The 115,343-nt window shown below is 36.1% G+C and carries 116 protein-coding genes (1 of these 116 running past the window's edge); 47 read left to right on the top strand and 69 right to left on the bottom strand.

From position 1 onward, the window contains the following. Positions 1-425 precede the first annotated feature (425 nt). Positions 426-689 (bottom strand): hypothetical protein, encoded by a 264-nt coding sequence (locus HMJ38_RS01825; RefSeq protein WP_228779827.1) that lies wholly within the window; start codon positions 687-689, stop codon positions 426-428. 687 nt (positions 690-1,376) lie between these two features. On the opposite strand from HMJ38_RS01825, the gene HMJ38_RS01820 reads away from it, so the two are divergent. The 8 genes from HMJ38_RS01820 to HMJ38_RS01785 all read left to right on the top strand — a co-directional run bounded on the left by HMJ38_RS01820 (position 1,377) and on the right by HMJ38_RS01785 (position 15,618). Next, a complete protein-coding gene (locus HMJ38_RS01820) occupies positions 1,377-2,723 on the top strand; it encodes a C1 family peptidase (protein ID WP_194972658.1) in 1,347 nt (448 codons plus the stop codon). A gap of 365 nt (positions 2,724-3,088) precedes the next feature. Beyond that, entirely contained in the window at positions 3,089-3,382 is a 294-nt protein-coding gene (locus HMJ38_RS01815; RefSeq protein ID WP_194972657.1) for a helix-turn-helix domain-containing protein, read from the top strand. Continuing rightward, the gene (locus tag HMJ38_RS01810; RefSeq protein ID WP_194972656.1) at positions 3,383-6,643 is read left to right on the top strand and encodes a helicase-related protein; all 3,261 of its coding nucleotides are present in this window, start codon (positions 3,383-3,385) and stop codon (positions 6,641-6,643) included. It abuts the gene before it with no gap. A 12-nt stretch (positions 6,644-6,655) separates the two neighbouring features. Further along, the gene (locus HMJ38_RS01805; protein WP_194972655.1) at positions 6,656-10,132 is read left to right on the top strand and encodes an Eco57I restriction-modification methylase domain-containing protein; all 3,477 of its coding nucleotides are present in this window, start codon (positions 6,656-6,658) and stop codon (positions 10,130-10,132) included. Further along, the gene (locus HMJ38_RS01800; protein ID WP_194972654.1) at positions 10,129-12,099 is read left to right on the top strand and encodes an AAA family ATPase; all 1,971 of its coding nucleotides are present in this window, start codon (positions 10,129-10,131) and stop codon (positions 12,097-12,099) included. Before HMJ38_RS01805 ends, HMJ38_RS01800 begins: the two co-directional genes overlap by 4 nt. 4 nt (positions 12,100-12,103) lie before the next feature. After that, positions 12,104-13,495, top strand: a complete 1,392-nt coding sequence (locus HMJ38_RS01795; protein ID WP_194972653.1) for a DUF4062 domain-containing protein — start codon at positions 12,104-12,106, stop codon at positions 13,493-13,495. After that, the gene (locus HMJ38_RS01790) at positions 13,492-14,916 is read left to right on the top strand and encodes an argonaute/piwi family protein (protein WP_194972652.1); all 1,425 of its coding nucleotides are present in this window, start codon (positions 13,492-13,494) and stop codon (positions 14,914-14,916) included. Before HMJ38_RS01795 ends, HMJ38_RS01790 begins: the two co-directional genes overlap by 4 nt. Positions 14,917-14,919: 3 nt before the next feature. After that, complete coding sequence (locus HMJ38_RS01785) at positions 14,920-15,618, top strand: hypothetical protein (protein WP_194972651.1); 699 nt, start codon at positions 14,920-14,922, stop codon at positions 15,616-15,618. A 108-nt stretch (positions 15,619-15,726) separates the two neighbouring features. On the opposite strand, the gene HMJ38_RS01780 is transcribed toward HMJ38_RS01785, so the two are convergent. The 3 genes from HMJ38_RS01780 to HMJ38_RS01770 are packed head-to-tail and all read right to left on the bottom strand — an operon-like array spanning position 15,727 to position 17,977. After that, the gene (locus HMJ38_RS01780) at positions 15,727-16,071 is read right to left on the bottom strand and encodes a hypothetical protein (protein WP_194972650.1); all 345 of its coding nucleotides are present in this window, start codon (positions 16,069-16,071) and stop codon (positions 15,727-15,729) included. A 14-nt stretch (positions 16,072-16,085) separates the two neighbouring features. Beyond that, complete coding sequence (locus HMJ38_RS01775) at positions 16,086-16,703, bottom strand: hypothetical protein (protein WP_194972649.1); 618 nt, start codon at positions 16,701-16,703, stop codon at positions 16,086-16,088. Positions 16,704-16,738: 35 nt separating this feature from the next. Then, on the bottom strand, positions 16,739-17,977 hold the full coding sequence (locus tag HMJ38_RS01770; RefSeq protein WP_228779826.1) for a tetratricopeptide repeat protein: 1,239 nt from the start codon (positions 17,975-17,977) through the stop codon (positions 16,739-16,741). A gap of 822 nt (positions 17,978-18,799) precedes the next feature. On the opposite strand from HMJ38_RS01770, the gene HMJ38_RS01765 reads away from it, so the two are divergent. From HMJ38_RS01765 to HMJ38_RS01745, 5 genes are all read left to right on the top strand, one after another. Continuing rightward, entirely contained in the window at positions 18,800-19,261 is a 462-nt protein-coding gene (locus HMJ38_RS01765) for a hypothetical protein (RefSeq protein ID WP_194972647.1), read from the top strand. Positions 19,262-19,317: 56 nt separating this feature from the next. After that, positions 19,318-19,890 carry a hypothetical protein gene (locus tag HMJ38_RS01760; RefSeq protein WP_194972646.1) on the top strand — a complete coding sequence of 191 codons (573 nt, stop codon included), beginning with the start codon at positions 19,318-19,320 and terminating at the stop codon, positions 19,888-19,890. Between the two features lie 160 nt (positions 19,891-20,050). Then, positions 20,051-20,251 carry a hypothetical protein gene (locus HMJ38_RS01755; RefSeq protein ID WP_194972645.1) on the top strand — a complete coding sequence of 67 codons (201 nt, stop codon included), beginning with the start codon at positions 20,051-20,053 and terminating at the stop codon, positions 20,249-20,251. Positions 20,252-20,396: 145 nt separating this feature from the next. Further along, a complete protein-coding gene (locus tag HMJ38_RS01750; protein WP_194972644.1) occupies positions 20,397-22,088 on the top strand; it encodes a hypothetical protein in 1,692 nt (563 codons plus the stop codon). Next, a complete protein-coding gene (locus HMJ38_RS01745) occupies positions 22,085-22,774 on the top strand; it encodes a hypothetical protein (protein WP_194972643.1) in 690 nt (229 codons plus the stop codon). The genes HMJ38_RS01750 and HMJ38_RS01745 overlap by 4 nt, the downstream gene beginning before the upstream one ends. 311 nt (positions 22,775-23,085) lie before the next feature. Here HMJ38_RS01745 and HMJ38_RS01740 read toward each other — a convergent pair whose 3' ends face one another. The 3 genes from HMJ38_RS01740 to HMJ38_RS01730 form a co-directional block, all read right to left on the bottom strand. Beyond that, positions 23,086-23,430 (bottom strand): hypothetical protein, encoded by a 345-nt coding sequence (locus tag HMJ38_RS01740; RefSeq protein WP_194972642.1) that lies wholly within the window; start codon positions 23,428-23,430, stop codon positions 23,086-23,088. Between the two features lie 420 nt (positions 23,431-23,850). Further along, the gene (locus HMJ38_RS01735; protein ID WP_194972641.1) at positions 23,851-24,042 is read right to left on the bottom strand and encodes a hypothetical protein; all 192 of its coding nucleotides are present in this window, start codon (positions 24,040-24,042) and stop codon (positions 23,851-23,853) included. Positions 24,043-24,403: 361 nt separating this feature from the next. Further along, on the bottom strand, positions 24,404-24,682 hold the full coding sequence (locus HMJ38_RS01730) for a hypothetical protein (protein WP_194972640.1): 279 nt from the start codon (positions 24,680-24,682) through the stop codon (positions 24,404-24,406). A 240-nt stretch (positions 24,683-24,922) separates the two neighbouring features. On the opposite strand from HMJ38_RS01730, the gene HMJ38_RS01725 reads away from it, so the two are divergent. The 9 genes from HMJ38_RS01725 (at position 24,923) to HMJ38_RS01685 (ending at position 36,904) form a co-directional block, all read left to right on the top strand. Next, positions 24,923-25,336 carry a plasmid mobilization protein gene (locus HMJ38_RS01725; protein WP_194972639.1) on the top strand — a complete coding sequence of 138 codons (414 nt, stop codon included), beginning with the start codon at positions 24,923-24,925 and terminating at the stop codon, positions 25,334-25,336. Beyond that, on the top strand, positions 25,321-26,610 hold the full coding sequence (locus tag HMJ38_RS01720) for a relaxase/mobilization nuclease domain-containing protein (RefSeq protein WP_194972638.1): 1,290 nt from the start codon (positions 25,321-25,323) through the stop codon (positions 26,608-26,610). The genes HMJ38_RS01725 and HMJ38_RS01720 overlap by 16 nt, the downstream gene beginning before the upstream one ends. Beyond that, positions 26,562-28,613, top strand: a complete 2,052-nt coding sequence (mobC, locus tag HMJ38_RS01715; RefSeq protein ID WP_228779825.1) for a conjugal transfer protein MobC — start codon at positions 26,562-26,564, stop codon at positions 28,611-28,613. The genes HMJ38_RS01720 and mobC overlap by 49 nt, the downstream gene beginning before the upstream one ends. Before the next feature lie 771 nt (positions 28,614-29,384). Beyond that, a complete protein-coding gene (locus HMJ38_RS01710) occupies positions 29,385-29,729 on the top strand; it encodes a PadR family transcriptional regulator (RefSeq protein WP_194972637.1) in 345 nt (114 codons plus the stop codon). Positions 29,730-29,923: 194 nt separating this feature from the next. Next, positions 29,924-32,575: an FtsX-like permease family protein gene (locus HMJ38_RS01705; protein ID WP_194972636.1), complete on the top strand. Its 2,652-nt coding sequence runs from the start codon at positions 29,924-29,926 to the stop codon at positions 32,573-32,575. 29 nt (positions 32,576-32,604) lie between these two features. Next, positions 32,605-35,235 (top strand): ABC transporter permease, encoded by a 2,631-nt coding sequence (locus HMJ38_RS01700; RefSeq protein ID WP_194972635.1) that lies wholly within the window; start codon positions 32,605-32,607, stop codon positions 35,233-35,235. A gap of 5 nt (positions 35,236-35,240) precedes the next feature. Continuing rightward, a complete protein-coding gene (locus tag HMJ38_RS01695; protein ID WP_194972634.1) occupies positions 35,241-35,429 on the top strand; it encodes a hypothetical protein in 189 nt (62 codons plus the stop codon). Between the two features lie 110 nt (positions 35,430-35,539). Beyond that, positions 35,540-35,962, top strand: a complete 423-nt coding sequence (locus tag HMJ38_RS01690) for a 3-hydroxyacyl-ACP dehydratase FabZ family protein (protein WP_194972633.1) — start codon at positions 35,540-35,542, stop codon at positions 35,960-35,962. Between the two features lie 474 nt (positions 35,963-36,436). Beyond that, positions 36,437-36,904, top strand: a complete 468-nt coding sequence (locus tag HMJ38_RS01685) for a JAB domain-containing protein (protein WP_194972632.1) — start codon at positions 36,437-36,439, stop codon at positions 36,902-36,904. Positions 36,905-37,036: 132 nt separating this feature from the next. On the opposite strand, the gene HMJ38_RS01680 is transcribed toward HMJ38_RS01685, so the two are convergent. Then, positions 37,037-37,879: an NAD-dependent epimerase/dehydratase family protein gene (locus HMJ38_RS01680; protein WP_194972631.1), complete on the bottom strand. Its 843-nt coding sequence runs from the start codon at positions 37,877-37,879 to the stop codon at positions 37,037-37,039. Between the two features lie 291 nt (positions 37,880-38,170). On the opposite strand from HMJ38_RS01680, the gene HMJ38_RS01675 reads away from it, so the two are divergent. The 6 genes from HMJ38_RS01675 (at position 38,171) to nudK (ending at position 41,481) form a co-directional block, all read left to right on the top strand. Continuing rightward, a complete protein-coding gene (locus HMJ38_RS01675) occupies positions 38,171-38,512 on the top strand; it encodes a n-acetylglutamate synthase (RefSeq protein WP_194972630.1) in 342 nt (113 codons plus the stop codon). 16 nt (positions 38,513-38,528) lie between these two features. Further along, the gene (locus HMJ38_RS01670; protein ID WP_194972629.1) at positions 38,529-39,290 is read left to right on the top strand and encodes a class I SAM-dependent methyltransferase; all 762 of its coding nucleotides are present in this window, start codon (positions 38,529-38,531) and stop codon (positions 39,288-39,290) included. 76 nt (positions 39,291-39,366) lie between these two features. Beyond that, a complete protein-coding gene (locus tag HMJ38_RS01665; RefSeq protein ID WP_194972628.1) occupies positions 39,367-39,828 on the top strand; it encodes a pyridoxamine 5'-phosphate oxidase family protein in 462 nt (153 codons plus the stop codon). Positions 39,829-39,900: 72 nt separating this feature from the next. Further along, entirely contained in the window at positions 39,901-40,476 is a 576-nt protein-coding gene (locus HMJ38_RS01660) for a Crp/Fnr family transcriptional regulator (RefSeq protein WP_194972627.1), read from the top strand. Positions 40,477-40,550: 74 nt separating this feature from the next. Next, entirely contained in the window at positions 40,551-40,907 is a 357-nt protein-coding gene (locus HMJ38_RS01655) for a DUF4406 domain-containing protein (RefSeq protein WP_194972626.1), read from the top strand. Then, the gene (gene nudK / locus HMJ38_RS01650; protein ID WP_194972625.1) at positions 40,897-41,481 is read left to right on the top strand and encodes a GDP-mannose pyrophosphatase NudK; all 585 of its coding nucleotides are present in this window, start codon (positions 40,897-40,899) and stop codon (positions 41,479-41,481) included. The genes HMJ38_RS01655 and nudK overlap by 11 nt, the downstream gene beginning before the upstream one ends. Before the next feature lie 350 nt (positions 41,482-41,831). Here nudK and HMJ38_RS01645 read toward each other — a convergent pair whose 3' ends face one another. From HMJ38_RS01645 to HMJ38_RS01610, 8 genes are all read right to left on the bottom strand, one after another. Beyond that, complete coding sequence (locus HMJ38_RS01645; RefSeq protein ID WP_194972624.1) at positions 41,832-43,316, bottom strand: NAD(P)-binding domain-containing protein; 1,485 nt, start codon at positions 43,314-43,316, stop codon at positions 41,832-41,834. Positions 43,317-43,373: 57 nt separating this feature from the next. Then, positions 43,374-44,210 (bottom strand): hypothetical protein, encoded by an 837-nt coding sequence (locus tag HMJ38_RS01640; protein ID WP_194972623.1) that lies wholly within the window; start codon positions 44,208-44,210, stop codon positions 43,374-43,376. Then, positions 44,207-44,404 carry a DUF4405 domain-containing protein gene (locus HMJ38_RS25735; RefSeq protein WP_194972622.1) on the bottom strand — a complete coding sequence of 66 codons (198 nt, stop codon included), beginning with the start codon at positions 44,402-44,404 and terminating at the stop codon, positions 44,207-44,209. The genes HMJ38_RS01640 and HMJ38_RS25735 overlap by 4 nt, the downstream gene beginning before the upstream one ends. Positions 44,405-44,418: 14 nt before the next feature. Continuing rightward, positions 44,419-44,874 carry a hypothetical protein gene (locus HMJ38_RS01630; RefSeq protein ID WP_194972621.1) on the bottom strand — a complete coding sequence of 152 codons (456 nt, stop codon included), beginning with the start codon at positions 44,872-44,874 and terminating at the stop codon, positions 44,419-44,421. A 401-nt stretch (positions 44,875-45,275) separates the two neighbouring features. Continuing rightward, complete coding sequence (locus HMJ38_RS01625) at positions 45,276-45,863, bottom strand: sigma-70 family RNA polymerase sigma factor (protein WP_194972620.1); 588 nt, start codon at positions 45,861-45,863, stop codon at positions 45,276-45,278. After that, entirely contained in the window at positions 45,838-47,040 is a 1,203-nt protein-coding gene (locus HMJ38_RS01620) for an MFS transporter (RefSeq protein WP_194972619.1), read from the bottom strand. Before HMJ38_RS01620 ends, HMJ38_RS01625 begins: the two co-directional genes overlap by 26 nt. A gap of 248 nt (positions 47,041-47,288) precedes the next feature. Continuing rightward, entirely contained in the window at positions 47,289-47,915 is a 627-nt protein-coding gene (locus HMJ38_RS01615) for a DUF1572 family protein (protein ID WP_317174480.1), read from the bottom strand. A 271-nt stretch (positions 47,916-48,186) separates the two neighbouring features. Then, positions 48,187-49,041, bottom strand: a complete 855-nt coding sequence (locus HMJ38_RS01610) for a helix-turn-helix domain-containing protein (protein WP_194972618.1) — start codon at positions 49,039-49,041, stop codon at positions 48,187-48,189. 181 nt (positions 49,042-49,222) lie between these two features. On the opposite strand from HMJ38_RS01610, the gene HMJ38_RS01605 reads away from it, so the two are divergent. The 3 genes from HMJ38_RS01605 (at position 49,223) to HMJ38_RS01595 (ending at position 51,247) form a co-directional block, all read left to right on the top strand. Then, positions 49,223-49,621: a VOC family protein gene (locus HMJ38_RS01605; protein WP_228779824.1), complete on the top strand. Its 399-nt coding sequence runs from the start codon at positions 49,223-49,225 to the stop codon at positions 49,619-49,621. A gap of 160 nt (positions 49,622-49,781) precedes the next feature. Next, on the top strand, positions 49,782-50,585 hold the full coding sequence (locus tag HMJ38_RS01600) for a shikimate dehydrogenase family protein (protein ID WP_194972617.1): 804 nt from the start codon (positions 49,782-49,784) through the stop codon (positions 50,583-50,585). Between the two features lie 38 nt (positions 50,586-50,623). Further along, on the top strand, positions 50,624-51,247 hold the full coding sequence (locus HMJ38_RS01595; protein WP_194972616.1) for a putative glycolipid-binding domain-containing protein: 624 nt from the start codon (positions 50,624-50,626) through the stop codon (positions 51,245-51,247). A 66-nt stretch (positions 51,248-51,313) separates the two neighbouring features. Here the strand turns inward: HMJ38_RS01595 and HMJ38_RS01590 are convergent, their stop codons facing one another. The 4 genes from HMJ38_RS01590 to HMJ38_RS01575 all read right to left on the bottom strand — a co-directional run bounded on the left by HMJ38_RS01590 (position 51,314) and on the right by HMJ38_RS01575 (position 54,388). Beyond that, a complete protein-coding gene (locus tag HMJ38_RS01590) occupies positions 51,314-52,123 on the bottom strand; it encodes a helix-turn-helix transcriptional regulator (RefSeq protein WP_194972615.1) in 810 nt (269 codons plus the stop codon). 144 nt (positions 52,124-52,267) lie between these two features. After that, on the bottom strand, positions 52,268-53,275 hold the full coding sequence (locus HMJ38_RS01585; protein WP_194972614.1) for an aldo/keto reductase: 1,008 nt from the start codon (positions 53,273-53,275) through the stop codon (positions 52,268-52,270). Between the two features lie 10 nt (positions 53,276-53,285). Further along, positions 53,286-53,777, bottom strand: coding sequence for a hypothetical protein (locus tag HMJ38_RS01580; RefSeq protein ID WP_194972613.1), 492 nt, complete (start codon positions 53,775-53,777; stop codon positions 53,286-53,288). A 98-nt stretch (positions 53,778-53,875) separates the two neighbouring features. After that, entirely contained in the window at positions 53,876-54,388 is a 513-nt protein-coding gene (locus HMJ38_RS01575) for a hypothetical protein (protein WP_194972612.1), read from the bottom strand. Between the two features lie 589 nt (positions 54,389-54,977). On the opposite strand from HMJ38_RS01575, the gene HMJ38_RS01570 reads away from it, so the two are divergent. The 3 genes from HMJ38_RS01570 to HMJ38_RS01560 all read left to right on the top strand — a co-directional run bounded on the left by HMJ38_RS01570 (position 54,978) and on the right by HMJ38_RS01560 (position 57,677). Beyond that, complete coding sequence (locus HMJ38_RS01570) at positions 54,978-56,624, top strand: carboxylesterase/lipase family protein (RefSeq protein WP_194972611.1); 1,647 nt, start codon at positions 54,978-54,980, stop codon at positions 56,622-56,624. A gap of 64 nt (positions 56,625-56,688) precedes the next feature. Then, the gene (locus HMJ38_RS01565) at positions 56,689-56,808 is read left to right on the top strand and encodes a JAB domain-containing protein (protein WP_228779823.1); all 120 of its coding nucleotides are present in this window, start codon (positions 56,689-56,691) and stop codon (positions 56,806-56,808) included. Positions 56,809-57,059: 251 nt separating this feature from the next. Further along, complete coding sequence (locus HMJ38_RS01560) at positions 57,060-57,677, top strand: TetR/AcrR family transcriptional regulator (RefSeq protein WP_194972609.1); 618 nt, start codon at positions 57,060-57,062, stop codon at positions 57,675-57,677. Between the two features lie 61 nt (positions 57,678-57,738). On the opposite strand, the gene HMJ38_RS01555 is transcribed toward HMJ38_RS01560, so the two are convergent. The 11 genes from HMJ38_RS01555 to HMJ38_RS01505 form a co-directional block, all read right to left on the bottom strand. Continuing rightward, positions 57,739-58,632: a patatin-like phospholipase family protein gene (locus tag HMJ38_RS01555; protein ID WP_194972608.1), complete on the bottom strand. Its 894-nt coding sequence runs from the start codon at positions 58,630-58,632 to the stop codon at positions 57,739-57,741. Continuing rightward, complete coding sequence (locus tag HMJ38_RS01550; RefSeq protein WP_194972607.1) at positions 58,622-59,257, bottom strand: hypothetical protein; 636 nt, start codon at positions 59,255-59,257, stop codon at positions 58,622-58,624. The genes HMJ38_RS01555 and HMJ38_RS01550 overlap by 11 nt, the downstream gene beginning before the upstream one ends. Before the next feature lie 189 nt (positions 59,258-59,446). Continuing rightward, positions 59,447-62,497: an efflux RND transporter permease subunit gene (locus HMJ38_RS01545; RefSeq protein WP_194972606.1), complete on the bottom strand. Its 3,051-nt coding sequence runs from the start codon at positions 62,495-62,497 to the stop codon at positions 59,447-59,449. Positions 62,498-62,504: 7 nt separating this feature from the next. Beyond that, complete coding sequence (locus tag HMJ38_RS01540) at positions 62,505-63,551, bottom strand: efflux RND transporter periplasmic adaptor subunit (protein ID WP_194972605.1); 1,047 nt, start codon at positions 63,549-63,551, stop codon at positions 62,505-62,507. A gap of 5 nt (positions 63,552-63,556) precedes the next feature. Beyond that, the gene (locus tag HMJ38_RS01535) at positions 63,557-64,903 is read right to left on the bottom strand and encodes a TolC family protein (protein WP_194972604.1); all 1,347 of its coding nucleotides are present in this window, start codon (positions 64,901-64,903) and stop codon (positions 63,557-63,559) included. A 35-nt stretch (positions 64,904-64,938) separates the two neighbouring features. Then, complete coding sequence (locus HMJ38_RS01530) at positions 64,939-65,568, bottom strand: TetR/AcrR family transcriptional regulator (protein ID WP_194972603.1); 630 nt, start codon at positions 65,566-65,568, stop codon at positions 64,939-64,941. 203 nt (positions 65,569-65,771) lie between these two features. Continuing rightward, entirely contained in the window at positions 65,772-66,383 is a 612-nt protein-coding gene (locus HMJ38_RS01525) for an alpha/beta hydrolase (RefSeq protein WP_194972602.1), read from the bottom strand. Further along, the gene (locus HMJ38_RS01520) at positions 66,383-67,339 is read right to left on the bottom strand and encodes a ring-cleaving dioxygenase (protein WP_194972601.1); all 957 of its coding nucleotides are present in this window, start codon (positions 67,337-67,339) and stop codon (positions 66,383-66,385) included. The genes HMJ38_RS01525 and HMJ38_RS01520 overlap by 1 nt, the downstream gene beginning before the upstream one ends. Positions 67,340-67,565: 226 nt before the next feature. After that, complete coding sequence (locus HMJ38_RS01515) at positions 67,566-67,967, bottom strand: hypothetical protein (protein ID WP_194972600.1); 402 nt, start codon at positions 67,965-67,967, stop codon at positions 67,566-67,568. Positions 67,968-68,201: 234 nt separating this feature from the next. Beyond that, positions 68,202-68,723, bottom strand: a complete 522-nt coding sequence (locus HMJ38_RS01510) for a Crp/Fnr family transcriptional regulator (protein ID WP_194972599.1) — start codon at positions 68,721-68,723, stop codon at positions 68,202-68,204. Between the two features lie 35 nt (positions 68,724-68,758). Continuing rightward, positions 68,759-69,664, bottom strand: coding sequence for a helix-turn-helix domain-containing protein (locus HMJ38_RS01505; protein ID WP_228779822.1), 906 nt, complete (start codon positions 69,662-69,664; stop codon positions 68,759-68,761). A 466-nt stretch (positions 69,665-70,130) separates the two neighbouring features. On the opposite strand from HMJ38_RS01505, the gene HMJ38_RS01500 reads away from it, so the two are divergent. Together HMJ38_RS01500 and HMJ38_RS01495 are read left to right on the top strand one after the other, a co-directional pair. After that, complete coding sequence (locus HMJ38_RS01500; protein ID WP_194972597.1) at positions 70,131-70,523, top strand: hypothetical protein; 393 nt, start codon at positions 70,131-70,133, stop codon at positions 70,521-70,523. Positions 70,524-71,752: 1,229 nt separating this feature from the next. Then, positions 71,753-72,451 (top strand): hypothetical protein, encoded by a 699-nt coding sequence (locus HMJ38_RS01495; protein WP_194972596.1) that lies wholly within the window; start codon positions 71,753-71,755, stop codon positions 72,449-72,451. Between the two features lie 242 nt (positions 72,452-72,693). Here the strand turns inward: HMJ38_RS01495 and HMJ38_RS01490 are convergent, their stop codons facing one another. From HMJ38_RS01490 to HMJ38_RS01390, 22 genes are all read right to left on the bottom strand, one after another. Next, entirely contained in the window at positions 72,694-73,416 is a 723-nt protein-coding gene (locus tag HMJ38_RS01490; RefSeq protein WP_194972572.1) for a LytR/AlgR family response regulator transcription factor, read from the bottom strand. A gap of 22 nt (positions 73,417-73,438) precedes the next feature. Further along, positions 73,439-74,572, bottom strand: coding sequence for a BamA/TamA family outer membrane protein (locus HMJ38_RS01485; protein ID WP_194972571.1), 1,134 nt, complete (start codon positions 74,570-74,572; stop codon positions 73,439-73,441). 52 nt (positions 74,573-74,624) lie between these two features. Then, positions 74,625-75,407 (bottom strand): lipopolysaccharide kinase InaA family protein, encoded by a 783-nt coding sequence (locus tag HMJ38_RS01480; protein ID WP_194972570.1) that lies wholly within the window; start codon positions 75,405-75,407, stop codon positions 74,625-74,627. Between the two features lie 134 nt (positions 75,408-75,541). Beyond that, complete coding sequence (locus HMJ38_RS01475) at positions 75,542-75,772, bottom strand: acyl carrier protein (protein WP_194972569.1); 231 nt, start codon at positions 75,770-75,772, stop codon at positions 75,542-75,544. Between the two features lie 88 nt (positions 75,773-75,860). Next, a complete protein-coding gene (locus HMJ38_RS01470; RefSeq protein WP_194972595.1) occupies positions 75,861-79,019 on the bottom strand; it encodes an efflux RND transporter permease subunit in 3,159 nt (1,052 codons plus the stop codon). Position 79,020: 1 nt separating this feature from the next. Beyond that, positions 79,021-80,073, bottom strand: a complete 1,053-nt coding sequence (locus HMJ38_RS01465; RefSeq protein WP_194972594.1) for an efflux RND transporter periplasmic adaptor subunit — start codon at positions 80,071-80,073, stop codon at positions 79,021-79,023. An 18-nt stretch (positions 80,074-80,091) separates the two neighbouring features. Beyond that, positions 80,092-81,456 carry a TolC family protein gene (locus HMJ38_RS01460; protein WP_194972593.1) on the bottom strand — a complete coding sequence of 455 codons (1,365 nt, stop codon included), beginning with the start codon at positions 81,454-81,456 and terminating at the stop codon, positions 80,092-80,094. A gap of 70 nt (positions 81,457-81,526) precedes the next feature. Continuing rightward, complete coding sequence (locus tag HMJ38_RS01455; RefSeq protein ID WP_228779821.1) at positions 81,527-81,994, bottom strand: GbsR/MarR family transcriptional regulator; 468 nt, start codon at positions 81,992-81,994, stop codon at positions 81,527-81,529. 185 nt (positions 81,995-82,179) lie between these two features. Beyond that, positions 82,180-83,040 (bottom strand): SDR family NAD(P)-dependent oxidoreductase, encoded by an 861-nt coding sequence (locus HMJ38_RS01450; RefSeq protein WP_194972592.1) that lies wholly within the window; start codon positions 83,038-83,040, stop codon positions 82,180-82,182. A gap of 6 nt (positions 83,041-83,046) precedes the next feature. After that, positions 83,047-83,916: an SDR family NAD(P)-dependent oxidoreductase gene (locus tag HMJ38_RS01445; RefSeq protein WP_194972591.1), complete on the bottom strand. Its 870-nt coding sequence runs from the start codon at positions 83,914-83,916 to the stop codon at positions 83,047-83,049. Beyond that, entirely contained in the window at positions 83,906-84,457 is a 552-nt protein-coding gene (locus tag HMJ38_RS01440; protein WP_228779820.1) for an SRPBCC family protein, read from the bottom strand. Before HMJ38_RS01440 ends, HMJ38_RS01445 begins: the two co-directional genes overlap by 11 nt. Before the next feature lie 17 nt (positions 84,458-84,474). Beyond that, positions 84,475-84,903: a DUF2147 domain-containing protein gene (locus HMJ38_RS01435; protein WP_194972590.1), complete on the bottom strand. Its 429-nt coding sequence runs from the start codon at positions 84,901-84,903 to the stop codon at positions 84,475-84,477. Positions 84,904-84,990: 87 nt separating this feature from the next. Further along, a complete protein-coding gene (locus tag HMJ38_RS01430; RefSeq protein ID WP_194972589.1) occupies positions 84,991-85,560 on the bottom strand; it encodes a Crp/Fnr family transcriptional regulator in 570 nt (189 codons plus the stop codon). Positions 85,561-85,708: 148 nt separating this feature from the next. Beyond that, positions 85,709-85,981: an SRPBCC family protein gene (locus tag HMJ38_RS01425; RefSeq protein ID WP_194972588.1), complete on the bottom strand. Its 273-nt coding sequence runs from the start codon at positions 85,979-85,981 to the stop codon at positions 85,709-85,711. 143 nt (positions 85,982-86,124) lie between these two features. Beyond that, on the bottom strand, positions 86,125-86,520 hold the full coding sequence (locus tag HMJ38_RS01420) for a DUF5367 domain-containing protein (RefSeq protein WP_194972587.1): 396 nt from the start codon (positions 86,518-86,520) through the stop codon (positions 86,125-86,127). Positions 86,521-86,625: 105 nt separating this feature from the next. Next, the gene (locus tag HMJ38_RS01415; RefSeq protein WP_194972586.1) at positions 86,626-87,693 is read right to left on the bottom strand and encodes a saccharopine dehydrogenase NADP-binding domain-containing protein; all 1,068 of its coding nucleotides are present in this window, start codon (positions 87,691-87,693) and stop codon (positions 86,626-86,628) included. Positions 87,694-87,814: 121 nt separating this feature from the next. Continuing rightward, positions 87,815-88,174: a DUF6713 family protein gene (locus HMJ38_RS25730; protein ID WP_394355044.1), complete on the bottom strand. Its 360-nt coding sequence runs from the start codon at positions 88,172-88,174 to the stop codon at positions 87,815-87,817. Positions 88,175-88,255: 81 nt separating this feature from the next. Continuing rightward, positions 88,256-88,792: a TetR/AcrR family transcriptional regulator gene (locus HMJ38_RS01410; RefSeq protein WP_194972585.1), complete on the bottom strand. Its 537-nt coding sequence runs from the start codon at positions 88,790-88,792 to the stop codon at positions 88,256-88,258. Between the two features lie 22 nt (positions 88,793-88,814). Continuing rightward, on the bottom strand, positions 88,815-89,333 hold the full coding sequence (locus HMJ38_RS01405; RefSeq protein WP_194972584.1) for a hypothetical protein: 519 nt from the start codon (positions 89,331-89,333) through the stop codon (positions 88,815-88,817). 2 nt (positions 89,334-89,335) lie between these two features. Then, a complete protein-coding gene (locus tag HMJ38_RS01400) occupies positions 89,336-90,256 on the bottom strand; it encodes an SDR family NAD(P)-dependent oxidoreductase (protein WP_194972583.1) in 921 nt (306 codons plus the stop codon). A gap of 12 nt (positions 90,257-90,268) precedes the next feature. Then, positions 90,269-90,703, bottom strand: coding sequence for a DUF2147 domain-containing protein (locus HMJ38_RS01395; protein WP_194972582.1), 435 nt, complete (start codon positions 90,701-90,703; stop codon positions 90,269-90,271). A 57-nt stretch (positions 90,704-90,760) separates the two neighbouring features. Continuing rightward, on the bottom strand, positions 90,761-91,321 hold the full coding sequence (locus HMJ38_RS01390; protein WP_194972581.1) for a TetR/AcrR family transcriptional regulator: 561 nt from the start codon (positions 91,319-91,321) through the stop codon (positions 90,761-90,763). 365 nt (positions 91,322-91,686) lie between these two features. On the opposite strand from HMJ38_RS01390, the gene HMJ38_RS01385 reads away from it, so the two are divergent. The 3 genes from HMJ38_RS01385 (at position 91,687) to HMJ38_RS01375 (ending at position 94,412) form a co-directional block, all read left to right on the top strand. Then, the gene (locus HMJ38_RS01385) at positions 91,687-92,268 is read left to right on the top strand and encodes a Crp/Fnr family transcriptional regulator (protein ID WP_194972580.1); all 582 of its coding nucleotides are present in this window, start codon (positions 91,687-91,689) and stop codon (positions 92,266-92,268) included. Between the two features lie 92 nt (positions 92,269-92,360). After that, positions 92,361-93,026 (top strand): hypothetical protein, encoded by a 666-nt coding sequence (locus tag HMJ38_RS01380; protein WP_194972579.1) that lies wholly within the window; start codon positions 92,361-92,363, stop codon positions 93,024-93,026. Positions 93,027-93,095: 69 nt separating this feature from the next. Next, a complete protein-coding gene (locus tag HMJ38_RS01375) occupies positions 93,096-94,412 on the top strand; it encodes a flavin monoamine oxidase family protein (RefSeq protein ID WP_194972578.1) in 1,317 nt (438 codons plus the stop codon). A gap of 215 nt (positions 94,413-94,627) precedes the next feature. On the opposite strand, the gene HMJ38_RS01370 is transcribed toward HMJ38_RS01375, so the two are convergent. The 15 genes from HMJ38_RS01370 to HMJ38_RS01305 all read right to left on the bottom strand — a co-directional run bounded on the left by HMJ38_RS01370 (position 94,628) and on the right by HMJ38_RS01305 (position 104,748). Then, the gene (locus HMJ38_RS01370) at positions 94,628-95,032 is read right to left on the bottom strand and encodes a GNAT family N-acetyltransferase (RefSeq protein ID WP_194972577.1); all 405 of its coding nucleotides are present in this window, start codon (positions 95,030-95,032) and stop codon (positions 94,628-94,630) included. 103 nt (positions 95,033-95,135) lie between these two features. Then, positions 95,136-96,347, bottom strand: a complete 1,212-nt coding sequence (locus tag HMJ38_RS01365) for an NADH:ubiquinone reductase (Na(+)-transporting) subunit B (RefSeq protein ID WP_194972576.1) — start codon at positions 96,345-96,347, stop codon at positions 95,136-95,138. Positions 96,348-96,372: 25 nt separating this feature from the next. After that, on the bottom strand, positions 96,373-96,600 hold the full coding sequence (locus HMJ38_RS01360) for a DUF2798 domain-containing protein (protein ID WP_194972575.1): 228 nt from the start codon (positions 96,598-96,600) through the stop codon (positions 96,373-96,375). Position 96,601: 1 nt separating this feature from the next. Beyond that, positions 96,602-97,276 carry a hypothetical protein gene (locus HMJ38_RS01355; protein ID WP_194972574.1) on the bottom strand — a complete coding sequence of 225 codons (675 nt, stop codon included), beginning with the start codon at positions 97,274-97,276 and terminating at the stop codon, positions 96,602-96,604. A 110-nt stretch (positions 97,277-97,386) separates the two neighbouring features. After that, positions 97,387-98,298 (bottom strand): helix-turn-helix domain-containing protein, encoded by a 912-nt coding sequence (locus HMJ38_RS01350; protein ID WP_194972573.1) that lies wholly within the window; start codon positions 98,296-98,298, stop codon positions 97,387-97,389. Between the two features lie 157 nt (positions 98,299-98,455). Then, a complete protein-coding gene (locus HMJ38_RS01345) occupies positions 98,456-99,178 on the bottom strand; it encodes a LytR/AlgR family response regulator transcription factor (RefSeq protein WP_194972572.1) in 723 nt (240 codons plus the stop codon). A gap of 22 nt (positions 99,179-99,200) precedes the next feature. Next, the gene (locus tag HMJ38_RS01340) at positions 99,201-100,334 is read right to left on the bottom strand and encodes a BamA/TamA family outer membrane protein (protein ID WP_194972571.1); all 1,134 of its coding nucleotides are present in this window, start codon (positions 100,332-100,334) and stop codon (positions 99,201-99,203) included. Between the two features lie 52 nt (positions 100,335-100,386). Then, the gene (locus HMJ38_RS01335; protein ID WP_194972570.1) at positions 100,387-101,169 is read right to left on the bottom strand and encodes a lipopolysaccharide kinase InaA family protein; all 783 of its coding nucleotides are present in this window, start codon (positions 101,167-101,169) and stop codon (positions 100,387-100,389) included. A 134-nt stretch (positions 101,170-101,303) separates the two neighbouring features. After that, positions 101,304-101,534 carry an acyl carrier protein gene (locus HMJ38_RS01330; protein ID WP_194972569.1) on the bottom strand — a complete coding sequence of 77 codons (231 nt, stop codon included), beginning with the start codon at positions 101,532-101,534 and terminating at the stop codon, positions 101,304-101,306. 137 nt (positions 101,535-101,671) lie between these two features. Continuing rightward, positions 101,672-101,863, bottom strand: coding sequence for a hypothetical protein (locus HMJ38_RS25240; protein ID WP_228779819.1), 192 nt, complete (start codon positions 101,861-101,863; stop codon positions 101,672-101,674). After that, entirely contained in the window at positions 101,860-102,009 is a 150-nt protein-coding gene (locus HMJ38_RS01325) for a hypothetical protein (protein ID WP_194972568.1), read from the bottom strand. Before HMJ38_RS01325 ends, HMJ38_RS25240 begins: the two co-directional genes overlap by 4 nt. A 10-nt stretch (positions 102,010-102,019) precedes the next feature. Next, positions 102,020-102,820 carry a hypothetical protein gene (locus tag HMJ38_RS01320; protein ID WP_194972567.1) on the bottom strand — a complete coding sequence of 267 codons (801 nt, stop codon included), beginning with the start codon at positions 102,818-102,820 and terminating at the stop codon, positions 102,020-102,022. Positions 102,821-102,824: 4 nt separating this feature from the next. Beyond that, positions 102,825-103,604 (bottom strand): SDR family NAD(P)-dependent oxidoreductase, encoded by a 780-nt coding sequence (locus tag HMJ38_RS01315; RefSeq protein ID WP_194972566.1) that lies wholly within the window; start codon positions 103,602-103,604, stop codon positions 102,825-102,827. 17 nt (positions 103,605-103,621) lie between these two features. Beyond that, positions 103,622-104,059 (bottom strand): DUF2147 domain-containing protein, encoded by a 438-nt coding sequence (locus tag HMJ38_RS01310; protein WP_228779818.1) that lies wholly within the window; start codon positions 104,057-104,059, stop codon positions 103,622-103,624. 71 nt (positions 104,060-104,130) lie between these two features. Beyond that, positions 104,131-104,748, bottom strand: a complete 618-nt coding sequence (locus HMJ38_RS01305; RefSeq protein WP_194972565.1) for a TetR/AcrR family transcriptional regulator — start codon at positions 104,746-104,748, stop codon at positions 104,131-104,133. Between the two features lie 1,008 nt (positions 104,749-105,756). Between HMJ38_RS01305 and HMJ38_RS01300 the strand changes: the two genes are divergently transcribed. From HMJ38_RS01300 to HMJ38_RS01265, 8 genes are all read left to right on the top strand, one after another. Continuing rightward, entirely contained in the window at positions 105,757-108,981 is a 3,225-nt protein-coding gene (locus HMJ38_RS01300; protein WP_194972564.1) for a sigma-54-dependent Fis family transcriptional regulator, read from the top strand. A gap of 182 nt (positions 108,982-109,163) precedes the next feature. Then, positions 109,164-109,868 (top strand): hydrolase, encoded by a 705-nt coding sequence (locus HMJ38_RS01295; protein WP_194972563.1) that lies wholly within the window; start codon positions 109,164-109,166, stop codon positions 109,866-109,868. After that, a complete protein-coding gene (locus HMJ38_RS01290; RefSeq protein ID WP_194972562.1) occupies positions 109,865-111,694 on the top strand; it encodes an amidohydrolase in 1,830 nt (609 codons plus the stop codon). The genes HMJ38_RS01295 and HMJ38_RS01290 overlap by 4 nt, the downstream gene beginning before the upstream one ends. Position 111,695: 1 nt before the next feature. After that, positions 111,696-112,139, top strand: coding sequence for a DMT family transporter (locus HMJ38_RS01285; protein WP_194972561.1), 444 nt, complete (start codon positions 111,696-111,698; stop codon positions 112,137-112,139). 13 nt (positions 112,140-112,152) lie between these two features. Then, positions 112,153-113,532, top strand: a complete 1,380-nt coding sequence (locus HMJ38_RS01280; protein WP_194972560.1) for an alginate export family protein — start codon at positions 112,153-112,155, stop codon at positions 113,530-113,532. Between the two features lie 4 nt (positions 113,533-113,536). Then, entirely contained in the window at positions 113,537-114,019 is a 483-nt protein-coding gene (locus HMJ38_RS01275; RefSeq protein WP_194972559.1) for a Dps family protein, read from the top strand. After that, positions 114,016-114,762, top strand: a complete 747-nt coding sequence (locus HMJ38_RS01270) for a pirin family protein (RefSeq protein WP_194972558.1) — start codon at positions 114,016-114,018, stop codon at positions 114,760-114,762. The genes HMJ38_RS01275 and HMJ38_RS01270 overlap by 4 nt, the downstream gene beginning before the upstream one ends. A 107-nt stretch (positions 114,763-114,869) precedes the next feature. Further along, the gene (locus HMJ38_RS01265; RefSeq protein ID WP_194972557.1) at positions 114,870-115,181 is read left to right on the top strand and encodes a GNAT family N-acetyltransferase; all 312 of its coding nucleotides are present in this window, start codon (positions 114,870-114,872) and stop codon (positions 115,179-115,181) included. A 43-nt stretch (positions 115,182-115,224) separates the two neighbouring features. Here HMJ38_RS01265 and HMJ38_RS01260 read toward each other — a convergent pair whose 3' ends face one another. Beyond that, positions 115,225-115,343: the end of an isochorismatase family protein gene (locus tag HMJ38_RS01260; protein ID WP_194972556.1), read on the bottom strand. The gene runs 472 nt beyond the window's last position; 119 of the gene's 591 nt are visible here — the last part of the coding sequence; its start codon lies off the right edge, out of view; the stop codon is at positions 115,225-115,227.

Here is a 115,343-nt window from a genome sequence, read left to right as displayed (position 1 = left end):
AAAAGGTTGAAATTTAGGAATGGTTATCGCTTTTTTGGTAGTAAACCAATTTTCTATTAAAAACATGTCGGATGTCCGATGTCGGATGTCCGATGTACCGAACATACCAGTTTCCAGACAAGGATTTTATTGAATTACCATTTTATTGGCATCATTGCGTACAATCATGTAATAAGAACTTAATATATAAAATTTAATTTGAAACTACTCAATACGGCAGTTAAATCTGGTCTCAGGCGAGATGCTCTAGCTCCAATACCAAAAAAATTATTGAAGGGAAAATGGTGTTTCAATGGAAATTGATTGGTCAATGATTGGTCAAGCGTCCAAACATCTACCGAAGTGGGTGCTTTGGAGGCAGGAGGTAAGACCCTACTGATGAAAACTGTAGCTAAAATTGTTATAAGTATTTACATTAACTGTTTCTATTTACTCTCAGGCAGGACCCTCAGTCCTTCCATTTCTAAATCCCTCAGCTTCATGCCAGCAAGAATGAATTCATCAGCTTCTACATGCTTTTTGAATTCATAGATCAACTTAAGCAAAAGCTTTCCTTTCTTTATCCTTTCCATTGGAAACGGATTTAAATTGGCAGTAGTGAGCTTGTGAAGCTTCTCCCCTATGCTGGCTTCTTTCTGTTCTAGTTTCGCTAAAATCTCGAAAACATCCATTGTTAATATTTTAAACATTTTTATGTTAATAATATCAGCAAAATAATTTCACAGGCAAAGGATCATTTTGAAAATTTCCGGTCAACATCAATCAATGTCACCAAAAAGAATTAAAGCATTTACTGCACATCCAGCCAAAACAAATTTTTAGTTAGTGAAAACTGGAAGTCCAAGAGATGTGAAAATGATTAATTCAACTTGCAGTCAATGCAGTTAAATTGCAGTCCTTTTCTCTGAAAATCATCAATTCCAAGTAATTAAATGAATCCCTGCAAAAAGTGCAAGGACTGCAAGTGACAAAGGTGAAATCTAGATTTTCTCCCCCCGAAGCTTTGGCTTTTGGGGGGAATAGTCACTTTTTAATACATTTTTGACTATTAAACTTAAAAAATACCCTGTTTAGGGTATTTTTTATGAATGGAGATATAGTTAGGTTTGAATTGTAGGATAAATGATATCACTAGTTAACTGTGATGATAAATATGAGAGTTAGAACAAATTTAAAATAATGACATGAAAAATAAATCGAAGTTAACGGGCGACAAAATTGTAGTTATCCAAAATACAAAAGATTCGAAAATAAAAATCAATGAAGGAAATTCTGAGAAACAAAAAACTAACTATAAATTCATAAGATAAAATCGCTCTTACAGCCGGAATTAATACAACCTATTTGTAAAATTAATATTTGATAAAAACCTTAATATGAGAACCTGCTTTTTTACTATCATACTATTATTTCATTTCTTATACGCTTCTGGACAAGATGTTTTTACCGGATCAATCTTAATTGAGGAATCAGAATATGCAGGAATTGCTGGAAACTTACCTCAAACACCTGTTGCAGATCTACCTTACTCGATTGACTTATCAGAGTATCTGCCACCTGTTGGTGACCAAGGTAATCAGAATTCATGTGTAGCTTTCGCAATCGCATATGGTGCACAAACTTATTATGCAAAAAAAGGCAAAGATATATGGACTTATATAAATAATACTGGACAATTGAATTATGATAATATCTTTTCTCCTAGTTTTGTTTATAATCAAATAAATAGAGGTGTTGATGAGGGTAGTAGTTATATTGAAGCATTAAACTTGCTTAAAGATCAAGGAGTTTGTACCTGGAGTTCGATGCCTTATTTTGATAATGATTTTCGGTCTTCTCCAACTCAAACAGCAAAAGAACAAGCAGGTAATTTTAAAATTGAGCGCTATTTTAGGCTTGGTGAAAGACAAGATTTACTTTCTGATGTAAAAGAACAATTGGCTAATTCACATCCTGTTATTGCTAGCGCTATTTCTGATATAAATTACCTTAGAGGGGGTTATGGGAATAATCCAAACAATCCGTATGTATGGACAACTATAGGAAGTTTTAACCCAAGAATGGGACACGCTATCCTTATTGTCGGATATGACGACAATCGTCAAGCTTTTAAGTTTCTTAACTCTTATGGTAGGAGATGGGGCAATGATGGATTTGGATGGATAAATTATTCTATTTTTAATGGCGTAGTTAAACAAGCTTTTACAATGAAGCCATCCTTCACAAAACCGGAAATGGTAAATACTATTGTAAAAGAAAACAGAAACACTTTAAATAGTAATGATATTAATATAGGACTAAACCTAAGTGTTAATTTTGTCCAACATATGAATAGTTATACTCATCCACAAATTCTACCTCAAAATAGAATTATGACAGTCAGTGGTCTAGTTTCAGTCCCTAATAACATTGGAAGTTCGGCTCAAATTATTATTTATTACTATTTAATTGATCCTAGTGGAAGAAGGACTCCGTTGCCGGGATTTCTTCCAGGATATAGTTTACAATCAGGTCAAGCAATTTCTTCAACACCTACAATTTCAACTACTCAAGAAATTATCAATTTGGGTTGGTACTCAACTATCCCATATTATGCGTTTCCGCGATATGGTTCGTTTTCAACTCCGGCGCGAACATATATTGTTGAGGCTGAACCGGCATTAATTGTTGATAATTATCCAGTCAGACTTGGGACATCCTTTCAATTTACTGTTACACAATGACCTTTCATAATCTAAGAAATATCTATTGCGGCTACATCACCCATCAAAAAGTGGCAATTCAGTGGTAATCACTTTTTGTGCTTGTGTATATTTTCTTGGTTAATATTGGGAGTTCTTTTAAATCACAGAATATACCAATCCAATAATCAAGTTCCTAAAACAAGAAAAGGTAAATCATTTTTCAGATAATCAAAAATATAACAACGAGACAGCAACAAAGTTGCCTTGTTGACAGACCCTATGTTTTTTTATTCTTTCCCTGCCACTCTTTATTAAGTCATCTCGAATTTGGCTTTAATTATTTAAGGAAATCACATTTTAATCTTATTATATTAGCCAATATTTGTCAAGACAAGAATTTTATAATGGCACCACAACTCGGAGACAAAATTAGAGAGCTTAGAACAAAGCAAAACCTTCTTTTAAGACAGGTGGCTTCTAAACTTGACGTTGACACTTCTATCATTAGTAAAATGGAAAGAGGTGAAAGACCAATCAAGAAAGAGCAGGTTGCAACTTTGGCTGAAATATTAAATGCTGACAAACAAGAACTTCTTACACTCTGGTTAGCTGACCAAGTAATGGATGTGATAAAAGACGAACAATTTGCAGATGAGGCATTAAAGTCAGTAACTAAGAAAATTAAAAAGGGAAAATAAATGGCATCAAACTTTTTTACTAATCAAGGCGAGAATACACTCTACAAGAAATTTGTAGGTGTGTTTGAGCATATGAAAAATATAGAATACTTTAAATCGGTTATTGGTTATTTTAGAGCTTCTGGATATTTCGCTATTCGCAAACATTTCCCTGACAACTTAAAAGTAAAAATCATTGCTGGAATCAATGTTGACCCTTTCATTGCTTTAGCTCAAAAACAGGGACTTTTATTCAATCTTAACGCTAAAGACACTAGAGAATCATTCATAGAATCAATTCAGCAAGACATAATCAATGCAAAATATGGAAAGGACATTGAATCAGGAATCATTCAATTGATTGGTGACATTGCCGAAGGACGAATAGAAATAAGAGCACACAATTCAAAAAAACTACATTCTAAATTTTACATTTTTCTTTCACCCAATTTTAACGAACACAATCCAAACGGAATGGTGATAATGGGTTCGTCTAATCTTTCTGCTCAAGGACTTGGACTTGAAGCAGTGGAGTATAATTACGAAATGAATGTTGAGTTGAGAGATTATGAAAATGTAAATTTTGCTGATACTGAATTTGAAAAGCTTTGGGAACAAAGCACACCAATACTTCCAGTTGATGCACCTGCATTGATAAAGAAGACTTATTTAGAATTAAATCCAACTCCGTTTGAATTGTATGTAAAGTTCTTAATCGAATTTTTCGGGAAGAATATTGAATACGACCCTGATAGCATTAGCGATATTCCGCTAAAGAAGTTTAAAAAACTCAGCTATCAGATTGACGCAGTAAATCAAGGCTACGAATTGCTGTTAAAGCATAATGGTTTCTTTTTAGCTGATGTTGTTGGAACAGGAAAAACGGTAATGGCTGCTTTACTCGCAAAGAAGTTCATTATCAATAATGGCCCTAAATCAAAAATTCTTGTTGTTTACCCACCAACGCTTGAAAAAAACTGGAAAAGCACTTTTAAGGAATTCAGAATTGACGAAAAATGCCATTTCATTGCCAATGGAAGTTTGAACAAAATTGTTGAGGGCGACCACAATTATGCTGAAAAAGAACGCTACGATTTAATTCTAGTTGATGAAGCTCACAAGTTTAGAAACCATAAAAGCCAACAGTTTGAAAACTTGCAAGTGATTTGCAAATCGGGGCGTGAAAATATTGGTGGTATTGAAGGATTTGAAAAAAAGGTAGTATTGATTTCTGCAACACCATTAAATAACAAGCCCGAAGATATTTACTATTTGATTTCTTTATTCCAAGACATCAGAAATAGCAATTTGGCTGAAACCAATTTGCAGAAGTATTTTTATCCTCACATTATCCGCTACAAAACTTTAATTCAGCAAACACCGCTTGACCTGCAAGCAATTCAAGACATTTTTACTGACATCAGGGATAAAGTTGTAAAAGACATTACAATTCGCAGAACAAGGACTGACTTAACTAAAAATGAGCGTTACAGAAAAGACTTGCAAGAACAAGGAATTATTTTTCCTCAAGTTGCAGACCCTTTTGCAAATGAATATGAATTGCCCCACGATTTAGCGACTTTATTTCTTGATACTGCAAACAGCATTATTGACAAAAATAAAGTTGACTTTTTCCGCTATCAGGCAATTGCATATTTGACAGACGAAGCAAACAATGGTCTTTATCAGAGTGCACAAACGATTTCTCGTTCATTGGCTTTCATTATGCAAACGCAGCTAATCAAGCGTTTGGAAAGTAGCTTTTATGCTTTCAAAAACTCGTTGAGCAAAATCACTGCTTCCACAAAGCAAATGATTGAAATGTATGAAAGAGATAGTGTTTTCATAGCTCCTGATTTAGACATTTCAGATTTGTTGAACAAGGGCTATACAGATGAAGAAATTGAAATTGAAATTCTGAAAATTGATGATGACAAGCCAAAGAACAAAAAATTCAAACAATCCGATTTCAAAGCGGGCTTTATTGAAGGATTACGCAGAGACTATGAAAACTTACTTTCTTTAAATGAAAGATGGCAAGCCATTGAAGAACACAACGACCCGAAGTGGAATGTGTTTATTGAGTTGCTTGAAAACGAATATTTCAACAAGGACAAAAACGAGTTAGGCAAATTGGTAATCTTCACGGAATCGGCAGACACATTAAAATATCTGACTTCCCGACTGAAAAAGGAAACAACATACAAAGTTTTAAGCATCACTTCTGAAAACAGAAACAAAGAATTTGAAACCATTCGCGAAAACTTTGATGCCAACTATGAAGGCACTTTTAGAAATGATTACGACATCATTCTAACAACAGATGTTTTGGCAGAAGGAATCAACTTGCATAGAGCCAATGTAATTGTAAACTATGACACACCTTGGAATCCGACAAGGTTAATTCAACGCCTTGGACGTATCAATCGAATTGGAACAAAAGCCCAGTTCATTTACAATTACAACTTCTACCCTTCTGAACACGGAGACGATAGAATTAACCTTCGCCAAAAATCATTAGTAAAACTTCAAAGTAGCCACAGCACATTTGGAGAAGATAATAAAATATACACGCTGGACGAGATAATTGACCAGTTCAGAATGTTTGAGGAAAAAGAAGAAGACAAAGACCTGAGAACGGAATATTTGGAGTGGCTACGAAAATACAGGGAGCAAAACGAAGAACATTTCAATGCTATTCGGAAAATGCCTTTAAAAGTCCGTTGCATTCGCAAAGCGTCTGAAATTGAAAGCAGCATTGCCTTTGTAAAAAATGGAGACCATAAGAATATCTATATTCAGTCAGAGGGGAAATCATTTTCTGTTCCATTTGAAAAGGCAGTAAAGATTTTTGAAGCACCAAAATCAGAAGAAGGTATTTTGCCTGTTCCTGATGTGCATTACAAACACATAAATCATATTTTGGAACAGTTTGAGAGAGACATCACAACTCCCGAAATGATTGGAGGGAATGAAGATAAATTGGACGTAAGGTCAAACAAAGCATTGAATGATTTGAATAATTGGTTAGCCAATCAAATTCTTTCATCACCTGAAAGCATTGAAGCAGGGACAAATTTATTGCCTTTGCTAAAAAATGGAACTTACACCAACTTAACCAATGAAGTTTACAAATTAAGAAACGAAACAAATCCAATGAAATTGGAAATGGAATTGATAAAACTATCTAGGAAATATACTTCCAAAATTAAACGTGAAGCAAAAAAGGACTTAGAACCCTTGCAACCAAAAATTATCATATCCGAAACTTTTGTTTCATAAAAGAACTGAACAATGACAGTATCAGAAATAAGACATATTCTCGAAAGTCCATACGATAGAAAAGTGTGGAAAGGCTTTTTGCAAACACAGTTTACCAATAACAAACTGAATGCAGAAGACCGTGTGATTTCATTGTCTGACAAAACATTGAGCAAACAATGTTTGAGTTTGGGTAACTATGAAATAAACGAATACACCAAAATCGGTATTTTTGAAGTAGAACTGAATGAGAAAGTAAACATCACCCGAAATCGTGTTGCACTTAGAAACTTGTTAAAAGACTTGACCAAACAAGTTGCAGGGGCAATGGTGGTATTTGTGCAGGGTGATAAATGGCGTTTTAGCTACATCAGTAAACGAAAAGTAAAAAACACAGCGACCAACGAAATTCAAGATAAGGAAACAGCACCAAAACGCTACACATACCTATTTGGTAAAAATGAAAAAGCATTAACGGCAGCAATTCGCTTTGATAAACTCATTCAAAAGCAGCAAGAAAATATTTTTCAGTTTCTTACATTAGATGATTTTGAAGAGGCTTTCTCTGTTGAGAAACTGAGCAAAGAGTTTTTCAAAAACTATAAAGAAGCCTATGAAGATTTTGTACAATTCCTTACGGGTAAGCGATACGGAAAGAAAGGAAACAAGTATGTGGAACAAGTCATTCACGAACCCGACTGGCAATTAACAGCCCTTTTCAATAAAGACGAAAAACAAGCTCGTGATTTCTGCAAGCGAATGATGGGGCGTATTGTATTTCTCTATTTCATTCAAAAGAAAGGCTGGTTGGCAGTGGCTAAAGGCAAAAAATGGGGCGAAGGCAATCCTGATTATTTATACGACCTTTTTACCAAATCGAAACACAAAGAGGATTTTTATCATCAAGAGTTAGTGTCATTGTTCTTTAGAACCTTGTGCAATCCTGATTATGAAAAAGCAAACAATGATTTTAGGTTTCCATACTTGAATGGTGGTTTGTTTGACGACAGTCAGGACAGAAAATACAACAAACTCTATATGCCAGAGCGTATTTTTCAAAATCTTTTTGAAACTTTCAATAATTACAACTTTACCATTTATGAAGATGCACCTGATGAACATACGGTAGCCGTTGACCCTGAAATGCTCGGACACATCTTTGAAAACTTACTGGAAGACAACAAAGACAAAGGAGCATTTTACACCCCGAAAGAAATCGTGCATTATATGTGCAAAGAGAGTTTGAAGGCTTATCTTTTTGCTCAAGACGAAAATCATTTTGGAAATAACGAATTGGCTAAACAAGCCATTGATAAAATCATTCAGCAACAAGAATTGAATTATGATGAAAAGCAATTCGCTGAAAAGAATGCCTATAAAATTATTGGAGCATTAGAGCAAGTAAAGGTTTGCGACCCGGCTATTGGTTCGGGGGCTTTCCCTATGGGATTATTGCAAGAGATTTTTAATGCCCTGATTTATTTACAAGAACTCAAAGGATTTAAAAAAGGGGTTTCAGATGCTGACATCAAAAAGCACATTATTGAGGAAAGCATTTATGGAGTGGACATTGATAGCGGTGCGGTTGACATTGCCCGTTTGCGCTTCTGGTTGAGTTTGGTGGTAGATGAACCGGAACCACAACCCTTACCAAACCTTGACTTTAAAATTATTTGTGCTAACACACTTATTCCACTTGGTAAGATTAATGAGCTTGATATGGATGCCAAAGCCAGTTTGGCAGTAAAAGAGTTAGAAAAAATACGCCACGACTTTTTTAACGTCAGCAGCGAAGAAAAGCTACAACTGGAAAGACGGTTTAAAAAGGTGCAAACGGATTTATTGAGTTTGCGTGAATTGACAACCAAAGACAACTATGACTTTTACACTAAACTTTACGGATTTAACCCTTTCGATTTTGAATCTGCTCCTTGCTCTTGGTTTGATGCTTGGTGGATGTTTGGTATTAAACAAGGTTTTGATATTGTCATAGGAAATCCACCTTACATCAAAGAGCCAACAAGTAGAAAGGCTTTTGACGGGTTTAGAAAAACCAAATATTACCAAGGTAAAATGGATTTGTGGTATGGATTTGCTTGTGTGATGCTTGACAATTTAAAAAGCCATACAGGTATTCTAACTTTTATTGCTACCAATAACTGGGTAACTAATGCAGGTGCATCAAAATTCAGAAACAAAGTTGTTGAAGATGCTCAAATACTTCAATTGATTGATTTTGGCAACTACAAAATATTTGAAAGTGCTGATATTCAAACAATGATAATGCTGTTTAAAGCAAACAAAAAGCAAGATGAATATGAATTTGACTACAGAAGAATAATTGATACACAGATTGATTTAGATGATGTTGTTTTATTATTTAATGGAGAAAAGAACAGCAAAATACAACTGCTTAACCCAACTTTTAACAGGGAGCTTTTAAAAGACAAATCATTTCTGTTTAGTGAAGGAGGAATTGATAATATTTTGAATGATATTTTGAACGCATCAAACTTTCAACTTGATGCAAGATTAGAAATAGCTCAAGGAATTGTAGCACCTCAAGATTTTGTAAATAAAGCAAGTTTGGAAGAACTTGGCAATAATGTAGAATTAAATGAAGGTATATTCTACCTATCAGATAAAGAGAAAAACAAACTAAACCTAAGTCCTGACGAACAGAAACTTGTGAAGCCATTTTATACAACTACAGAGTTAGAAAGATACTATGGCAATAGTGAAAATAAGTATTGGGTAATTTATACGGATTCATCCTTTAAGAACCCTTATGCAATACAACCTTACCCAAATCTAAAAAACCATTTAGACAGATTTCAAAAAGTTATTACATCTGACAATAAACCCTATGGATTACATAGGGCAAGAAATGAACATTTCTTTATTGAGGAAAAAATCATTTCGCTTCGAAAATGTGCCAAACCTACATTCACCTATACAGACTTTGATTGTTATGTTTCACAAACATACTTTGTAATCAAAACCAAGCGAGTAAATCAGAAATACTTAACGGCTTTACTGAATTCAAAACTCATTGCTTTCTGGCTAAAGTATAAAGGTAAAATGCAAGGCTTCCAATATCAAGTTGACAAAGGTCCTTTGATTGAATTGCCTTTAATTAAGACAAACCATCAAGAGCCATTTGCAATACTTGTGGATTACATCTTGTTTTTGAAAGAAAATAAATCGAAACCACTTTTTAGCCATACTGAAAATGAAAGAATAGTTGGCCACTTAGAAGATGTTATCGATATGATGGTGTATGAATTGTATTTTGAAGAACATATGAAAGAAGCTGGATTAAATGTTTTACAATTCATTTCGCCAAAGACTATCTCGGATTTAGAGAATAACAAAGACAAGGAAGAGGTAATTCAAAATTTCTATTTGTGGTATCAAAAGCCTGAAAATCCTGTAAGGCAACGTATGCTATTAGTTGATACCCGAAGCAAAGAAATCATTGCGGTAATAAATAAAAACATACAGCAATGAGCAGAATAAAATCCATACACATACACAACTTCAAGTTTTTTGATGAGCAACCTGCTATTGAATTAGGAGAAACAGGAAAACATTTGCTGTTATACGGAGAAAACGGAAGCGGTAAAAGCTCTGTGTATTGGGCTTTATATACATTGTTTGAATGTGCTGTAAAATATGACAAAGAAGATATTGAAAAGTATTTCAAACATCAGGATGAACACAACCAGTCTTTAATTAACATCTATGCTGATAAAGTAACAGAAGCAGATGGAAAGGAACATTACAATTCATTCATCAAAGTAAAAACAACAGATAACCCTGCTATTGATTATGAAGTTTCATTATTAAAGACAGACATAAGTGGCAATCCAGATGCAGTTGAAGTAAATCAAGCCTCAGACTTTATCAATTACAAGGTGTTGTATAAGTTTCAAGACTTTTGGAACGGACAACCTATTGATTTAGCCAAGATTTTTGAGGGATATGTTTTGCCTTATGTTCGGTTTGCAGAATATAGCCTTTGGCGTGATGGAACATTACAGCCAAGAACAAGTGCTTTTGAAATGTGGCAGGAAATTCAAAATGGCCCAGGAACTACAACAAATTCGAAAGGAAAAACTATTCAAGTTTACAAATACAGCAACGAGAACAAACAATTTGAAAAATTTGCTAAACATTTTAATGACGAGTTTCAAAACCTTATTGATTTCATCAATGCCAATGCTCCCGATATGCTTAAAAAATTGGGGTATGACATTGACTTTGAATTAAAATATCATAGGCATTCACATAGAAAGAAAGATACCACATACTCATTCCAACCTTTTAAAATTGACTTGAAAATCACTTCTTATTTAGGAAAGAAAATCGACATCCATCGTCCGCAATCATTCTTAAATGAGGCTAAAATTACAGCTATTGCAATTGCCATTCGGTTAACTATTTTAAAGAAACGAGTAAATGAAGAAGCACCTGATGTTTTGAAATTTATCGTGTTTGATGATGTGATGATTAGCTTGGATATGAATAACCGAGACAAGCTGATTGACTTTTTGTTAGATGAGGAAAATAATTTCACTAAAGATTATCAGTTACTTTTTTTAACTCACGACAAAAATCTGTTTGATTTTGTTTCCTTTAAAATCAAAAAACTTCACGACCCTGCCGAATGGGTTTTCAAAGAGATGTATGCTGGAAAAGATGTTGCAAGTAAAAAGGAATATCCTATCCTAATTGAAAGCGATTTGGAGTTTATTGACAAAGCCAAAAAATATTTTGATGCAAAAGACTATACTGCTGCATCTATCTATATCAGAAAAGAACTTGAAAAAATAGTGAATGAAAGGCTTCCTGCTGAACTAAAATATAAGTCGGACGGCACTTTTCTTTCATTACAAACACTCTGGGGCAATATGATAAATCGGTATTTAGCATTGGGAAAACTAGTTTCAGAGGACATTAAAAAGAGTTTTGATGAAACCAAACTTATGGTTTTGAACCCACAAGCACATTTTCAACATATTTCAATGCCGATATACAAGGTAGAGTTGGAAAAAGCTTTTGATTTAATTACAGACCTCAAAACCAATTATCCGATACCGAAATTTACATTACTTCTGACCAAAGGAATGAAATTACAATTCAAACACCCAACAGAAAACTACACTTTAGATTTCGAACTGTTATCTGATTTTTATGTGGATGAATTAGCAGGTGTAATGACGCCTAAATTTCCAAAATGCGGAGTAACTAAATGGCAATACAACGGCACTGGATTTTGGGATTTTCAAGAGAATGCTGCTAAAATTCCAGCGAAACAAATTGAACAAAGACTTGATCAAATAAAAGCTCGACATATTGCGAACGTTGCAGTTCCGCTTGATATTGATAGCGAAATGTTTGATTTAAATACCAAAATTATTGATAGCGTTTGGACTTTAAAAGATTTGATTGAAAAAATAGGAATAACAATTTAGAAAGATGTTCATCACCCAACCTAAAATATTCATTAGTAGCACCATTTGGGATTTGCCAAATGAGAGAACCGCTGCATACAATGCCGTGAATAAGGTTGGTGGTTTTCCTGTAATGTCTGAAAAGACGATGGAAGCACAAAGCACAGATTCACTAACTGCTTGTTTGAGCAAAGTAATGGAATCGGATATTTATGTTTTGATTATAGGCGGTCGGTATGGTTGGCAACCCGAAGGCAAAGAATCCATTACTGAACTTGAATATCAAACGGCAAGAAGCCAAAATATTCCAGTATTGGTAATCAATACAACTTATCCAAAAGACCCATTACAAAAGGAATTTGAAGGACAGGTTGAGCCAAACTATTTCCGTAAAACAGTTTCAGATGCTTTTGAATTGGAAAAGGAACTAGAAAAAGCATTAAAAACTGAAATTGATAAGAAGCAAAATGAATACTTCAATAGAACAGAGCCAGTTTACACCAACCTTGTAAAAATTCAGTTTCCCAGTCATTTATACATTGCCGATTTGGATATTGATAAGAAGGCGGTTAAGCAATACAATAAAGAAATAAAGCGACCATTTTTTAAACCGAGCCTTCACGATTACGCTGTTTCTGCCTTGTATATGCAGGATATTTCTTTTCCTCACGACTGGTTAGTTTGGGATGGAAAAATCATCACTTTTCATAATCTGCAAGATGATTCGGTAGGCTTAACCAAAATAATTGATAGAGGAACAGCAGAACCATTTTCCTGTGATGAGTTTTATGAAACATCAGCAGACCACTTATCGCAGTTTAAATATCTTTTAAAGAAATGCCTTGAAACTAAACTCCACAAACTCAAAATCAAATGGTTTAAAGATGAAAGATTATTTGCCTTTCTACCCATACAAAAAGATGACTTGGACAGATGGCAACCTCGTTCACATTCTTGGACGAAAACAAAAAAAAGTGCCACAAGAAAAGTTGTTGATGTTAAGTATGATTTAAAAGATACAACCAAAGTTTTCAATTTGCGGTGTAATGCTTTTAGAACAGGATTTGAAAACTTTGATAACGATTGGTATATCTCTTTAAAACCAGAATGGATTTTTCTTTGGAATGATTTGCGAGTTTGCGATTATGCTTTCAAAAACATTCAGTGGTTGAAAAAGACCGAACGGAATATGCACGTATTTAATCATTTTAACTTCATCCTTCGTTACCTCCAACCTTCACAAACGGAATCATTGTTCACAGAATATAGAGATTATCCATTTTTAAAGTTGGAGAAAATTGAAAAGTTTGACTTTGCCCCTATTGTTCCTGACACAGTTTGGAACAGTTTAGAAGCAATTGGAGCACAGAAAAAACTAAAAGACGTGGATGGGGACGTAGATTTATTTGGCCTATGAAAGCGGACTATATACAAGAACCTTTTTTATTATTTGGCAAAGGCAAAAGTATTTGTCCAAGAGAAGGTATAGCAGAGTTAAATGTTTATGACACAGTCATAGAAGCAAGAAAAAATCAATTATTACTCGGTATAATAGGTATCGAAGAAGATGTTGAGAATTTGAAAGGTTGGTTAAAGCGTTTTGAAAGTTATATTCCTGCTAACCCCAAAGGCAAACAGAAAGGTTTGTTCAAACCATTTTCGGGATTTAATCAAGATAAAGGATTCTGTGCCAAATTAATTTACGATACAAATTATGAAAGAATTCTTTCGCCAAACGACATTAAGAAGATTCTAAAAGAACCTAACAGGGATCAGAAAGTATTGGATGCAGTCGAATTATTTGGTGAGAACATTGGCTTTCTATCAGACATTAAAAATTGTGATGTTATCATTTGCATCATTCCAAAAAGTTTTGAAGGTAAAATTGTAAAGGAAAATAAAGATGATGAACCTGTAGAACAAGATGCGGAAGATAGCGGAGAGCCTGAATTGGAATTGAACTTTAGACGTGCTTTAAAAGCTCGTGCAATGAAATACAACACCCCTATTCAGTTATTGAGAGAGTATGTTTTGCACGACAATAACAAATCTCAAGATGCAGCCACAAAGGCTTGGAACTTTTGCACAGCACTTTATTACAAAGGACTTCAAACTATTCCTTGGAAATTGGATGTTGACGAAAACAAACCAAAGGTTTGCTTTGTGGGCATTGGTTTTTATAGAAGCAGGGATAAGAAAACAATTCAGACCAGTTTAGCCCAAATTTTCAATGAGAACGGTAAAGGCGTAATACTTCGGGGAACACCTGTAATGGAAGACAAGGATGATAGAAAGCCTCACCTGAGTTATGACCAATCATTAAGTCTTCTGAAAGATGCTTTAACTAAATACAAGTTTGCAACAGGAACATTACCAGGTCGAGTAGTTCTACACAAAACTTCAAAATATTATGAAGACGAGTTAGACGGCTTTATACAAGCAATGCAAGATTTAGGCATTACTGAATATGACATTGTAACTGTTATGGAAACCGACTTGCGTTTTTTTAGAAACAATCTTTATCCACCAGTAAGAGGCTCTGTTTTTTCATTGACAGAGAACAGACACATACTTTATACAAGAGGTTCAGTTCATCAATATCAGACATATCCCGGAATGTATATTCCTGCTCCTTTAGAAGTGCGAATCGTAGAATCTGTTTCTTCTGTAAAGACAGTTTGTAAGGAAGTTCTCGGGTTAACAAAAATGAACTGGAACAACACCCAATTCGACAACAAATACCCTATTACAATTGGCTGTGCCAGACGGGTTGGGGAAATAATGAAATACCTTGGAGAAAATGAACAACCAAAAGAATCTTATGCATTTTATATGTAGAATATGAAAGCAAGTATTGTTGAAATAATTAAGAAGTATCTATCAGGCATTACGGCAGATGAATTCCACAGATATAAATCTTGGGACAATTGCTTTCATTCCTTTAGTTCTTCAACAAAATCAGAAATTCAGATTTTGGAGTTAGCTTTCTATTTGGCAAGTTGGGGAATGTATAGAGGTTCAGGCGGGTTGCTTCAAAAGAATCATTTAATTCACAAAGGAGCAGTTGACATCATATTTTCAAAGACCAGTCAAAAACTCAAATGCAACCAAACCACCGAAATAAAACGAGAAAAAATTAAAGACATTATTGCAGTGAAAGATGAATTGGCAAAACATTACAGGAGTATTTATTTCACCAAAGGAGAAGACAAGCCAAAACCCATTTCACCAACAGACACTTTATTGAGCAAAATTATACTTGGCACATTGGGCTGTGTTCCTGCTTACGACAGGTATTTCATAGACGGCTTAAAAGAAACGAAAATGAAACATACAGGTTTTAATGAGGCATCATTAAACGAACTCTTCAACTTCATAGACAACAACAAAAATGAAATTGACGAAGCACAAAAACTTATAAAAACTGAAACCCAAAGACATTATCCGCTAATGAAAATACTGGATATGTATTTTTGGCAAATCGGTTACGACAAAAAAGCAAAGAGAAATTCCAAAAATAATACCTCAGGAAAAACGTGACGTTTCTGATACTTAGTTAAATTCCTTAGAGATGGGGATATTTCTACCAAAGCCCTCTTTTGATTCAAGTTTTGAAGAGTGAGCTAATCATCAGAGGTGCGAAAAATTTTATATCAGTTTTTGTTCATTGTAAACCTGTTCAACTTCATTCAAAATCCTTTCCTCCAACTCAAAAACATCAATCCTATAAATTTGATAAATTCTGGCTAAAAATCTCATAATTTCAATTTTCCAGTCAACGATTCCGAGAATAGAAATGTAAGCTTCTTTCCTTTGTCGATGGTAGTAATAGACTGCCATATGTTTATTGGAATATAAAAGTTCTATACTGTACCCGTCCCCATCCACAAGACAATGGTTATAGTCAAACTGGGCCATGAACTCTTGATAATCCTCCTCGCTATCTTCCAAGAGCACTTTGTTGAGGAGATCCTTTAAATCTTTTCCATCCATTGTCGTAAGTCCAATTAAGTTGCTGAAATTGAACTTGCTGCTGCAAATTCCTTTTCATAATGCAAACCAAGTTCTCCAACAAAATCCGGTTTAAACAAAGCCCAGGAAACATAATAATATGAGATGAGCATTATTCCGGAAAAATCTGTTCCTGGAATAGATTCAAGCATTATCCCGTGCTGGTTTTGATTGATTCCTCCCTTTGCCTTCATTGCAGTTTCGAATGCGACAGCTTCGACCTTGGAGATATCCTTGTCCTTGAAGTAAGCCAAGGCTTCCACCATATGCTTTACCACTTCCTGATTGAGTCCGACTGAAGCTTCATCCATCTCTACACTTTTCCCAGAGTCTGATTCATCGCCTCCATAGTTTTTCACCACTTCCCCCTGAAGCTTAAAAAACATGCTCAGTTCAAGATCATCTGCCCAATTCTGTATCAGTTCATATTCTTCCCCCGGTTCACGGTCCTGACGATATTCGTTAAACTCTTCCCAGAATTGATCTACCAGTTCCTTTTCCTGTTTGGAAACAGGATATGCCGCCTCAGAACTTTCTCCATAGAGTTCATCAAAAAGTCTTGCCGAGAGGGCATTATAAACTTTGACTTTGCTGATAATACTAGCAGGTGTCATGTCCAGAATAGACGGGTCTGTGACGGCCTGTAGTGCTAGTTTGCCAAGTTGCTGAAGGGATAGGTATTGCTGGGGCCGTAGTGCCGGGATATTGAAGTAGATATAGTCCTCAATGAACAAATCAATAGGAGCATTGTAAATCCTGCTGTTGGTGCCATGAAACACCATGTCAATGAAACCTTTGATCTTTTCCACTTCAAGACTTTGTTGATCAGTTTCTTTTTTATTGGTTCCATCAATTCATGGAATCTTTTCCTTTCAAGAATGCCACTGGTGAAAAGTATATTGGAACCGTCTTTTCTTGCTTCTTCTATGTATTTCAGGTGGGTGAGTTCATGCGCTACCAAATGGTCCACAAAGGGCACATTCTCCCTGTAAAGAACCAGATGATGATCTCTTTGATAGTTCTCCGCGATCTCAAGTTTTGCCTCAGTCTGAATGCTGTTATCGGCTTTTATCCGGATTTCCCTTCCTGAAAGTTTATGGATTGAATCAAGATATTCCTTCAATTGATCGTGCCCAAGTCCTTTTTTAATATACTCAGAAGCCACATTCGTCATGAACCCGGAAAACACTTTTCTCTGATCATTATTATCAGCATTCTTAAATGCATCACACCCCAGATCAAAAGCCTTTAGAAGATTTCCTTCATGATGAGAAATCAAAGCCAAGCCATGTAGGGCATTTGGGAAAGCAGGAAAAGCTTCAAGAGCTTTTTTAAAGAATCTTTCTGCAAGCTTGTATTTCTCAGCTTTCAAAAAGATACCGCCTATGTTGGATAAGACTATGTGGTTTTTGGGGTCAGATTCCATTACCTTTTCAAAAAAGGTGTAGGCGGTTTCTATTTCTCCATGATGCCTTACATAAATATTACCCATCAGGAGCAGTGCCCACTTGTTCTGCGGATCAAACCTCAATGCCTCTATCAGGAGGTCAATTGCTTTGTCATATTCTCCAATTTCCTCATAAGCCTGTGCATAATTCCTGTAATATTCAGAGTCAGTTGGCAGTGTTCGCCTTAAGCTTTCAAAGATGGGAATGGCCTCAAGATACCTACCTGCACGGCACAACTCGGTTGCCCTGAAAAAGTAATTGGGATTGGAATTTGGCTTGTCCTTAAATGTAATGATGACTTCATCACCTCTCAAAATCACATTCACATCATGTGGAAGGTATTCATTCCAGATAGTTGAAATTAAACTCTCGTCTTCGGATAGATCAATCTCGGGAAATAATTTTGAAAGAAAGGTGTCCCTTTTGAATTTTATCTGCATACTCAATGTCCCATTCAGGAAATAACCTCTAAATCTATGAAACAATGCAGAGGCGGACAATTTTTAAAATGTTTATTCATCAAATTAGATACAGAAGGCCTGAACCCATTAATCATCAAATCCTTGGGGAAACAAGGTACTGGAGGAGAGGTATTGACTACACTACAAAAAGTGGCTTTAAAGCTGTTTTATTATAGATCATATCAAGCAAAGGTATTCCAGAAGAAATTGACCCCCAAATTGTGATCTAAATTAAGTGCCACATTTCACGAGAAATGAAGTTGGTGGTATTAGTAAAACTCGAGAAAACTGGTACTTAGATAAGGCATACGGTGATTAAGCGCCTTTTTTATTTTAGATAGCTCTGTTTAAGTGCCACATTTCACGAGAGGCTATAAAGCTGTCCTAGCGGGCTATTTGAAAAATCAATTCCTACCTCGGAACAGAATTCTGACGAAGGGGCATGGGCTACTTCACTACAAAAAGTGGCTAAAATATTCAGAAGTCAATATCAAATGAGAACATATCTTTTCTCCCGAAGCTTTGGCTTTTGGGGAAAGAAAAACTTTTTTTTGCACAAAAACTGTAAAACAAAGTACTGACTGTTAAGGCAAAATAAACAGATCGAAAAAATTGAGTTCTATTCTGTTAGGAAAGAAGATACAAAATTTATTTTTGTGAAAAGATTTGAAGTCAATAGCAAAAAGACTGAAATTCTGAAGATAAAAAAAAAATAAAAATATTACACATGGCTAATTTGAAATATCAAAATAAAAGTTAATTTTATCAACAACTTAATAATATTAATCCAAATTTTCCTCTATGAAAAAATCTTTAGTATTAATTCCAATTTTTATAATAACACTTTTTGGATGTAGCAAAAAGTGTTTTATGGACAGAGCTAGTAAGTGGCAAACTACTATTTCTGGGGCTGATGTAAATTCCCAAGTTAATGCATTAACAGAATTAATTGCATCCGTAAACGCAGATGTAGATAAATTAGATGATGTTATTGGAAAAGCAAGTGGTGAGGCTAAACTCAATTTAAGTTGGAATTTAGATAAAACTACAAAGAAAAAAAAGTATAAAGAAACTGTTTGGGATAAGGATGTTTGGCATTCCATAGAAGTTGCTGCTCGATCATATTGTTCAGTTCAAAGAGAAATTGATGCTGGATATTATAATACTCCTGAGTTATATACAAAAGCTTTAGAACAACTAAAGGAGTCAAGGGGTTACCTTGAATTAGCTAAAAAAAAAGCGGAAGAATCCATTACCAAATAGCTGACAGAGAGGTATTAAATTCCTTTTCCAAGACAGATACGGTGTACAACATAATTTTGCCTGAAGAACTTTATTATGAAGATATTCAGTACGGTTTTAAAGACACTTTACACTTTGTACTTAATACTACTTATAAAGAAATGAAGGTTCGACTTCAAATTGTAAATTATTTAAACGATAATAGACCACTTATTATCCATCAGGTTTCGGTTAGAGATATTTTTAAATCTGATGAATTATTTTTAAATAAATGTCTTGGAGCAGGTTTTAATCCATTATATAAAGGTCCCCAAGATGAAGATCTTCCTGAATTAAGGGAAATTAAGATGTTACCAGCTGTTAAATATTTTGAAGAAGGAAATACAGCGAATTCAAATTTCATAGATAAAAATAGATATTTAGAGATTGGAGGAAATAAATCATTTATGGTAGACTTGTATTATTGGACAAAGGATATTCAATATAAGATAATTTGCACAGACTATGAATGTGGGAACTGCCTAGAAACTAAAGTAGTTGATTTTGAAAAAATTAATTCAGAAATTGAGTTAATAGTTGATAAACCAGATATACGGGACAATTCTCACATTCAATATAAGGTAAAGGAATTGGTAAGTATTTGGAATTAAATAATAGTGTCAGTTTATTCAACTTTCTTAAAAAGAACATAAAAATCTATCGATGTATAAAAATTTCAACACAATCAAATGATTTTTTAAACATTTTTATTCCCATTTTTATGGAAATTTTTATATTTAATCTTCTATTTTAATAAACGTCTAAGTTTCAATGGATGGAAAGGAACGGGCTTTGGACAATGTGTTGATTGAGAGGTTCTGGAAATCCATCAAGTATGATTGCATCTACCTGAACCGATGCAATTACAGTTTTGAACTTGTAAAAGGAATACAGACCCATTTCGAATATTATAATCGAAAGTACATTTTACCACCAAACGGAAACAAGAAGAACGTCATCGGGGCGAGGTAAAACTTGCGATATGAAATAAAGGTTAGTTAACAAACAATTAAATTAACAACTGATACTTTTGGTCCAACAAAAGGGAGAATTATAAATGTTAGACAAAATCTAAAATAAGAGATAGTTATTTAGGTCAAAGGAAATTCTACAAATAATGAATTGTCAGGTTGAAATAGAAATTGAAAAAATACCATTGATAGCAAAACTGATTTCACAAAAATTAAATCAGATAGGGTATTTAGGTAACATGGCAAACCTATTAGCGATTAAAAAATCATCTGAAGTCATTATTATAGATCGGATATCTCAGGAAAACGAAACGTTAATTGAATTATTGAAATTAGTAGAAAAGAATTTTTCCTATACTATAAAAACTACATTTAGTGTTGACCTAAATGTTACAGAAATAGAGGAAGGTTTAACCCATACACGTAGCTATGAAAATTTGTCAGATTTAATTGCTAGATATACACCCTCTGTTAAAAAGGATATGTCGCTATCGGATTTCTATTTAGCATATATTTTCTATTGGCAAAGCTTTGGGAACATTCATGCGCTTAAACTAATTTCGACAAAAAATTCAAGCTACCAGGGTTTATTAAATCTCGCTATTTTTAAACTTTACAACAAGTATTGTAAAAGCAATACAATTAATGTGTTCTTGAATGAGCTTTTTGACCAGTATTATTACGGGTATATTTTGGGAGATGACGTTTTAAAAAATTTATTTTTGGGTCGAATACGGTTATTTATCTTTCTGTCAGAAAACCGAAACATAGAAAGTGTGTCTATTAATAAGTTTCTTGAAAGTATATTTAATGTTGATACTTTATTTAAAAAAAAGAACGAGAAAATTGTAATACAGTCTTATCAAGCTTTAATTAACTTTTGTTACGCCAAGCTAAATGAATGTTTAGCATCAAATGATGAAACTGAAATAATTCTATCTCATGCAAAATTAATAGGTTTAGTCGGTCTGATTCGAAAAATAGCTAGCGAATATGGTCTAATGCAAAATTGGCAGTTATCCATTTCCAAAGATTTTTTTGAAGAAATACACTGTGATTGCATGGCTCTAAAAATGAGTGAATTTTCATATTTCAAATGCCCTTCTTACATTCATTGGATAATTTTTAGTGCGACTTTTGATTCACGGTCTGAAAAAATGAATATGGAAAAACTTCTTCTATTGTCAAAGGAAAGAATATTTTTATCAAAAAGGGTATTAACATTTATCTATTCACAAGATTTGAATTTAGCTACAACAGATCAAATTCTTGAGGAAATTAATTTAAAATATTCTGATTTAGACGAACGAATAATTATGCCGCTTTATTTGATTAAAAATATTAAACCACAGTTTTTAAGGAATGACTTTTTTGATGCCAATGAATTCGAAACTATATATAACAATTATGGCACATACTCTGAGGATATTTATTATAAATATATTAAATTAAGTCCTAGTGCAATTGATAATTTAGAAAAGGATATAAAGCATGCTATTATTTCAACACACAATGAGCTTTGTCAAAGAAAATTATTAAAGCTATTGAAATCGAACTCTCAAGAGATTATAGCAATCCAAGAAAAGATTGAATTAAGTCGTCAATTTGAATTGCTTTATCCTTATTCTTCGATCGTCAAACAGCAGGTTGCTTACCTTTGGGATATAAACTTGAATCATTCAAAGGCGCTTGACGCAATATTGAAAGGAATTTTACTAGATTTTAATAACCTATTATTATGGGAAAGTTTACGTGTAATTGTTAGAAATTTAAAGCTTTTTAAATCATGGGAAGTTGTTAATAGCATTTGTAATATACTAAATGAAAAACAGAAATGAATATTATACCCATTAGCAAATTCATCATTTCGGCGCAGCAAAGATCTCAAAAAGTGAAGAATGCAACAGGTTTAATTGAAGACTGGGAGTCATTGCTCGACGTAAATACAATAGAATTACTTCGGCAAAATCATAGTGCTTTTTTTTCTTTTTTAGCTTTTGATGCAAGTGTTGATAAAGATATTTTTGAGTACATTGAAACCGGGGCGTTGGCAGGCGAATCAGGTGAGGAATTTATGGTACTATACATAATAAACAAAATATTAAATTCACCTACGCTTGTAAAAGAAAATGATCTTTTTGATTTCATGGAAGTAAGAACAGAGAGGAACCTAAACAAGGAAATTGTTAAATCCTTTTTTGACTCTAAAATAAACATAACTATTCCCGGATTACTAATTTTTGATAATATTGCATTTTCGAAAAAAACATTGTTCGTACCCTTTATTGGGCAAAATAATTATACTAAACTTGATTGCTTTCGCAAGGTGGTATCTATTATGGCAATTGCAGAGACTAAATTGAGAGGTAAAGAGGATAGCATTATCGATAAAATTAGTATTCAATTGCTGTTATCAAATATTGAATATTCAAAAAATTCAAGTTATACGTTTGGTGAATTCCTTATTAAAGCTTTTAAAATCCTAAAAGAAGTTAAAAGTGATTTGATAGCAATTTTTGTTTAATATATGTATATTCCGATCAATCTTGACCACCTGTTCCGGTGATGTTGACCACTTTTTTCCGATGATGTTGACCACCCCTTTTAGGTCCAATTTCATCTTCGAGGGATAAAATTCCTGTGATCTTGGCCACTGTCAATCCGGCCATCCTGACCACCCCAACAATTGGTCAACATAGACAGAATTTCAGGATTGATTGATCAAACACCTATTATCAATCACTCTTTCTCCTCAAAATTTTTCCCTAAATTCTCATTAGCACAAGTATTTAATTAATTTGAAGAGTGAGATCATCTTCAGAGAATGGAAAAATTTTATATCAGTTCTTGTTCATTGTAAACCTGTTCAACTTCATTCAAAATCCTCTCCTCCAACTCAAAAACATCAATCCTATAAATTTGATAAATTCTGGCTAAAAATCTCATCATTTCAATTTTCCAGTCAACAATACCAAGAATAGAAATGTAAGCTTCTTTCCTTTGTCGATGGTAGTAATAGACTAACATATGTTTATTGGAATATAAAAGTTCTATACTGTACCCATCCCCAACGACAAGACAATGAGAAAATTTAAATTGGGATAGGAACTCTCCTAAATCCTCTTCCTTGTCATCTAAGAGGACCTTGTTCAACAGAGTATGAAGTGCTATTCCTTCCATGAAAAATCTTTAAAACAGTTATTGTAATTTTGAAAGCAATTAGACAACATTTTTCAAACTTTCCTTGAAGATCTTTCTGGGAATTGATAACGTGTCTATTAAATATGTTAATAGAACATTAGAACATTCTATTTCATAGGATTCAATAAAAAAGTGGGAAGATAAACTCTTTTCAACTTTACGAATAAAAGGAATTTCCTCCCTTTACAAATTTGTCCATATCAAATATCTGCCGAGTCTGTTGGGTGATTTTTTCATGGCAAGGAATACAAACACTAACTAAATCGAATAGAGGCTCATTTTTCCAAAAGCGGTATGTTTTATGGTGAACCTCTTTGGCTTTACTTTCGAGGCATGCTTGGCACAAATGATTATCTCTTTGTAATACTTTTTGCCTTTTGTTTTTCCATTCAATTGAATTTAAAAATCATGGTGTTCACCCAGGAAGTTGTCAAAATTTTTAAACCTTTTGGCCTCCATTCCTTTCTTATGATACTTCTGAACTATTTCATCATGCTTACTGTAAAAATCTGAAGATGGAGATTCAATATCCACAAGAGGGAGGTTTTGCCAGTTCTCAATTTCAGATTTTTTGAAATTGGTTGTTTCCATTTGGCCACATTTTAGGCATTGTTGACGTAGGTAAGTCGATCCATTCTGATAATTCACTCTTACCATTCTAAGGTCGTGATTATCACAAATTGAAAATTTATAGTTTATGAATCCCCAGCATTCAATACAATAAACAATTTTTCGTTGTTTTTCTCAAATTCCTTCAATTCACAATTGCATCTCGGACAGTTCATAAGGATATAAAATTTTTTGCAAATTCAAATTCCTTTTCATAAGGCAAACCAAGTTCTCCAACAAAATCCGGTAGAATCAAAGCCCAGGAAACATAATAATAAAAATAGGATTGTATTAACATATTTCCCTCCAACCTTATACTTTTAAATGTTATGCAAGGGAAGATTCACCCCAACCCCCTTAACCTCCCACTCAACTCCATCAAACCGGCTTTTTCCAGGCTTTCTTCGATGATGGCATTCAGTTCATTTTTGGTGTTTTCGGATAGGCTGTCGGCCATGCCGAAACCTTTGTTTTGGATTTCGGGTGACATGCCTTTGCGCAGGACTTCGGTCAGTAGCAAAACGGTTTTCCGGGGGATCTTCAGATCGACTTTGACAGGGTCGTTCATTCCGGGAACACTCAACAAGGTTTCATAGACTTTTTCAAGATCGGCTGCATTCATCTTTTTGGTATTTATGGTTTACAATAAAACTTCAACAAATCTATCAATACAGCCTCAAAGCATCCTATTTAGAATTTAAACAGGTTAGGTCATTGTGGATACTTCTGACTATGTTCGTATCACAGGCTAAAGGAGATTTCCTGTGTCCTCCGAAATCGGCAAGATGTACGGTTGTATCACAACCGGGACTTTGGCCCTTACTCCGGAGTCGTGGGCCTTGCTGCCTAAAATCCCTGATGTTTGAAATGTGAAGTAGAAAACGTGATGAAGGATATTAAAAACAACAGAAATAAATGGCTGCATGTCCGCCTGACAGAAGCTGAATATGACAAGATTCATAAGGCATTTTCCGGTACCGTCCACCAAAGAATCAGTGACTATGCCCGGGCCATGCTGCTCCGAAAACCCATTATCGGAGTTTATCAAAACCCTGCCCTCAAGGATATCATCGGGGAACTTTCAGCCCTTAAAAAAGATATCCATGGCATTGCCAACAACTACAACCAAACGGTCAGGAAACTGAATGCATTGGGTTCTTTGGAAGCAAAAAAGTTGGTTCCCGGATTGGAATCGGAGCATAAAAAAGTACTGGAATCCCTGACAGTTTTAGAACATTACCTGCACCAAACCGCTGAAAAATGGTTGCGGTCATAAAGTCCGGGAGTTCCCTGAGAAGGCCTTTTCACTATAATGAAAACAAGGTAGCAGAGGGTGTGGCCAACAGGATAATGGCTGAGAATTTCCCGCTTTCGACAGAGCAGTTAAGCCCTGAAAACAGCCTTAGTTTTCTTTTGAAACAAGCTTCCCAAAACGACCGATCCAAGGTCAATGCAGTGCATATTTCTCTGAATTTTTCTCCTGAGGAAAAGCTGGAACAGGAAACCTTGAAGGAGATTTCAAGGAGCTATATGGAAGGTATCGGTTTTGGAAACCAACCTTACCTGGTCTATCAGCACCATGATGCAGGTCATCCCCACCTGCATATCGTCACCACCAATATTCAACTTGATGGCAAAAGAATTCCCCTCCACAATATCGGAAAAACCAAATCCGAACAGGTCCGAAAATCCATCGAGAAACAGTTTGGGTTGGTGAGGGCCGAAGATCAAAAACGACAATTATATATCCCGGATCCCATACATGTCAGGCAGGCGGAATATGGGAAATCTGAGACCAAAAAGGCCATAGGCAATGTGGTGCAGCATGTATTGAACAACTACAAATTCACTTCCCTTCCTGAGTTGAATGCAGTACTGAAATGTTACAATATCACTGCTGACAGGGGCAGTGAAGAATCTAGGTTGTTTAAGCACAAGGGCTTGTATTACCGGGTTTTGGACAGTGATGGAACCAAGGTTGGCGTGCCCATCAAAGCCAGTCTTTATGCCTTTAAGGCCACCCTGCCATTTATTGAATCCAAGTTTGTTGGCAATGAGTTGGCCAGGCAAAAACATGCACAGCATCTTAAATCTGTTATTGACATGAGTCTTATCAGGATGGATATAAAAGGACTTTCGGAGCTGAAAGATGCCCTTGACAAAAAGGGAATCAGTTTGGTGATCAGACAAAACAAAGAGGGCAGAATTTATGGGATTACCTATGTCGATCATAGGAACCGAACAGTTTTCAATGGCAGTAACTTGGGCAAAAAATACAGTGCCAAGGGTCTGACGGATGCACTTGGAGTCGGTCACTCCCCTACCCCAAAAGCTCCTGTGAACAAGGAAAAAAATGAGCTGGCTTCCAACCTAAGCAAGTCACAAAATGAAAAAAATACCAATGAATTGCCGCTAAATATAACTGGATCAGATGGGAGTGAATCAGGGTTATTGGAAAAATTGATGTCTCCGGAAGGAAGTTACAGTTATGTTCCATTTGATTGGAAAAAGCGGAAGAAAAAGAAGAAGAAAGGGATGAAAAAACCTTAAAATCAAATTACCAGGAGATGCAGACAGGAGAGAATGAACAGGCTTTGAGGAAGATTCTGGATATGACCAGGATGATGGGGATTGCAGTACTGACCCTGCATTTCTATTATTATTGTTATGGGACATTTGCACTTTGGGGATTGGTATCCCCGTTTTCGGACAACCTATTGGGTAATGTTGTCGGGACAGGTTTGTATAGGAATTTCAATTTTTCAAAGCTGATTGCATTGGGGATGTTGTTGATTTCTTTGCTGGGAGCTAAAGGAAGGAAAGATGAAAAATCAACCTATCGCCATGCCATTTATTTGATCATACCGGGAATTCTCATATACTTTTTGAGCCAGTTTTTGTTCGGCTTATCATTGGATCAGGAAAGCCTTGGCATCCTGTATATGGGTACCACAGGTTTGGGATTTCTGATGATACTATCAGGTGGGACCGTGCTCTCCAAGATTATCAGACAAAGATTGGAAGGTGATATTTTCAACCGTGAAAATGAAACTTTTCCCCAGGAAGAAAGAAAGCTGTGCAATGAATTTTCCGTTAACCTTCCTTCCAAATACTACCTGAAGGGAAATCAACGAAACAGTTGGATCAATATCATTAACCCCTTCAGGGCATTGTTGGTATTGGGAACACCCGGAGCGGGAAAGAGTTATTTTGTGATCCGCCATGCAATTACCCAGCATATTGAAAAGGGCTTTTCCATGTTTGTGTATGACTTCAAATTTGATGATTTGTCTAAGATTGTTTACAATTGTTGGCTGAAAAACAAGGGAAGTTATAAGGTCACCCCAAAGTTCTTTGTGATCAATTTTGATGCACTGTCCAGAACCCACCGCTGTAATCCTTTGGTACCTGAATCCATGACCGACATCACCGATGCTGCGGAATCCGCCAGGACCATTCTGATGGGACTCAATCGGGAATGGATCAAAAAGCAGGGGGATTTCTTTGTCGAATCCCCCATTAATTTTTTGACAGCTGTGATCTGGTTTCTAAGAAAATACAGGGATGGAGAGTACTGCACCTTGCCCCATGTCATTGAACTGATGCAGGCAGAATATGACCATCTTTTCACCTTACTGAGACTGGAAAAGGAAATCGATGTGCTGATCAATCCCTTTGTCAATGCCTATCTCAATGATGTGATGGAACAATTGGAAGGGCAGATTGCCTCAGCCAAAATATCCATGGCCAGGCTCTCTTCCCCACAGTTGTACTATGTGTTATCGGGCAATGATTTTACCCTGGACATCAACAATCCCGATGAACCGAAGATCGTCTGTATGGGCAACAATCCCCAGAAAATCCAGACCTATGGCGCTGTTCTCTCCCTTTATGTCAACCGCTTGGTGAAGCTGGTCAATCAAAAAGGAAAGCTAAAATCCAGTTTGATATTCGATGAGTTTCCCACCATTTACCTCAACGGGATTGACAGTCTTATCGCCACAGCAAGAAGCAACAAAGTGTCCACCATATTGGGGATTCAGGACCTGAGCCAACTTCGAAAAGACTATGGCAGGGAACAGGCAGATGTCATTATGGGCATCGTGGGCAATATCATTTCGGGACAGGTGACAGGGGATTCGGCCAGACAACTTTCGGACAGGATCGGCAAAATCATGCAGGACAGGCAGAGCCTTTCCATCAACAGCGGAGATACTTCCATCAGCAAATCCAAGCAACTAGATGCTGCCGTTCCACCTTCCAAAATAGCCTCCCTTTCTTCCGGGGAGTTTGTCGGTTTGGTGGCTGACAATCCTGATTGTAAGATTGCCCTGAAAGCTTTTCACTGTGAAATCATCAATGACCATCAGGCCATTCAATCAGAGGAATCCGGGTATATGGACATTCCTGAAATCAGGAAAATTGACAATATACTTGTGCAGAAAAACTATTCCCAGATCAAGCAGGACATACAGGATATTATCCATTCGGAGCTTCAAAGACTTTCGGATGATCCGGGGTTGAAGCATTTGATATTGGTGAAGGGGAAGTAGGGAGAAGTAGGGAGAAGTAGGGAAGTTGGAAGTCCGAAGTTGAAGTATAACAGTTTACAGTAGGCAGTCGCAGTTAGCAGTTTGTGTAATTACTCCGCCGATAGGACCTTTCCGACTGTTTTAAAAAAGTTTTTTGAGTATCTGCAATTATGCATGTAGGTTTGGTTAACCAGAACTCTGGAACTTGCTTAAGGCTTTGAGGGTGCTGAGGGTGGTAATGACTGCGGACCGGGCCGGCATAGGCCTTGCGCGTTGATAGGATTCCGCAGTCTTGACTTTTTTGGTTACTTTTTTTGTCAAGAAAAAAAGTAACTATATAAGTGGCATTTCGAAATTATCAAGGTTGAGAATACAATATTTGGTTAAGTGTAAGAGACCATATACTCAGAATAAGTTTACAGCCTCCTTATAAAAAATGATTACTCATTTTTTTTTCAATTGATTCATGGCACAAGGTAGGATGTGGGCTGCTGAGGCGACCAAGAGCTTAAGGTAAAGTTTTTTGTTTTCAAGTGCCCGAACCTACCTATGCGTATATTTTTGACCTTGGAATTCTTTTGGTTGGTAAAGAAAACCCTTACAATATTCAGATTCTATAGCTAGTGTTCGGTAAAGATTAGCTAATAGCTTAATTCAAAAACTATCCCAAATTCGGACGATTTAGTACCGATCCGAACAAGCCAAAAAATACAAATACCTCCATACTGCCCAATAAAGCACTATTTTGTTTTGGCAAGGTTATTACTACAAATAGGAAAAAATGTCTAGCATATGAGGAAATACCAGTTGGGAGAATTTGAAGAAGTCGTCATGTTGACTGTAGGGGTCTTGTATGACGAGGCTTATGGGGTATCCATCAAAAAGGAAATCGAAGACCGCTTGGAACGTGGGGTCAGTGTTGGCGCATTGCAAACAGCCCTCAAAAGGTTGGAAGAAAAAGGTTACCTCCGCTCAAGGGAAGGAGAGGCTACAGAAGAAAGGGCAGGCAGGCCCAAGAAATTCTTTCAAATCACAGCTTTGGGCAAAAGGGCTTTGGAATATAACAAAACCATGAGGGAAGAGCTTTGGAATGCGATTCCAAAAATTGCCCTTGATGGGAAGTTTTTGGGAAAGTGATTTTCAGTCTCAGTTTACAGTGTTCAGTGTGCAGTTCAACAAAAACTGCTCACTGCCTACCTCTTACTGAAAAAACGCTACTGCAAACTGCCTACTGAACACTGCCTACTGGAAAACTACCTACTGAACACTGAAAACAGCCTACTGAAAACTGACCTTTTTTTACTGAAAACTGAAATACAAATAAACAAAACATGTCCCGACCACATCCCCCTAAACTCCCCCTCCGCTTCTTCCGCTGGTTTTGCCATCGGGAGCTGAGAGATTCTATCGAAGGAGACCTGATGGAGCTGTATGGAGAAAGAGCGAGAGAATTAGGTAAAAGAAAAGCCGATTGGAAGTTTACAAAGGATGTATTGCTGCTTTTCCGGCCAGGGATTATCAAACAAATGGAAGGATATCAACCTGTAAACAACACAGCTATGTACAAAAGCTATTTTAAAATTGGATGGAGGAATCTGGTAAGAAAAAAAGGGTATTCATTGATTAATATTGGTGGACTTGCTCTTGGAATGGCCGTTGCTTTACTCAATGGACTTTGGATTTGGGATGAGTTTTCGCATGACAAGTATTTCACAAACTATGATCGTATTGCCCAAGTAGCTGAAACTGGCATAGACCCTATCGAAGGCGGAAGATCGATTGGTTTAACAATGACCTATCCGTTGAGTACAGAACTGATGGAAAATTACAATCAAAACTTCAAAAGAATAGCACGCTTATCTTGGGAAGTTGATGGCATACTTTCAAATGGAGAAAAGATGATGTCAGTAAAAGGATTTTATTCCGACGAGACAATGCCTGAGATGCTCACCTTCAAAATGATCAAGGGCACTAGGGCAGGGTTAAAAAATATGTCATCAATACTTATTTCAGAATCGATTGCACAATCGATTTTTGGTACAGACGATCCGATTAATCAAACCTTACGCATAAATAATAAATCTGATGTAATCGTCACTGGGGTTTACGAAGACTTTCCATCGAACACCGAATTTCATGGAATGAGATTCTTTGCACCATGGAGTTTGTTTTTATCTGAAAACAAATGGATAGAAGAAAGTGCGGCTACCGACTGGAGAAATCATTTCATCCAGATATATGTTGAGATTGATCATGGAACTTCTTTCGAAGAAGTTAATGCGAAGGTAAAAAGTGCATTGAAATTTGATCCTTCTGATCAGGAACGTGCTTCAAAGGAGAATAAGGAATTATATCTATATCCGATGAGTCGTTGGCATTTATATCCTCCATCATATCAGATAAATAATTATAACCCGATTGCGATGATTGGGCTTGTGGGAACAATCGGTGCGTTCGTTCTATTTTTAGCCTGCATTAACTTTATGAATTTAAGTACGGCTCGTTCTGAAAACCGTGCAAAAGAAGTAGGGATAAGAAAGACTATTGGTTCCGTTCGGAGCCAGTTAATAAATCAATTCTATACAGAGTCATTTCTTGTTGTATTATTTGCTTTTATTTTGGGTCTTTTTTTAGCAAGTTTTTTCTTACCATGGTTTAATATCATCGCCGACAAGAACGTTGTAATGCCATGGAAGAATGTTTGGTTTTGGTTATCAGGATTTAGTTTTATACTCATAACAAGTGTATTGGCCGGAAGTTATCCTGCACTTTACCTTTCTTCTTTCCATCCGATCAAAGCGTTAAAAGGATCAATTCACCTAGGAAAATCTGCTTCGCGTCCACGTCAAGTATTGGTGGTATTTCAATTCTCGATTTCCATTATGTTGATTATTGGAACAGCTGTAATTTATCAGCAAATTCAGTTCGCTAAAAACCGACCCGTCGGGTACAATAGAGATGGGTTAATCATGATATATAAAAGGTCAGCTGACTTAGATGGAAAATATGAGGTACTGCGAAATGAGTTATTGAATACTGGGGTGGTAACGGAAGTTTCTGAATCAATGGGGGCAGTCACCGAAGTGTACTCAGGAAATAATGGTTGGGACTGGGAAGGCCGCAATCCAAATATTGATGAGAATTTTGCTACGCTTGCAGTATCCCATACTCATGGCAAAACTGCAGGATGGCAATTTATTGAAGGACGGGATTTTGATCTTTCCATATCAAGTGATTCTTCAGGGCTTATTATTAATGAATCTGCCGCAAAAGTTATTGGCCTTCCTAATCCTATCGGAGAACCAGTGAGTTGGGAATGGTGGTCTGATAAGAGTCTGGTAATGAATTATAAAATTCTGGGAGTAATTAAAGATATGGTGATGGATTCACCATATGAGCCCATTAAACCCACTATGTTTTTCTTAAAAGGACTCAATGGCTCAACCAACTGGATTAACGTAAAAATAAATCCTCATTCAAGTGTAAGCGAGGCACTTCCAAAAATTGAAGCAGTATTCAAAAATATTGCCCCTTCTTTTCCTTTTGAATTCAAGTTTGTGGATGAGGAATATGCTACAAAATTTGCCAAAGAAGAGCGGATCGCAAATTTAATTTCTTTATTTGCAATACTTGCAATTTTCATTAGTAGTATAGGTTTATTGGGATTATCTTCTTTCGTAGCTGAGCAACGTACCAAAGAGATTGGTATAAGAAAAATCCTAGGGGCTTCAATACAAGGTCTTTGGAAAATGTTATCGAAAGACTTTGTGCTCTTGGTTTTCATTTCTTGTCTATTGGCAGTACCTGCAAGCTATTTTATTATGAGTGAATGGCTTCAGAATTTTGAGTATCGTACTGAAATTTCCTTATGGGTTTTTTTTGTGACAGGAATCGGAGCAATAATCATCACATTGCTTACAGTGAGTGTCCAAGCTTTGAAAGCAGCATATATGAATCCTGTAAAGAGTCTTAGAAGTGAATAATTCCCCGATTGGTAAAACTATTACAAAAAATGCCTCAACCCCATCCACCCAAACTCCCCCTCCGCTTTTTCCGCTGGTTTTGCCATCGGAATCTGAGGGATTCTATTGAGGGTGACCTGATGGAGTTGTATGGAGAAAGAGTCAGAGAGATTGGAAAGAGAAAAGCCGATTGGATGTTTGTAAAAGATGTATTGCTTCTTTTCCGCCCGGGAATTATCAAAAAAATGGATGAATATCAACCTGTAAATAATAACGGTATGTACAAGAGCTATTTTAAAATCGCATCCCGTGTGATTTTCCGAAACAAGATGTATTCGTCCATCCACATATTAGGATTGACAATAGGAATATCCTTTGCCCTTTTGATTGGGGTATTTATATATGGGGAACTTCAGGTCAATCAGAATTTAAAAAATGTGGACCAACTGTATCTGCTGGAGAGCAAGTATCGGGCAGGGCACGAGAATTTTGAATGGTATTCACCGGCACCATTGGTTGTGCAGGCTGTAGAGCAATATCCAACGGTTTTTGATGGATACTATCGCTTTTATGATCGAAACATTACAATTTTTAAAGAGGACAAACACTTTCGTATCCAAAGTATGATAGGAGATTCCTCTTTATTGCCACTTTTTGGTTTTCCAATCCTTCATGGGGATGCCAGAACTGCTTTGACCACACCGAATGCGATAGTCGTTACAGAAAAAATTGCCCGTCTTTATTTTGGCAAAACGGATGTGCTAGGTGAGACGTTGCTCGTTTCAACCGAACAAAATGGATTAAAGGAATTTCAAATCACGGCAGTCATCGCTGACATGCAAAAGAAAAATGCTGTCTCCGATTTCATGATGATGGATGCACAGGTTTTTCTTTCGCTTGAAAACATCAGGGATTTTTTAAACCAGACGGATACCGATAATTGGGCAACTGATATCATATCTTACCTGAGACTTACAAAAGATGCTTCCCAACATGAAGCAAATTCGATTATCGATGTACTTTTAAAAGAACATGCCCCTCAGGATTCAGAGCGGAGGAGAATTGAACTCAACCCCCTTCAGAACTTTTATCTGAAGGTCAATAACGGATCGGTGCAGAAGTTGGTTATTTCTCTTGCCGCCATAGCATTTTTCATTTTGTTGCTGGCAATAGTTAATTTCATCAACATCTCTATTGCAGGTTCGATTTCCCGTCTGAGGGAAATAGGAGTCCGAAAAGTCATGGGTGGCATAAAGCATCATGTGGTTGTTCAGTTTCTGTGTGAATCGACCGTGTTAAGTTTTATTTCAGGTATTGGGGCAATATTGTTTTATCAACTGTCACATGGTTATTTTGGGGATGTACTGGGTTCTACTTTGCTTTCAGTGACAGAATTCCCCTTTCTCCTTTGGATGATGATTTCAATGGGGATTTTGCTCATTGGTGTTCTGGCAGGTATTTATCCATCATTTTATTTGTCGCTGGCAAAGCCAACCGAATCATTGAAGGGAAAGTTTGATTCAATAGAAGGAACAATCCGGTTTTCGAGAAGCCTTATTGTAATTCAGTTTGCCATCACCATCTTTATTTTTATATCAGCCATTATTTTGAAACAACAGGTTTCTTTTTTTCTTGAAAAGGACCTGGGTTATAACAAATCCCGTGTGCTGGTAGTGGATTCCGTACCCCGGAATTTTTCTGAATCGGGCTTTCAAAAAATGGAATCCGCAAAGCAGGAGTTTCTTCGTTCAAATAGCATTCAGTCTGCATCATTATCCTGGGGTGCTCCGGGCTTTGGGCTTAGTCCGGTGGATGCCAAAATGCACCTTATCGGTAAATCACCGGATGAAGGAATAAGAACAGCTATCAGTTCAGTAGATGAGGATTATCTTAATGTATTCGAAATAGACATGATAGATGGAAAATTCCTATCGGCCAGTGAGGGAGGCCGGATCCCAAATACGATTGTTATCAACAAAGCTGCACAAGGAGCAATGCAACTGCAGGTCGGCGACAAAGTGGGTATCCAGAATTTTGGAGATACCGAATACTCGATTATCGGCATTATGGATGATTTTAATTTCGAGTCGCTGCATAATACGGTAAAACCAGTGGCCTTTATGCACAATCAGGACTTTATGGCATTCAGGTACTTTTCATTCAAATTGGAAGATGGGAATCTCTTGAGTTCAGTTCAGGAAATTGAGAAAATATGGAAACAAGTTTTTCCGGATGATGCTTTTTCTTATGCTTTTGCTGATGAGCGTCTGGAAATGTTATACACCACAGAACTTCAACTGAAAAAAGGCTCTTCAATGGCTACTGTACTTATGCTTATAATTGTTCTGATGGGGGTCTTTGGCCTTGTCTCTCTCAGTTTATCCAAGCGAAACAAGGAAATTGGGATCAGAAAAGTTCTAGGTGCATCAGTTTTGAGTATTCTTGCCTTGATTTCTAAAGAATATATAATATTGTTGGTTTGTGCATTAGGTTTGGTAACGCCGTTTGCCTATTGGTTTGCCGTTCGGTGGCTGGAGAATTTTGCCTTTCACATCACTTTATCCTGGTGGATGTTTGCCATTCCTTTTGGGATTGTCTTCATGATGACATTGATTATAGTGTCCTCCCATTCATTAAGAACAGCTTTGACAAACCCTGTGGATAGTTTGAAATCTGAATAGTTAGTATGAAAATGAAACATCTGCTTTTACCTTCACTGATCTTGCCATCAGGATTTAAGGATTCCATCGAAAGCGACCTGTTGCGGCCTTATGGTGAAAGGGTAAAGGAGAATGGGAAAAAAAGCGGATTGGAAGTTTTCAAGCGATGTAGATGTCAGGGAGTGTTAAGCATTAGGAAGGATAGGATAATGTGATATTTACGTATTAAAAGCGGATTTTCATTATCTTAGCGATTACTGACAAACAATGGAAATTCCAGAGGAAGGTCTCTTGATATTCTATAATGCAGCAAATTAACAAACCTATGAAACCTCGAAAAATTAACATATCTGAATTGCTTCCCCATAGGGCACCATTTTTATTTGTAGAAAACATCCTGTCTGCGAATACTGATGAAATCATAGGTATTAAAACCTTCAACGAAAATGACCAGTGGTTAAAAGGAAGTTTTCCTGATTCAGGTATCATCCCTGGAATGATTTTGGTAGAATCAATAGCGCAATGTGGCGGTGCTGGGATTAAATTGATGGAATTGGCTGAGGGAATATTTGCACTGACTACTATAGAACAAGTCAGATTTTTTGCCCCTGCATTATTCAACAAAGAAGTGAAGTATGTCATCCAAAACCTTCGGATCAGCAGAAGCATTATCAAACAAAGTGGTGTTGCCTATATGGATGGATTACGTATATTTGAAGCAACTTGGATGAGTGTAAAAGTTGCTTAAACCGCTAATGCATATCCGCTTGGGAAACATACTCTGAGGGCTTTTTTCCATATTGTTTCAGGAAGCATTTGCTAAAATAGGAGGGCCCTGAAATCCAACTTGCCATGAAACCTCCGCAACGTTACCTCCTCCTTTTGATAATATTTCGGCAGCCCTTTTTTAAACGCATCATCCGGATAAAAGATCCTGGGGAAAGTTTTGTCATTGCTTTTAACTTTCTGTGCAACTGCATTCTGCTCATTCCCAATTCCTCCATCCAAAATAAACCAATGTAAAGTACCTGCCTGAAAATCTCATATCATTCAATTGATTCATGGCACAAGTTAGGATGTGTGCTGCTGGGGCGACCAAGAGCTTCCGGCATAACCCGCTACCCTGCCCTCGCATAGCCATTTATTCCTTTGCCTCTTGGTCTTGATTGCCCACATCCCGGGAGGGTACCATAAACAATTTCTCACTAAAACATGAAATGTTATGGAAACTTCAAAAATCAATTCCTTATCCCAAGTTGCTGAAATCCAACTGTCTTACAGGTCCAAAGTCAGCCTTTCCCAATGTCCAAAAATTGCTTGCTCACGACAGGCTTACAGTGTTTTGCTGGAAGGCTGGGACAAGGACAAAATAGAATTTGTGGAACAGTTCAAAGTCATGGTTTTGAACAAGGCAAACAGAGTTATCGGTGTGCTGCTTTTGGGAACAGGAAGTGTGGCAGGTGTTACAGTAGATGTGAAGCTGATCATGTTCACCGCCATGAAATGTAATGCTTCCGGAATCATCATCAGCCACAACCATCCTTCAGGAAATCTGATGCCATCGAACCAAGACAAGTTGCTGACCCAAAAAGTCAAAGAAGCGGGACAAATTCTGGACCTGCCTTTATTAGATCACATTATCGTAACCCAAGAAGGGTTCTTTTCCTTTTCGGATGAGGGGCTGCTTTAGGCCCTTTTTTTTAAGCAGGGGATTGAGTTTGTTTTTATTAGAGTTGAAAGTATGGTGCAATGAGTAAAATCATTTTTTTGATACCCCTTCCTATTCTTTGGCATAACCTTTAAATCCTTATGAATATTGTTGTTACCTTAAAAAAATATCAAAATTAAATTTTGGTTTGTAATTAAACATCTCCCTAGCTTTATCAATACAATATACCCTGTCTATTTCTTTTGGAAACTCCCATCCTTGCCGGGCATACACCTCCCCTGCTTCAGGATAATATTTTAGAATTACGGCTTTTGGATTTTTCTTTATTTCCGTCAGGTCCTCTTTTTGGAAAGGGCTCAAGTTGGAAATATTAAAAATCTCAAAGTCCTTAAACTTTTTCTCAAGAGCAAGAATTACAGCAGCAGCTCCATCCCTTTCATCCAATCCCCGGTAAAGCCTGTGATTGGCCTTTAGGTTATCAGGTTCAGGGAGAAACCTTGACACTCTCAAAACTACTGATTCCAAGCCTTCCTTTTCAAAATAATCCCTGCAAAGTAATTCAGAGGTGAGTTTTGTGATATCATAAATATCTCTTGGATTTGGGGTAAGCATTTCATCAACCCAAACTGCATTTTTTGAATCCACCATGGCATTGCCGTAAATTGAAGTTGTACTGATGGAAACAAATTTTTCAATTTTATTTTCAAGACTGGCTTGTAATAAATTAAACGTTCCGTTAATATTTGTTCTGATAAAATCTTCTCTGGGGAAATCCAAAGCATAATGTTTACCGTGAATAGCTGCGGTATGGATGACACCACCCATTTCTCCTATGGCATTTTGAACTTCAAAAGGATTACTGATATCAACAATTTTATCTGTAGTCCGAGACGGAATGATATCTATACCTGTAACAGAATATCCCTTTGACCTCAGTTGTAGGACGACCTCTTCCCCTAATTGCCCAGAAGAACCTGTCACTAGAATATTGTTCATCAATTTCATGTTTTTTTGAATCATAAAGTCCAAATCTTAAAAGCTTAAAGATAAACCACTGATAAATTCAATTCTTTTCCTAGGAGGTTCTCGATTACATCCTAAATAAATGGATGAGAAAATCTTTTCAAAAATATTTATTCAATCAAATTTCAAGGATTTCGGAATCGTACAATTTCCATCTGATTTTTATGTTGATTTTTGACAAAATACCTGATTGCCTACTTAGATTTTGAAAGGGTCATTTGCTTTAAATAGTTTAGATTTAGGACTTGGTAAATTCCATTGAAAATGAACTTTAACAATAAAAAATTCAAGGTTGTAGAAAATACCGAAAACGGTGAATCATCAGCCTCAACTATTTTTCATTACCGTCAGGAAGGAATTACACTTCATGCCGAATACCATGGTGGAGAAATAGAGAGAGGTCATATTTTGGGAAAAGTTGATGATGCCGGACAAATCGAAATGGTTTATCAGCATATCAACAAACAGGGAGAGATACGGACAGGCAAATGTAAATCGACTCCTTATTTTACAGAAAATGGAATTCTCAGACTGAAGGAAGTCTGGCAATGGACCAACGGGGATCAGTCCAATGGAATCTCTGAAATAGAAGAAATCAATCTTTAGTAACATTCAGGAAACTATGAAAAAATCAACAGTTAAAGAAATCAGAACACGTTTCGATAAAGATGTGGAAAGGTTCAGTAATCTACAAAAAGGGCAGACATCCACTGTGGATGCAGTGGCATCATTGGAAATATTGTCAGATTCGGCAAAATACCTATGCCCCGAAGCCCGGGATATTTTGGATATAGGGTGTGGAGCAGGTAACTACACTCTCAAAATATTGGAAAAGATTCCCAATCTGAATTGTACCCTGATAGATTTAAGCCAACCCATGCTGGACAAAGCACGAGAACGGGTTTCAAATGCTACGGATGGTGAAGTAATATGCTCTCCCACGGATGTAAGAGATTTCCCCGGTAATGAGGAATGTTTTGACATCATAACTGCCGGGGCTGTGCTCCATCATCTGCGCGATGAGTCGGAATGGGAAGCTGTATTCAAGAAATTGTTTACGCTGTTAAAGCCAGGAGGAGTTTTGCTTATTTCAGACCTCGTAGTGCAAACACTCAAACCATTGAATAAACTCATGTGGGAAAGGTATGCTGACTACCTGATAAGTCTTAATGGAGAAGCCTATCAAAAAGATGTGTTTGCCTACATTGTAGAAGAAGACAGCCCAAGAAGCTATGAGTTTCAGCAAAGAAAACTGAATGAGGCAGGATTTGCTTACGTTGAGATATTGCATAAAAACATGTGTTTTGCTACCTTCTGTGCCGTCAAAGAAAAATCAGGTGGAGAACCGGAATTGATGGAACCTGGGGAAACTGTACCGGAATAAAAATCCTATACCTGAATTTAAAAGAATAATGCCAAGTATTCCTTACTGTTAATAGTAACAGGATAACAGAAAGAGCATGATCAATAGTGAAGTAAAAAAATATATAGACAAAAGCGTGTTATGCTGGCTGGCTACCGTTAATGAGTTAAATGAGCCAAATGTCTCGCCAAAAGAAGTTTTTACTTATGATGGTGAGCATACCCTGCTCATTGCTAACATTGCATCTCCTGTCAGTATCAAAAATATCCGGGAAAACCCAAATGTCTGTGTAAGCTTTATTGATGTCTTTATTCAGAAAGGATTTAAAATAAAAGGAACGGCCAGGGTAATTGAAAAAAAGGATGCCGGATTTGAAAAAAAAGCAAAGCTCCTGACAGATTTGTTTACGGATAATTTTCCAATCATATCCGTGATAGAAGTGAATGTAAAAAAGGTAGATCAGATTCAGGCCCCCAGCTATTTTTTATATCCGGATAAGACTGAACAATCCCAAATTGAAAGTGCTATGAAAACATATAAAGTAAAACCTATTGATTAAGAAAATAGATACATCAATTCCAAAGCTTGATGGTTACTTATTTGAACAACATGTTTAACCAAATACTCTGACTTGAAATCTGACCATATTCTTTCCAATATCTGTCAATACATCTCATTATCCCCTGTGGAAAAGGACTATTTTCTAAGTCTGTTGGAGGAAGAGAATTTGAGCAAAAAAGAGTTTCTTCTTAGTCAGGGTGAATCCTGCAATCATATCTACTTTGTCAATTCAGGAATACTTAGGGCCTTCCATATCAATCAGGAGGGAAAAGATTCTACAGTGATGTTTGCTGTGAAAGATTGGTGGATCACAGATATGCATTGTTTCTTAAATGTTCTTCCGTCAATGGTTAATATCCAGGTTGTGGCGCCCTGCAGTGTTTTGAAATTGTCAAAAAATAATCTTGACAAACTATATGATGAAATACCAAGGTTCAATAAGTTTTTTAGAATTCTGATGCAGAATGCCTATTGTAGGGAACAGTTAAGGACAATACAAAACCTTTCCTTGCCTGCTTTGGAGCGATATGAGCAATTTATCAAAAAATACCCACACATCGCCAATGCCGTTGCACTGAAACAAATTGCCTCTTATTTGGGCATCACCCCGGAGTTTCTAAGTGCAATCAGGGCAAAGAATGATTGAAGAATGAATTCAATTTCTTAATATATCTTATTTTTTTAAGGCTTAAGAAGATATTAATTTGAAAAAAAAACATTATGCTAATCCTAATTGCAGGGCCATATCGAAGTGGCACCAATGATGATCCCATTCTCATCAAAGAAAACCTTAACAAACTTGAAGCTATGGCACTGCCTATTTTCAGAAAAGGGCATGTTCCCATGATTGGGGAATGGGTGGCCTTGCCCTTACTTCATCTTGCCGGATCTCAAAAGCCGGGTGATGCTGTCTGGGACGAGATCCAATATCCTGTCGCACATCGGCTACTCGAAAAATGTGATGCCGTCCTGAGAATTCCCGGTGAATCCAAGGGTGCTGATAAAGATGTTGAAATAGCAAAAGCAAGAGGTCTAAAAGTATACTACCACATCAAAGATATTCCTGATGCAGAATAAACGGGTAAAAAACCTTAAGAAAGAACTGCTTTCTGACAATTGGTACCGTTTGGAAAAGGTAACTTTTGATTACCAATTAGGTAATGGCAGGTGGGAATCCCAAACCAGAGAGGCTTATGACCGTGGCAATGGAGCTACCATACTCCTTTACAACATATCAAAAAAGACTGTTATCCTTACTAGGCAATTCCGTCTACCTACCTATCTGAACGGTAACCTAACAGGCATGCTGATCGAAGCCTGCGCCGGATTACTGGACAGGGACAACCCGGAAGACTGCATCAGAAAAGAGACTGAGGAAGAAACAGGTTACCAGATCAGATCAGTTCAAAAAGTATTCAAAGCCTATATGTCCCCTGGTTCTGTGACAGAAATCCTGCATTTTTTCGTAGCTGAATACACCGAGGAAATGAAAATATCCGGTGGAGGTGGGGTCAAAGAAGAACAGGAAAACATTGAGGTGTTGGAAATTCCCTTTTCGGAAGCTTATGTTATGATTGGCACCGGGGAAATTTGTGATGGCAAAACCATTATGTTGCTTCAATATTTGAAATTGAATAATCTGGTTCAGTAGTTTGTTAGTCGTATTGTTACCCTCGCTATTATCAAAAAAATAATAATTTAAGCAAGATTCGGATTTTGAATTACCAATGTAATCCTGAATTTTACTAAAAAAGGTATAAAGAAGGTAACACTTTAAAACATGAATAATTTTGACCTTACTGCATTTGATCGACAAGAATTAACTCAAACAGTTCAGAAAAAATTGACGGCATTTTTACAAGTGGAGGGGCGGAAGCTAATCTGACTGCAAGTATTTTCGGGTATAGCAATTTTCTACTATTTTCTTCTGGGAAAGTCTAATCAAAGAAAGGAAGCTACCCTGTGAGGGAGCTTCCTTTTGTAGAAGCATTAACACTTAAATTAACCGCAGCAGGAACTTTTCACTGCCTTTTCTTTGGCAGGTGCCGCAGCTGGCCCACAGCACGAGGAAGAACGAACAACCGATTCCTTTTGCAATGTTGGTACATCAGCCAACTGTGATACTGATACTTTATGTACTTTCTTCGCCGATGTCGGGGCGCAGCATGCACCAGCAGGTGCATTTTCCTTTTCATCTGCTGGTCCGCAACAGGTGCCGACCGTTGAAAAATCGGAATTGCAAACGCCTGTTTCAGGTAGGTCCAACTCAACTCTTCGGGCAGCTTCTTCATCACCAGCCAACCAAGCTGCGATGCTGCGTACCTGCTCATAACCAGTAGGCAGGAGGAATGTAGGCGCTCTGCCATAACTCTTCACACCAACTATGTAAAAATTGGTTTCGGGTTGCTTCAGCTCTAATTCGCCGTGAGGTTTAACGGAACCACAACTGTGCTTGTTAGGGTCTATATGCTCTGCCAGACCAGGTACCGATTCTAAAATTGGATCGGCCTGGTAGCGAATTTCTCTCAGAAAGCTAAAATCAGGACGGCCTCCGGTATTGGCTATTATTTCATCCAGGTGATCTAAACTCCAATCCAAGGTTCCATTTTCACCTACCAGTTTTAGCTTTTCATGACTTCGTTTAATTTTATGAATAAATACAGGCGTGTGTATGTGCAAAGCTTTTTGATTCACCAATGCCTCAATTCTGATACCCAAAGCTCCTCTTGCTTTCAAATCATCAGCATCTCGGCCACCATATATTCTAGTCAAATCGGGATTTTGTAAGATCCAATGTAAGGTAGTATGGGGATAGTCCTTTTTTAAATCGGCCAGGTCCAAAAGAGAATTGATAGCTGAATGACCACCTCCCACAACAGCTACCGATTTATTAGCATATCGCTCCTTTTCGAGTCCTTTGATATCAGGTATTCGATAAGCGATTCTTTCCTCATTATCCAATTCTCCAACAGCGAAAACCCCACCGGCTCCGATAGGACTGTGGTTTTGCCATGTACCTGATGCATCAATGATGGTAGAGGATTCAAACCTTTGTTCGACGCCTTCATGGACAAATTTTACAATAAATGGATGATTCTCTCGGTTTGGGGTTTGAATTTTGCTCAGGGCCTTTTTAGTAATGGCCAAAACTGGAGCGTTAAGTAGGATACGGCCTTGCATTGAAGGATGTTTACTCAGTGGCTCCAGGTATTCTTTGACAATTTCTCTGCCGCTGGGGAGTCCATCCTCATCGGGTTTCTCCCAATTCATTTGGGTCAGCAAATCCTCTGCAGCCTTGTCAATTATATACTTCCAAGGAGTAAATACCCTTACGTGCCCCCAATCCAATAAGTTGGCTCCAATTTCAGTTGATGCTTCAAACACCACAAAGGGTATTTGACGTCCTGCCAAATGCGCAGCCGCTGCAAGTCCGATTGGACCAGCGCCTATGATCGCTACAGGATTTTTTGATTTTAGTTTTTCCATTTCAGTTTTAAGCTTGTTTTAGACTGAAGACGGAGAAAGGAGTGCAATGATGCAGACTTACCAGTTCATTTTCACAAGGATTCTTTCTACAATTTCTTTAGCCGTAGTGATCTGACTTAAGTCATTGTACACTGCACCATTCTGCCCAGAATGGTGACCATGTCCTATCAATTCCATCAGATAATAAGCACTCGGGTTCTGCTTAATTACTGTGGAAGAATAAATAAGTGATGGCTGGCCAAGTAAGCCCGTCCCGCTATGGTAAGCATCATCATCTAAATAGTCGTATGCCGAATAGAATTTGTTTTCATCAAATGCTACATTGATTTCCATTTTCACTACAAAGCTATCCAAAGTAGTTGGGACATGCCTTTCGGCAAAAAAACGGAAATTACCTGAGGGCGTGGCTCCGGTGATTCCATCAGGTAAGGGTTCATCAGGGTGTGGTGCGTAAAGTCCGTCCTTGGCTTTTACATTTCGGGTAAATGCCCAATGTGGAAGTGCATTTACCCTTCGTACTTCATCATGTGAACCTGATTTATGTTGGTCAAAATCTTTAAAGTTTTCTGCAGTTCTTCCTCCGTAAAAAATTCCTTTTGCAGTTGATGTAGTTACAAGAAGGCTCTTGATGTATTCGCCTTCCACGCTTTCAATCCAAATAGCCACTTGCGGATGCCAAAAATGAGCTCCTTTCAAGAAATCAATGGTAATAAACGGATCCAAATTGTCTGAGCAATCATAAATTTGGTACTCCATTTTATCAACTGATCTCCTCAATCCTGATTTATATTTGGCTCTCCACTCGGACAGGAAGTGAAACGGACCTATTGAATTATAGGATGCTACGACAAGCAATGCACTAAAAATTAATATTACAATTGCTGAGGCTCTCATTGGCGTCTTGGTTTTTTTAGATATTGCACTAACGCTCTACTGTTATTCACTAGGTGAAATACAGCCACGATTGAAAATAAGAAACCGAATGTGTAATGGATGATTTCCAGCCCTTTAGAATAAGCACTGAAAAACATCCATACACCACTTACTGCTAGCACTAAAAATGAGCAAGCCAGGAGCAAGCTTACCATGATCCTTTTATTGGTCACAACAGTTTCTGTATTTGTTCGGCTAGCAATTCAGTTTCCTTGACAAGATACACCATGGTTTGTCTGGTTCCATTCGGCATGGCTGTGAGGGCAACCTGGAGTTCCGGCAGGATTTCATCTTGAGATGCTTTTTTCAGAATCTCAGCTTTTATTAACAAAACAGTTTGCATGATAATGAGCAAGCTCTCTTCTTCATTTTTTCCTTTTGGGATTTCATAGTTCTTAAGCTCACTTTTGAGAGCTAAGGAGCTACTATTGAGTTGTGAAATCTGTTTCTGAAGATTGTTACGCAATTCAAAAACCGCATTCGACTCCTCAATTTTGGTGTTCTTAGGTCCACAAGAACCTGGTTCGCATCCTGTCTTTTTCGGAAAGCTGGTCGAGCTACTTGTTTGTCCGCTAACTGTAAAAGCTGCGGCGACAAAAGCAAAAATCATAAGTGTTTTTTTCATAATTATTAGTTTTTATTGGAGACGGCGAACCAGCCTTAATGATGCTACTTTGACTCAAAATTTTTTGAATTTTTTTAGGTGCAACATATCGAGCTTTTTATACTCGAAAACTACGTGATGCAGGTTTATGGCATCCACGCCAAGTAGTGGGCGCTGGTTTTAATGTGAGGTGAGAGGTGGGACTGTAAAAAATTGAACTGGTTCAAGATTGAGAATTAGTTCTTCGGGATCGGAGTTTGCTGAGCATTTCTGATGTCATGCCAAGGTAGAAGGCGATGTGGCACTGCTGATAATTTACCTTCTTATTTTTTAGATATTTTTAGGAAACTTAAAGTCCCAAATCGGAAAATCCCTTATTCTAAAAGTTTGGTCATTCACACGACTTACCTATCTAAAATTGGTTAATGTTGTCCACAATTTAAATTCTGTTCATCACAGCAATTTGTAGGTTTGAGTTTTGGTATGCAATCAGTTACATTTCCAGCAACACCCTGCTCTATTTTACATCGATCTTGAAGCATGATTTTCAATTTGTTGCGTCCTCGTTGGACTTTTGACCGTAATGTTACATACTTTACACCAAGAAGTTTTGCAATTTCTTTTTGGCTTTTTTGCTCTATTTCCGATAATGTTATAATTTTTTTATAATCCTCAGGAAGTTCCTTTATTAAGTCATGAATACAACCTTCCATTATTTGATAGGAATTACTTTCAGAATTATCTTCCATTCCACCATCTTTTTCAAGGGCTAACAATTCCAATTTATCTTTATTTTGACTTCTGTAAAAATCAATTATTTGATTGTTGGTAATGGTAAAAAGCCAACTTTTAAGACTTTCGTGTTGCTTGAGCGTGTCAATCCCATTTATGATTTTAAATATGACATTTTGGTAAATATCCAAAACATCATCTTCATTCATGACTTTGGATCGAATGAAATTTTTAAGGTGGTCCCCAAATTGGTTATGAATTTGTTGAATTTGCTCCATAGTGTTTTACAAATTTAAATGTTTTAAATAAAGTGGTTGATATGAAAATCAACAATATGGTAAACAGGATGGAGTAATCCATCTGTTGAATTAGATATACCCCTGAGAGAGCCCCCAATGCGCCCCCTATATCTTTGGCTGTGACTAGCTTGGTGAAGGTGTTGTAATTATCTATTGTATTTTTAGCAAAAAGGGCAAAAAGCGGAAGGGTAACGTTGTTTACCACAGCAGCTGTTGAAAGTAAAACTATGCCGATTGTAGAATTTCCCGTGGTTAGTAACAATAAGCCAGGAATGAAAGCAAAGGATGACCATAAAAAGGTAGCCTTGTATCCGATTTTTTGAACTAACCAACCGGATATTGGTGCAATTACAATTTGCAGCACTCTCCTCAAAGAAATTAATCCGGCAGTGAAAACCAATATGCTGTTGGTAGGGTGATGTTCTTTGAAGTCAATCAACAAGCTGATAGATACTACTATTAAGCCATCCACAATAAATCCAGATAAAAATGTCCAAAGGTCGAGACAATTTACTTTTTGAATGCTGAAGGAATGATGATGACCACTCTGTGATTTCATTAATGGCAGGTTTACCACAAGTGGTATGAATGCCAGGGTTAAGATAGATGAGGCTGCGAAGGTGACTTCGGGACCGTATATGGAAAGAATTAGTGGGCCAATAAGATAGGCTGTAATTGGGCCTATTTCGCGCAGGGCCGTGATTAAACCAATGGCTTGACCTTTTGATGGTGCTAAGGCGGAATATTGAATAGAGGAAAAACGGAACATTGCATAGGCAGCTCCCCATGAAATTCTACTAATTATCCATAACCACAATGGCATGTTTAATTGGTAGGTAAAAGAGGTGATTGCTCCTAGAAGTAAAGCTGCTATAAGGATGTTTCTGAGCCCCAAAGTATGGGCAAGTACATTAACCCAGCGATTGAAAAATAAACGGACGAATTTATTAACACTCAGGATTATTCCCAACGAGATATTACCCAACCCGAGTCCGGGAGCGTAAACAGGGAGATAAGCATACAGAAATGCATCAGCCATCCCTCCTACGGACATGGCAATAGAAGCCATAACGGTGGGCATCACTGATATAATATTTGCTATTGGTTTAGTGCCACTTTGTGACCAACTTTTGCAGCGTGGGAAATTTTTAATCATCACTTAAATTCTCTTATAATGAGACGGTGAAAAAAGAAAATGATGCAATAAAATTGCTCAAAAAAAGCCCGCCCAAATGGACAGGCGGGATGAGAAAACAACTTATAATTACCCGCAACATGCAGAGGTTTATCAAGAGAATAATGAATATAAAATTGTCATATGACAGTCGGATTTTTCAAAAAAAGAATCTACAAGGCATTTCCACTTGAATACTTTCTACCTTAAAAGGGTCGAGCGAGAAATGATTATTTTTTATTTAGAAATTCCTCTGTATAATGTTTTAAGGCTTTAGATTTTTTGAATTTAGCATGATTATATGTTTTAGACTTGCCCGGGGCAATACTCAGACTTTCCCACTTTTCCCCTACACTCACCTTAGAGATATACACTATTTGACCAACATGATATGAGTAGTGAGCGAGCTGACGGTTAAGTGCTTCCAGAACCGTATGACCTTGGTTTCTTACATATATTATTTTATTCAAGTCTTCATCCTTCAATTCAGTGATGGTAGCAAAAAGGCAATCCCAGCCTTTATCCCAAATATCCAAAACATCCTTCCTGGAATTAAATGATATTTCAAATTCTGAATCTCTGTCTCTCCACTTCTTTTCACCATCTGTAGTCAAAAAATCAGTCCATCTGGATAACATATTTCCAGATAAATGATTTACAATTATTGCGATGCTGTTTGATCCTTTATTAGAAATATGAAATAGTTGATTGTCAGAGACTTGATCTATCGCTTTTTCACCCAGCGATTTATAGTACCTGAATTGATTTTCTAAATTTTTTATAACGATGTTCATAGTACAAATCAACTCTTTTAAATTTAAAATTTGTTTGTTGTGGGTAATCTTAAAATCAGTCACTTCACTATTCGATACTCCAAATTAGATGTAAGATTTCTTATAACATTGAGGAGGTCAATTGGGGGAAATTTATATCGGTGTTGATATTTATGGATTGCGATTCACTATTTAGAATTTAAACATGTGACGGGTCAAGAGATTATTTGATGCAATAGATTGAAATTTAATTTTAATCAATTCTAAGTTAACTCAAATCCGAACAAGTATAAATAGGTTGAAATGCCAGAATAGAACATCTATACCCACTTAATTCAAAGAAAGATTACCCATTTTAATACAGATACTTTCTGCGAAAAACATTAGGACTTTTTCCTTCCAATTTCTTGAACGTTCTATCAAAATATGAAAGGCTAGAAAAACCAGTCAAAAACGCAATTTCAGACATGTGAAGATCTGAATTGATGAGTAGTCTTTTGGCTTCCTGAATCCTAAAATTATTTAAGAACTCTTTAAACGTTTTATTGGTAAATGCCTTAAAAAACCTACAAAAGGAGGTTTGGGTCATGGCAATTTCGGAGGAAATTTCTTCAGTCGTCAAATTTTCCTGATACCGTGTTTCAACAATTTCCAAAATTTTTTGAAAACGTTTTTTTTGAAAATCCAGGCCATCCTCAACCTGACCGGTAATATCAAGCACCTGATAGGATTGAATTTCAGAAAGCAGCGCTAGGAGCTTGACAAATAAAGAAAGCTTATCGGATCCTTCAGCCACATACAGATTCTCAACAATTGGAGAAACTGTAGTTGCGGGAAAATCCAAAAACAAAAGTCCTCCGCTTGCCTTTGCCGAAAATGAATGAATACCTGTTGTCAAGGCTCCAAGGTTTGATAGTCTTTCCAAAAAACCCGAATTGATATGAAGCACAAATTCTTCACCCTTTCTTTCATTGTTATATTTTATCCTGTGAAGCCGATCAGGAGGAATAACCAAAAACAATCCATTTTTAAAGTCTGTCGTAAACCCGTCCATCAGAAAGTCCCCTGCTCCTTGGGTGCAGTAAACTACCTCCCAGAAATTATGGAAATGGATCATATGGAACTCGCATCTTTGGAAAATATCGAATTTTTTTAACACATAATCATTATCCAGTTCTTTGTGATTGGATTCATTTTTTAGTTTTACCATACCCCAAGTTTGGAAAAAATACTTTTAAAGGACAAAATAGATTCATGTTTCTGATAAATTCATACTACTTATTGAAAATTTAATTCAAATTTCCAATTGTTGGCGATAGGATGGATAATTTTTGTCCAACAGTTGATAATCCTGTTAAAATTTAACTTGAGGTTTCAATTTAATTTTAAGCATGAAACATGTGAAAATAGAACATATAGCTATTTGGACAGTTGACTTGGAAGCCATGCGATCCTTTTATCAGACTTATTTTGGTTTCGACTGCAATCAAAAATACGTCAATGAGAAAAAGGGATTCAGTTCCTATTTTTTATCTTTTCCTGATGGATGCAGATTAGAACTCATGCATTCAGAAAAGTTGAATGTTGAGAGACAGCATCACGATAGATTCACAGGAGGTTATGCCCACATCGCTTTTTCTTTAGGTTCTAGGGAGGCGGTGGATAACATGACCGAAAAACTCATCAGTGATGGTTTTGAAAAACTTGAAGGCCCTAGGATGACCGGAGACGGATATTATGAAAGTGTATTTTTTGATCCTGAAAGAAACATCATTGAACTTACCATTTGATCGATTGCACACTTTCTAATGAAAAGCTCAGCAATATGAGGGAACTTAGAAGAAATTTGGAGGTTATCAAGACACATTTTGCTTTATATTTTAATACCCTCTTCCTCTGCTGAAATGGTGTAAAAAGCTTCAAAAAAAAACTAATTAGCTATTTTTGAACATGGAAATTAATAATATCAACGGCTCAACCCAGTTTTTTGCAATATTGGGAGATCCTATCATTCAAACATCTACTCCAGGGTTAATCAATACGATATTCAGTGAAAAGCAACACAACAAGGTTCTGATTCCAATTCATTCAGATTCAAAGTCTTTGAAAGAGGTGGTATTAGGATTACAAAAAATCAAGAATTTCAAAGGAGCAGTAATCACTATGCCCCATAAAGCGGCAATCGTACCATATTTGGATAAAATGAGTGAAGAGGTGGTTCAATCCCAGGCATGCAATGTCATTAGAAGAAGCGAAAACGGAGAATTACATGGCCATATGTTGGATGGTGAAGGGTTTGTATCCGGATTAATCCAGCAGGGTCATGAAGTGCGGAATAAGAATATATTTCTAATCGGGGCAGGTGGTGCAGCTACAGGAATAGCATTTTCTTTGTGCAAAAACGGGGTGAATATCCTTAAAATTTATAATAGATCAAAAAGGAAGGCAGAAATCCTGAAAGGGAAAATAGATCAATATTTTCCGCATAAGAACATAGAACTCTCCGACGAACCTGATGAAAAGACTGACATTTTAATCAACGCTACATCTTTAGGTATGAATTTAACGGACAAACCTCCCATATCTATCGATAGGATTACCAGTGACACTTTGGTGGCAGAAGTTATTATTAAACCGGAGATGACCTCCACCTTAATTGAAGCTCAAAAAAAAGGCTGCCAAATTCATCAGGGAATCCATATGTTAAAGGCACAGCTGAGGCTGATGCTGGATTTCATGGATGGGGTTAAATAAATTTTATATCCAAAAACAGTAGATGAAAACATAATGTCATGAAAAAAAAACTTCTTTTGTTTTTCCTTTTTTCATGGGGAGCTCTGAATTCCGCAAGTGCCCAACAGTTCATCAATTTATGGGAAGGTACTTCCATGAAAACAATTGAATTCAATCATGTGGAATTTGCGGAATACATCAATATCAACAGTCAGGTTACAGGTCAAGGTTTTGGTATTCCTCTTAATGTTGAGTATAAGTTAGAAGTAGACCATCAATGGCAGGTCAGGGAAGTCTATATTCATTTCAAATCAAAAGACAATTTTGAAATTAGGCTTAGTAGAAAAGATGATGGAAAATGGAGTGACTCCAATGGCGAAATTATTGACCAGCTTGAAGGGTGTACCGATATTGACATTACTGTTACGCCCTTTACTAATTCACTCCCAATAAACAGACTTAAACTTAACGAAGGGGAGTCTGAAGAAATCAAAGTAGTGTATATTGATCTTCCCAATAACAAGTTTTTCCCTGTGAATCAAAGGTACAGTAACTTGGGCAATGGGCTATATCTTTATGAAAATCTGGATAATGGTTATAGAGAAGTTATTTTAGTAGATCAGGACGGCTTTGTTATATTTTATCCGGATTTTAGTCACAGAATCTCTAAAAGCCAGTATTAATTTATTTTAAAAAATTTGAAATCTAATGAAGCTGATCAGGGAGATTCAGTAAATCCATCTTTACTTTCAGATTAAAAAAAGGCAGCTTATTGGATTTTGTCTTTTTGAGTAATGGGATGGCAGTTCATCTGTGAATTTTTTAAACTCTCTGATAAAATGAGGCTGATCGAAATAATTGAATTCATAAGCTATTTCAGTCAGTTTCTGCCTATTGGCCTTAACTTCTGAAAGTGCCTTCTGAAATTTCAAAATCCTTTGGAAGAGCTTAGGGCTTAGTCCGATTTTTTCCGCAAAGATCAATTCAAGATACCTTCTGCTGATATTTAGTTCATCACAAAGAATGGAAATATCCAAAGGAGTTTCTGATGTCAATTTTGACATGGCAAATTCCAACAACTTATTTTTAGGTTCATAGGTATGGGCAACCAGTTTTCTTTCAAAAAAAGCATTTATAAATGTGATCAATTGATTTACATCGCCTTTAAAATTCAATTCCTGAATCCGACTCAAAAAAGGGGCTTCAAAAAAATCGTTTAACTGTATCGCTTTATCTGTGAAATGTCCTACGGGAATATTGGAAAAATTTGAGAAACCATGAGGATGAAACCATATCCCAAAGCATTTACCTTTACCTACTGCCATCACCTCCAGAGGCTCAGTAATCTGACCAATTACTTTTGCCCAATATTCTTTTTTGCCATTCCTATAAAAGTCAACATCAAAATTGAAAATCATTTCAATGCAACCGTCAGCAAAAAAAACATCACGTGTTTTCCTTCCAAAGTCACCTTCCAATATATAATAACATTTTATAAAAGGCTGTAGAACCCGTGACGGGGGAAAATAATTTAAGGTGAGTTTGCTGGAATCTTTCATAATAGAATTTAGATTACCTTTTTACAATATACTTTTAATGCCAATTATTTACAAATTCGTTCATCTTGGTTTTGGCATCTCCAAAACTGTAAAATCATCTATTTATGGTTTTTTTAAGTAAAAGTACTTAATAGTGACAATGATTTAAAAAGTCCGATTTCCATAGTCTGCAATCATTCGGTAGGGATATAATTCCTCAGGTTCACTGGGTTGATCCAGCTTACTGATATCTTCCAAAGAAAGTCTTATGCTATTTGCCCCTAAATTGTCCGATAACTGATCGCAGGTTCTAGCTCCAATAATTGTTGAATTCACAACTTTTTTGGATAAAATCCACGCTATGGCTATTTGGGAAGCTGTCGCACCATAACCTGTGGCCAAAGAAGTAATTTCATCCATGATTAACCAGTTTTTTTCCTTGTTTCGCCGATTCCACGATTCTTCGGTCTGTGGAGATGAAGTGGCAATCCTGCCTTCAAGAGGACCTTGTTTTGAATACTTACCCGTTAAGAACCCTCCACCCAAGGGGCCCCAAGGAAGAAGTCCAAGACCTTGGTCCGCAAACAAATCAAAGAACTCATATTCCAAATCCCTTTTTACCAGGCTGTATTGGTATTGGGCAGCAATGAACCTGAAATTACCAAGCTGATTTAACATTCCCTGGGATTTCATAAGCTGCCATGCCTTAAAGTTGGAAATACCAACATACCTTACCTTTCCTGATTCTATAAGGTTTATCAAAGTAGCGATTGTTTCTTCCAAAGGAGTTACATGGTCAAAACAATGAAGGTAGAGTATATCTATATAATCTGTTTCCAAGCGCATCAGACTTTTTTCTACCCCTTGGATAAGATTCCATCGGGATAAACCCTCTGCATTCGGGTTTGACTCTGTGCGAAACCTTATCTTGGTCGAAATAATCACATCAGGTCTTTTTTTTCTAAGGGCCTCCCCCACTATCTTTTCTGATTCCCCGTTTGCATATACATCTGCGGTATCAATATGATTTCCTCCGGAATCAAGAAATTGATCAATAAGTCTGATTGCTTCGGATTTAGGAGTACCTCTTTCTGAATTTTCCCCAAAAATCATGGTACCCAAAGTGAGGTTGGAGGTGATCAAGCCACTTTTTCCTATCGTATTATACTTCATATTTTTTTGACTAATGTTTCAAACCATAAATGGTTGTATGCATTCCCGCTATTTTCCATTTACCATCTATTTTTTCCATTAACCTGCTTTCTCTTTTCAGTCCCCTTTCCGGATCATGTTGTTCAAAATTTACCAAAGCTCCATTTCCAAAAAATCTGATGTCCATATCATTAATGACCACGGGAACAGAATCGGGATCAGGATTCAAAACGAAAAATTCTTTGATAAAAGAATCAATTTCCGACCATCCAATATTTTCAGACATAGAGGAGTCCCCAAAATTGATATAGGTTTTGGTAACATAATTTTCATGAACCCAAAATTCGCTCCACTGCTCATATTCCCTCTGAAATGCAGCTTTCGTCTCATCATTCACCGTCTTTTTAATCAAGACACTTTCTGACTTTACATCAGATTCAGTCAATTCATTAGTAGGCTTATTGCATGAAAGCATTATCAGACAGAAGATCAGGAGTCCTGTAACGGGTATGTCATTTCTCATAATTCACCTATTTGTTTATGTAACTGAATGTAAAAGTAATTCTGTGTAAAATGGAAAAATTGTATAGAAGCGAACTTTATAAAGAATCAAAAAAAGGATTAAAATCCAAATGAAACCTGTAGATATAAGACTGTATCAGTTCGTGGCTGATTGATTTCCAATTCGCCTAGTGTGGTTGGAAAAGCTATCCCACAAACCAAAAACAAACTATTGTCACTTCTATCGATCAGCTTGAACAATTTATTGAATGAAACACCCCATGCTGTATTTTTTTCTTCCAAAAGCCTGAATGAAATCCTAGTATCCAGTAAAAAATTATAGGGTAAGGAAATTCCTATTCCCGGATTGAAAACAAATTCCGATATCTGATAGGATGACATTATTGGTGCAAACTCAAGATCAAAATACATTTGGTTATTGAATTGCCTTGTAATACCAACAGGCGTAACAATCTGGGGATTATCAAAAATTGTCAATCTTTCCGTTCCACTCATTATCAAATAAGGAAACGAAACCGCTGTTCTGAGTTTCAGATTTTGGTTATCGTCCTGCCCTTCCGAGAGATAAGGGAAACAGACAAATACAAATAATAGAATCCAAAGAAATTTCATTCGATAAAAATACTGGGAGGCTATCTGAATAAATTAGACTGAATTTCCTGACTGAGGTATAAGATTGCCCTTTCTAAAGAGTGGAATCACTTGTGATCAGAATTAAATCATCTTTTCTTTTCATAGCCTGTCATATAATATATACAGTGGACAAAACTAATTCTGACTTAGTTGGGGAAATTGTACAGATACGAATTTTGAAAAAGAGATTTAAAGAGGGATGGAATTTTCGAGGACTATTTAAGTACTACTGTAAAAAATAATAAAAATGCTTTTTGGCTTTTATTTTGAATTTGAAATTTTAAAAAATTCAATTCTGACCGATGAAAAATGAAAGCTCCTGTTGCTCTCTAAAAAAAAAAACTAAGTCTCATTTGTCCGAATACGGTCTGACCTTGTTCGGTTTCGGGGATTTACATTTTAACAAAGACCCGAATCAAAGCTTTCAACGAGCTTTTGTTTGATGGCAAGGTAGTTGGAAAATAATTTCATAAAATAGCTGCATTTTCTGACACCAGCCCTTAACACACATATTCAATAGATTTTTGTTTATAAGAAATATTGGAGAATAGCCACTTCCTAAAAATAAATGATAAACCATGTGACCCTAAAAGTGATTTGTACCAAAGCAATATTGCTGGGTTGTATCATAGTGCTTCATGCTCAGGAAGTCGAAACTAAGTATGGCTTTTTAAAAGGTGCTATTGAAAATGAAATAGAAGTATTTAAAGGAATTCCATTCGCAGCTTCACCAGTCGGTCATTTAAGGTGGAAAGCCCCTACTCTTCCCGAGTCTTGGAACGGCGTTCGTATGGCAGATACACTTTCTCCCATTTGCTTACAAACCAGAATGTATCCAAAAGATTCTCCAATAGAAGAAATGAGCGAAGATTGTTTATATCTTAATATTTGGAGACCTCAGGCATCTTTGCAAGACCAACTCCCAGTAATGCTATGGTTTTATGGCGGAGGCCTTGTAAATGGTTCAGCTTCCATTCCACTTTATGATGGAAAAAACCTGGCAAAACAGGAGGTCATGGTAATCACGGCAAATTACAGGCTTGGGGCTTTGGGTTTTCTCGCACACCCTGAATTATCAAAAGAGGCAGCATACAACAGCTCCGGAAATTATGGTCTTTTAGACATGATTGCAGCCTTACAATGGATACAGGATAATATCAAATCTTTTGGCGGAGATCCAGACAACGTAACTGTCTTTGGACAGTCCTCAGGTGCGATTTCTATAAGTGCGTTGGTAGCTTCTCCTTTGGCAGGAGGTCTTTTTCATAAAGCAATCGCTCAAAGTGGAGGCCTTTTTGAGCCCATAGAATTGGATGATGGATTTAATCTTTCCATTCTAGAGCAGGCTGGAGAAAGATTTGCCGAACGTGCAGGTGTATCTTCAATAAAAGAATTGCGAAAAATCCCTGCTGAGGACCTTATTAAAGTCCCCGTACATACTTCCATTAATATTGATGGATATGTATTAAATCAGTCCCCTTTTGAGGCTTACAGGAACAATGAAAATAACAGGGTATCAGTTCTGTTAGGCAACACAAAAGATGAGGGTCAGGAATTTATTGCAGATTTGAGCATCACCAGGGAATCTTATCAAAAAGAACTTAAAAAACATTTTCCTGCCTGGCTGGTATGGATGACAGCTCCCAATCCCGGAGAAACGGATGAGGAAGCCATTAAAAATGCTGTTTCATTTCAGGGAGATATCAGGTTTAAATGGAATATGTGGACTTGGGCAAAACTGGCTTCTAATGATGCAACCAATAAGGTATATGTATACCAGTTTGCCAAAGCTCCTCCTTTCCCCAGTGATTCTGATCAAGCTGGGTGGGGAGCTTCCCATGGGAGTGATTTGAGTTATGTTTTCGGGAATCTTGATCAATACAGTTGGGAATGGAGTCAAGAGGATTATCAACTGTCTGCTTCGATGGTGAAATATTGGACCAACTTTGCCAAATATGGAGACCCAAACGGTAAAGAATTACCCCAATGGCAGGAGTTTTCGGAGGATAGCCCAAAAGCTTTGAATTTGGACAAGAAAATTACTTCGACATTTCTACAAACCAAAGGAACATTGTCAAGTATAGACAATATTTATAACGTTGCCCGTTGGACAGTCCGAAACTATGTCTTACTGATATTTTTAGGCTTGGTGGTAATATTCATTGTGGCTTTTGCAGTTATCAGAAACTTTCAAAACAAGAGGCTAAAGCTTTAAACCTCAATGATGCATTAGACAAATCCCATCAATGGAAGGTTATGGCCGAATCAAATTTTGCTATATGCATTGGCTTAATAGTAATAAAAAAGAATTCAATGATAAGCTGTTGACCCAAAAAGTCAAAGAAGCAGGACAAATTCTGGATCTGCCTTTATTAGATCACATTATCGTAACTCAATAAGGATTCTTTTCCTTTTCAGATGAAGGGCTGTTGTAGGCCCTTTTTTTAAGCAGCGAAAAAAATCAAGCCAAGAGATTCCACTATAATTATGTGAGTACATAATTATAGTTTAAACTAAAAAAAATTAAGTTAAATTGCGGAAAATTTATAATTGGATAGAGCCGAAAATTTCCAGTTTCACCTTTCTAAATTATTTGAATATTTTAGAATTTTAATAAATGTGTATTTACTCTGAAAAATATTAAATATTAATGGGAATTTCTGATCGTAAGGCAAAGGAAAAGGAAGATATTAAATCATCGATCTTAAAAGCCGCAAAAAAGCTATTCGTTCACAAAGGTGTTGAACATACAACAATTAGGAAAATTGCAGAGGATATTGAGTATAGTGTTGGGACGGTTTATTTATATTTTACGGATAAAAATGCCATTCTAAACGAACTGCATAAACAAGGTTTCGGACAGTTGGGAGGTGCCATGAGGATTTTAAAAAGTGTTTCCGATCCAATGGAAAGATTAAAAGCAATTGGCAGGGTTTATATTGATTTTGCCCTTGAAAACCCTGATATGTATGACCTGATGTTTAATATGAAAGCTCCGATGGAATTTTTGGAGTCCATACACAAAGAAGAATGGAATGAAGGAAAGGCCACTTTTGATGTTTTGTATCAAAATGTAAATGAATGCATTCAGAATGGTCACTTTCCTGGCTTCAAATTAGAACCTCTTACATTCCTTATTTGGAGTACCGTACATGGAATGTGTTCCCTACACATCAGTCAAAGATTGAAAGGAGTAAACTTGGAAAATCAGGATGAAATGGTCAATGAAGCTTATAATGAATTCATAAGATTTTTTGATAAAGAATAATTGCTTAGCCTTTGGGGAAATACTTTATATACCTCTCTGTTTCTCCTAAAGGAAAAAAAGATTATAAACTTTTATTCAAAGCAATTTTCAGTTCTTCAATTAAACTATTTGCATATCGTTCACCTTCAAGTTCTGCATTGATAAAATATTTTCTCCAAGGACCTGCATTATATTCCAAGTCTGGGTGAAATAAGAAATCAGCCATTTGTACCTGCGGATTGATACGGGACCTACGCCTAAAATCTTTTTCCATTTGCTTTTTAGAAGTACCTGATGGAGCAGACCCTTCTCTTGCAGATACATCTACTGCGATTATAAATTCCGCCCCTGCTTGACAAGCGGCTTCAACAGCAACGGGCAGAGATTCGTCACCATCAATATAACTAATATTGTTGATGCCTACAGGTTGAAAAACATTTAATACAGCACTTGATGCACGTATTGCAACCCCTAGATTGCCTTGCTGAAAATATGTAGCTTTCCCATCACTTTCCCTCGTGGCCACGACAATTAATTTCCTTTGTAAATCTTGTATGCCAATGTTATCAAAACGATTATTTACAAAATCTTGTAGGCGCTGACCTTTGATCCATCCTTTATTTAGAAATGGTGAAAAATCAAATAACGTTAACGGACCTCCTTCTGCAGCAACTTTAGAAATTTCTTCAGCACTGTAACCGGCAGCCCAAAATGCACCAATCAAAGCTCCTACACTTGAACCTATCACTAAATCTACCTGAATGTTATTTTTTTCTAAAACTTTTAAGATACCTATATGGGCATAACCTCTTGGACCACCACTTCCCAAAACTAATGCAATCTTGGGCTTTTGATTAAATTCTGATATTTCTGATAAAGCAATAGGAGTATCTTCAGCTATATAATTCAATCCTTTACTACAGGAAAATAGGCCAATTAAGGAAACCATAAATGGTAAGGTGTATTTATTTTTCATTATTAAGATTTAATAATCCACCTAAGTTAAGTTGGACATAAAATGAACCAACATTATCCTTTAATCCGCTAGCAGTACCATCTACTTTATTTTCCCATTCTGTTTCTCCTGAGAACGGAATTATATATCCTATTTTCAAGCCTGTAAAAAGTCCGTTGTTCCCAACAGCTTTTACATTCAATCCAATATTTCCAGAAAGTTGGTTATTAACTAAATTTTGAAATATAGTATTATTTTTATTTTGGACTATTAACTGATTATTATTTATCACGACTCCCAAATTTGGTTCGATTTTCCAGATCTTACTTTTAGAAACATTATATCCAAGAGACAAAGTATTGCTAAATCCTACATATTGAATTTCTCCTTCACTGTTATCATTCTGGGCTGCAGAGTATAAAAAATCAAACCCGACAACATAATTATTTTTTGTCCATGCAGCGCCTGCTCCAATAGAAAACGAATACAGTAAGGGGTCTACATCCAACGCAAAATGATTGTTGAAATCATTGATTTTTGTTCCAGTAAGTGCTCCAAAATACATACTTGAAGCCTTTTTATCTTGAGAAAAAAGATAAATATTGGTTGTAAGCAATATTAGGATTGTTAAAATAATTTTTTTCATTTTTTTGCTCTATTTAGTTTTAACCAAGAATGAATTCCTATTTTATTTTTGATTTTAAATTTTATTTTACTCTAGTCCATACCTCGATTGGTCCAAACAAAGAAACACCTTCAAAACCTCTTCATTAATCTTATCCTTGTACTTTAATGTTATTTGGAAGGAGTATGTCTTTTTTAGTTTCCAAGGTTTTTATTTCAGTGAATTTATATTGGGTGGTATTAATTTGTACATAACCGGAGTCACGATCCTAGAAAGTAGTGTAGAACTCAAAAGTCCACCAATTAGAACAAGCGCCAAAGGGGAAATTAGAGGATTTGGATTAATTGCTAATGGTATCAAACCACCAATAGCAGTAATTGCAGTTAGAATGACCGGTAAAAAACGAATCTCTCCTGCTTGTTGTATCGCTAAATTTAATTCTGTACCTTCTTTCCTGAGTTGATCTGTAAAATCAACCAATAAAATTGAATTTTTCACTTCTATTCCGGCCAAACCAATGAAACCAATGATAGCAATGAATGACATGGGATTTCCTGTAATCCATAGCATGGTAACCCCTCCAATGACACCCAAAGGAATAACGGACAGAACAATAATCAAACCTTTAAAAGTTTTAAACTGAAGAATTAAAACTGCGATAAAAAGGAAAACAGTGAGAATAATTACGGTTATAAAACTACCACCAAAAGCATCATCTTCACTTTCCGCTTCACCTGATAACTTATAATAATATCCATTTGGGAATTTAATTTGATCCAGCAAAGGCAAAACATCTTTCAAAACATCATTTGCGAGAACGTCCTTTTGGGTGGAAGATGTAACTTTCACAAACCGATTTTTATTAAAGTGGTTAATGCTAGTTGGTGAAGTTTCGAAATCAATACTTGCAATTTGATTTAGGGGAATTGCAGCACCTGCCAAATTGTTCACAAACAAATTCTCCAAAGAGTTTAATGTCGCAAATTTTTCCTTTGGAACACCAATAGTTATATTATACTCATCACCATCATCATTTGTATATGTGCCCAGGTTTAAACCTGCAACTGCAAGTCGAATGGTTCTATCGATATCAGCTGTTAGAATGCCAAGGGTTCTTGCTTTTTCTCTATTGATATTTACTTTAATGTCTGTTTTTAAGGTATTCAATTCATTATTTACATAGATAGACCCTTTATTGGCACTAAGAATTTCTTCAACTTCAAAAGACAACCTGCGCAATGTGTCTAAATTGTCACCAAATACTCTAATAGAAATCGGTGCTTCAATAGGAGGACCTTGCTCAAAATCAATAATCTCTATTTTAGCATAAGGGAAATCCTTAAACTGTGTCCTTAAATCATTGATAAGCTTATTTTTAACTACCGGTTTGGTATAGTTATCAAGCTGAACAAAAATTTGAGCAAAGTCAAACTTTTCTTCTTGTTGGGGGACATTATAATATATTTGAGGATTACCTTTTCCTACATTTGTCGTAAAATACTTAACAAGTTCGTTAGTTTTGAGATTGTCTTCAACAATTTTAGTAATCCTGTTGCCTTCATATATACTGGTTTGAAGTGGCATTTTAATATTAATTAAGAATATGGGTTTTTCTGAAGTCGGGAATAGTTTAAATCCAATAACTGGAAAGAGAATAAGTGATCCAAAGAACAAAACAGCAGAAATCACCAGGGTTGCTAATGGCCTTTTCAAAGCACGTTTCATCACTTTTGCATAAGTTGCTGCAATAGCTCTTTTCACTAATCTCAAAATAAAATTTCCTTCAGGATTTTCGTGTTCCTTAAGAAACCTACTCGCTAAAAAAGGGACAACAGTCAGGGAAACTAACATGGAAGCAGTAACAGTTGAAATTACGGCTAATGGCAATCCCCTCACAAATTCCCCAGGGCCACCTGGTAGGAAAACAAGTGGTAAAAAAGCAATGACCAAAGTGGAAGTCGTTGCAATTACAGGAATTGTTATTTGCTTGGTAGCCTTAATAGCCGCTTCATTACGTGAAAACCCATCTCGCAACCAACGCTCAATGTTTTCAACGACTACAATGCTATCATCAACCAGTAAACCTAGGGAAACCACTAACCCTACAATGCTCAACTGATTAAGTGAAATACCAAAGGCATTCAAACCAACCAGACCTAAAGCCAAGGACAGTGGTATCGCAAGCATTACTACAAATGAAGCTCTAACACCTAAAGGGGATAAAGTGAAAAGAACAAGTACAATGGCTATTAAAAAATCAACACCTAAGCCAGATAAACGGATCTTCACATTTTCTGCCTGATCGAAATGGTTTACAATTTTAATATTGGATGGTAAAGCTTCTTCAAACTCTTTTAATATAGGAAGATATTTGTCTTGTGTACTACTGATGTTAGTGCCGACCTTTTGTGCTGCATTTACCAAAACTGAGCGATATCCGTTTAATCTGGTAATATGTTTCTCAGATTCATTTCTAAATCCAACATCTGCAACATCTTTCAGATAAATAATTTTTCCGTTTGCATTGAAAATTACTGTACCCTCTATATCATTTATGTCAATAAATTTTCCACTGGTTTTTACATTGAAGGTTTTATTGCCTGCAGTTAACTGGCCTCCCGGAATATTTACAGATTCACTTTGAATACTAGCCAGAACAAGGTTGAGAGGTATATTATATTCTGCAAGTTTATCCAGTTGCAAATCAATTCTAACTTCCTCGTCAGAAACACCTGATACTTTTACTTTTTTAAGATCTACAACTTTCTCTAATCTATCTTTCAAATCATCTGCCTGGTTTTTCAACTCAGCATACGATGCGTTTTCACTGACCAAAGCAACTTGTAGGATATTTACATCACTTGGATCAACTTTTCTTATTTCGATACTTAATATATCTTCAGGTAAATCTGTTCGGAGCGCATTAATTTCTCTAACTACTTCCTGATATTTGTTATCAATATCAACCCCATATCTGAATTCTACACGAATAACTGCTAACCCATCCTCGATTGAAGTAACTATTCGGTCAATATTTTCTAATTCATAAATCTTATTTTCAATGGGTTTTACCACCAACTCTTCCATGTCCTGAGGACTTGTGCCAGGGTATACTATGATTATTGGATATGTTGGTGGGTTAATTTGAGGATCTTCTGCCCTAGGCATAGTCAACAATGTAACCAAACCAACAACTGCCACCATTACAAAAACTACAAGCGTAAACTGGTAATTTTTTACCGAGAAATTAGTCAAATTCATATTCTCTTTATTTAATTATGGTGATTTTTGAACTTTCATTCAGGAAAGGCGAATTAGTGAGAACAATCTCATCTATTCCAATTAAGCCTGATTTTACCTGAACTCCGTAATTGTCAAAATTTGAGATTTCTATCGCTTGGCGCTTTACTTTCCCACCGGGTAGTGGTACAAAAACGAAAGCACTTTTTCCATCAGCTTCTATTAATGCATCGTATGGAATTAAATTATACTTCTGTATAGCGTTAGTTTCAATTACAGCCTTTCCAAACATACCTATTGCTGGAATTGTATTTTTGCTGTTAATCTTTACCTCAACCTGAAAGGAACCTGTTCCAATATCCGCAGCAAGAGATTTTCTTGAGACAACACCATCAAAAATTTCATCGGGGAAGGAGTCAAAGAAAATCTGGGCCGAGTTACCAGTTTCTACCATTGCCCAATCTTTGTCAGATAATCCTACCTTTAAAATCCATTCATTGTTTTTATTTTCGTTGATAGCTAAAACAGGAACGCCACTTCCTACAATTTCTCCTTCATTAGCTATTTTTTTGGTTACAAATCCATCGGAAGTAGCATATATGAATGCGTATTTTTTATCAAATGCAACTGACTCAAGTTGCTTTTGGGATATTTCAAAAGCTGTTTTTGTATTTTGAAATTGTTCCAGGGTTGCAACACTGTCTTTGTAAAGATTTGATAACCTTCTAAGATCTCGTTCCGCTTTTTCCAGTCCCAATTTGGCTTGCTCAAATCCTGCATCAATTTCCTCAGTTTTGAGCGTTGCCAAAAGTTTTCCTTTTTTAAAATACTCACCTTCATTAACTAAAATCCTGTCTATAACCCCTCCAATTTTAAAGCCATATTTTGCTTCATTCTCTGTGGTAAGCATTCCGGTGCTTTTAATCTTTACCCTACTTTCTGATTGTACAACTTTGAAGGTACTTACAGCAATAGTTTCGGATACATTGAATTCATTTTCAGAATTTTCTTCTTTTTTGCAACCAAGGAGGTTTAAAGAGAAAATAAGAATTAGTATTAGTTTTTTAAGTTTCATGGTTTTTAATTATTAATGTTAAAAGATGCATTTGCTCTTTCTATTTCAGCCGATTTTATGTAAGTATCATAGAGTGAAATATTCACTTGCAATTCTGACTGAACTAATTGGTTCTGTGCATCTAATAGCTCGACAAACAATGATTGTCCTTCTTTGTACAAGCGCAAAATATCAGAGTAAAACTTAGTTGATGTATTATAGGCAAATACTGCAGATTGATAGTTAAATAGAGCTGCCTTGTAATCGTTAATCGCATTAGTCAATTGTAATTGAAGTTGTAAGGAAACATAGTCAGTCTGTGAATTGATAATCTTTTGATCGATTTGCGCTTGCTTAATCCTATGTTGGTTTCTTCCAGATGCAAATAGATTCCACTGCATTGAAACACCTAAAAAATAATAGCTTGTTTTATTGTCAAATTGCCAATCAAATCCTTGTGATCCTAAGTCTATGAAGGCATTCATTTTTGGGACTATAAATGACTTTGATAAACCTATAAGATTTTCGTTTATTTTTTCTGATACCTGAAGTTTTAATAACTCTTCTCTTCCAGAGATCCCTTCAACTTCGCTATAATCCACAGCTTCAGCCTGATAAATGGAATCTATAGAAATTGGACTTTTTAAATCCTTGTTTAACAAAAAGTTAAAGTATGCTTTCGCATTATTTGAGGTTTGTTGAGCGCTTTCTCTTAAGGCTTTAAATCTGATGATTTCATTTTCAGCTCTTAATACTACTGTCCTATTGACTTTATCATTGTTGTACAATGATTCATTAATTCTTTTATTTTCTTCTGCCAATCTAAGTGCGATATCATAGATTTTTATGGCTTCTACAGATTGTAAATATTTGAAATAGCCTAACTTAATTTCCTTTGCTAGTTCCCGCTTGTATAAATCAATTTCAACCTGCTGTATAGTTACTTGATTGCGCTTAATCCTTCGGTTGAATTCAATTTCTAAGTTCAATATAGGTTGGGTCGCCCTGAATTTTATATCGTAAAAATTATCAGGGTTAAGTAATATTGTTTGATTTTCCAATAATGGAAAATTATTGGAACCTGTAATTTGGTTTAAAGAATTGTAGACGGGATTGAACAAATCCCCTGTGGGGAAATCTATCGTTCTACCACCATCTGCCTGAAAATAATCAGCTAATAAACTCACATTTGGCAAAAAGAGGCTTTTTGCCTCCTTTAAAGCATATATGCTTTTATCTAAATAGAATTGTTGTTGCTGAATAGATTGATTGTTTTCAAATCCTTCTTTTATGTACCGGTCCAGATTAGTCTGACCTTTTGATGTATTAACAACCAGCAAGCTAGATATCAATAGTATTAATTTTTTATTCATTGAATGATGTTTTTTAAATAAACTATGTTCATTAACTAATAAATTTTTTTACCTTTATATAATAACATTATAAATTCCTCATAACTTTTCATCACCATCATTTCGGGTTCTTTTAAATTAACGCCCCTAATCCGCTGGCTAATATTTAAGGAAGCAATTCCGTGAACCAAACTCCAGACAGAAAATGAAAGTGCTTCTAATTCATGACCTTTGAAATATCCTTTTTCCATGCATTGATTGATTGTTGTCTTCAGAACATCGAACGTCCCTATACCTTCATTCCAATCCTGTTGGTGTATAGAGTTCAAAAAATCCATAGGAGCTTTCATATTAAACATAAGATCATATAAATCAGGGTTTTCAATGGCAAAATTCAAATAAACACGACCTAGGGCTATAATTCTTTCCATGGGATCAGAAACATTAAATAAAACTTTCAATTCATGACTAAGCTTCCGAAATCCCTGCGAATGAATATCATAAAGAATGTCATTTTTATCCTTGTAATAGAAATAAACTGTACCTGGGCTGTATTCAATTTCATTGGCAATTTTCCTTATGGAGGTTTGCTCAATTCCCTTCTCTAAAAACAGTTTCTGAGCTGCTTTAAGTATCAAAGACTTAAGTTCTTCCTTTTCTTTCGCTTTTCTTTCTGAAACTCCCATGTTATCCAACAATATTTTACAAATGTAAATGAACATTGTTCATTTACAAATTTTATTCAAAAAAAATTTATAAAATTTTGAAATTATTTTTTAGAAGGGGTTCGTCACTTGATCCGTTATAAAAAATAGTTTTTTTAGTTTTTAAAGCATTTCATTTGTCATTGGTTCTGAACTTAGATCTATCCGTCGGTCCATAATACTCATCAAAACATTATTTTTTTGACCATATCTATTTCATCAATATTAATGGTATGAGGCATATTGGGATACACTTTTAAAATGACTTCTGCCCCAAGTTTTTTAAGAATACTTTTACTTTCTTCACTTCGGATTAGAGGAACATGAGGGTCAATATCACTATTTCCAATAAACACTTTCGCTCCCGAAAAATCTCCTTGATACTTCTTTAAATTTAAAGTCAAACCAATTAATCCGCCTGTGAAAGCGGCTATACCAGCATAAGGCTTTGCTTGTTGTGCTGCGACTTCTAAAGTCAAACAAGCGCCTTGCGAAAAACCCATTAGGTATATATTTTCAATTCCAATGACGGATGAAGTTTCATTTATAAGTCTAGAAACAATTTCTACAGCAGTTGATAACCATGGCTCATTGCTGTTTTCTGGTGCTAAAAAGCTATATGGATACCAAGAGTTGTTGGTTGCCTGGGGTGCTGCCAAATAAAACGTGTCGTCACAAAATTCATCTGCGAGGGAAATAATATCTTGTGCACTTCCACCGCGGCCGTGAAGTAGGATAATGGCTTTCTTAGCTTGATGCAAAGGTGAGCCTTTTTCAAGTATTTGATAACTATGCATTAGTCATGAAATTTTTCAATATTAAGCTGGATAGGAATAAGTCCATTTTCAATTATACTTCGATTACTTTCTTCCCAACTTGGAAGTTTTAAAGATTCACCTAAATGTTCTTTCGGCTCATCGAGTGTGAAACCAATATCACTGGTAGCCACTTCAAATAAAATTCCTCCTGGCTCACGAAAATATATAGAGTGAAAATATTGACGGTCTAGCATAGGCGTCACATTCAATCCATTCGTTAGTAACCTTTCTCTTACTTCTTTTTGACTTTGATCATTTTCTGTTGCAAATGCCAAATGATGCACTGTCCCACTTCCTCCTACTCCACGTAAACTATCAGGTAAGCAAATAATATCTACAAAATCTCCTGCCTTACCACTGGCCGAAAATCGGAAAAGATTTTCCTTTTGGCTTATGAGTTTATGGTCCATTTTATCCATTAATAAGTTGGCGGTTTTCTCATAACCTTCTTCACTAAGCGATACACCATAAAATCCTTTCACTGCATATTCTATCGGGATTTGACCATAAGTAAACCCCTTTCTAGTATCGGTATTATTGGCTACCAATTCAATTCCTAAACCGTCAGTATCCTCAAAATAAATGAAAACTTCATTATCAAATCTTTGTTGCGGACTCTCAAAAGGGATATTAAATCTTTCAAGTCGCTTCATCCAGTAATCAAGTGAATTTTCCGGAATGGAAAAGGATGTCACTGTGAGTTGTCCTTTCCCCTTTCTTCCCCTCACCAATCCCGTGTAAGGGAAGAAAGTCATGATTGTTCCTGGATTTCCTACTTCATCACCATAGTAAAGATGATAGACATCAGGTGCGTCAAAATTGATGGTCTTTTTAACCATTCTTAAACCTAGAATTCCTGCATAAAAATCAAGGTTTTTTTTTGTGTCGGAGGCCAATGCAGTAACGTGATGTAAGCCAGTTATTTTATTTTTCATGTTATATTATTTATTAAGCCAATTGGCAAATGTTTTATTTAAAAAAGGTAACAGCATATAAACCATTAAGGGGACTAATATAGCTGTTAGAACAAAGGTCCGGATAAGCGCTGGAAACGTATTCAACCAATCACTCAAAGCAAAATTGATAAGGTTAATGGTCGGGTAAATGGCTATCCAAATTAAAATTGCTGTTTTATATTTTGGTGGCTTTTTCATACCTACGTTAGTATTGGAAAATGGGGGTTATGTCAATGAAGATTTTAACAAATGTTGCCAAACCTTCATTATTGCGTTCAATAAGCGTAACGCAGGGAATTGATACTATTTGATTATCATTTCGAGTATAGTCAATTAATGCTTCCACTGCAAAGTGATGATCATAGCCTAAAATTGATTTAAACGAATGGTCTAAACCTCCTATAGTATCCCAAAAGTGTTTGATTCCACCAATAATCTCATTATTGCATTGTACTATTGGGTTGTTGCCGAACATCAATTGGCAATCCTCAGCAAGGAAGGTGCGGTATACCTCAGCATTCATAGTGTCAACTGCTGTATATTTGCTTTTTAGCCACTCGAATGATTTCTCTGAGATTTGAATGGTCATTAATTGATCTGTTCTCATATATTTTTCATTAATTCTTATGCACTTGTTTTTTATCAAACATTGAATTACTCAAATGTAAATACCTCTGTAAGCACAATCTTTGTAGTAAAGGGAAAATGATTTGTAAAAACCACCATTAATTTCGAATTGGATAAAATTAACCTAAACTTCAGTGATCCTTTTTTGCGGTCTTTAAAAGCACTTATTTGTTCATCAGTCCAATAACAAAAAGTTTAATAAATGAGCGTATACTTATTTTTTTGATATCTCTTTCCTAAGTTCGCTGAGATACTCTGGTGTAATACCAATATATGATGCAATTAATTTTAAAGGTATTCTTTGGACAAGTGATGGGTAAGTTTCTATGAATTCTGAATATCGTTCTTCAGCAGTTGAACTGAGCAATCCAATCAGTCTTTTATTTGTAGATATTATATTCCTAATCAACTTTAATTGCTGTTCATGCGCTGAGTTGCTTTCAAGATTCAAAAGATTTTCAAATTCAGTTTTTCCTATTTTTATATAATCAGTCTTTTCAATGGCTTCAATAAAAATTTGAGATGGCTTATAATTGAAAAAACTATCCATGTCTGAAATGTACCAATCTTCTGGTGCAAACTGTAAAATATGCTCTTTACCTGATTTATCAATTACATAGCTTTTTAAACAACCCGAAATAACCTTGTAGGCATGCTTACACATGTCGCCTTTATGCAAAAGTATTACCCCCTTTGCAATATTATTAGTATTTAAATTTTCAAATATGTCACTCATAAAAATCCGCCCAATATTTTCTAATCATTGAAACTTTATTTGATTTCAATAGTGCTTTTTATATCGTTTGGACTTTGCCCAGTTTTTTTCTTGAAGAAATTAGAAAAATGTGCAGGGTCATTAAAGTTGAAATAGTCAGCCACTTGACCAACAGATGCATTATCCAGAAGTAGCGCTTTGCTTTCTTCAACAATTACTGAATTAATAAATTCTTTGGGAGTAGACTCGGTAATAAGTTTAAAATGATTGGTAAGTGTTTTTTCTGTTATAAATAACATTTCCGCATATTCTGCCACACTTTTAGTATTTTGTATATTTTGATAAACCAATGTTTTAAAATCTTGGGTGGTTTTGTAATGTAATGAATGTAAAATAGGCTGAACTGTCTGTAAATTTAGTCGGTTAATTTTTTCAATCAATAACTGACAATACAGCTTCAAAATATTTAGACTTGAAGTGCTAAGTAGCTGAAAATACTCCTTGTGCATTTTTTGAGCGATATCAAGCAAATCTTTAAATGGTTCATATTCCAGAAATAACACACAATCAGATAGCGGATTTAAAATTGAAAAATCTTTAATCGTGTTGGAATTATTCACACGCCAGTCAATAAAACTTTCTTTAAAAATGACGACATAGCTTTGGGACTCAGAATATGTTTTGCTGAAAGAAATCGTTTGTCCGGGTTTAAACATCACAATCACATTTTTTTGAAAAATAGTTTTTTGTTTCCCAAAATAACTAACATCAAATGAGACATCACTGAAAACTCCAATTTGAAAAAAGTTAGATTTAAAAAGCGGGGTTTTTTCAACTCTTTCTTCACCAATATCTTTAAAGTTATAGATATGGATATCATTATGAATAGACTTTAATCCTGACTTATTCATATTGTGAAAGTCTTCAAATTCTGTAAAGTTATAGATTGCAATATTTGTCATTGTTCAGAAATAAAATCTACTTACTAAACTAACAAAAATCTTTGGCGCCTTGGAAAAAAATGGCTCTTTTGTTTTTGTAAAAGGTTGATTTGTGTTTAAGTCAAATCCAAATTTAAAATCTTTAGGCTGGCCATAAATCTCTCGCTTAAAACATAGAATCCCATTCATCCAAATGAGACTTGCCTGAACAAATGCAACTATTGACAAAAAAATAGAATTGCCCTTAACAAAAAGTTGACATCCCTCCTATCTTCCACCGCTGAAGAAAGATATTTAGATTTTATCCAATCTTATCCCAATTTAATGCAGAGAGTTAAATTGAAATTGATTGCTTCTTATTTGGGAATCACTCCAGAATATCTCTGTGAAATAAGAAAAAAAAATTCAGCGAAATGATTTCTTAAACTACCTTAATTTTTCAAGAGTCATTTGTTCAGAGTTTTGCGATGTATAAAACATCTGAAAAATGAAAAAAATCAATTCAAACACATCCTACAATGTAGCCAGAATAATTTTGGCAGTAATTTTTATTCCCAGTTCATTCATATCATTTTTTCTTAAACCCAGTGAAATGGGAATTGGTATTGAGGCTGCCAATATCGTGGAGAACTTGTGGTCTACAGGTTATTTAATGCATGTCGTCAAACTTATTGAGCTTATTGCAGGTATCATGTTTCTAATTAATAGGTATGTTGTATTGGCTATTATTTTGATCACACCTGTAATTGTAAATATCTTATTACTGGCAATATTTAAAGATATATCAGGTTTAACAATGGGTATTCTACTTTGTGGGTTGATTTCAATAATTGCCTATCACAAAAGATACAACTTAATTGGACTTCTAAATAAAAGGTAAATCGAATAGTCGGAACATCTCAAGTAAATATATACACTTATGAAAAATCTAGCCCATTACCCATCTCCCCATTTTTTTCATTGAACTGAAATTTTCTTCGTTGATGTATTATTAAATTGACTAAAGGTGAAATCGAGAGAAATTTAGATCATTATTAATTGAATTAAAAATTAAAAAAACCGAAAAATCCTTATTGAATTTGATCAATTAATAACTATTACCCAATCTATTAAACCCTCATTCTAAAAAAGCCTGTTTAAATCTTTATTGTAGGAATTCTATAATTATTTTTAAACATGGCTTTAGGATGAGTAAAAGCAAAAAAGAAGCTTAATTTATTTCTCAAAAAATAAAGTTAATATATGAAAAAGTCGCTAATCTTCCTGGTATTTACTTTTTTTTCATGTCCCTCCAGGCCCAAGAAAATGATATGAAAAATAGATAAGGTTTGGATTTGATTCTGTTTTCTAATTGAGGTGAAAAAATTATTGGTCAGTTTATTCAATTTTAAGTTCAAACACATAATCTAAATTAGAATTCTGAAAAATCTTCATCAGCCATCATAGGAAATGATTTGCAATTAACTTTAGTGAAATTCAGATTTAGGGTTGACCTTACAGTTTTGAGAATTTTAGATACTTTTCTAGATTTAACTTTTTTATAAATGAAACATTAGGAATTAGTATTTTTTGTAAAGCTCCATTTTTAAAAAATTAATCGCATAAAATCAAACTCCATTAAAACAAAGTGAAAAATAACCTCCTTCAAAAAATCTTAATAATTGCAGGGTTATTTTTAGCCCTTACCTTACCTGGGTATTTGATTTTGGCTAAAAGTGTACCTATAACTTATATTTTATCAGTTTTTATAGTTATTTCAGGAGGCATATTTTTTTATGAAATGAAGGAAAAAAAACGAAGTCTAAATAAATAAACAGATTATTCAAAGATCATATGTAATCCTGAAATTAATTGATAAAATCAAATTCCCAAGAACTTTCCAGAATTTCACTATTAGAAACAAGTAAAAGAATTTCGATTCTTTTTTGCTTGTTTCCATTTTGATTTTATGGAATATCAAGTTGGTCTAGTCATCATTATAAATGTATAAAGTTAAAAATGCACTCAAGTGTCGAATTTTCGAATTGGTCAGGTGAAATCTTCTCCTGTAAAAGAGAAAATAAATTTTTATTGTTAAGAAATTAAATTAGTAGAATAAAATGGTGAATCATGCAATTCAAAAAAAAAGTAAATGAAATATGGGTAAAAATAAGAAAAGTGGTATTGGAGGTTGCTATCGTATTTTTCGGGGTATTGTTTGCGGCACTCATAGCAGATTACCATACAAAATCCATTGAACAGAAAGAGGTCAAGGACTTTTTGATTTCTCTTAGCGATCAAATTTATGAGGATGTAATGGAGGTTGATGTGCTTATTGGCAATTTTCAGTATTTTGAATCTACTTACATCTACCTTAGTGAGGTTGAATTAAATGATGACTTCAGAAAAACGCAATTCGATAGTGCCTTTACCTCCATCCAAAGCAATGATTGGCTGAATCCCAATGTAAGCTTGTATGAGGGCTTTAAGTCAAGTGGAAAGTTGAGTAACATTCAAAACAAGGATTTAATGTTTAATATCCTATATTTCTATCAAGAAGCACTTCCACGAATTAAAGCATCTGAAAACGGTTGGTTAAGAGTACATCAAAGATTAAGAGATTATATTTTAGATAATACATCTTATGAGGAAGATGGGACCTTGAACAACAAAGAATTGATAATAGCTCCAAAAGGAAAAATCATAACCAAAACGTTGATTCCTTCTCCTCAATTATTCGGTCGGTATAGAGCACTTCAGGAACTTGGGAAAGAGATTATTTTTGAAATCAATAAAGAATATGATTTGAGTCCAAAATATAAATTTTAAATTGATTTAATGATAGGTTTTCGAGATCGCACAATAATTGACAGCAATTCAGAAGTAAACAAGGATTTTTTTATTCAACCCAATTTAAAGACTAATAATAGAAGATAGCAATTTCTTTGGTAATGAAACTGACCATAGAAAGAGGGAAAAGACAGAAAATGTTTAATCAAATTTACAATCTAAGTGTCGGTAGAGGCTAATATCTAAATATTTCTAACCTTCAGCCATCCAAAACCAATTTATCAAAACCCTGTTTTGTCCCTAAACTTAGCACTCTGCCTTTGGCTCAGGTCAATCTTGCGACCACTTTGCAATTCTATCATCAAAGTACTGTTGAAGTAGCTGTCTATTTTTTTTACATAGTTGATATTGAAAATAAACTGTCTATTGGCTCGGAAAAAGACATCTTTAGGCAACCTGCTTTCCAGGTAGCTGAGGGTCTTGTTGAGCAAAGGCTGATTCTCCCCGAAATGGACCCTTACATAATCCCCTTCACTTTCAAACAAGAAAATATCCCCCACAGGTACAAAATAGCACTTTTCACTGTCCTTTATCAGTATCCTGTTTTCTAGCTTTAGCCGTTCCTCTTTTACAGCTTTCTCCTCTTTTGCTTTCCACATTTCGAAACGGGAGACCGCTTCCGACAGACGATGGAAATCAACCGGCTTGAGCAAATAATCAAGCGCACTGAATTCATATGCCCTGATGGCTGACCTTTCGTTTTTTGTCACAAAAACAATTTCCGGAATGTCCTCCAAATTTTCAAGCAGTTCGAATCCGTCCATCCCGGGCATATCGATATCCAGGAAAATAAGATCCGGCTTCAGTTCATTTGTCAGTGTGATCGCTTCATGTGACTTTTCGGTTTTTGCGATTATATCTATCCGGGAAATCTTTCTTAGCAATGTTTCCAACTCTTTAATTGCCGAAACATCATTGTCAACGATAATTGCTCTGATTTTCATATCCTTGCCTGTCAGATGATTGCTAAAAAGCCTCCCCTATGTAGATATAGAAAGCATTCCCTTCCCGCGTAAAAGCATAATCCAACCGGACATAAATATCCTTCTGGGGAAACAACAGGTATCTCAAACCTGCACCGGCTGTACCTTTCATTTTTCCGAAGTCCACTTTATGGGGCTGATCATACACAGTGCCGACCGAGGCAAATACAGCACCCCCTATCCTTTCTGTAAACTTTAACGGGAATGGCAGAAACCTATATTCCACCTGGGCCGCCATCAGATTATTATCCCTGAACCTGCCCTGATAATAGCCCCGCAAAAGATTCGGACCGCCCAATTGGGGAAGCTGGTTGAACGGCACATCGCCCCAGGTAAACTGTCCCAAAAGCTGCAGGGCCAGGACCTGGTTTTTCCTTATACTTTTAAAATAGCGCGTATCACTGATTACCGAACCAAAGGAATAATCACTCCCCAAATTGTCAAAAGATCCCAATACGGCCAATTCTGAAAAGTACCCGTCCCTCACGTTCAGCACATTGTGCCTGGAATCCAGCACAAATCCGATTCCTGTCGAAAAGGTCGTAAATCCGTTCATTCCCACTATTGGATTTTCACCTTCAAAATTTTCCGGCTTACTGAAACTTACCTGAGAGGTATTGTTCAACTCCAGTTCAAGACCGAAATAGAAATTACGTTTCAACCTCCTAAGTACCCGTTCTTTGATCAACAGTTGGTTGGCAGCAACTATCTGCTCATCGTCCAGGGTACTGTTTGCCCCTATTCCGAAGAAGGATAAGGGGAAGCTCTGGTACCTGAGGTTCCCAAGGAAAAACCATTTGTCTCTGTCACTGTACAGGGCATGTTCGACAAAGGCGCCGTATTGGTTTTCAAGGGTATAAAAACCCCTTGCCGTGATCTCGCTCAGCCTGTTTGAAGTATCCTGATTGACATAATATAAATACAGTCCGCTCAATCCGAATTCCGTATTGGTCTCCGGGGAATAACCGATGGTCGGATATACCAAAAATTGGGGCCTGGAAAGATTTTGGCTGTTGTTTCCAAATCCTTCCAAATACTTCCTGACCAAAGATTTGTTCTGGGCTTTTATCTCCGGAATCATAAATAAGAAAATAAGAGCACTTAGAATGTATTTCATTGGGGCAAAGCTGATTGGTTGATACAATTGGACATTCCTGATCGAAACTGATTTATAAACTGGACTTTGACTTTAGTGAAAAGTGAAAAAGTTGTTTTGCGAGTTTTTTAAGCAGAATTTTTCTCTTGTATTTTACTTCCTGATCATATTTATATTTAAAATATATTTTAAGGATTTTATTTTCATCGAGTCCTCTTCTTTGGGCATAGTACTCAATCAGGAAAATCATATCATTATTGGGCAATCCGAGTCTTATCAGGCTTTTCACTCCCATTTTAAGCGTAATCTGTTTGATTTTTACCCTGTTGTTGTCCACCAAAGAGAATCGGTAGGTACCATCCATTTTCTTGAAAAGTATATTGCTCAGTGAAAAATCCAGGTGATAGATCTCTTTTTGATGTAAGTCAATGATGAAATTCCCCAAATCAAAAAGCGCTTTCTTTTTTTCAGTGCCCTCAAGATCCTGAAAGCTCTCCAGTGTCGGAAAATCGGAATATTCGCAGATGAAATACCCCGATTTAAAAAACCAATTACTGTAGCAATCCAGGTAGGCTATGGGCTGCGGTGTATTTATCCCCTGTGAAAGAAAATAGATCGCATTTTCAAAAGCTCTTTTACCTTTGCTGTCACGGAAAAACCTGTAGATAAATCTATTGGCAAGATAAATTTTCTCAAAGGACTTGATCACCACTTTTTGATCGGAAATGGTTTGCAGTTTGATTGTGTTCCTCTTTTTAAAAATCAAACCGTCCATGCCTCCGAAGACAAAAGGAAGTCTGTTCAGGAATCCTTCCAGAAACATAAACCGATCATTGATTTTCATCACCTGTTTCATTTTTTATCAAATGCTTTACTGTCCGTGTTTAATTGAGGCCAAGACTAAATCTGAAGAATGGAGGGAACCGGAGAAAAAGCCTTATCATCTAACTTAATCACTCCTTTGATCCGGAGCCCTCCTTAAAAATCCAATCAGGCGATCAGCAACTCAATGATCTGTGCAGGAGCCTTGATCCGGTAAGCATCTTCATCTTTCATGTGGTTACGGCTGACTATTTCAAGCTCATAGATCAGACCCATTACGAATATCTGATCCATTTTATGGACTTCGTATAAGTCATCAAATCTCTTTTTTCCGGTGAGGTAGATCCCGTATTGATGGAATACATGGGTCATCCTTTTTAGTTTGTTAAAATTCTTCATATCTGTTTTCTAAAATGTTGATTGATTTTATATAATTGTGCCCTGGTGCCGGGAGTTCCGAAAAATCCTCCCGGCAATACCCAAGGTCTTATACATAGGCAGCTGCCTCTGATTCAAATTCCTCCACCGAGGTTTCCTCAATCTGGATTTCCTTCTTTTTATCCTTCCCAAGAATTTGCATGATCCTATCAAAAATGTAATAGATCAAAGGCACCACTATAAGTGTGAGAAACATAGAAGATATCAGACCTCCTATGATTACCCAGGCAAGACCGTTTTTCCATTCAGCACCTGCCCCACCAGCCAAAGCGATCGGCAGCATTCCAAACACCATGGCAAGCGTAGTCATCAAAATTGGCCTAAAGCGTATTGTAACTGCCTTTTCCAAAGCCTTTTTTAAAGGTACACCTACGGCTTTAAGTTGATTGGTGAAGTCCACCAACAAAATGGCATTTTTGGCTACGAGTCCCATCAGCATGATCAGGCCCATAATGCTGAATATACTCAATGTACCTTTGGTCAGTGCGAGTGCAAGCAAAGCCCCTATAATGGCTAATGGAAGTGAAAACATAACCACTAAGGGGTATATGTAAGAATCGTACAAAGCCACCATAATTAGGTAAATGAGAAGAATGGAAGCCAAAAGAGCTATTCCCAAACTCTCAAAACCCTCACTTTGGCTTTTCATATCACCATCATAGGTAATCTGTACCTGATCCGGTAGATCTAAAAGTGCAATCTTAGACTGTAATTCAGCGCCTACTGTGCCAGAAGGAACACCTGCAACCTGAGATTGGATTTTTATTGAAGAAATTCTATTCCTTCTTTCCAGTTTAGTAGGACCCTCTGATTGGGAGATTTCTGCAAATTGATTCAACTTGATAAGTTCCCCCCTATTATTTGTGAAAGTTATGTTTTCAACATCAGAAATGGATTTCCTGTCAAACTCATTTAACTTGACCAGGATGTCATATTCAAATGCTCCATCTCTAAATTTGGAATCATCATTGCCATTAAATGCCACCTGAAGTGTACCTCCCACTACATCCAATGAAAGTCCCAGCTCATTCATGAGTATTCGGTCTACATTCACCTGAATTTCAGGATTGCCATCTTCCAGAGAACTTTCTATTTTTCTTACCCCTTCTATTTCCGATAAAGTAGCCAAGACCATTTCGGCTGCTTTGTATAAATTATCCTGGTCAGGGCTTGAAACTATTACCTGTATAGGAGCATCATTTGCAGTTCCTAAAATGGATATTGGAATTGCTGTATATTCTGCACCGATGATGTTTTCTTCCAAATACCGCTCTATATTTCTAGCGATTTCGGGCCCTGTTAAATCCCGTGATTTTTTAGGTAATAATTTAACTGAAACCTCTGAGGTGTAGGGCACAGACTGAGACCCTGAAAAACTCCCACTTGAAATTCCGACTGTAGTAAAAATTTCAGTTACTTCAGGCAAAGAGGATAAGTATTCCTCAATTTCCAATGTTTTAAAATTGGTCTGCTCTAAAGTAGCGTCTTTTGGAAGTTCTAATCTCAAAATAAATTCTCCTCTATCCCCTTCATTGATAAATTCACTCCCAACAAAGCCTTGAGTTACCAACATCAATGAAGCAATGAATAATAGCAGTGTGGCTGATAGGACAGCGATTTTATGACCAAAGCCCCATCTTAAAATATTTACTATCCATTCCACAAAGGCATCTAAACCTTTTTCAAAAACTATTATAATTTTCCCAAAAAAGGAATTATTGTTTAGGTGTTCTAATTTTGAAAAACGGGAAGTCAAAAGAGGTATCAAAGTAAATGCTACCAGCAAGCTGATCAAAGTGGCGGTGGCAACTGTAATACTGAACTGTGTCAGAATGCCCGATATTAGTCCACCAGTTAAAGCCAATGGAACAAAAACTACCACAATTACCAGTGTAATGGAAACCACTGTCGCACCAATTTCACGAATTCCGTCGTAAGAAGCCTGAGCAATGGATTTTCCCATTTCAAGATGCCGATAGATATTTTCAATTACTACTATTGCATCATCTACCAGTATCCCAACAACTAAAGAAAGTGCTAGCAGGCTCATTAGGTTGAGTGTGAATCCGGCTAGAAACATGACCGTGAAGGTGGCCACAATTGAAGCCGGTACAGCAATCATGACTATCACAGCATTCCGAATACTGTGCAAAAAAAGAAGCATAATGATAGCAACCAGAACTACTGCGATTAAAAGATCCTTGATGACATCATTTGCAGCTTCCAAGGTAAACTCCGAACTGTCTTGGGAGATTTGGAATTTCAATTCCTGAGCTTGATACACTTCTTCAAGTGCATGCAAATTTGATTGTACCTTATGCGCAACATCCACTGCATTGGCATCGGATTGCTTCTGTATGGTCAAACCGATGGCATTGTTTCCATTAAGACGATTGATAATACTTGCCTCCTTAAAGTCATCCTGAACTTCTGCTATATCTTTAATACGGATGGGAGATTGGTCAGGAAGGTAACTGATCACCAGTTCTTCCATTTCTTTTAAAGTTGAAAATTTACCTGCAAGCCTTATCAATATCTGGCCTTCATTGTTTTTAATCCTACCGGTTGGAAAATCAAGATTTGAAGTACTGATAGCTTGTACTACCTGTAAAGAAGATATCTTATAAGCTTCAAGTTTATTTCTGTCGAGGTTGATTTTGATTTCCCTTTCAGTTCCTCCAAGCATATTTACCTGGGCCACTCCTTCCAATTGCGCCAATGATGGTTGAATTCTATTCTTTACAAGGTCATAGAAATCGGCTGTAGCAAGGTTCGAATACACAGCCATCTGCATGATTGGCAAATCTCCCAGGTCAAATTTTGCCAGACTTGGAGGGTCAATGCTTTCAGGAAGATTACCAAGTATGGAGTTGATTTTACGCTGTGCATCTTGAATGGACAGATCAACATCAGTACCATCTGCCAACTCAATGGTAATAATAGACACACTTTCAAGTGATGTAGATTGTATCGATGCAATACCCTCCAGAGATGCTACGGCGTCCTCCAATTCTTTTGTAAGGGAATTCTCCACCTCTTCAGGTGAGGCCCCTGGATAAAATGTGGTAATTGTGACAATATTGGGACTAAACTTAGGTAATAGTTCATAGGATAATTGTGTGTAAGAAAATATTCCCAAAAGCGTCAGAACCGTAAAAAGCACCACCACCATGGATGATCTTTTAATTGATATTTTAGTGATTTGCATCTTATTGTACTTTTACTTTGATACCTTCCTTAACATTGAGCAATCCCGAAGCAATGATTTCATCACCTTCCTGCAAACCATCAATGACTTCTAACAGAGAAATATTTACAGCCCTTACAGCTATAGGTTTGTAAACCGCAACATCATTGTTAATCACAAACACACCCGGGTTTTTAAGTCCTCCTGTCAGCGACTGTCTATTGATGACCAAAGAGGAATAAGTGTCTTTGGAAGTAAATTCAGCAGTTCCAAACATTCCAGGTTTGATACTTTCAAGGTCTTCTCCTATGAGGGTTACGATTACCTCATATTTGAATGAACCGTCTGCTTTGTCTGAAATGAAACTGACAGCTCCTTCAAACATTTTGTTAGGGATAGCATTGACCCTTACTGGCAGGACCTCACCAATTTTTGCTTTAGCGACTTCATATTCTGAAACGTATAGTTTCAATTTCAGCGGATTCTTATTGATGATGTTCGCTAGTGGCATTCCAGGGCTTACCAATACTCCGGTCTCATAAAAATCCTCATTGATATAGCCTGAAATCGGGGCTTTGATTTGGGTGTCTTCCGCTCTTTTATAAATGGCCTTGAGTTGGGCTTCTGATACTTTAAGATCCATTTCACTCTCCTCTAGCTGCTTTTTTGTAATCGCTTCAGTTTCAGCAAGGTTGACAAAGCGATTCAGGTCCTTACCGAATTTTTCATGATTTAATTTTGCAATGGCTAATTCAGATTGAATCAGTCGGTCATCAATCTGTAAAATCAGATCTCCTTTCTTCACATAATCTCCTTTCTTCTTAAAAATCTGTATAATTGCCCCGGCGGTTTCTGACATTAAGGTAATTTCCTGATGTGCTTCAAAAACTCCATTGGATTCAAAATTCCTTTCCAAAGACATTCTTCTTACTTTTTCAATAGTAACAGGAACATGTGACACGCTTTTCATAGCTGATTCTATGCTTTCAGCCATTTCATTTTTATTTTTAAATAGGGTAAAAGCTACAGAACCAATGCCTGAGAATACCAATAGCAGAATGATAAATTTTTTCATTTTGATTAAGATTATTTGTTATAATAGAAGCGATTTGATGCGGCCGGTTGATTTCAAGATTTCAACTTGGGCGATCTGAACTTGTATAAGTTGGTTATTGTAGCTGCTTTGGGCTTGTCTTTGGACAGATTCAGCATCCAAAAGATCAGACAAAGGACTTAAACTTTCATTGTATAGTAATTTGGTTTCTTCCATGACTTCGTTGGAAAGCTTTAAATTTTCCTCCAATGCTCTAAGTGTCCTGATGGAATTGAAATATTTTTTTTGTGCATTTGTATATTCCATTTCGGCTGCATCTTCTGCCAATCTCATATCTTCTTCAAATTGACTCATCCTTACTTTTGACTGAGCGACTTTTGATCTGTTTACAAATCCGTCAAAAATGGGCACTTCAAGTTTTATACCTACCAAAAAGCCTTGATACCAGACTTTGCCTTGACTCAAAAAGTCAAACTCATTGGAAAATGCATTTCTGTTAATATCTCCGAAAGCAACCAGAGAAGGGTGATTGGCTGCTTGAAAATTTTTTATTTCATAGTCCAAGAGTGTCTTTTGGATTTTTAGCGCTTGTATGTCTTTTCTCATTTCAGGATAAAAATCGCTGAGTTCAAAGAATTTGACATTTTCAACTGAGAATCCGGAGCTTACATCAAGACTGAGAGCAGTTTGAATTGGAATTCCCATGATCAATTTCAAATAACTTATCCTTTGAAATATGTCTATTTCAAGATTTTCAAGTTCACTTTCCAATGAAGCTAGGCTTACTTTCACCCTATTCAAATCCACTTTTCTGACGATATCGTTATCTACTTGTGCTTGAAGGATTTTTTCAAGTCCGGTCAACTGGGTAATATTGGCAAGGAGGTTTTCTTTTTGCAGTTCCATCTGCGAAGCTCCGAGATAATTCATGGTAATGTCATAGATCACTTCTTCTTCAGTCTGAGCAGACATCACCCGATAAAATTCTTCTGAAGTCTTTGCAGCTTTCAATCCAATGATAAAGGAACTATTAAATAAAAGCTGATTAATCTGCAATCCTCCTCTAAGCGTATGGGGAATACCTAAGGCAATGACATCAATACTACCCGGCACTCCAGGCCCAAAAAGCCCTCCGGGTACGGCTTGGGGAAATACATCAATAAAGTGATTGTAATCCCCATAAGCGCTTAATTGAGGTAGACCGGCACCTCGAACTTCATTTCTCCGAAATCCGGCCGACGTTTCATCTAAGTATGCCTTTTTTAGCATCCTGCTGTTTTCCAATCCCAATCGAATGGCTGTCTTTAGATTCACTGGATCAGATGTTTCCGTGACAGTGGTTTGACCAAAGACAGATACATTGGAAAATAAAAGGCAAATCACAAGTACTATTTGTTTTTCCATAATAGTCTATACAGTTTATTATATTTATTTCTTTTTGTTCTGTTAAAAAAGAACTTAATGGGTAAATTTTTTAAGATTTGCTATTCTCAAAATCCCTGAACAATCGTGGTATCTGTTTTTTAAAGTATTCCATAAACTGACATAAATTTTGAAGGTAACTATTGAACTCAGTCTTTTTGTTGCTTCTTAATGTTAAAGCTTCTTGTACAAATTCCCCTACTTTAGCAATTTCATGTAATTCCTTTTCGATATCTTTTTCCCAATTACCCATATTGAGATAAAAATACCTTTTTCGCTCCCCAGGTTTGGTTCTATACGCTACTCTATTTTGGATTTGCATCACATTTAGAGCCGTACTCACTGCACTTTTACTGACATTCAGATGCTCAATGATGTCTTCGAAAGTAGCTTCTGCATCATCAAGAATAAGCAATAGTCCCAAGATCCTTCCCATTAATGGTTGCATACCCTGCTGTTCATGGTAAACACCAATTCTTTCAATTAGATCTTTTTGGCTTTCGCTTAATGATGAAGACATTCAGTAGTTATTTTGGTTTCTTAACGCTGCAATATTAATAAGGTTTTGTTTGTTCACCAAAAAAAGAACCAAATATTTTACATTATATTTTTTTGTTGTCTCAAAGACCTAATGCCTCAACGGAAATTAATAATTCTTTGTAATATAAACACTTGTTATTCAATGTATTATAATTATTATAAAATTTAAACTGATTCACCTAGACCAGCCATCTGAATACTTAATTTTTTCAGCTTTTTTTTATTTTCTGGATTATTTGAGAATGAGTTGGTGGCAACAGGTTTTTTACCACCTTTAAAATACTTCCCTGTAATTTTTGAAAGTCCAGGATCCGTAGCAAGGTAAACGATTCTTTTAGCAGATTTTTCTGGCGTAATTGCCACAAATTTTTCAGAGAATTTTACAAAGAGGTAAAGAAAACCTTTGGAGGTATTTACTCCCAAATTCGTCTTTACTACCCCAGGATGCACTGCATTGACTGTCACATTTGTATGTTTCAATTCCTCAGCCAGGTCGTAGGTAAACATTACATCTGCCACTTTGGACTGAAGATATGCTTTAATTCCATTGTAATTTTTTTCGCTATTAAGATCATCAAAATTAACCTTTGCAATTGGAGGAATTAGAGATGCCACATTGATAATCCTACCTTGATTCGATTTTTTTAATTCCGGAAGGAGTAAATTGGAAAGCAGATAATGCGATAGGTAATTTACTGCAAGCGTTTGTTCGATTCCCTCCGAAGTTTCTACCCTATCACTTGATACTAAACCTGCACAATTGATAAGCACGTCCAAGCTTTCGAATTTATTCTGAAATTGCCTTGCCACTTTCCGGATATCTTGCAACAAAGAGAGGTCTCCAAAAAGTAGGCAGACCTTTGCGGATGGATTAAGATTTAGTATCTCCCTTTTGATTGCTTCCCCCTTTTTTTCGTTCCTGGCGATAAGAATCAACTCATTTTCACTTCCGGCTAGAGCCATGGCAGCTGCTTTACCAACTCCACTTGTTGCACCTGTGATCAAAATTCTTTTTTTGTTTTCCATAATTAATCACTTAAATTTTAACTGTTTGTTCATGATCCAATGTCTATCAGTATCAGAAAGATACTTCACCATAAAATTCACCGCTTTGGCATCCATTCCGATAAAGTATTTGAGTTTGGGTCTTCGGGTTTCCAATACCTTTTTAAAAATCTTTCCTGCATTTTCTGAGCTTACTCCGTTTTTTTCAAGACTTGAAGACAGTTTGGCAGCTGCTAAGATATTCTCCTTGTACAAATCCGCTTGGTGACCTTCTAAATTTCCCAGCGTTTCCTGAATCGTTTCTTCTGTTCTTCTCCAAATCTCAGTTTTGACAGATCCCGGCAAAATCACGGACAGATGTATATTTTGAGGTTTCAACTCAAAGCGAAGGGATTTAGTAAAGCCAAGTATGGCGAACTTTGCTGCGTTGTAAAACTGAATAAAAGGAAATGCAGAAATACTCCCCACTGAACCCACACTTATGACTCTTGCTCCTTCAGGAAACTGTTTTGCATAAAGCCGTAGCAATGGAATACAATGTCTTGTCAAGGATGCCATGCCCCAAAAATGGGTCTCCATAAGGTTTCTTGCTTTTTCCTCCTCGTACAATTCAGTAGGCGTACTATAATTATTTCCGGCATTGTTGATCAGGGCAAAAAGACCAAAGCTGTCAACTATGCTTTTTATCTGATCAACTGCCTCAGTGATGTCGCATTCCTTAGTGACATCTAATTTTAGTGGTATAATATTAGGGTTCCGAAGATTTTTCAACTTCTGAATTGCCGATACTGATCTTACTCCGGCAAATACTTTATAGCCACTATTTGCCAACAAAATGGCGGTAGCCTCCCCCATCCCGGAAGAGGCACCGGTGATCAACACATATTTATTCTTCATTTTCAAGATTTTCTTTAATAATCAACAAGCCATTGTTTAGCAGGCCATTGATATCTTTAAGGATAAAATGCCTGATAATAAAGCGTGTAATAAAGTTTTTTGGAATGATGGTATAGGTCCATTCAATATAAGTGTGCCCATTTTCCATTGCGGTAAACTGCCAATTACCTTCCACTCTTTTGGCTAGAAACCTCAATTGAGAGGTGAAGTCTTCGATTTTATAAGTAAATGATTGGCATTGTTCTACAGTTAGTAAAGTTTCTTTTGCGGTTGTCCCATCATCAAAATAGACCGTTCGGGTTAAACCAGGTTTAAACCAAATCTCATTTTCGTCTGTCTTTACAACCGCTGGGAGTCGTTTATACCTTTTGAAAATCAAGGATAAATCAACTGGCACTATATAATTAAAGGCTGTATCAATGTGTGCATTGATGATTATTTCCGCTTTGGTTTCAGGAAATTTTTTAGTACGTTGAGCATTCGCAGTACCTATAATGGCAATTGTTGCTAAGAGTGCCGCCATAGTAAATTTAGTTATCATTAGTACCATAATTTGAGTTAGTTAATACTTACCTTTTTCTGTTCGGCTGAAAAAGGAATTCCTAAAAAATAAGCACTGAGTTTTATGGTATTTGCATCAACCAATTCCAACTTGCATTTATACGTTCTGCCTGATTCGAAATCGTAAGCGAAACCACCTTCCCAAATGTTATTTCCTTTGTATTTTAAACCTGATATGGAAGTCATTCCAATTACAGGTCTATTTCTCAAACTCTTGTCGGGGTTTTTGGCATCAAGTTTAGGATTGCCATTTTCATCCTTAGCTTCTTTTAGCCAAACTATTTTATTGCATAGTTTGCCTTCTTTATCAAGAAAATAAGTAACCCTAAGATCGTCCTTATATTGCCAAGTCCCTTCAATGGTTTGGGCTTTAATTTCTGCGGTTACGAACAGAAATACTGTTAATGCTGAAATAATGTACTTCATTGCTGAACTTTTAATTTGTTTATTAATTACTCAGCAAAGGTTGGTACTTCATTTGGCAGAAGATTTACCAAATGGTAAAAAGTAATATTAGCTTATATTTTTTCTTATACGGCTAAGTGACTGTTGTGTGATGCCTAAGTAAGAGGCTAAATAAGAAAGCGGTATCCTCAGAGCCATTTCAGGAAACTGCTCTAAAAAGTTTTGATAACGTGTAGTTGCATCTTCCGCAACCATTGGGCTGATTCGACTCACTTTGTCTAAAAGGGCTTTTGTGGTAATTTGATTGGTGATTTTATCCCAACCTACGATAGTGTTTGCTAAGTCTGTTAGGCTACTTCTTTTAAAAACGACTAATTCAACATCAGTAACCGCCTGAATGTATTCACTGGAAGGTATCTGATAAGAAAAGCTATTCAAGTCAACCAAAAAATTATTTTCGTCAATAAAATACCGTGTTATCTCGTTTCCGTCCTTGTTATAGTAGCAAACTCGGAAAATACCATTGATTATAAAACCAACGTGATTGGCTGTTTTACCTGCTTCAGAAAAGTAGTCTCCTGCTTTCATTTTTCGGGTTTCAGTCTTTGACTTTATCAGTTCTATTTGTTGATTTGTCAATGAACCGAACTGTAAAATTGTATCTATAAGCTGTTGCATATCATTTTATTAATTGGCAAAGTTAAGTTTATCTTGTTTTTCTTGATTTACCAAATGGTAAAAACCAATTGAATATTCAAAAAAAACAATTCTTCGACAACTTTTAATTAAGTACCAGCACAATTTTAGAGATGGTAGAATATGTCGTTTATTTTTCACATTCCTGTTTTAATAAGTCCAACCAGTTCTGCATTCCTTTTTCTAAATTTTTATTGAATGAACGTTTTAAAAGCTTTGCAAGCAAGCCTTTCATACTTTCGTCCACAGATACAATGGTTTGCCCATTGAGTTCTGTTAGTGTCCAATTGTGTATAGCAAACATTCCGAAAGTCTTTCCTGTCCAACCGAAGTTTTTACAAGGCTCAACGGTGTGAAGCATTGAATGAATTTTAGCTCCACCAGTTTTCGAGTTGATTTTCAAGTAATATTAACCATTTATGAACAAATTTAATTTACCAAATGAAATCGAGCATGACGTAACCGTCACACACTGGGATGATTATCGTTGCGAGATTCCATCTGACCGTTGAAAATCAAAATATAAACAGACGAAAAATTATGAAGTTAGCTACTTTCTTTTCTTGTTAATCCAAATGCCAACACACTGGCATAAGCCCACATCAACCACGAGCCAAAAATTGGAGCGTCCGTCGGTGGTAAATTTGGCAAGACAACAGGGAAAAATATAATAATAAAAGTATCAAAGGCCATTCCGGGAAGGACGATTAATGTAGCGGATTGAATACTTTCCAACCTGCCAAGTTGATAACTATTGAAGACCCAATTTGCTAAAACACCCAGAACAGGTACAACCAAAATGTAAAGACCAACCATTACCAACGTGTTGTCTGTGAGGAAGAAATACTGCCCGGCAAACCTAAAAGCAATTGTTGCCATAAGCCAAACCATAAATCCGAGAAATAGACTGAATTTTTTATAATCCATATCGTTTATTTTCATGTGTTTATAATTGTTTTTCAGTTGCCACATGGAATCTCGCAATTACAATCACCCCGCCGTGCGTCGCCTGCGTTATGCCTGCCTGTCCGGTAGGCAGGCTCGATTTTATGATTCGATCCTTGCTTTTTTTTTGATGACATCTTTCAAATCAGGTTCAATTTCAGAAAATGAAAATATCTCAAATGGGAATCTTACTCCTGTTATACTAGTTTTATTTGACAGAATTGATTTTGAGTAGGCTACAATGCAGACAGCTGTTGCTTCGTAATCTGACCTTAAGACGAGTGCAATACTTTTTCTATCATTAGTTGCGATCAAACCTATGCTTTCATCAATACTTTTCTTGCTTGACTTGGATATCATGGAAGCCATTAAGTTTCCAAATATTTTATTTGTCGTTAATTTTAATATCCCAAGTTTTCTAAAAACAAAGATTAAGCTGTTCAAAGATTGTTTATCAAATGCAGTCCAGTAATTTGAGGTAATTCCAGCTACTTTGAGGTAATCTCTTTCTATAAAATTAGCAAGACGTAGTTCTTTGGTTCCAAAGGGCATTGGGAATTGAAACCTCTTTATTAGGGAAAAGCCTGCATATTCGGCTGTGGAATTAGTTTTAAAAAGCCTAACCTTACTGTTGAATATTTTAAGCATATCCAAAACTCCTGTTTTGCCATTTGTACCCTTGGAAGACTGAAGCAAACCAACTTCAACTGTTTCATCAACTAATCCATTCTTCGATATTTCTTTTGCTAAAATTCCGGATAGCCCTGGAAACAAACCTCCTGTGATAATTTGTAAACTCGAATGGTTTTCTACCGAATTCAAATCCAGCACCTTTTCAATAAAGCCCGGATTTACTGACACTTCAATGCTATTTATTCCTTTCTCAAGACAGAGTTTTTGAATATTGGGATTTTTTTGCTGGATGGCGACAACTACCAGAGCAACATCATATATTCCTTTCTTTATGCTCTCAATGGAATTAATATCAATCACCCTTGACAAGGGCGATTGACCAAACTTGCTGGCAAATTGTGATTCCTGCTTTAGTATCCTTTTTTCTTTATAATCAGATATTATTATCTGGCTAATTCCAAATTGAAGAATTAGTTTTTCCACGATATGCTTTCCCAAAATACCATTTGAGCCTATCACCAGTATTTTTTTATTCATTGTATTACATTTTCATGTGTTTATAATTGTTTTTCAAAGGTCACATGGAATCTCGCAATTATAATCATCCCTCCGTACGTTGCCTGCATCATGCCTGTCTGTCCGGTAGGCAGGCTCGATTTCATGTTTTGATTATTAAATCAATTACCCCACATAAAGCTGCCCCAATTATTAATGACCAAGAAATCCAATCTTTGAATTTGTTATGTTTGTGGCATAAAAAGAGTATGTGAAGTACTAAATGGACAATCATAAAAGCATTAAATCCACTTATAAAGGCATTCGGGTTTTGGCTGTTGGTTAGCTGCCAAAAGATGAAATAGTACAGCGGCAGATGCAGAAATATGAAAATTTTATACCCCCATTCACTGCTGAAATAAGAAAGACCGGGAAAAATCCTCCATTCTTGGCAACGTACCGCATCCATTTCATGCATCGTGAGCAATGAGAGCCCTAGAAAAAAGAAAATATGACCTGACATAATTAAAGCCTGATTTAAATATTAAGCCTCAAAAATATGTCTTGGGAGTTGAAGGTTTTAGTCGCTACCGTCCAATTCTAATTAAAATAGGTTAGTGGTTATCTTTTTTAGGTTTGTGAAATATTCGGATAAGGAATCGTAGTTCATATTATCAACCGTATTCTGCAAAAGGAAATTTTCCACAATTAGGGATAAAATGGCATCTATTTGCCTTTTTTCAAGCTTAGGGTTAATGTCGTTCACCCAGTTCATCTCAAATACTTTTTCTATCACCTTATTTGATTTGAGTAAAGTCTTTTGATAAACTTCCTGATGTTTATTCACAAGCAATTGTTTGTAGAATAAAAAGTCAATTTTATGCTCAATAAAAATATTAATTAGATCAGGATCAATGGATTGTGCCTGATTTTCTTTTTCTGTAATTACTTGTAATTGATCGAGATGATATTCCAATAGCGTATCAATAAATAAATCAAGGTCGGCAAAGTGATGATAAAAGGAGGATTTGCTTTTTCCAACTTCCTTAGCAAGTCGTTCAATTTTAAGCCCTTCTTGTCCGTTTAGGGCAAAAATTCTGTATGCCTTTTTTATCCAAATATCTATGTGGTCTGTTTTCATTCCATGTAATTGCAAAATCTTTTCAATTTTCAAAAATATGGTTTTTTTCAATTTGCGCTGTAATTACCTTATAATAGTCATCCGCCCGCTCTTTTGAAAAGTAGTCAATGATGAGTCCAGTCAATCCGAAAATAATCATTGCAAGTCCGATGGATCTTAAAATATGATTATTAGTAAACAGAAAAAAACAAACGGCAATGGCAAAGCATACCGCAGCAATAATGATTGTCATTTTGTATAGATACTGAAAGTCTTCCACTCTCTTTTTCTCGCTTATCACAAACTCGGCTTTGCTCTTTTGATATGCTTCGTTATATTCTTCAAGTCTCTTGTTGTTACTTATAATTCCTGAAACGGCTGTTACCAAAAAGAATAACCCTACTACTGCAAAAGGAATAATTACTGCTTTGGAATTTGGCGTTTCGCCAAATTTCCAAAACAGTAGAGAGCAGATAATGGTCAATAAGCCGAATGCTCCAAAAATGGTCGCTTCAAATATTTCGCCTTTAACCCAATTAGTCGTATGTTGTATAAAGTCCATTTTTACTTTGTTAGTTCTTCTGGAATACTAGTGTATAGAGGTTTTATATTTTTCCCCAATATCCATTTGAACATTCTTACTTGCCCGGCAGATATGGGGTTGAGAATTGAATTGAGTAATTGTTGTTGAAAGCCCCTTTCTGGGAGAATTTTTTTCATAAAATCAAACATTTTGGCATCACCTCCAGAAACTATGTTTAGCTTTCCTGCCTTTGGTTTAATTGCAGCCTTGTAGACTTCCATTGCAATGCTCTCGGGTGAAGTAACATTTGTTACGGAAGATTGGGCACCAAGAAAATTAACAAAATAAGTTTTGTAGATATCAGAATAAACTTGGTTTACAGCTTTTACTCCAAGATCCAGTTTAGTAAAGATTCTAGTGGCATGTACGCCTGGATAGATGGTCTTTACTTCAATACCAAAGGGTTTCAGTTCTATTCCCAAACTTTCACTTATTCCTCGAACAGCCCACTTACTTCCTCCGTAACTTGCTACAAATGGATAATTGAACCTTGCGCTTGATGAAGCAATATTGATGAATAAGCCTTCTTTATATTCTCGGAAGTGAGCAATAAAAGCTTTTGAAACAGCCATCAATCCGAAAACATTGGTCTTAAATTGATTTTCAATTTGTTCCATTGTGGTAGTTTCGGTTGGACCCATAAGGCAATAAGCTGCATTGTTAACTACTACATCTATTTTCTTAAAGTCAGAAATTACGGCATTACCAACTTCATTAACTTGTCGGTAGTCCGAAATATCCAATTCATAGATTTTTACATTTTGCAATCCTTTAAACAAATCGGCATGTTCCGATTTGTTCCTTACTGTCGCTGCTACATTCCAGCCTTTGCTTGCGAATAGTTCCACCATTGCTTTTCCAAAGCCAGAGCTTGTTCCTGTGATAAATACTGTTTTGCTCATTTTTTATTTGTTTTAAAGTTTATTCCAAGTTGCTGTACGTCCTATTAGAGAAAATCCTATGTAACCACGTAGTTGAAGTTTACCATTTTCAATCCATGCTTTGCAATCGTATGTTTTACCACTTGGTGGGTCATATATTGTGCCGTCTACATAGGTGCCGTTTTCATACCTCAATCCATAAAGATTAACTATTCCGATAATGTCTCTGCTCCGTAATTTTTCGTCTGTGTTTTTACTGTCTTTTTTTGAAGTCTTTCCGTCGGATTCAACAATTTTGTCGCCCCAAAGTAATTTTCCATAGTAAATGCTACCATCCTTAAAGATTTCCATCTTGGCATCTTTTGTTTCTGTTTCCCAGATGCCGATTATGTCATCTGACTTGTTTTGAGCCATTAGGCTGGTGATAGCAATAAATACCATTACGATTGTTGATTTGATTTTTTTCATTGTTTTTTGTTTTAATTTATGATTGACTAATCAGTCTATTTTGGTTATAAAATTTTTTTATGCCAACATATTCCAAAGCATTTCAAATGTTGTTTCAATGGTTTCATTTTGCTTTGTTTTAGAAAGTTTTTGTGAAGTCAGGTATTGATACAAACCAAAAATCTGACTACTTATTAATGCATAAATTAGATCAACAGGCAAAGGCTTTAAAATTCCTTCCTTAATACCTTTCTGAATAAGAAATAAATGAGGCTCAACCTGATTTTTCAGGACATCTTGATCAACTTGGGTAATATAAGGAGAAGTATGTACTTGCTGGATAAAACGAAATTTAGTTGTATTATCCAAAGCCCAAATCAATGAAGATAAAACTTGTGTTTTTAAGGCTTTTTTTATGTCTGCATTCTCGGATGTGTTTTTAGAAATATATTCTGATAACTCATCTTTGAAATGGATGTATAATGAAATTACCAATTCCTCCTTGGTCTTGAAGTATTGAAAAAGTGTCCCGTTGGCTACTCCGGCATCCTGTGCAATTTTACTTGTCGCTGTTCCGTGAAAACCATGTTCTACAAACAGTTTAAGCGCTGAATTTATTATGAGACTTCTCTTATCCATTTCTATTGTGATTGACTAATCAGTCACAAATGTAATAAACATTTTTAATTTCCAAAAACTTATTTGATAATAGCTAATATTTTTTCTGATACTGTTGATTAATTGAAGCGTTGAAAGATAATAAGATCAGATTTTATCATGAAAATAATTAGTCCTAAAAAAAGTATTAAAGCGTATGCCCCAAAACCCTGAACAATTTTCAATAAAAACACCATATGTAGAAGCCAGAACTCTCAAAACCATATTCAATAAATTGATTAATTGGTTGTTAATTTTAGGAATCTATAATTTTTACGACTCTAAGAAAGTTGCTACTAAAATGAAAACATTTATTTTTAGCACTTATAAAATCTTAGTCAAACACTATGTCAATCCAGATAGAAAATTCCATAAACCATATTTGGCATTTACCTCAAGAGGTATTGGAAGATGTTTGTAACGTTTTTAAATACCATGATTTGCCTAAAAATTATTTCCTATTAAGGTCGGGGATGATATGTCATAACATTTGGTTTGTCCAAAGTGGATTGACAAGACATTTTTATGTTGATGATAGAGGTAAGGAGCGGAACACTTGGTTTACAGTAGAAAACAACTTTACGACAGATATACCCTCGCTGCTCAATCAACAACCCGCCAGAGAAAACATACAACTTTTGGAAGACAGCATCATATATGCAATTGCATATTCTGATGTTCAAAAGCTTCAGCAAAAGCATCATGCTTTCTGTATTTGGTATATAAAGATGCTGGAAAACAACTATTTTCACCAAATAGAACAAAGAATTGACGAACTTCAATTTATGAATGCAACCGAACGCTATTTTAATCTATTAAAGAAAGAACCATCATTCTCCCAAAGGGTATCATTGGGCAATATCGCTTCTTACCTCAATATTTCTCAAGAAACCCTTAGCAGAATTAGGAACGAAAAGCCATCTTTTTGATATAAGTCAAAACACTTTTTGATTTAGGTCAAACTTATCAAGCAACCGCATACATAGTTTTGCACTAACAAAATAAACTCAGTTAGTGCATCATGAAAAATTTAATATTTATAATCTTGGTAATGTACGTGTCCAATGCTTTTGGACAAATCCCTACGGAAGTACTAATAGGTAACAAGCAGACTCATTATATTAACTATTGGGAAAAAGAGATTGATAGCAATGGTAGATTCAACTTCTTCACCTTAAGCAGGTTTGCCATAGATTATCAAGATGAAGCTTACAATAACTTTTCTATTGAAGGACAACTGACGTACCAAATAACTAATTGGCTTGGTATTTCTGCCGGTGGAGGATTTGAAGGTGAATCATTTGTGCCTTCCATTGGATTAAACCTAAGTTATGCCAATACAAAGGGTGATTTATTTATTGAAACATATCCCACAATCCTTTTAGATAGCATCAAATCATTTAATATGCTCGGGTTGGTCGGCTATACCCCGCAGCTAAACGATACTTGGGGTATTTTTTCACAGCTAATTTTCAGCACAAACCTTTTAACTGATAGAACAGCTTTTAGCCCTCAAAGGGATATTCTCGGTTTATTTACAGCGCATCAACAAAGTATTCAACTTCTAAGGATAGGTTTAGACTTCAAACAGAAATTTCAATTTGGCATAGGTGCAGACTTCAACCAATTCTTTAAAAATCAAGGCAATTTCCAGAATTATGGTCTCTTTTTACGAATAACACCTTAATGGAAAGGTACCGTTACGATAGTCTTAAAAATCAAGAATTTTAATTTATAGATCATCAATAGCCATAAAATGAACAGATCAGATTTTATGAAGAACGTATCCCTAATAGGACTATGCACAATGATGTTTCCAAGTTTTACTTTTGGGGAGGGTAAGAAACCTAGCCAAAAAATCGGAGTGATTGGAGCAGGTATTTCAGGCTTATATTTAGCAGACATCCTCAAAAAACAAGGACATAAAGTCACTGTACTTGAGGCTAAAAATAGAGCAGGAGGTAGAATTTTTGAAAATGAAGGGTTTTATTCAAGTCCTATTGACTTGGGGGCACAGTGGATACACGGACACGATAATGAAATGTACAAAATCGTCAAGAATAATAAAACACCCACCTATGTTGACAAAAAAAATGAATCTATTAAATTTCTTTACAAAGGCTTGCTTTTAGACGATTTTCCATCAGAATTTTATCAATTCATAAATGAATTACAGCTCAAAACACCTTTGCAAAATGATGTTTCGGTTTTAAATTATGCAAAGCAATTCAGCAATGATTCTGACTTTATCGAGTTGATTGAAAACGTGCTAACAGATACTACAACCAAAGCAGAGAGATTTTCAGTCAATGAAGTTTCAAAGATGACACAGCAACTTGACCCTGTGGACTATCAGTTTAAAAATACAACCATGTATGGTTTTCTTCAAGAAAGATTTGTGAAGGGTTTGAAGGAGGAGATTGTTTTTAACTTCCCCGTTAAAAGTGTTGATTATACAAACTCGTTGATTAAAGTTTCCAATAAAGAAAACCAAAGCTATGAGTTTGATAAAATTATCATCACCGTTCCAATTACCGTCCTAAAATCCAATGCCATTCAGTTTGCCCCATTGTTACCAAATGACAAGAAAAAGGCATTGGAGCTTATTGGTATGGACAAGGGCTTAAAACTATTCCTAAAATTTGAGAAGCAGTTTTTTAATCACAGCATATTCAATGGGAAGTATGCGGGCTATTACATTGACCCAACTAAAAATGAAGCTTCATCTCAAGGTCTGTTAGCTTCTCTAATTATGGGAATTAAAGCAGAAATGTATTACGAAAACCCTCAAAAAGCTATAGAAAATTATCTTAAAGAGCTTGATGCTAATTTTGATGGACAGGCTTCTAAATACTACATTGATAATCTGGCTCAGGATTGGGGAGCTGAATCTTACATCAATGGTGTTTACAGCTACACCAAGCCCGGGGGTACATCAGCAAGGGAAATAGTAAGAAAACCTATAGGGAACAAAATATTTTTTGCAGGTGAGGCGATGAACATCTGCTTTGATTACGGTACAGTACATGGTGCCATTGATTCCGCAATACAGGTTTTAAAAGAATTTCAGTAGAAGTTAATTTAGAACAAAAGCCCAAAATTCAAAAAATAAGCAAGTTGGTCTGCTTATAGAACGTTTTTCTAATCTGTTGATTGATTAAGGATCCAAATTGCAAGATGGTTTCAATAAGTTGTTGCATGGAGGTTTGATTTTCAGATAATTTAAAGTTTTTTTCTCCAAGACAATTTACCAAATGTTAAAAACCCTTTCTGTTTCAAACATTCATCTCAATGTTCGTCACCTTTATAAATCCACATGGGTTCAGTCTTACCGGCCCTTACAAATCCAACTTTATGATAGAAATCAATCGCTTTGCCGTCAGCGGTAAGCATCTGCATATGAAAATGGCCATATTTTTCTTGCATTTTCTTGACGATCAAATGTCCGATCCCTTTACCCTGATATTCTGGATGAACCAGTAAATGAGGATAATACACCACTAGGTGTCCATCTGAAATCGCATTGCCGATACCTACTAGAATTTCATGGTCCCATGCGGAAAACAATGAATGCGAATTTATCAAACCATTGTATAGCTCATTTGGCTTGTCTGCAGAACTCCATTTATTGGCCCGGTATAAATCTAAAATAGCTTCAGGTTCGATATCCCTTCGCTCTGAAATGATAATCATATTGATTAATTTTTAAACATAAGGTTGAAGATAAAAATAATCAAAGTCACATTTAAAAATCGCTGGCAAAAAGAGAGCAAATCCACAACAATTAATCCAATTATCAATTCAATATTCTTTTTAACCTTTTTTTCTTGTTTTGTTTCACAATGTAAAAATCAATTAATGGTGCAAAAACATTCATAAATAAAACTGCCAACATTACTCCCTCAGGATAAGCCGGATTAAAAACCCTGATTACAATAGTCAAAACACCTATCAAGAATCCATAAATCCACTTACCTGACTCAGTTTGAGTGGCCGTCACAGGGTCGGTGGCCATGTAAACAGCCGCAAAAGCCAATCCGCCCATGACCAAATGATAATGTGATGGAAGTTCTATAAAGGATGAATCTACACCCAAATACCCTAACCAATTGAAGAATAATCCCATTAAAAACGCTCCTGAAAACACACTGACAATGATTTTGTAGCTTCCTACACCTGTAAAGATTAAGATCGCTGCACCTATGAGACAAGCCAAGGTTGACGTTTCTGCAATGGAGCCGGGAATAATTCCCCAAAACATATTCCAAAAAGAAAACAACTCCTGGCCAGACCACAAACCTGCTTGAGAAAGACTTTGCACTACGGTTAAACCTCCATCCGATTCCTGTGCAATAGCCAAGGCTGTAGCACCCGAATACCCTTCTACCACTTGAGAAGAATCAGGGATATAGGTCCAGACTTCTCCTGATATTTGGGAAGGGTAAGAAAAGTACAAAAATGCTCTTGCAGTCATGGCAACGTTAAGAATGTTCATACCTGTACCTCCAAAAACTTCCTTTGCAATTACCAGGGCAAATGCAGTGGCCAAGGCCACTTGCCATAATGGTATAGTTACCGGGAGAATCAATGGAATCAGCATTCCTGTTACCAGAAAACCTTCATTGACTGGATGCTTTCGGATCAATGCAAAGGTAACCTCTACGAAACCCCCTACTGTGTATGAAACGAGAATAATTGGTAAAACCAACCTTAGGCCTAAAAGGAGTTTTTCCTGATTGCTTACAACTTCCCCTATTGCTAAAAAATGCTGATGGCCTGTATTCCAAATACCGAACAATAAGACCGGCAAAAGTGAAAACACTACAGTAATCATATATCTCTTCAAGTCAACGGCATCCCTTATTTGCACTCCCCTAGTACCAGAAGTATGATTGGGAACTATCAAAATGGTATCTATCATATTGAATAGATAGTGCCATCTTTCAAACTGTCCTCCAGTCTCAAATTGCGGACGAATTTTGTTGAGACGTTCTGTTATGATTTTCATCGAATTCAACGTTTTATATCAAAGATTAAGTTTCTGTTCTTTTATCAATCCATCTTTTGATCATTGGAACAAGTAAAAATCCAGCAGGGATGGAAAAAAGGCATCCAATAGCAAAATCAGCTAACCAAATAAGGATGAAATCTGAACTCCATCCGACTCTCAACATCAAGATTGCAAATGACATTACTGCTGTCATCATTACAGACACCAGGAAAATAAATACGATATGCGCTTGCTGTGGCTTAAATTTCATTTCAATTGAATATTTCAGTTCTTACAAATAGACCAATATTAGTTTTTGACTGTCGATTAGGACCGTATTGATCAAAATCAGCTCCTATACCAAACTGATAGGTTTTTACATCCAAGCCCACTCTCAATTGCTGAAAACTACGGCTGTGGATTTCCAATTGATTCCAATTGGTCAGCGCCATTAACTGGGTAAAGAGTCTGGTATTTTCTGATATTCTGGGTCTGTATTGGATTTGGGTAAATGCCTCGTAAGAAGGAGAAGACTTCAGATGGGCCGCAACAAAAAATACCACCAAATGGCCTGGACCTGCATTGACAAACTGTCCGACTAAGTTGGGGTTGACTCCAGTAAATGTATTATATGTTCCTCCTACACCTAACCCAACGCCTTTTAGAAAATTGTAAGCAACAAAGGTCTGGATCAGCCCTTCATTGAATGGTTTGTCCTGGTCCTGAAAATGGCTATCAAAATAAGTAATATTGAAAAAGTCCCATCGATGCGCTTCATCCAAGGGTTTAATCATTATATTTTGAAAAACCAGTTTGTTATGCCCAAGGTGTAGCTCAGGTTGAATTGGTGGACTCATAGGAGGTCTTCCTGCCCCTTGCTCTTGTGCGTAGCTACTGTTTGAAAAGATGAATAACATTAAAGAGAAGATGATCATTGATTGTCGCATAAATCTTAATTTTTATGCAAAATTAAATCACTATAACCCTCTCAGTTAGGATAAACTCGTCAAAAAAATGTGATAATCAATCCAATTGAATCAATTTGGACTCATATACCTCAAAATTTATTTTGCTTACGGTATTGCAATGGAGATAAGCCTGTCGACGCTTTAAAAAAACGGCTAAAGTAACTTGGATCATCAAAATTCAGGGAAAAGGAAATATCAGAGATCGAACATTTACTTTGAATCAACATGGTTTTACTTTCCAACAACATCATATCCAAAATCCATTGGTTGGCGGACTTTCCACTTACAGATTTGATACATTTATTGAGATGATTGGGTGATATATTCAAAAGATCTGCATAATCACTTACCTTTCTCATAGTCTTGATGTGTTCATTCAACAACTTTTTGAAATCAGCGTTAATTCGCTCTGAAGCTGAAACACTCCTTTTATTTTCTACAACAGGAACATGATTTTCGATTTCAAATAAAACCGCCATTAAAGACAGTGTCAATTGGGCTTTTTTATGCTTCAGCTCAGTATTCGATAAACCCCACAAAACTTTCAATTTACTGCAAATTGAATCTATATCACCCTGAGACAAATCGATTACTACTTGATTGTCTTTGAATATTGCAAGCTTATCAAAGTAAGGAATCAAACCTTCAAGAAAACCAAGAGTAAAGTGACAATAGTATCCTCTTATATCAGCACTGATATATGGAGTTGAGGTGATTTGATTGGTAGGCATTAAAAAAACCTGATTGGTTTTCAAAAAATAATTAGTAAGTCCAAAAGTTCGCTGGGCCTCCCCTTCTTTGATTACAATAAAATCATAAACTGTCTTTCTATGCGGTGGAATGGGTAATTTGATAGACGCAACAGTATCTTCTAAGCGCTGCAGCAGAAACTCTTCCGGATCAATCAGTTCATTTAATGAGGAGTTAAGATTTGAAGAAAAATGAAGTTGACTGAATGCATTGATTGAAAGGGTTGGAATTAAATCTTTTAATTGTTTCATTTTAAAATGGCATAATTTTAAACATTACAATTTAATAAATTCATTCCACAAGCAATCCTGATAGTCTGAAAGCATATGAAAAAGCAAACCCATTGCAATTATTTTGATGTATTTGTTTTGGTGGAAAAACCTCCATTCCTTTGCAAATTTAATTCTATCAAAACCCTGTTTTGTCCCTAAACTTAGCACTCTGCCTTTGGCTCAGGTCAATCTTGCGACCACTTTGCAATTCTATCATCAAAGTACTGTTGAAGTAGCTGTCTATTTTTTTTACATAGTTGATATTGAAAATAAACTGTCTATTGGCTCGGAAAAAGACATCTTTAGGCAACCTGCTTTCCAGGTAGCTGAGGGTCTTGTTGAGCAAAGGCTGATTCTCCCCGAAATGGACCCTTACATAATCCCCTTCACTTTCAAACAAGAAAATATCCCCCACAGGTACAAAATAGCACTTTTCACTGTCCTTTATCAGTATCCTGTTTTCTAGCTTTAGCCGTTCCTCTTTTACAGCTTTCTCCTCTTTTGCTTTCCACATTTCGAAACGGGAGACCGCTTCCGACAGACGATGGAAATCAACCGGCTTGAGCAAATAATCAAGCGCACTGAATTCATATGCCCTGATGGCTGACCTTTCGTTTTTTGTCACAAAAACAATTTCCGGAATGTCCTCCAAATTTTCAAGCAGTTCGAATCCGTCCATCCCGGGCATATCGATATCCAGGAAAATAAGATCCGGCTTCAGTTCATTTGTCAGTGTGATCGCTTCATGTGACTTTTCGGTTTTTGCGATTATATCTATCCGGGAAATCTTTCTTAGCAATGTTTCCAACTCTTTAATTGCCGAAACATCATTGTCAACGATAATTGCTCTGATTTTCATATCCTTGCCTGTCAGATGATTGCTAAAAAGCCTCCCCTATGTAGATATAGAAAGCATTCCCTTCCCGCGTAAAAGCATAATCCAACCGGACATAAATATCCTTCTGGGGAAACAACAGGTATCTCAAACCTGCACCGGCTGTACCTTTCATTTTTCCGAAGTCCACTTTATGGGGCTGATCATACACAGTGCCGACCGAGGCAAATACAGCACCCCCTATCCTTTCTGTAAACTTTAACGGGAATGGCAGAAACCTATATTCCACCTGGGCCGCCATCAGATTATTATCCCTGAACCTGCCCTGATAATAGCCCCGCAAAAGATTCGGACCGCCCAATTGGGGAAGCTGGTTGAACGGCACATCGCCCCAGGTAAACTGTCCCAAAAGCTGCAGGGCCAGGACCTGGTTTTTCCTTATACTTTTAAAATAGCGCGTATCACTGATTACCGAACCAAAGGAATAATCACTCCCCAAATTGTCAAAAGATCCCAATACGGCCAATTCTGAAAAGTACCCGTCCCTCACGTTCAGCACATTGTGCCTGGAATCCAGCACAAATCCGATTCCTGTCGAAAAGGTCGTAAATCCGTTCATTCCCACTATTGGATTTTCACCTTCAAAATTTTCCGGCTTACTGAAACTTACCTGAGAGGTATTGTTCAACTCCAGTTCAAGACCGAAATAGAAATTACGTTTCAACCTCCTAAGTACCCGTTCTTTGATCAACAGTTGGTTGGCAGCAACTATCTGCTCATCGTCCAGGGTACTGTTTGCCCCTATTCCGAAGAAGGATAAGGGGAAGCTCTGGTACCTGAGGTTCCCAAGGAAAAACCATTTGTCTCTGTCACTGTACAGGGCATGTTCGACAAAGGCGCCGTATTGGTTTTCAAGGGTATAAAAACCCCTTGCCGTGATCTCGCTCAGCCTGTTTGAAGTATCCTGATTGACATAATATAAATACAGTCCGCTCAATCCGAATTCCGTATTGGTCTCCGGGGAATAACCGATGGTCGGATATACCAAAAATTGGGGCCTGGAAAGATTTTGGCTGTTGTTTCCAAATCCTTCCAAATACTTCCTGACCAAAGATTTGTTCTGGGCTTTTATCTCCGGAATCATAAATAAGAAAATAAGAGCACTTAGAATGTATTTCATTGGGGCAAAGCTGATTGGTTGATACAATTGGACATTCCTGATCGAAACTGATTTATAAACTGGACTTTGACTTTAGTGAAAAGTGAAAAAGTTGTTTTGCGAGTTTTTTAAGCAGAATTTTTCTCTTGTATTTTACTTCCTGATCATATTTATATTTAAAATATATTTTAAGGATTTTATTTTCATCGAGTCCTCTTCTTTGGGCATAGTACTCAATCAGGAAAATCATATCATTATTGGGCAATCCGAGTCTTATCAGGCTTTTCACTCCCATTTTAAGCGTAATCTGTTTGATTTTTACCCTGTTGTTGTCCACCAAAGAGAATCGGTAGGTACCATCCATTTTCTTGAAAAGTATATTGCTCAGTGAAAAATCCAGGTGATAGATCTCTTTTTGATGTAAGTCAATGATGAAATTCCCCAAATCAAAAAGCGCTTTCTTTTTTTCAGTGCCCTCAAGATCCTGAAAGCTCTCCAGTGTCGGAAAATCGGAATATTCGCAGATGAAATACCCCGATTTAAAAAACCAATTACTGTAGCAATCCAGGTAGGCTATGGGCTGCGGTGTATTTATCCCCTGTGAAAGAAAATAGATCGCATTTTCAAAAGCTCTTTTACCTTTGCTGTCACGGAAAAACCTGTAGATAAATCTATTGGCAAGATAAATTTTCTCAAAGGACTTGATCACCACTTTTTGATCGGAAATGGTTTGCAGTTTGATTGTGTTCCTCTTTTTAAAAATCAAACCGTCCATGCCTCCGAAGACAAAAGGAAGTCTGTTCAGGAATCCTTCCAGAAACATAAACCGATCATTGATTTTCATCACCTGTTTCATTTTTTATCAAATGCTTTACTGTCCGTGTTTAATTGAGGCCAAGACTAAATCTGAAGAATGGAGGGAACCGGAGAAAAAGCCTTATCATCTAACTTAATCACTCCTTTGATCCGGAGCCCTCCTTAAAAATCCAATCAGGCGATCAGCAACTCAATGATCTGTGCAGGAGCCTTGATCCGGTAAGCATCTTCATCTTTCATGTGGTTACGGCTGACTATTTCAAGCTCATAGATCAGACCCATTACGAATATCTGATCCATTTTATGGACTTCGTATAAGTCATCAAATCTCTTTTTTCCGGTGAGGTAGATCCCGTATTGATGGAATACATGGGTCATCCTTTTTAGTTTGTTAAAATTCTTCATATCTGTTTTCTAAAATGTTGATTGATTTTATATAATTGTGCCCTGGTGCCGGGAGTTCCGAAAAATCCTCCCGGCAATACCCAAGGTCTTATACATAGGCAGCTGCCTCTGATTCAAATTCCTCCACCGAGGTTTCCTCAATCTGGATTTCTTTCTTTTCTTCCTTGCCAACTTTTCTGCATGATCCGATCAAAGATGTAATTGATGAAGGGCACTACGATAAGTGTGAGAAACATAGAAGAGATCAGACCTCCTATGATTACCCAAGCAAGGCTGTTTCCATCCAATTTGAAATATTTATTCAATACTAAATCAGAGAAATGCCTCATCTTTCTTCTGAATAATTCAACATCTCAATAGGATTTTTTACCTCCAAGGGAGATAACCTGCTTTCAAATGCTGTCTTAGAACTAGTTTGGGCATAAACACCATTTATGAATTCGGTCAAGAGAATTGTTATTAAGGTCGTTTTCATTTAGTTTATTTCAATTTTTTTTGATTTCTGTTTGAAACTTGTTTTTGCTTTCTGGCCAAAAGGGTTTCCCTTTGAGTGCCTGCTGCAAAGTGACGGCTGCTAAAGCCCCATAGAGAATCCCCACAAAAACCACAGCTTTGGAATTTTTTAGAGCATAAAAAGAAAAGATAGGCAACACCTGCAAAGCATGCATACCTATGAAATGAGAAATCCTCAGATCTCCTACTTTTCTGCTCCAACCTACAATGAAGAGATTGGAATTGTCATTTTCCAGTCCAATTGTGTGACTCATTCTGCCTCCCATCAGGAAGCCCTCAAAGGCAAAAATGACGAAAATCAATATTCCAAGTCTGATACCCCACAGGTAATGGTTCTCTAGATTAGGGATGTCCTGAATGAAAAACAGCAATCCTATGTAAGCTGTATATAAAGTAACCCCAGTAGCTGCGAGTGCCATCATAGAAAACATCAGAGAGTGAAACGAACTACTGTTGTTATAATGGGAAGGTTGTCCCTGACTTGCTTTTAGGGCGATATATGCTATTTCAAAACCCAATAGAATAATGACCACCCAACTAAATAACTGCACATTGAATGATGGCAAATAGTAGCAATACCAAGCCATTGCCCATGCAAACAAAAAGGTGGAAAAGGCAAATTTAAATGGCTTATACCAAGCATTTACCTGATAAAGGTGTGTTTGCGAGATCCTCGTCATAGTCAAAAAGATCAGAGCAAAAACAAGACAGACCAAACCGAAGCTGAATAAAGTTTCATTCCTGAACTTCAATTCCATGAGAAAATCTTTCATCTATTTAGGTGGGGATACTTGCCAAATTCTTCTTGATACGCATCATGATGACTCCTGGAGTAATCCTAGGGAGGTTAGTCAAAAACCAATTCATTTTACCTACTACTTTCTTGCCTTTTCCATGCAACAAAAGTTGAACTCCTTCTTTGGCCACTTCTTGTGGTGGCATTGGCTTATTTGCGCTCATTACATTGGTTTTCCTCATTTCAGGAGTATGAAATGGGGTCTCAACTGTTCCTGGGCATAGTGTGGTCACGATAACATTGGTATCTTCCAATTCGGCTGCGATGGTTTGGGAAAATGCCAGCACAAAGGACTTAGTCGCTGAATAGACCGAATAATAGGGTAATGGTAAAAAGGACACAATGGAGGCCACATTCATGATTCTTCCAGACTTACGCCGGGCCATATCCCTCCCGAACAACTTTGATAGAGCTATCAGGCTGCTGATGTTCAGATTAACCATATCCAATTCAAGATCCAAAGAGGTTTCTACAAAATCTCCATATCCCCCAAAACCGGCATTGTTAACCAAGTGTGTAACTATGATATCTTTAGATTTGATTTCATGGTAGAGGTCTATTGCGTTTTTTGGATTAGCCAAGTCTTTTGGTATGTAATGAACATCTATCTGATGCCTTTCAACCAAATATTTTTTAAGCTCTTCCAATTTTTCGATATTCCTGGCTACCAAAATCAAATTGTATTTTTCCTTAGCCAGCATTTTGGCCATTTCATACCCTATTCCGGATGAAGCGCCTGTAATCAAGATGTATTCTTTCATGATAATTTGTTGTTTGATTATTTAATTCGTGACCATGTTTCTGACCTACCAAAAAGGCTTACTCCCACATATCCTCTTACTTCCAACTGACCATTGGACTTTAAGGTCATTTTGCAGGAATAGGTTTTACCGTCATTAGGATCATAAATACTCCCATCAGACCATGTGTTTTTTCCCTCAAACTTGAAGTCTTTTAAAATAGTCAATCCCACTAATTCCTGTCCTCTCAATTTGGGGTCAGGATTTTTTGAATCTTTGGTATCCAAACCTGTTCCCCAAGTGATCTTCCCAAAGTACTTACCGTCGGACTTGTAAATGTTAAACTTTGCATTTCCCTCCTCATTTACCCAATCACCAAGTATGGCATCGGCCTTTTCATTAGGTAGGGATAACTCTAGATAGTTAGAGAAAATAGGCAGCATGGCCAGCATTAGAATTGAAATTGATTTTAACATATAGATATTATTTAAAGTGAATAGTGAATATTGTTTATTAATTGAATATTGTTCATTAACTAATAAAAAAATTATTCTTTATCAATTAATGCCACAAACTCTTCGTAAGCTTTTTCTATTATACTTTCAGGGTTTTCAATAATCACCCCTTTTACTCTCTGACTAATATGTAATGAACACATACCATGAACTGTACTCCAAATTACAAATGAAAGGGGTTCTAATTGATGTCCTTTAAAGTGTCCACTTTCCATACATTTCTCCACGTTTTTCCGCAAGACATCAAATGTGGCTTTCCCTTCATTCCATTCTTCTTTTTGCATGGCCTCTAGAAATTCCATGGGTGCTTTCATGTTGAACATCAAGTCATACATATCTGGATTATCTAAAGCAAAGTGAAAATAAACTCTTCCGAGTGCCTTTAATCTCTCCATAGGATCAGAAACGCTTTTTAAAATTCCAATAGCACTTCCTAACTGTCCGAAACCCTGCCTGTGTAGTTCATTAAGAATATCATTTTTATCCTTAAAATAAACATACACCGTACCAACGCTGTACTCAATTTCCTCCGCAATCTTCCTGATGGTAACTTGTTCATTACCTATTTTGACAAATAATTTTTTTGCTGCATTCAAAATCAAAGTTTTAATTTCTTCTTTTTCTTTTGCCTTGCGTTCAGAAGTACCCATTGATTTTTAAATCTTTTCCAAAGATAAATGAACATTGTTCATTTATCCAAATAAATTTAATTTTTTTTTATATCAGATTACTGAATAAAAACCAGGTTAAAAATCGATTTCTTCTTTTTGAGCTATCACATCCTGAAAATTATCATTTTTTGAATCCGACCTGTTTATTGTAAAAAATTGAGTTACTGATAAAGAAGCGGATAATCATTAATTTAAAAAATTTCTGCTTTTTTGTTTTTTTTGATTAGGCAAAATTTAAGACCTAAATGTTGTCAATTAACTGACTTTATTTCAACAGGTTATTATTAATGTAAACCAAATCAATAGTGATAAACACTAATTTATCGTATGTAAAATATGTGATATGTACGATTTTTTCGTATTTTTATTAAAAGCTATCTCATTAGTATTGAATAAGTTAAGTGTTTTGGCTTTTATTTTGATTTATTCACAAAAAAAATACCCATGACGAGCCAAAGCACCTCTACTATCTTGTCCATAGTTGAAGCAATTTCCTCCACTCAAGATCCTGTCAAGTTACTTTCTATTCTCAAAGAAAAAACTTCTGAAATCTTTGATTTACATGATATTGGAGTAGCAATAGTTGACGAATCCAAAGAATTTCATTACGATTTATTTCTTGAAATTGATGCAGTAGGCAATAGCAATACAACACAAACTTTAAGGGAAAAGGGTCTATATAGAATAAACCATAAAGGATCTGCTCTTGAATGGATTATGAAGGATTTAACATCTAAAGGAGTTGAGATTTATGATTATGAATCCTTAAACAATGCCTTTCCTCACCCCCTACTTGATATTTTAAAATCAAAAGATATCAAAGAGGGAATGGCCGTTTTATTGAAATTTGATGGAATTGATTTTGGCGTGTTTTTCATAAATTCCTTAGAAAAAAGTAGTTTTTCGACAGATGATAAAATCAATCTTGGTTATTTAGGGAATTCGATAGCCATTGCAGTAAACAGTATTCTTTATAAAGAAAGGGTTTTGAAAAATGAAAGAGAAAAATCGATTTTATTAGAAATAAGTAAATCAATTTCCAAAGTACAGAATTCGAAAGAACTTTGGGATACCTTAATAGAGTACATAGAGCCCTTATTAAGCTTTAAAGCATCGGTTATTACATTATATAATAATGACTATACCAAATTTAAATATTATCTCGCAAGCGGAAATTTCAATCAGGTTTCAAGTTTTAATATTGATTCAATTATGAATAAATATTTCTCCTTTGAAGGTACCTCAGATTTATGGGTTCTTAATCAAGGAGATGTTAGCATGTTGTCTATAGATGAAAGAGAAGAATCAGGTATTTATAACCGATCTAGGGTGGCCCTTTTAAAAAGTATGGGAATCACCGATAATCTTTATATAAAACTAAAATCCAGAGGTAAGGTGATTGGTGTTCAACATTATCACTTTTCTGAACCTATTTCTGAAGAAAAATTAAAGCTAGCCAAAAGTATTACAGAATTAATCGCCATTGGTGTGGATAATATCATTTCCAAGGAGTCTATACAGGAAAAAGAAAACGAAAAATCTAAACTTTTAGAAATTTCCAGTGGAATTACTTTGGTGAAAAGCACCAAGGATTTGGTTGAATTAATCGAAAACAAAGTCAAACCAATTTTCCCTTTTGATAACATAGGTTTATATTTAATTGATGTGGTCAATGATCAAATGAGTGAGGTTTTTAATGACAACATCACCTATGATGAACTACAAGAAGGCTTGAAAAGTAAGAATTTGTTAGGGCCTTGGAAACTAAGTGAATCAGATCCAAGAAGTTGGTGGATCAAAGATTATATCGTAATTAATCAAATAGAAAAGGAATTGAAATTTTCAATTGGTAAACCATGGGAGGAGCAATTTATTTTAGGTTTGGAATATGGGTTGAAATCATTTATTGGTGGTCCGCTTGTTTCTCAAGGTCAAAAAATTGGTGCAATATGCTTTAACTCAAAAGCTGATGATTTTTTTCATGAAGATGATAAGCCCTTATTTAAATCTATTTCAGAACAATTGGCAACAGCATTGTCTAATATTCTTTCCCATGAAACCATTTTAAAAAAGGAAAGAGAAAGCCAATTGTTGATTGAGGTCAATGAATTAATAGCGACAGTTAAAACCCCGGAAAGTCTTCTTGAGATAATCATCAATAAAGTAAAGCCTTTTTTTAATTTTCATGACTGCGGTCTTTTTGTTTTGGATAGCAAAAAGGATTTCCATGAGGATTGGGCTGTGGATATTATTGATTTAAGCCCAAGCGACTGGAATAATATGCTGAGGTTAAAAGTTCAGAGATATAAACAAAAAGATTCACCAGTCGAGTATATATTAAAAAGAATTAGTGAAGAAAACAGCCCTGTGGTTATCGATTTTCCAGACTTAATTAAACTGTATCCTGATTATCCTCAATTTACTAATTTTGATGTATTAGGTTATGGATATAGGGATTGCCTTGGGTATCATTTAAAAATTGATGGAGAGGTTCGTGGTTTTTTTTGTATGAATGCCTTAAAGAAAGATTTTTTTAATCCTGAAGATTTTTCATTTTTCCAATCAATCTGCCATTCAATTTCCATTGCAGTAAAAAATATTCTTGAACACAAGCAGTTAGTCTCGAAAGAAAAAGAAAAGGCCATGCAGGTAACCTTTAACAATATTTTTTCGGCAAAAATTGATTGGAAAGAAAAATGGGTTGGCTTTGGCCAAGAAATAAATAAATTAATTCCTTTTGATTTACTGATTGTACAATTTAATAATCAAGATGAAAACAATACGTTTGTAATAGAGATGATTGGTTTCCAAGAATATAGGATTTTGGAAATGCAAGAGCTTTTGAAAATATTGGATATCAACTTCAGTCAGTTCGAAGCATTAAAAAAATCTATTGCAATTCATCCCAACGGTATTTTTGTGGAGAATGAGCTTCAAAATCTATTTGTAGAAAATCCTCCAATTCGATTCTTATCAAAACTAAAAAAGGTAAATGCATTAATGAATTCATTTATCAGGCTTTCACCATCAAAAAGTTACCAGTTTACTATTCTGAATAGCAAAGAACAGATTTTGGGTCAAGATCATTATGAGTGTGTCACACGGATTTTGCCGACTTTAAAGTTATGTCTCGAAAAAAGTCTTGCTTATGATGAAATCAAGCAGCTATCAGGTAGATTGGAATTAGAGAAGGAATATTTGATGGAGGAAGTACAGCATGGGAATAATTTTGGTGAAATCATTGGTACCAGTGAAGCTGTAATGAAAACACTTAAAGCGATTGGGAAAGTTGCCAAAACTGATTCTACTGTATTGATTGAAGGGGAAACTGGCACCGGAAAAGAATTAATAGCGAGGGCGATTCATCAACAATCAAATCGAAATGATAAGCCCTTGATCAAGGTTAATTGTGCTTCACTTCCTCCTCAATTGATCGAATCAGAATTATTCGGTCATGAAAAAGGATCATTTACCGGGGCGACTGATCGGAGGATAGGTAAATTTGAACTGGCGAATAAAGGCACATTATTTTTGGATGAAATTGGGGAACTGCCTTTAGAACTCCAACCAAAACTGTTGAGAGCTTTACAAGAAAGGGAAATAGAAAGAGTAGGTGGAACAGGAAGTATTTCCTGCGATGTGAGGATAGTAGCAGCAACAAATAGAGACTTAGAAGTGGAGGTGAGAAAAGGAACATTTAGAGCCGACTTATTTTACCGATTAAATGTTTTTCCCATTGTTTCTACACCTTTGAGAAATAGAAAGGAAGATATCGCCGATTTATGTAAATATTTTTCCGGAAAATTTGCCAAAAAAATCGGGAAGCATTTTGAGGGATTTTCGAAATCATCAGTAGAGTTTTTAAACAATCATTCATGGCCAGGCAATATACGGGAACTGCAAAATGTGATTGAGCAGGCAATAATTACCTCCGAAGGTAAACTTATTGAATGTAACGCTTACTTTAAAAGTAGAGCCAAGGAGAAATCACAAAATTCAAATGGTACTCATGAAGTACTTTCTTTCGGACAGAATATCGTTCAAATGAATGAATACCTTCTAGAATTGGAAAGAAATCATATTCTAGAAACTTTAAAGAACACCAAATATAGAATTAGAGGTGAAGGAGGTGCCGCTGAAATTTTAGACATTCATCCCAATACTTTGGAATCAAAACTTAAAAAACTTGGAATTAGTAAACGATACGTTTAGTATTTCTAAATAATACCTACGAGATTATCGTGTTATTCCCCATTTTTGAGTCCGAGAAATTCAAATTAATTTTGATCAAATAATTTAAAAGAATTTTAAGCAACTGATTATTAGTATTTTATAAATTATTTTTTTCATGGATCCCATTTTGTTTTTGGTTCAAAAACAAAAACAAAATGAAAATGAAAGCAAGAATCACTTTAACAATCATTGTGGTTTTTATCAGCATGAATATAATTTATGCCCAAAAACCCGGAGACAAACTTTTAAGTCCAAATAACCATACGTTGATTTTAATTGACCATCAGCCTCAAATGGCTTTTGCAACCCAGTCACATAGTGTAGAACTGATTAGGAACAATGCCGCCATGATTTCTAAGGCAGCTAAGGCCTTCAAGTCATCGGTGGTGATTACATCAGTAGCCGCTAAGTCATTTAGTGGCCCCATTTTTTCAGAAATCACAGACGTATTTCCTTCTGAGCCTGTTATTGACAGAACAACTATGAATACTTGGGAAGATCCGGCTGCATATAAGGCAATTATAGGGAAAGGGAAAAAGAAGTTGGTTTTTGCAGGACTTTGGACTGAGGTATGTATTGTAGGTCCTGTCTTAAGTGCTCTTGGTGAGGGATATGATGTTTATTTTATCACTGATGCCTCTGGCGGGGTGAGCAAGGAAGCACATGACATGGCTGTGGCCAGGATGATTCAGGCAGGAGCGCAACCTATGACAAGCATTCAATATTTATTGGAACTTCAACGGGATTGGGCCAGACAGGAAACGTATGATGTAGTCAATGAAATTGCCAAAGAGCATGGTGGCGGCTATGGCTTGGGTATCAAGTATGCAAAGGAAATGTTCAATGCTCAAGAAGGGAAAAAATGAGGGTTTATATATTGTTATTCTTAACCTTCTCCTTTATTCATCATACAAGTTTTTCACAGGCCAGAGTTAATAATTCTGGCCATGATTATCCTGACCTTATACTTCACAATGCAAAGATCATTACTCTTGATAATGAAAGACCTCAAGCAGAATCGGTCTCAGTCAAAAACGGTAAGATTATTTCCGTTGGGGAAAATAAAGATATCCTTAAAAGTAAAGGCACAGGAACTATCATTATTGATGCAAAAGGAAAAACTGTCATTCCAGGCCTATTTGATTCGCATAACCATGTGATTCGAGGTGGAAGATTTTACAATACTGAGTTAAGGTGGGATGGTGTGAGAACTTTGGAGAGAGCATTGGAAATGTTAAAAATCCAAGCTGAAAGAACTCCTCCAGGACAATGGGTAAGGGTTGTAGGTGGATGGTCCCCGTACCAGTTTGAAGAGCAAAGGTTTCCAACTCTTGAGGAAATCAATAAGGCAACGGGGGATATACCGACGTTTGTGCTGTATCTATACGGTCATGCATATCTAAATCAGGCTGGATTAAAAGCCTTAAATATAAACTCTTCAACTCCCAGCCCAAGAGGAGGATTAATTGAAAAAGATTTGGATGGAAACCCAACTGGACTTTTGATTGCAGAACCTAGTGCTTTTCTCCTATATTCTACACTAGCGAAACTGCCGGAATTAAGCCAAGAAGAGCAAATCAATTCTACCAAACATTATATGTGGGAATTAAATAGGTTGGGAATAACCTCAGTGGTGGATGCGGGTGGTGGCTTTCAGAATTTCCCGGAGGACTATGGCATTACCGATTTACTATATGAAAAACAAGAACTCACTGTAAGGATGCCCTATTATCTTTTTGCCCAAAATGCGGGAAGCGAATTTGATGATTACCAAAAATGGATACAATCGGTGGAAATAGGCCCCTCATGTGATATTGAAGATGTCTCAACCCCTAATCATTTTGGAAAAAGATTTCTTGAATATCATGTGCAAGGTGGTGGAGAAAACTTAGTAGCAAGTGCAGCTGATTTTGAGAATTTCGATCAACCTAGACCAGAATTAGCCCCTGCCATGGAAACACAGCTTAAAAAGGTTTTAGAATTATTGATATCAAACAGGTGGCCCTTCAGACTTCATGCAACATACGGTGAAAGTATTCATAGGTTCTTAAATGTCATTGAAGAAATAAATGGTGAAATCCCTTTGGACGGTCTATTATGGTTTATCGATCACGCTGAAACGGTATCTGAAAATAGTCTTCAAAGGATTAAAGCGCTGGGAGGAGGAATTGCCATACAACACAGAATGGCCTACCAGGGAGAAAGTTTTATAAAAAGATATGGGAAAGAATTAGCCGGAGGCTCTCCTCCCCTTTCAAGAATAATAGAATTAGAAATTCCATTGGGAATGGGCTCTGATGGTACCAGGGTAAGTAGTTTTAATCCTTGGGTAGGATTGTATTGGTTAAGTACCGGAAAAACAGTTGGGGGAAATCAACAACTATTTCAGGAGAACATTCTCAGTAGAAAAAAAGCACTGGAGCTTTATACAAAAGGGTCTGCCTCTTTATTGAGGTTGTCTGATAGAGGTACGATATCTAAAGGCATGATAGCCGATTTTGTGATTCTATCTGAAGATTACTTTCAGATTGAGGCTGAAAAAATCCTCGAAATTGAAGCTTTGGTTACAGTTGTTAACGGAGAGATAGTATTTGCTCAACAAGATTTCATTCACTACTGGCAAGAGTTACCTGCTGCAATGCCACAATGGTCTCCCATCAATGCATTTGGCGGATATCAAAACAGAAATTAAGATGCAAAAGATAATATGGATAATTTTAGTCCTTTTAGCTGGTGGTATGCTACCTGTTCAAGCTGGATTGAACGCTAAAGTTGGTCGGATAATTGAAAGTCCAGTTCATGCATCCTTGATTTCATTTTTGGTAGGAAGTATCGGTCTCTTCACGTATGTTTTGATCAGTAGGCTCCATTTCCAAGCAAGTGAAATCAAAAACATTCCTATTGAGGCATGGGGGGCTGGAATTTTAGGAGCTATTTATGTAACAATAATCATATTGGCTTTTCCTAGATTGGGCGCTGCATTGACTTTTGGATTGGTGGTCGCTGGACAATTGTTCCTTTCTCTCTTACTGGACCATTACAAGATTCTTGTTCTTCAACCTCATACCTTTTCATTGCAGAGGTTGGGGGGTGTTGTTCTGATTATTATAGGGGTTTTAGTAATAAGGAAATTTTAAAAACCAGGACAAAATGGTTATACCCAAAACAGCTCTATTTTTTACATTTTTCCTTTCCTCCCTGGAGGCGTTTGGACAAGTTAATCCAGTTTTCAAAAGCTTGAGGTTTGAAGATGATTTTAAGAAGTTTCAGGAATCTAAACCTATCTCATCTTATGAGCAATTGAAATACATCAATTTTGGAGAAAAAAGTAAAGGCTGGATGAGTGTTGGTGGGGAATTTAGATTTCAATATCAGTTTTTCACAAATGAATTATGGGGTGTTTTAGAAGATGATCCAGATGGATTTATTCTTTTCAGAAATCTTGTACATTTCAATATCAGCAACGGGAAAAATCTAAGATTCTTTGGTCAGATAAAAAACAATACCATTCAAAGTAGAATTCATCCTATAAGATCCATTGATCAAAACATTTTGGGTTTGCATCAATTTTTCGCCGAATGGGACACTCAGATTTTAGGAATTCCAACATTTGTAAGAGTAGGCAGGCAAGAAGCAAGTCTGGGTGCCCAAAGATTGATAGCAACAAGAGAAGGTCCAAACAACAGACTAAGCTTTGATGGGATTAGAGCAGGCATTCGCTCTGATTTCCTGGATATTGATTTATTGTATTATCACCCCGTATTAGAGACCCCTGGGATTTTTGATGGAAGGTTCAATTTTGAAAGCCGTGTCTATGGATTCTATTTAGTCAGGCATTTAAATCCTTCAAAAAAGGGAGCTGATTTATATTTTTTAAGAGTAGAAAATGATTTGGCTGTATTTGATCCTGAGAGGGGGCCAGAAAAAAGAAATTCGGTAGGCACAAGAATATTTGGAGAGTTAAACAGATTTAGTGGAGATTTAGAATTCATATATCAATGGGGTAGATTTAACGAGGGAAGTATTTCAGCTTATACAATTTCTACAAATATAAATTACCGATCAAGTATTCATGATAAACGACTGATTTTTGGTTTAAAAACCGAAATAATTAGTGGTAATAAAAATCTTGACGATGATGTTTTGGGAACATTTAATCCCTTATACCCAATGGGTGCATATTTTGGGTTAGCGGCATTAATCGGACCATCAAATCTTATTGACATACATCCTTCAATTCAATTTTTTCCATGGAAGAATTTTAGGCTAAATGTAGACTATGACATTTTCTGGAGGCATTCCACCAATGACGGGATTTACGGGCCTAACGTAAGGCCGATTTTTTCTGGTGTAAATGCTCAAGAAAGGTATATCGGAAGCCAATTGGGCATGTTTGTAAATTATTATTTTCAACCACACTTCACTATAACTTTAGAGCATACATATTTTCAAAGTGGAGATTTCTTAAAGGAAGTTTCCCCAGGAAAGAATTTGAATTTTACAGCCTTAACTATACAATTTAAATATTAAAATTATGAAACCAAATCTTGGAATTAAGGACGAAGACAGAGCTTCTGTAGCACTTGAATTGAGTAAACTTCTCGCAGATGAATTTATCCTTTTTACAAAAACCAGAAACGCACATTGGAATCTTGAAGGGAGCAATTTCTCATATTTTCATACTTTTTTTGAAAAACAATTTTCACTTCTTGAAGATAACCTGGATGAAGTAGCCGAACGAATAAGAGCATTAGGTCATTTTGCTCCTGCTACTTTAAGTATGTTTCTGAAACTGACTCATCTTTCAGAAGTGACTAGAAAGGATAACTCGGTCCGAGGATTTGTAGAATTACTCCTTGAAGATCATGAACAGATCATTATGCAATGCAGATCTTTAGTGAAAACCTTTACTGAAAAATATAATGACATTGGTTCCGGGGATTTTGTAACCGGATTATTGGTTAAACATGAAAAAAATGCCTGGTTGCTCAGATCACATCTTAATGGGAAATTATGAAAAAACAACTTAAAGCTGAAAATTCGCAGAAAATCAGAAGGGGGCTTTTCAATATTGATATTTACTTACCGGGATTGTCAATAAATAATCCTGCGGATCCTAACGGTCTTTTCCAATTGGGAAGGTTTGACATGGCGCACTTGTTACCTGGTGTTTTTGTTGGAATGCACCCTCACAGAGATGATGAAATTCTCACCTATATTAGGGAGGGGACCATGGTTCACGAGGATACAGAAGGAGGTACCGAACAGGTTTCAGAAACAAATTTAATGCTCATGAATGCTGGTAAAGGGATTTACCATCAAGAATCAATCCCCAATTCAGGTAAAGATGTAAAATTATTACAGATTTTTATCCGACCAGAACGGCCTGGATTAGAACCTAGAGTTCAATTTTCAACTCTTGGAAATGCCTATTCTATCAATAAATGGAGAGTTGTAGCAGGACCAATAGATCATATTCCAAAACCGGCATTAATTATTCAAAGTGCCGTTTTGGTTTATGATTGCAGACTTCAAGGTGATTCTATTTCTATTCATTTCAAAAAAGATAAATTTTATTTACTCTTTGTTTTTGACGGCCAAGTAGAAAATGAGGGAATCAAATTAAAAAAAGGTGATGGTCTAATATTTTCGGACGAATCAATTACTCTTTATTCAGGTAGTGTCTCCGATTTAGTCCTGTTCGAGTTAGATCAAAATGCACCTTACACAAGAGAAGGGATGTATAGTGGAGTCTCTTGAGAAATTCATTTTAATCAATGGTATTTCCGGAAATTTTATTTTGGGATTCAAGGACTGTTAGATAAACCTTTGGAGATACAATTATTTGAAATTAAAAATCCTTCAAAATGTTGAAAAAAAATACCACTATAAAGCTGATTAACAACCCAAAAAGAGGAATCACTCAATTAATTGATGATGAAATTCAGATAGCTGAGGTAAATTATCGAATTTTGGATGACAAGCTTTTATGTATTGACCACACTTTTGTAAATCCTGATTTTAGAAACGAAGGCTACGGAAATTTAATAATTTCAAAACTGGAAAATATTGCTCAAAAAGAGGGTTTAAAAATATTTCCAATTTGTCCTTTTGCAAAAGATATTCTAAGTCAAAAAATAGGAAAAAACCAATTAATAAAAAAAGCGGAATCAACATGACACCACCTTTTTGCACTATGAAATATCAACCCATTAACCAGATTTAATTTATTAAATTGACTAGAATCTCTTGGTACATTATATTTAATATTATCCTTCCTTTATCTGTAGACCAATCATTTGCAATTTCTGCCATTAATTGATTAGTAGAAGTTAAAATTA

This window comes from Aquiflexum lacus, from assembly GCF_015476655.1.
In the GTDB taxonomy this organism is placed as follows: domain Bacteria; phylum Bacteroidota; class Bacteroidia; order Cytophagales; family Cyclobacteriaceae; genus Aquiflexum; species Aquiflexum lacus.
This window is presented reverse-complemented; position numbering and strand designations above follow the sequence as displayed.

Coding starts and splice junctions, on each gene's coding strand:
- HMJ38_RS01825 (WP_228779827.1), bottom strand. CDS start 689: ATGTTTAAAATATTAACAATGGATGTTTTCGAGATTTTAGCGAAACTA.
- HMJ38_RS01820 (WP_194972658.1), top strand. CDS start 1,377: ATGAGAACCTGCTTTTTTACTATCATACTATTATTTCATTTCTTATAC.
- HMJ38_RS01815 (WP_194972657.1), top strand. CDS start 3,089: ATGGCACCACAACTCGGAGACAAAATTAGAGAGCTTAGAACAAAGCAA.
- HMJ38_RS01810 (WP_194972656.1), top strand. CDS start 3,383: ATGGCATCAAACTTTTTTACTAATCAAGGCGAGAATACACTCTACAAG.
- HMJ38_RS01805 (WP_194972655.1), top strand. CDS start 6,656: ATGACAGTATCAGAAATAAGACATATTCTCGAAAGTCCATACGATAGA.
- HMJ38_RS01800 (WP_194972654.1), top strand. CDS start 10,129: ATGAGCAGAATAAAATCCATACACATACACAACTTCAAGTTTTTTGAT.
- HMJ38_RS01795 (WP_194972653.1), top strand. CDS start 12,104: ATGTTCATCACCCAACCTAAAATATTCATTAGTAGCACCATTTGGGAT.
- HMJ38_RS01790 (WP_194972652.1), top strand. CDS start 13,492: ATGAAAGCGGACTATATACAAGAACCTTTTTTATTATTTGGCAAAGGC.
- HMJ38_RS01785 (WP_194972651.1), top strand. CDS start 14,920: ATGAAAGCAAGTATTGTTGAAATAATTAAGAAGTATCTATCAGGCATT.
- HMJ38_RS01780 (WP_194972650.1), bottom strand. CDS start 16,071: ATGGATGGAAAAGATTTAAAGGATCTCCTCAACAAAGTGCTCTTGGAA.
- HMJ38_RS01775 (WP_194972649.1), bottom strand. CDS start 16,703: ATGACACCTGCTAGTATTATCAGCAAAGTCAAAGTTTATAATGCCCTC.
- HMJ38_RS01770 (WP_228779826.1), bottom strand. CDS start 17,977: ATGCAGATAAAATTCAAAAGGGACACCTTTCTTTCAAAATTATTTCCC.
- HMJ38_RS01765 (WP_194972647.1), top strand. CDS start 18,800: ATGAAAAAATCTTTAGTATTAATTCCAATTTTTATAATAACACTTTTT.
- HMJ38_RS01755 (WP_194972645.1), top strand. CDS start 20,051: ATGGATGGAAAGGAACGGGCTTTGGACAATGTGTTGATTGAGAGGTTC.
- HMJ38_RS01750 (WP_194972644.1), top strand. CDS start 20,397: ATGAATTGTCAGGTTGAAATAGAAATTGAAAAAATACCATTGATAGCA.
- HMJ38_RS01745 (WP_194972643.1), top strand. CDS start 22,085: ATGAATATTATACCCATTAGCAAATTCATCATTTCGGCGCAGCAAAGA.
- HMJ38_RS01740 (WP_194972642.1), bottom strand. CDS start 23,430: ATGGAAGGAATAGCACTTCATACTCTGTTGAACAAGGTCCTCTTAGAT.
- HMJ38_RS01735 (WP_194972641.1), bottom strand. CDS start 24,042: ATGGAAACAACCAATTTCAAAAAATCTGAAATTGAGAACTGGCAAAAC.
- HMJ38_RS01730 (WP_194972640.1), bottom strand. CDS start 24,682: ATGAATGCAGCCGATCTTGAAAAAGTCTATGAAACCTTGTTGAGTGTT.
- HMJ38_RS01720 (WP_194972638.1), top strand. CDS start 25,321: ATGGTTGCGGTCATAAAGTCCGGGAGTTCCCTGAGAAGGCCTTTTCAC.
- HMJ38_RS01710 (WP_194972637.1), top strand. CDS start 29,385: ATGAGGAAATACCAGTTGGGAGAATTTGAAGAAGTCGTCATGTTGACT.
- HMJ38_RS01705 (WP_194972636.1), top strand. CDS start 29,924: ATGTCCCGACCACATCCCCCTAAACTCCCCCTCCGCTTCTTCCGCTGG.
- HMJ38_RS01700 (WP_194972635.1), top strand. CDS start 32,605: ATGCCTCAACCCCATCCACCCAAACTCCCCCTCCGCTTTTTCCGCTGG.
- HMJ38_RS01695 (WP_194972634.1), top strand. CDS start 35,241: ATGAAAATGAAACATCTGCTTTTACCTTCACTGATCTTGCCATCAGGA.
- HMJ38_RS01690 (WP_194972633.1), top strand. CDS start 35,540: ATGAAACCTCGAAAAATTAACATATCTGAATTGCTTCCCCATAGGGCA.
- HMJ38_RS01685 (WP_194972632.1), top strand. CDS start 36,437: ATGGAAACTTCAAAAATCAATTCCTTATCCCAAGTTGCTGAAATCCAA.
- HMJ38_RS01680 (WP_194972631.1), bottom strand. CDS start 37,879: ATGAACAATATTCTAGTGACAGGTTCTTCTGGGCAATTAGGGGAAGAG.
- HMJ38_RS01675 (WP_194972630.1), top strand. CDS start 38,171: ATGAACTTTAACAATAAAAAATTCAAGGTTGTAGAAAATACCGAAAAC.
- HMJ38_RS01670 (WP_194972629.1), top strand. CDS start 38,529: ATGAAAAAATCAACAGTTAAAGAAATCAGAACACGTTTCGATAAAGAT.
- HMJ38_RS01665 (WP_194972628.1), top strand. CDS start 39,367: ATGATCAATAGTGAAGTAAAAAAATATATAGACAAAAGCGTGTTATGC.
- HMJ38_RS01655 (WP_194972626.1), top strand. CDS start 40,551: ATGCTAATCCTAATTGCAGGGCCATATCGAAGTGGCACCAATGATGAT.
- nudK (WP_194972625.1), top strand. CDS start 40,897: ATGCAGAATAAACGGGTAAAAAACCTTAAGAAAGAACTGCTTTCTGAC.
- HMJ38_RS01645 (WP_194972624.1), bottom strand. CDS start 43,316: ATGGAAAAACTAAAATCAAAAAATCCTGTAGCGATCATAGGCGCTGGT.
- HMJ38_RS01640 (WP_194972623.1), bottom strand. CDS start 44,210: ATGAGAGCCTCAGCAATTGTAATATTAATTTTTAGTGCATTGCTTGTC.
- HMJ38_RS25735 (WP_194972622.1), bottom strand. CDS start 44,404: ATGGTAAGCTTGCTCCTGGCTTGCTCATTTTTAGTGCTAGCAGTAAGT.
- HMJ38_RS01630 (WP_194972621.1), bottom strand. CDS start 44,874: ATGAAAAAAACACTTATGATTTTTGCTTTTGTCGCCGCAGCTTTTACA.
- HMJ38_RS01625 (WP_194972620.1), bottom strand. CDS start 45,863: ATGGAGCAAATTCAACAAATTCATAACCAATTTGGGGACCACCTTAAA.
- HMJ38_RS01620 (WP_194972619.1), bottom strand. CDS start 47,040: ATGATTAAAAATTTCCCACGCTGCAAAAGTTGGTCACAAAGTGGCACT.
- HMJ38_RS01610 (WP_194972618.1), bottom strand. CDS start 49,041: ATGGTAAAACTAAAAAATGAATCCAATCACAAAGAACTGGATAATGAT.
- HMJ38_RS01605 (WP_228779824.1), top strand. CDS start 49,223: ATGAAACATGTGAAAATAGAACATATAGCTATTTGGACAGTTGACTTG.
- HMJ38_RS01600 (WP_194972617.1), top strand. CDS start 49,782: ATGGAAATTAATAATATCAACGGCTCAACCCAGTTTTTTGCAATATTG.
- HMJ38_RS01595 (WP_194972616.1), top strand. CDS start 50,624: ATGAAAAAAAAACTTCTTTTGTTTTTCCTTTTTTCATGGGGAGCTCTG.
- HMJ38_RS01590 (WP_194972615.1), bottom strand. CDS start 52,123: ATGAAAGATTCCAGCAAACTCACCTTAAATTATTTTCCCCCGTCACGG.
- HMJ38_RS01585 (WP_194972614.1), bottom strand. CDS start 53,275: ATGAAGTATAATACGATAGGAAAAAGTGGCTTGATCACCTCCAACCTC.
- HMJ38_RS01580 (WP_194972613.1), bottom strand. CDS start 53,777: ATGAGAAATGACATACCCGTTACAGGACTCCTGATCTTCTGTCTGATA.
- HMJ38_RS01575 (WP_194972612.1), bottom strand. CDS start 54,388: ATGAAATTTCTTTGGATTCTATTATTTGTATTTGTCTGTTTCCCTTAT.
- HMJ38_RS01570 (WP_194972611.1), top strand. CDS start 54,978: ATGATAAACCATGTGACCCTAAAAGTGATTTGTACCAAAGCAATATTG.
- HMJ38_RS01565 (WP_228779823.1), top strand. CDS start 56,689: ATGCATTGGCTTAATAGTAATAAAAAAGAATTCAATGATAAGCTGTTG.
- HMJ38_RS01560 (WP_194972609.1), top strand. CDS start 57,060: ATGGGAATTTCTGATCGTAAGGCAAAGGAAAAGGAAGATATTAAATCA.
- HMJ38_RS01555 (WP_194972608.1), bottom strand. CDS start 58,632: ATGAAAAATAAATACACCTTACCATTTATGGTTTCCTTAATTGGCCTA.
- HMJ38_RS01550 (WP_194972607.1), bottom strand. CDS start 59,257: ATGAAAAAAATTATTTTAACAATCCTAATATTGCTTACAACCAATATT.
- HMJ38_RS01545 (WP_194972606.1), bottom strand. CDS start 62,497: ATGAATTTGACTAATTTCTCGGTAAAAAATTACCAGTTTACGCTTGTA.
- HMJ38_RS01540 (WP_194972605.1), bottom strand. CDS start 63,551: ATGAAACTTAAAAAACTAATACTAATTCTTATTTTCTCTTTAAACCTC.
- HMJ38_RS01535 (WP_194972604.1), bottom strand. CDS start 64,903: ATGAATAAAAAATTAATACTATTGATATCTAGCTTGCTGGTTGTTAAT.
- HMJ38_RS01530 (WP_194972603.1), bottom strand. CDS start 65,568: ATGGGAGTTTCAGAAAGAAAAGCGAAAGAAAAGGAAGAACTTAAGTCT.
- HMJ38_RS01525 (WP_194972602.1), bottom strand. CDS start 66,383: ATGCATAGTTATCAAATACTTGAAAAAGGCTCACCTTTGCATCAAGCT.
- HMJ38_RS01520 (WP_194972601.1), bottom strand. CDS start 67,339: ATGAAAAATAAAATAACTGGCTTACATCACGTTACTGCATTGGCCTCC.
- HMJ38_RS01515 (WP_194972600.1), bottom strand. CDS start 67,967: ATGAGAACAGATCAATTAATGACCATTCAAATCTCAGAGAAATCATTC.
- HMJ38_RS01510 (WP_194972599.1), bottom strand. CDS start 68,723: ATGAGTGACATATTTGAAAATTTAAATACTAATAATATTGCAAAGGGG.
- HMJ38_RS01505 (WP_228779822.1), bottom strand. CDS start 69,664: ATGACAAATATTGCAATCTATAACTTTACAGAATTTGAAGACTTTCAC.
- HMJ38_RS01500 (WP_194972597.1), top strand. CDS start 70,131: ATGAAAAAAATCAATTCAAACACATCCTACAATGTAGCCAGAATAATT.
- HMJ38_RS01495 (WP_194972596.1), top strand. CDS start 71,753: ATGCAATTCAAAAAAAAAGTAAATGAAATATGGGTAAAAATAAGAAAA.
- HMJ38_RS01490 (WP_194972572.1), bottom strand. CDS start 73,416: ATGAAAATCAGAGCAATTATCGTTGACAATGATGTTTCGGCAATTAAA.
- HMJ38_RS01485 (WP_194972571.1), bottom strand. CDS start 74,572: ATGAAATACATTCTAAGTGCTCTTATTTTCTTATTTATGATTCCGGAG.
- HMJ38_RS01480 (WP_194972570.1), bottom strand. CDS start 75,407: ATGAAACAGGTGATGAAAATCAATGATCGGTTTATGTTTCTGGAAGGA.
- HMJ38_RS01475 (WP_194972569.1), bottom strand. CDS start 75,772: ATGAAGAATTTTAACAAACTAAAAAGGATGACCCATGTATTCCATCAA.
- HMJ38_RS01470 (WP_194972595.1), bottom strand. CDS start 79,019: ATGCAAATCACTAAAATATCAATTAAAAGATCATCCATGGTGGTGGTG.
- HMJ38_RS01465 (WP_194972594.1), bottom strand. CDS start 80,073: ATGAAAAAATTTATCATTCTGCTATTGGTATTCTCAGGCATTGGTTCT.
- HMJ38_RS01460 (WP_194972593.1), bottom strand. CDS start 81,456: ATGGAAAAACAAATAGTACTTGTGATTTGCCTTTTATTTTCCAATGTA.
- HMJ38_RS01455 (WP_228779821.1), bottom strand. CDS start 81,994: ATGTCTTCATCATTAAGCGAAAGCCAAAAAGATCTAATTGAAAGAATT.
- HMJ38_RS01450 (WP_194972592.1), bottom strand. CDS start 83,040: ATGGAAAACAAAAAAAGAATTTTGATCACAGGTGCAACAAGTGGAGTT.
- HMJ38_RS01445 (WP_194972591.1), bottom strand. CDS start 83,916: ATGAAGAATAAATATGTGTTGATCACCGGTGCCTCTTCCGGGATGGGG.
- HMJ38_RS01440 (WP_228779820.1), bottom strand. CDS start 84,457: ATGATAACTAAATTTACTATGGCGGCACTCTTAGCAACAATTGCCATT.
- HMJ38_RS01435 (WP_194972590.1), bottom strand. CDS start 84,903: ATGAAGTACATTATTTCAGCATTAACAGTATTTCTGTTCGTAACCGCA.
- HMJ38_RS01430 (WP_194972589.1), bottom strand. CDS start 85,560: ATGCAACAGCTTATAGATACAATTTTACAGTTCGGTTCATTGACAAAT.
- HMJ38_RS01420 (WP_194972587.1), bottom strand. CDS start 86,520: ATGAAAATAAACGATATGGATTATAAAAAATTCAGTCTATTTCTCGGA.
- HMJ38_RS01415 (WP_194972586.1), bottom strand. CDS start 87,693: ATGAATAAAAAAATACTGGTGATAGGCTCAAATGGTATTTTGGGAAAG.
- HMJ38_RS25730 (WP_394355044.1), bottom strand. CDS start 88,174: ATGTCAGGTCATATTTTCTTTTTTCTAGGGCTCTCATTGCTCACGATG.
- HMJ38_RS01410 (WP_194972585.1), bottom strand. CDS start 88,792: ATGAAAACAGACCACATAGATATTTGGATAAAAAAGGCATACAGAATT.
- HMJ38_RS01405 (WP_194972584.1), bottom strand. CDS start 89,333: ATGGACTTTATACAACATACGACTAATTGGGTTAAAGGCGAAATATTT.
- HMJ38_RS01400 (WP_194972583.1), bottom strand. CDS start 90,256: ATGAGCAAAACAGTATTTATCACAGGAACAAGCTCTGGCTTTGGAAAA.
- HMJ38_RS01395 (WP_194972582.1), bottom strand. CDS start 90,703: ATGAAAAAAATCAAATCAACAATCGTAATGGTATTTATTGCTATCACC.
- HMJ38_RS01390 (WP_194972581.1), bottom strand. CDS start 91,321: ATGGATAAGAGAAGTCTCATAATAAATTCAGCGCTTAAACTGTTTGTA.
- HMJ38_RS01385 (WP_194972580.1), top strand. CDS start 91,687: ATGTCAATCCAGATAGAAAATTCCATAAACCATATTTGGCATTTACCT.
- HMJ38_RS01380 (WP_194972579.1), top strand. CDS start 92,361: ATGAAAAATTTAATATTTATAATCTTGGTAATGTACGTGTCCAATGCT.
- HMJ38_RS01375 (WP_194972578.1), top strand. CDS start 93,096: ATGAACAGATCAGATTTTATGAAGAACGTATCCCTAATAGGACTATGC.
- HMJ38_RS01370 (WP_194972577.1), bottom strand. CDS start 95,032: ATGATTATCATTTCAGAGCGAAGGGATATCGAACCTGAAGCTATTTTA.
- HMJ38_RS01365 (WP_194972576.1), bottom strand. CDS start 96,347: ATGAAAATCATAACAGAACGTCTCAACAAAATTCGTCCGCAATTTGAG.
- HMJ38_RS01360 (WP_194972575.1), bottom strand. CDS start 96,600: ATGAAATTTAAGCCACAGCAAGCGCATATCGTATTTATTTTCCTGGTG.
- HMJ38_RS01355 (WP_194972574.1), bottom strand. CDS start 97,276: ATGCGACAATCAATGATCATCTTCTCTTTAATGTTATTCATCTTTTCA.
- HMJ38_RS01350 (WP_194972573.1), bottom strand. CDS start 98,298: ATGAAACAATTAAAAGATTTAATTCCAACCCTTTCAATCAATGCATTC.
- HMJ38_RS01345 (WP_194972572.1), bottom strand. CDS start 99,178: ATGAAAATCAGAGCAATTATCGTTGACAATGATGTTTCGGCAATTAAA.
- HMJ38_RS01340 (WP_194972571.1), bottom strand. CDS start 100,334: ATGAAATACATTCTAAGTGCTCTTATTTTCTTATTTATGATTCCGGAG.
- HMJ38_RS01335 (WP_194972570.1), bottom strand. CDS start 101,169: ATGAAACAGGTGATGAAAATCAATGATCGGTTTATGTTTCTGGAAGGA.
- HMJ38_RS01330 (WP_194972569.1), bottom strand. CDS start 101,534: ATGAAGAATTTTAACAAACTAAAAAGGATGACCCATGTATTCCATCAA.
- HMJ38_RS25240 (WP_228779819.1), bottom strand. CDS start 101,863: ATGAGGCATTTCTCTGATTTAGTATTGAATAAATATTTCAAATTGGAT.
- HMJ38_RS01325 (WP_194972568.1), bottom strand. CDS start 102,009: ATGAAAACGACCTTAATAACAATTCTCTTGACCGAATTCATAAATGGT.
- HMJ38_RS01320 (WP_194972567.1), bottom strand. CDS start 102,820: ATGAAAGATTTTCTCATGGAATTGAAGTTCAGGAATGAAACTTTATTC.
- HMJ38_RS01315 (WP_194972566.1), bottom strand. CDS start 103,604: ATGAAAGAATACATCTTGATTACAGGCGCTTCATCCGGAATAGGGTAT.
- HMJ38_RS01310 (WP_228779818.1), bottom strand. CDS start 104,059: ATGTTAAAATCAATTTCAATTCTAATGCTGGCCATGCTGCCTATTTTC.
- HMJ38_RS01305 (WP_194972565.1), bottom strand. CDS start 104,748: ATGGGTACTTCTGAACGCAAGGCAAAAGAAAAAGAAGAAATTAAAACT.
- HMJ38_RS01295 (WP_194972563.1), top strand. CDS start 109,164: ATGAAAGCAAGAATCACTTTAACAATCATTGTGGTTTTTATCAGCATG.
- HMJ38_RS01290 (WP_194972562.1), top strand. CDS start 109,865: ATGAGGGTTTATATATTGTTATTCTTAACCTTCTCCTTTATTCATCAT.
- HMJ38_RS01285 (WP_194972561.1), top strand. CDS start 111,696: ATGCAAAAGATAATATGGATAATTTTAGTCCTTTTAGCTGGTGGTATG.
- HMJ38_RS01280 (WP_194972560.1), top strand. CDS start 112,153: ATGGTTATACCCAAAACAGCTCTATTTTTTACATTTTTCCTTTCCTCC.
- HMJ38_RS01275 (WP_194972559.1), top strand. CDS start 113,537: ATGAAACCAAATCTTGGAATTAAGGACGAAGACAGAGCTTCTGTAGCA.
- HMJ38_RS01270 (WP_194972558.1), top strand. CDS start 114,016: ATGAAAAAACAACTTAAAGCTGAAAATTCGCAGAAAATCAGAAGGGGG.
- HMJ38_RS01265 (WP_194972557.1), top strand. CDS start 114,870: ATGTTGAAAAAAAATACCACTATAAAGCTGATTAACAACCCAAAAAGA.